The following is a 115,343-nucleotide window of genomic DNA, read 5'->3' on the forward strand; positions in this document are numbered from 1 at the left end:
GTCGCGACAGAGCTTAAAGGTGAAGGTATGATCGTTGGTATCATCGATACCGGTGTGAATACTGACCACGTATCATTTGCTGATGTTGGTGACGATGGTTACGATCACGAAAACCCATGGGGCGAAGGCGTATACGTTGGTGACTGTACCGTTGCCGGCCAAGAGCACATGTGTAACGACAAACTGATTGGTGTACGTAGCTACGATGTTATCACTGACATCTACGACGCTGATGAGTTTCAAGAAAACCCAAATCCTTGGATGCCAAACGAATTAGTCCGCCCGAAAAATGGTGAAGATTACAACGGTCACGGCTCTCACGTAGCTGGTACCGCAGCAGGTAACGTAATTTACGATGCGCCACTACTGCAAGCAGTACCAGGTAATGGTGATGGTATTGAAACCGGCTTTACCTTTGATCGCGTTTCAGGTGTTGCACCACATGCAAACATCGTCTCTTACCAAGTATGTTACCCTGGCGATCACACCTACTTAGGCTGTCCTGATGAAGCAATTCTAGCTGCCATTGAAGATGCGATTGAAGATGGCGTTGATGCGATTAACTTCTCAATTGGTGGTGGTGAGCCATTCCCTTGGGAATCAGCAATGGAGCTTGCGTTCTTATCAGCACGTGAAGCAGGTATCAACGTAGCGGTAGCGGCTGGTAACTCGGGTCACTACAACATCTCTCACGTTGCACCATGGCAAACCATTGTTGCTGCAAGTAATCACGGTCGTGAAATTGCTGTAGAAGGTAAATCTATCGCGCAAATGACAGGTGGTGATACCACACCTCCTAGTGATATTACCGCAGGTGGTATCTCTGAAGAATACACTGGCAATATCGTGTTAGCTGAAAATTTTGGCAACGCATTATGTTCAGAACCGTTCCCAGAAGGTACGTTTAACGGCGAAATCGTTGCTTGTCAACGTGGTGACGTAGGCCGTGTAGCCAAAGCAGATAACGTTTTAGCTGGCGGCGCCGGCGGTTTTGTTCTATACAACGTCCAATGGGGTGGTGCTGAAGGTAATGTTGTAAACGATGTTTACCCGCTTCCTGGCGCACACATTGATGCTGGTGCAGGTTACCAATTAAAGAATTGGTTATCATCTGGTGAAGGCCACATGGCTACCATCACGGCAAGCACCGTAACGACGCGTATCAACGAAGACACGGTTGACACCATTGCTGACTTCTCTTCACGCGGTCCATCTAGAACCAACAAACACTTGTTTGTACCAACCGTTGCGGCACCAGGTGTTGGTGTATATGCCCCATTTGCTGATGAACAACCGTTTAGCATGTACCCTGCATCTGCTGACTGGTCAAGCTTAAGCGGTACCTCTATGGCAAGCCCACACGTTGCTGGTGCTATGGCTCTTGTACAACAAGCACACCCAGATTGGACGCCTACAGAAGTTCAATCGGCACTGCAAATGACAGCGACACCTGCTAAGTTAAATACTTGGCAAGGTCCTCAAGAAGCCGGCTTCTACGATACTGGTACAGGTATCATTAATGTTGCCAATGCGATCAATGCGGGTCTTATTATGGACGAAAGCATTGAAAACTTTATGGACGCGAATCCTCGTAACGGTGGTGACACACGCAACTTGAACTTACCACAAGTGCTAGACATGACTTGTAAGCAAAAGTGTGTTTGGGTAAGAACGGTTAAAGCAACTCGTGACGGTACATGGACTGTTGATACTGAAACCTCTGAATACAGTGTTAAGCTTCGTGCAATTCCAGAAACGTTCGAGCTAAAAGCTGGTGAAGTACAAACCATCATGATTGAAGGTGAGATCCTTGACAGCCAAAACCGTCTGCATGGTTCAGAGCTTGAAGTTCACGGTAAGATCTTCTTAACGCCAGATAACGAAGACATTCCATCTGTTATGTGGCCGGCTGCATTGCGTTTCGACCACGGTTCACTACCGACTAAAGTTGAAAGCGTAATTCACCGTAACACAGGTAAAGAAGTGATTGGCGGCCTACAAACGGAAGCCATCAAAGACTTTACTTCTCGTGCTTACCAGCCTGTTCAGGCAGACATTCACGAGTTTACCTTAGTACAAGATTACGATCAGTCTAGTCCATTTAATGATGGCAAAGTTGAAGTCGAACAAGGCATTGACAAAGTCATTTGGTTAGATGTGCCAGCAGGTAGCAAACGCGTTGTTGCTGAAGTATTAGAGCATGTATCTTCAACCGCTGAAAACGGCTGGGACGAAGGTGTTGCCTCTATGCTTATGGGTATCGATATTAACGGTGATGGTGAAATCCAAACTCAAGACGAAGCTATTTGTTGGTCAAATGCTGCTTGGGAAAACAACTGGTGTAACATCAACAATCCTGATGCGGGTAAGTACTGGGTACTGATCCATAACCATAAAATGTTTTGGGATGGTGATGCACCAGAAGATACTTACCGCGTAGCGACAGGTATTGTTAGCGATGAAGTATCAACGGACATCGAAGTAACAGGTCCAGCAACGACTGATGGTTTAATGCCATATGAAGTAGAAATGCACTGGAACATGACTGACCTTGAAAAAGGTGACATTGTTTACTCTGCATTCGATATTGGTACCGATGCCGGTAACCCTGGTAACTTAGGCTTTGTACCAGTTCGCTTAGAACGTGGCGTAAACGAAGTAAGCGTTAACGCAAGTCAAACCAAAGCGCGCGCGGGTGACATCGTTGACATTACCCTAAATGTAGTACCTAACAAAACTGGTCAAGACCGTAACGTTCACCTAGCATCAATGATGCCTGAAGGAACTACTTTAATCCCTGGTTCAGTGACGGTAAAAGGTCAATTTGATGCCATGATTGAAGAAGCGGATAACGGTTTTACCGTAACAGCAACGCAATTTGATTCTAGAGATATGGATTACGAATACGTAATGACCACGAACCTAGATGATGCAATGTGTATGACACCTAACTTTGGTGGTCCATCAGACGGCGGTTATGTTGACTTGCAAGCGTTTAACATTTACCCAAGCTTTGGTGGCAGCAACAGCGACAACGTTGAAATTCCGTTCAGCAATTTCTGGTACGAAGACGTTGAATACGCACTTTACGAAAACCACGAATATGCTGGTACTAAGAGCATTAACATCAGCCCTATGGGTTACGTTGAGCTAAATGGTTTCCCATTATTCTGGGATATGCACATGCCATTCCCATATTATGGTTTCCCTGACCAATTAATTGGTGTTATGTGGAAAGGTGCGTTCTTTACCAAAGACAACGCTTCAATGTCTGTGCCGTTTGCACCTAACAGTGATGCCGACCTAAACTCAGGTATTTCAGTAGCCGTTACCAATGGTGAAACTAAACACATCATCATTGAATGGGATAATGCGCGCGGTCAAACCTACACAGGTATGAACTGGGATACTTACGAGCCAATCTTTGAACCAATGCAAGGCGATAGCTACGACTTCGAAGTTATCTTGAACATGAACACCAGCTACAACAAAGGCGAATATGAAATCATCAAAGCGTATGACAACATCGACTTTGGCACGGCTTCAGGTGAAGGTTCAATTGGTTTACAAGGTTATCACGGCGCACGCAGTGACTTCTCTCCTCTTTACGGTTACAAAGGTACCTCGTTTGCCTATAACGACCTAAAAGACAAGATTGTTGACGACTTAGTAATCTGTTATGACTTAGTTGGCCCAGAAGCTTCACAATTTGAGCTAACTTTCCAAGCACGTATCAACGAAGATTCAACGGGTAAATCGTTGGTGTTCAACGTTGATAACCAAGTTGAAGGCTTAGATGCTATTGTTGCTGAGCACGTTATTGACGTACCAAGCAACATCAAAGTCGGTGCCATCAATGACCAAGAAATTGGTGAAGATGAAATCCTTGAAGGCATCATGGTGGCTTACTCTGATTCAGACCAAGGCGCAAACACTATCACAGTTACTGGTGACAACATTAGCGCTACCGTTCACGGTCACGAGTCTGGCTCATCAATTGATATCGAGCCTAAGCGTAACTTTAACGGCGAAACCGAAGTATTTGTTACCGTAACGGATAACCTATACCCAAGCGATAGCTACACTACAAGCTTCATGCTAACCGTAACCGGTAAAAAAGATGCACCTGTAGCACAATTAGCGTCAGGTACATTAACCGACGGTGGCGTTGTTCTGCTAACAGCTATGGAAGGTGATACCGTAACGCTAGATGCGTCAGCAAGTTATGACGTTGATGGTGATGCGTTAACCTTTAGCTGGGAAGGCCCAGGTAGCATTGCTGGTGCAGATTCTGCAACGGCAAGCGTTACCGGTCTATCGGTTGGTGAGCATACCTTCACAGTAACCGTAAGCGACGGTGATAGCGTAGCAACTACTGAAGTTGTTGTGACTGTTGAAGCTGCACCTGTTGTAGAAGCGCCTGCACCTAAGAGCGGTGGTGGTGCCCTGTTCTACCTAATTGCCCTACTTGGCCTAGCCATTGGTGCGCGTAGAAGAGCATAATCGTCTCTATCGATGTAAGTTATGACTTACATCACTAAGATAATTCAAAGCCGATACCATTAGGTATCGGCTTTTTATTTGTCATATTTATACAAACCCAAGGCTCTATTGCTTTTTCTTTTCTTCAAGCTGTTCGCTGAGCATTCGCTAACTGAAATTCGTACCTACTTACGATATAATTGCGCCAATTTTTCTAAGTTACTCTTTTCAAAGCAGGAATGTTATGAGCGTAGAAACATTTGATCCTAAAAACACACAAGTTAAAACGTCGTCGCAAACCTCAGCAGAAAATGCTAAAGCGGTAAAACGCAGTGTTAGTGACACCGCCACCAAAGCGAGTGATAACAGCATCGCCGGTAATTCTCGCATTGGCTTTGTCAGCTTGGGGTGTCCTAAAAACTTAGTGGACTCTGAACGTATCCTTACCCAGCTTCGTACCGAAGGTTATGATGTGGTTAACTCCTATGATGATGCTGAGCTGGTGATTGTTAATACTTGTGGCTTTATTGATTCGGCTGTACAGGAATCGCTTGATACCATAGGTGAAGCGTTGGCAGAGAATGGTAAAGTACTGGTCACTGGCTGCTTGGGTGCAAAAGAAGATGACATTGTTGAAATTCACCCTAATGTACTGGGCGTGACCGGTCCACATGCCTATGACGAAGTAATGAGCCAAGTGCATCAACATGTGACCAAACCTGTGCACAACCCCTTTACCTCATTAGTACCTGATCAAGGTGTCAAATTAACGCCAAAACACTACGCCTATCTAAAAATATCGGAAGGTTGTGATCATCGTTGCACCTTCTGTATTATTCCGTCGATGCGCGGTGATTTAGATTCTCGTCCAGTAGGTGACGTACTGAGTGAAGCCAAACGCCTAGTCAAAGCTGGCGTTAATGAATTATTGGTTATTTCACAAGATACCTCGGCATATGGCGCAGACGTTAAGCACAAGCTCGACTTCTACGAAGGCATGCCAGTAAAAACACACATGAAAGCCTTATGTGAAGAGTTAGCGAAATTAGGCGCTTGGGTACGCTTACATTATGTCTACCCATACCCACATGTCGACGATATCATTCCACTTATGGCTGAAGGAAAAGTACTGCCATATTTAGACATTCCATTACAACACGCCAGCAAGCGTATTCTTAAGCTGATGAAACGCCCTGGCAGCTCCGATCGAACTCTAGAGCGCATCAAAAAGTGGCGTGAAATTTGTCCTGAGCTGGTTATTCGCTCAACCTTTATTGTTGGCTTCCCTGGTGAAACTGAGCAAGAATTCGAAGAGTTGATCGACTTTATCCGTGAAGCACAACTCGACCGCGTTGGCTGTTTTGCGTATTCCGACGTCGAAGGCGCTAAAGCTAACGAGTTACCCGACCACCTGCCTGAAGCCGTAAAGCAAGACCGCTTACAGCGTTTTATGCAAGTTCAAGCTGAAATATCGAAGAGCAAACTGCAACAGCGTGTCGGTCAAGAATACTTAATATTAATTGATGACGTGACGACCGAAGGAGCCATTGGTCGCAGTTATATGGATGCCCCAGAAGTCGATGGTAAAGTATATTTAACGGATGAATTTGACGTTGAGCCTGGTGACATGATTTGGGCACAAGTTATTCATGCTGATGAGCACGATGTTTGGGCTGTTAAGGTTGAAGATTAATAGCTACTAGTGTGACATGAGTGCGGATCAGCGTCAGATATGATCCGCGCATTTTGCCGTTTCTGCCTTAACTAAAAACCAATAATCACCTCGTTTACAAAACAGTACAATTTTTACCCACCCCACATTTGTAAAATTTTTCTTTAAATCTTAACAACTTATTTTCTCTTGTTCGACACGATGTCAACGGTACGATTTTCACCCTATTGATCTTTTCGCAACAGATCATTAACCTGCGCTTCTTTTGAGCAACCGTCGTTGTCATGACTGTTGTTTGTTGTAACCGCTATTTGAACTGAGAGGTAGTATGAGCTTAGTTTGTCTAAATCGTCGTAAATTTTTTAAGCAAGCATCAGCGGCAGTTGTCCTAGGTGCAACGTTACCGTTTGTATCTGCTAATGCCTACGCAAAGTTAAACAACAGCAGTGACGTAAAACGCTTAAAGTTCTACAACCGCCATACCAATGAACGCATTGAAGGGGTATTCTTTGCTAATGGTCAATTTAAGCAAAATACCTTAGCTAAGTTTAACAACCATTTGCGTGATCATCGCCGTGGCGAGCAAACCAATATGGATCCTAAATTATTCGAATTTTTACACAAAATTCAGCAACGCCTAAATTATGATGGCGAAATCCATATTATTTCTGGTTATCGTTCTCCACAAACGAATGCGATGTTAGCGAGTAAAAGCAAGGGTGGTGTTGCTAAGAAAAGTTTTCATATGCAAGGTAAAGCCATTGACTTTGCTATGCCTGGTGTTGACTTAAAACGCGTGCGTGATGCGGCAAAAAGCTTAAAGCTTGGTGGTGTCGGCTATTATCCGGTATCAGGCTTTGTGCATATTGATACCGCTCATGTACGCAGCTGGAGCGGTAAGTAACAACTTGATAGATAGCCGTTAATATCGCATTTAGTTACATTAACAGCGAAATTAACGGTGGCATTCATGCGCTCAACCTTAGCTATCAATACCTAAGCGTGAATAGTTAAGCGATACGTATCAACGATAATACCCTATAACAATATTTATTCGCGAGTTAGATGCTAATCTGACTCGCGTTTTTTATTGCCGACACTTTGCCAAATTGGTCGTATACCAGTAGACAAAAAGATTTGGTCAGTTAATAGCTATGTCAGCGGTGCGAGAATAAGCGAAATGTGTGTAGACATAGTCGTTTGGCGCAACAATCGCGTCGCTGAGCAGCTCCCAAACGGCGAGTTTAACAGCGTCATAAGCTGTGTTTTTGATTTTGACAAGGGAATAACCATTCTCTTCAATCAATGCCTTACTTCTAAAGCTGTTAATTCTCGCTGACTGCTCAAATTTTTATACGAATTGGTATTAGTCGCCTCAATTACAATACAGTACACTTTTTTACATTGCCCTCATCGAGATATTTTTTATTTAATAACAAAAAGTTAGCTGAGCCCCTCAAAAAAAAACCAACCGCTCAATTTTCACCCTATTGACCACCCAGCAACAAACCATTAACCTTGCGCAGTTTTCGAACAACCTTGCTCAATAATAAGGTTGTTCGTGTTGTCCCTTACTAGAGCTGAGAGGTAGTATGAGCTTGGTTTGTCTCAATCGTCGTAAATTCTTTAAACAAGCGTCAGCAGCCGTTGTATTAGGCGCAACGTTACCTTTTGTCGCCAACAGTGCCCATGCTAAATTAAACTCTGCTGGGGATGCGAAACACTTAAAATTTTACAACCGTCATACCAATGAGCGTGTTGATGGGGTATTTTTCGCCAATGGTCAATTCAAGCAAAATACCTTAGCTAAGTTTAATCATCATTTTCGCGATCACCGTCGTAATGAGCAAGCCAATATGGACCCTAAGCTATTTGAGTTTTTGCACAAAATTCAGCAACGCTTAAATTATACTGGCGAGATCCATATAATCTCGGGTTATCGTTCACCAAAAACCAATGCCATGTTAGCGAATAAAAGCAAGGGTGGTGTTGCTAAGAAAAGTTTTCATATGCAAGGTAAGGCTATTGATTTTGCCATGCCCGGTGTTGACTTAAAACGCATTAGTGATGCTGCCAAGAGTTTAAAACTCGGTGGTGTGGGCTATTATCCTGTATCAGGTTTTGTCCATATCGATACGGCACATGTACGCAGTTGGAGCGGCCAGTAAGTCTATCCGATGTTGCCATTAATGTCGCATTTTCGCAAGATTAATGGCGACATTTATCTTATTATCAAGGCGAAACCGGATAGTAAGATACCCCATGCAACTTAATGCTCAAATTTGTCAGCAAGCAAGATTGTCACGCGACAAACGTTTTGATGGCAAATTTTATACCGCGGTGATAACCACAGGCATATACTGCCGCCCAACGTGTCCCGCGGGACCTGCACTGGAAGATAATGTTCGTTACTTTCATACCGCCGCGCAAGCGGAAATTTATGGATTTACCGCCTGTAAACGCTGCAAACCGGAATTATCTCCTAACCAGCCAATAGAACAGCCTATTGGTCGCGCCGTTAACGCGATTGTAACGAACCCAAGCTTATCTGTATCCATGCTCGCAGAGCAGTTACAGTTAAGTGAAAGGCAATTACAGCGCCTATTTCAGCATCAGTTTGGTGTTAGTCCAAAACGTTTTATTCGCCAGCAACGGTTAATTAACGCACGCCGGTTATTATTACATTCTTCTCTGGCTATCGGCGACATAGCTTATATCGCAGGCTTCACATCACAACGCAGCTTTAACGAGCATGTAAAACAAACATATCGACTGTCACCACGCCAAATACGCCAACAAGCGAGCAACACGTGCGAAAATTTTGTCCGTATCAAATTGCCATATCAAGGTCAGTATAACTGGGATTTGATGCTGAACTTTTTTAGGCAACGAGCCATTACCGGGCTTGAGGTGGTCAACAGTGAATACCTACGTGCTTTTCAATTAACGGATGTTCAAGGCCATATCACCAGCCACGGTTGGTTTAGGGTAATACCAATCACATTAAGTTATTGCTTACTCAGTGAGAATTTAAAGGCTTTTAAGCAAGGCTTTGATTGCAGAGAATGGTTATTCCATTGTCAAAATCAGTTACGCAGCATAAAAGCCTTTAAAACTCACCCGTAGGGAGTTTACCAGAGGCTCATTTACGGTCCTATATTTCATTAATATAGAATGACTATATCAATGAAATCTATGTTGTAACTGAACCTCTGCCCTAACTCTGAGTTGGGCACAAACTTAGTGTAATTGGTATAAGCAACCCCGACCCGAGCTTGTCTTATTTGCAAGTAGATGTGCAGATGAATCACTATCGACGTTTACCCGAAGTCTTAGCACGTATTCGTGTTATGTTTGATGTCGACTGCGATCTAAATACCGTCAAAGGGCATTTAAGCAAGGATGATGTGCTCGCACCATTAGTGCAACGTTATGCTGGCTTGCGACTTCCAGGTTGCATTGATGTCTTAGAATTTTCAATTCGAGCGATTCTAGGTCAGCAAATTAGCGTTAAAGCCGCAACCACATTAGCACAGCGAATTTGTAGGCGTTATGGCAATAAGCTTGACGAAAAATTGGATTACCCTGCAGGCATTAAGCGCAACTTTCCATCTTTAGCGCGACTTCTTGATGCTGATTTTGCAAATTTAGGACTGACAAACACGCGCATGGCCACGTTACAGCGCTGGCTAAGTTTTTATCAACAAAACCCGTCACAATTTGTTAATGTAACCGACAGTGACGATTTCGAGCGCTGTGTATGCCAACTAAAGGGCATTGGTCCTTGGACGGCTAATTACTTAGCGATGCGTGGTTTAAGTTTGCCCGACGCCTTTCCGGCTAAAGATTTGGGCATTATCAAAGCGTTGTCAAATCAACAACAATGCAAAGAGCGAATCACCACAAAAGAAATCAATTTAATGGCACAATCGTGGCGGCCATGGCGAGCCTATGCGGCTATATACCTGTGGCAATCGCTGAGTGATACTCATTAAAATAGTAGCACTTAAGCCATGACTTTTTTACTTGGGCATGTCCTGGTAAAGTGATTAACCTTAGATTACCTGTAGAAACTTTATGATCCATTATCAAATCATCACAACCCCTTTAGGCGATCTTGCTGTTGTCGCCGATGAACACGGTATTTGCCAAGTCGCATTTCAGCAAGGTAAGGCAGCCATTACCATCACCTCACAGATGCAGCCAGACAGTGCATCAGCGCCAGCTCACCTGCAACAGGCGATAACACAGCTTAACGAGTATTTTCAAGGTACTCGCCAGACGTTTGAACTACCTCTGTCGCAGCCTGGTACGCCATTTCAACAACGGGTTTGGCATGCTCTGACACATATTAAGTACGGTAAAACCAGCAGTTACGCAGGGCTTGCTGAAGAAATCAACAATCCGCGTGCCGTTCGTGCGGTTGGCACCGCTAATGGTGCTAATAAAATAGCCATTATTGTTCCTTGCCATCGGGTGATAGGTAAAGATAAAACATTAACTGGCTACGCCGGCGGTATGGCGCTTAAAGCCAAACTGTTGATGCATGAAGGTGCGTACTTTAAGCCTTAATTAAACGTTAATTGAGGCTTAATTAACTTTGACAAAACTTTAGTAATTATCGACAATCTGAAGCGAACACTCTTAGCGAAAACGACTGTTGCTAAAGAGAGCACGCTTTATCTGCAACGCACTGGCAATTTACGCCCCGCATTTCAAGAGACGTTTTATGGAAATCATCATTCCTGTACTGGCTGTACTATTACTTATTTGGATGAGTTGGCGCTTAGTGCAAGCAAAACGCTACAACCGCTTTATTGATTGGCTGATGGGCGATATCAAACCACAACTATTGGCGGTAATTAAACAAGAGTTGATTGACTCGCGTAGCCCTGACTTGCCTAATAACGACTGCCATATTGATGCGTGTTGTTACTATTATGGCCAATATCCGGTGCGGGTGCTTGAAGCGGCATTACAACGTAGCATCATCAGCGAAGACTGGTTAAATAATCGAGAAAACAAACGCCATATGCAACATTTACTGTTTGTGCAAGCCGCGTACCGTATTAGTGAAAAACCGTGCAACAGCAGGTCATAATCGCTCATTGCTCGGTCAACGATTACGCTAAGCTGAAAATAACGCTCTGCAAACAATAAAGCCCGATATTTATCGGGCTTTATAATACAACGGCTTATTAGATACGCTACTAACGACTTGTGCGATTAACGACCTTTACGGCGAGGTTGTGCTGTATCTTGGCCACGACGTTGCTGATGCTTTTTCACATTCTTACGAATTTTACGACTCTTATTATGATCAATGCCTTTTTCATCGACTTTAATTTTCGATTGCGTTTCCGGCTTTAATTGAACCAATTTACGGTAGTAATTCACATCTTTAAGGCCGAGTTCAACCCAACCACCTAGTGGTAGACGACGCTCCATCTGCAAATCACCGTAACGAACACGTATAAGTCGACTAACCTGCACGTCTTGACTTTCCCACAAGCGTCTTACTTCGCGATTTCGGCCTTCAGTTAACACAACGTGGAACCAATGGTTACGGCCTTCGCCACCTTTGTAGGTGATCTTTTTGAATTTGGCCATGCCATCTTCTAATTGCACACCATGGCGCAAGCGTTGTAGCATCGCTTCATCAATTTCACCAAACACGCGTACGGCGTACTCACGCTCTACTTCATGCGAAGGATGCATTAGTCGGTTAGCTAACTCACCATCATTGGTAAAAATCAACATACCTGAAGTGTTAATATCGAGACGACCTACCGCAACCCAGCGACTGCCTTCTATTTTAGGTAACCGATCAAATACTGTCGGGCGTCCTTCCGGATCTTTACGGGTACACATCTCACCTTCTGGTTTATTGTAAACCAAAATACGACACGGTTGCTCAGCTGCGGCTGCAATTTTAACGGTATGACCATCGACGCGGATTTGCTCGGTACCATCAACTCGGTCACCTAAAAATGCCGTTTTACCATCGACACTGACTCGACCGGCACTGATCAGCGCTTCCATTTCTCGGCGTGACCCTCTACCCGCTCGGGCTAAAACTTTTTGTAACTTTTCAGACATGTCTATGCTCTTTCATGTTGCGTTGCCTTCTCGGCAAGTTGTGCATCTTCGATATTAGTATTGATATCGAGTTCGGTTATATCCATCAATGCTGGCAGTTGTGCCAAAGACGATAATGAAAAATAATCGAGGAATTCTTTGGTTGTTGCAAGTAAAGCTGGTCGTCCTGGCACGTCTTTATGACCGACAATACGAATCCAATCCCGCTCTTGCAATGTTCTAATTATATAACTACTGACCGAAACTCCGCGAATATCTTCGATTTCGCCACGAGTTATCGGCTGTCGATAAGCGATCAAGGCAAGAGTTTCGAGTAAAGCACGAGAATATTTGGGTGCTTTTTCCTTAAATAACAGAGCAATATAATCACTATATTGCTGCCTTGCTTGAAATCGATAGCCTGATGCGACCTCGACCAATTCAATTGCGCGGCGATCATAATCGTTTTGTAGCTGTTGTAAAATAGCTATAAGCCGATTTTTTGATAATTTTTGCGTATCATCAAGGGTTTCCTGCAACGTTGTTAGCGATAATGGCACCGCCGAAACGAACAACATGGCTTCGATAATCCCTTTTAATGTGTCGTCATCATATTTTGTCATTATTTACCCTGCGCTAACCTAACCTGAATAGGACCAAACACTTGCGCTTGAACACACTCAACTAAGGTCTCTTTAAGCAACTCAAGTAGTGCTAAAAACGTTACCACCACGCCCGCTTTACCTTCGTTATGATCAAATAGTTGTGAAAATTCACAATAGCTGTGCTCATCTAGCATCGCTAAAATCGCGGTCATACGCTCCCGCGTCGACAAACTTTCGCGCTGTATATGATGATGCTCAAACGCTGCAGCACGTTTTAATATCGCCCGCATCGCCATTACTAAATCTTGTAAGTCCACATCAGCCTGCACCAACTTGGGCTTAAACTCGGCCGGCAACGCAACACTGGCTTCAAAATGATCTCGCTCTAAGCGAGGTAGTTTATCAATTTTTTCAGCAGCGTCTTTAATGACTTCATATTCTTGTAGGCGTCTAACCAATTCTGCGCGCGGATCACCTTCTTCTTCTTCAACATCGGTTTTCGGTAGTAACAAACGCGATTTAATTTCCGCCAATATCGCTGCCATCACCAAATATTCTGCCGCCAATTCCAATTTGAGATCTTTCATTAACTCAACGTATTCCATATATTGGCGAGTGATTTCAGCAATGGGTAAATCAACAATATCAAATTTTTGTTTTCGAATAAGGTAAAGCAATAAATCAAGAGGCCCTTCAAATGCTTCAAGAATAACTTCTAACGCATCGGGGGGGATAAACAAGTCTTGTGGCCTTTCGATGACCGCTTCACCATGCACAAACGCAAGCGGTAACACCTGTTGCACCATATCATCAGTTTTTGCTTGGCTTGCCGAGGCCATTACGTTAGTACGGTTCTTCGCTTGTGTATGCGTCTGTTGAGTCGTCATAGATTAGATCGCCACGCTAGCCATAGATGATTAGCTAAACGGTTGTGGATCGCCTTCACCAAGTCGAATAATTTCTGCATAGCCCTCGCTAAAATCAACGACCGTGGTCGGTCGCTCACTTAAGTAGCCACCATTGAGTATCAACTCAACCTGTTTGGTTAATGTGTCGCGGATAATCTCAGGGTCGAATTCCGCTTGCACACTACCCGGTAAAATTAATGAGGTCGACATCAACGGCTCGCCAAGCTCCGCTAATAGGTCTTGGGCAATTTTATTATCCGGAATACGAATACCAATAGTTTTCTTTTTTGGGTTTAATAACCTACGCGGTACCTCTTTGGTGCCTTTAAAAATGAAGGTATAAGGACCTGGGGTATTATTTTTCAATAGTCGAAAGTTAGCATTATCGACTCGGGCATATTCAGACAACTGCGATAAGTCACGACAAACCAGAGTAAAGTTGTGATCTTTATCGATATCTCTGATACGACAAATCCTATCTAACGCTTTTTTATCGCCTAAATGGCAACCTAACGCATAGCCTGAATCGGTTGGATATACGATGACACCACCTTGACGAATGATTTCAACCGCTTGTTTTAATAAACGCGGTTGTGGGTTATCAGGGTGAATATAGAAAAACTGACTCATGCTCTTTCCTTAATTCCAGTGCTGCCACACCCGTGGTACTTCGCTGTCCAGCTGTAAATGACGGCCTAATTCCGTCCAGCGCCCTGGCGCATGAAAATCAGAACCAACCGACGCCTGTAATTGATATTCATTGCATAATTGCAGTAATAATTGTCGTTGCTGATCATTCATTTGTGGCGAAGCAACTTCCATAGCATCACCGTTTACGTCTTTAAAATCAACAATTAAGCGCCTTAGCCATTTGGTTGACAAGTCATACTTCATTGGATGAGCAATAACGGCTTTACCACCGGCGGCATGAATAGTCGCAACGGCTTTGGCAATATCGCACCATAACGGCTTAACATAGGCACGCTGACCTTTACCTATGTACTTATCAAAAGCCTTTTGCATCGAACTGACAGCCCCTCGTTCAAGTAACACTCGCGCAAAATGCGCACGAGTAATCGTGCCGCCTTGGGCATATTGCTTCGCGTGTATATCGCAATCGGCAAAACCGGCTTTGGCGAGCTTGTTCGCCATCAGCACCGCCCGCTGTTCACGAGCGTGTTGCTGTTGCGCTATCAACGCCAGTAAACTTGGATTATCAACATCGACATTTAAACCAACGATATGGATTTCAAAGTTATTCCACATCGTCGATATTTCAATACCACTAATTAAACGCAATGCTAATTGTTGCTCTTCTATATAACTTTTCGCTATAGGGTAGGCGCTTATGGTGTCATGGTCGGTGATTGCAAGTTGCTCAATTTGAAAGTTGGAAGCCCTAAATACCAGCTCTTGTGGCGACAAAGCACCATCGGAGCAGGTCGTATGCGAATGCAAATCGACCCTAATTGAGCGGTGATCGTGAGAATTTTTTTTCATCTCTTCTGTTGACTTCATGAGCAAATTCGTTTTTTCTATAAGAAAGCCTATTTTACGTGCAATCCACAGTAAATGACAGGTATAAATGACTGGCGCGATACGTACGCCTTTAGGCAATGCTTAGACGCTGGTTAAAAGGCAGATACAAATAGATTAGAAACGGCAAGTACAACAATGAAGAAACACAATATCGCAATGACTAACATTTGGTGGTGGCATAACCTGACATAAGTGGGTTGTGTGTTTCGTTGTATCTATATCGTCACAAAACCCGCTCTTTAGCGGGTTTTTTTGTACATGGATGTACTTATGCTGACGAGTTATGGAGGGCGCAAGGAAGAGCTTGTATAAGGATGTAATTCTGCTGACAAGCCAAGCAAGCTGGCAGCATATATCGCAAACAAAGTGAATGAATATTTGTGAGTCAGACAGCTCTGCTCGCAGTAGTAAAAACAAATAGCGAAGGCCGACGTTACTAGCATTCTTTTCTATAACAGGCTTAGCCTCAACATAAAGATTAAAGAAAGATGATGAAATATTTAGTAAAAACTTGGTTTATTTGGTGGCATCAAACACAAAACGTAAGACAAACAACAATGAGATTTTCACGATTTGAGGTCAACTATGACAGCACAACAGAACAATACAGATATCACGCCATCACTTAAGGTTGTTACCAGCACTTTAACAGCACCATATCAATCAGATCCTTTATCGCTGTATCGCCATTTAAGTCGCGACAAGGCCCACTCTTTACTGCTCGAGTCTGCAGAGGTCGATAACAAACGCGCATTGAAATCGATTATTCTTGCTCAAGCCAACCTAAAAGTCCGTTGCGACGCCAATCTAGTGACGGTAACACCACTAAATTCCAGTGGCTGGGCGGTCATTGAGCATATCATCCAACAATTAAAACATCACAGTCAAGCGCAGCTGCTGACTGTGAGCAAACACGCTGATAAGTTAGTCGTCAGCTTTAATGCAACATTACACGCGACCGACGAAATGTCTCGACTGCTTAGCGTAACCCCCCTTGAAGTACTGCGCTGTCTGCAAAATATTGTTGGTGAAACACACCCCTTCTCGGTTTTTCTTGGTGGTTGCTTTGCTTTTGATTTAATTTCGATAAGCGAACAATTGCCGGATGTCGACGATGGCGATAATACCTGCCCTGATTTTGTATTTTATCTGGCTGAATCCTTGATTGTTATCGACCATAAACAACAATCAACTCAGCTTGTCCATAACCGTTTTTACACCTCGGCTGAGCACGATGAACGCAATGCGCTTAACGGTAAAATTGCCCTCGCAACACTGCAATACGAGTGTGAAAAGTCACATCAGAGCATCGATATTGATCTTAAGACTCGACGTCAATCGGGCGTTAAGGAGGATGTCTCTGATCAACAGTTTTGCCAACATGTAAGTACACTGCAAGAGCATATCCGCGCTGGTGATATATTCCAAGTAGTACCATCAAGAAGCTTTAACTTACCATGCCATGACCCTTTGCTTGCCTATCAAGCGCTGAAACAAACCAACCCCAGCCCATATATGTTCTTTCTAAAGGATGCCGACTTTCAATTATTTGGCGCCAGCCCAGAGTCGGCATTGAAATTTGCAAGTACCACACGTCAAGTCGAGCTTTACCCGATTGCCGGTACTAGACCAAGAGGTTTTACCCGCCAAGGAACGTACAGTGCGGATCTTGATGGTCGAATTGAACTGGAGCTGCGTAATGATGAAAAAGAAAAAGCCGAACACTTAATGCTGGTGGACTTGGCGCGGAACGATATCGCCAGAGTCAGTATTGGTGGCAGTCGCCACGTTGCTGAGCTGCTCAACGTCGACCGCTATTCTCATGTAATGCACTTAGTCTCTCGGGTTCTTGGTACATTACAGCCACAGCTTGATGCGCTGCATGCATATCAAGCCTGCATGAACATGGGTACTCTAAGCGGTGCACCGAAAGTAAAAGCGACAGAGCTTATTCGTCAAATTGAAGGTAAACGTCGAGGTAGCTATGGCGGTGCCGTAGGTTATTTAACCGGTGATGGCGATATGGACACGTGTATCGTTATCCGCAGTGCGTTTGTCAAAGATCAGCAAGCGATTATTCAAGCGGGTGCAGGGGTGGTGCATGACTCCATCCCACAAGCAGAAGCTGATGAAACCAGACAAAAAGCACAAGCGGTGATCACCGCAATTGAAATCGCTAACGCGAATTTTAATGGTGAGTTAGCTGCTGATAAGCATCGTCATGCCGATATCGAAACACAACCCGCGTCAATAAAGGAGCCGTCAGCATGTCAGTAACCTTATTTATGCTCGATAACCTCGACTCATTTACCTATAACTTGGTTGATGAATTTAAGAGGCTCGACTGTGAGCCGATAATTTACCGTAATACCGTTGATGCGACGTTTATTTATCAACAAATGCAACAACAATCAGGTTCGGTCGTTTTAGTTTTGTCACCTGGTCCCGGCTCACCAGAACAAGCGGGCTGTATGATGGAGCTGATTGACTTGTGTGTTGGTACGTTCCCTATTTTAGGGATCTGCCTTGGTCACCAAGCATTGGTTCAATATTTTGGTGGTCGTATTTCTCGCGCTGAAAGCATTGTCCATGGCAAGGCGTCAAACATTCAGCATCAACAACATGCGCCATTCCAAGGGTTAAAATCACCTTTGCCTGTGGCCCGTTATCATTCGTTGATCGCCAGTGAAGTACCGAGTCAATTATCAATTATTGCCGAATATCAGTCGATGCCGATGGCTGTTTGTAGCGAAACATATCGTGTTCTCGGACTGCAATTTCATCCTGAATCGCTATTAACCTCGAACGGTAGCGTTTTGATGCAGCAAAGTTTGGATTATCTGCTCACGACATCCCACGTGGCAGAGCCCTTAGCGCTGAACACTGCAAACCGCCAAGCTCGTAATATCCAAACTACTGAGGAACAAGCATGAACAGATTGCAACGCGTCATTGAAGGTCAGTCATTAAACCAACAACAAAGCTATCAGTTATTTGAACAACTATTGGCAGGTGAGCTAGAACCCTCCATGATAGCGGGTTTATTAACGGCAATGCGCATCAAAGGAGAAACCCCGGAAGAAATCGCCGGCGCAGCGTTAGCGGTTCGCCATGCCGCAAAGCCATTTCCCGAACACTCACATACCTTAGTGGATTGTGTAGGTACTGGCGGTGATGGTCATCACACCATTAATATTTCTACCACAGCAGCGATTGTTGCTGGTGCTTGTGGTTTGCATGTAGCTAAACATGGTAACCGCAATGTATCGAGTAAATCGGGCTCTGCGGACTTATTAGAAGCCTTAGGCGTTAACTTAACCATGTCGCCTGAGACGGCCCTTGATTGCTTAAATAGCGCAGGTATCTGTTTTTTATTTGCCCCACATTATCACGCTGCCTTCAAACATGTTGCGCCTATTCGCAAGCAATTAGGGGTACGTACCATTTTCAATATCCTCGGGCCTTTAGTGAACCCCGCTGCGCCACAAGTTATGCTCGTAGGCGTTTACGACAAGTCATTACTTAAACCAATGGCTCAAGCATTAAGGCTAACCGGTGTTCAACGTGCATGGGTTGTCTATGGTGCAGGCCTTGATGAAATTGCTATTCATGACAGTACCGATATTATCGAAATAAAAGATGGTCAATTATATGAAAAACGCTTACAACCGAGCGATGTAGGCTTGCCTAGCTATCCACTATCGGCCATAAAAGGCGGTGACCCGCAACAAAATGCCAAGGACTGTATGGCCGTGTTAGAAGGCAAAGGCCAAGCTGCGCACCGTGATGCCGTGCTGATAAATAGCGCTGCATTACTTTACCTTGCCAATAAAGCCAGTAACCTGATCGATGCTATCGAGCTAGCGCGACACGTGTTGCGCACCGGTAAAGCGGCTCAGTGTTTACGTACGCTTGCGGAGGTGAGTCATGGTTAATATTCTTGAGCAAATCGTCGCCAATAAGCGTATTGAAGTTACCGCAATGCAGCGACAACGGCCGTTAACTGCCTTTATCGATAAGTTGCAACCATCGAACCGCGATTTATATGCCGCCATCAAGGAGCAATCCACCGCGTTTATTTTAGAGTGTAAGAAAGCCTCGCCATCAAAGGGGTTAATTCGTGACAACTTTGATCTCGAATACATTGCTTCGGTATATCAGCAGTATGCGGCGGCCATCTCAGTATTAACCGATGCGAAATACTTTCAAGGGGATCACAAATACTTACGTTATGTGCGTGATCAAGTTACCTGCCCGGTATTGAATAAAGACTTTTTTATTGATGAGTACCAAGTACACCTCGCCAGATATTATGGCGCGGATGCAGTGTTATTGATGCTCAGTGTACTTGATGATAAGCAATATCAACAATTAGCGAATGTTGCCAAGCGCTACAATATGGCCATTTTAACGGAGGTGTCTAATCAACAAGAAACTATACGAGCGATTAACTTAGGCGCCAAATTAATCGGTATCAACAACCGTAACCTGCGCGATTTAACCACTAACTTAGATACCACACAAAAACTGGCCAAATTAATTCCTAATGATCGATTAGTGATCTCGGAGTCAGGGATCTATACCAATAAGCAAGTGAGACAGCTTGCCCCACTCGTTAATGGTTTTCTAGTGGGCAGTTCGCTGATGGCCCAAGGTGATATCGATCTAGCTTGTCGTAAATTAGTTTTTGGCTTGCATAAAATTTGTGGTTTAACCCGCAGTGACGATGTTATTTGTGCTATTGAGCATGGCGCAGTCTATTGCGGTCTGATATTTACTCAGCAATCGCCACGCTATATCAGCCCTGAACAGGCGATGCTGATCCAACAGCAAGTTGCCAAGCGTTTGTCACAACATGTCGATTACGTCGGCGTATTTAAAAATCAACAAATTAACGAAGTCGCAGCCATAGCTAACCTGCTTAATCTGTCAGTTGTGCAATTACATGGCGATGAAGACAGCGATTATATTCACGAGTTAAAGCAGCGGTTACATAATCACATTTATGTCAGTAAGGCGATTGGCATTGATGCTCACCTCACAGCGGTACCTGATGGTGCCGATGTATATTTGTTTGACAGCCCACAAGGGGGCAGTGGCATATCATTTGATTGGCAGCAACTTGCAAACTATGCCGACATAAACACCATAACGATGCTCGCTGGTGGCTTAAATCCAGATAACTTAGTGCAGGCAATAGCTACCGCACAGCAATATCATATGCAGGGACTGGATCTCAATTCGGGTGTTGAAGTATCACCAGGCATTAAAGATGCAAGCAAAATAAAACAAGCGTTCTCGCTCATTCGACAGTATTAATAACAGGAACAGACGATGGAAAAGATACAGCAATTGAATAAGGCAAGTGCAAGAGTAAACTCCGATAACTTACCTTCATATTTTGGTGAGTTTGGTGGTATGTTTGTTGGTGAGTTATTAGTACCGGCACTGGAACAACTTGAACAAGCCTTTATTAACAGTCAAAGCGATAGCGACTTTCAACGCGAGTTTAGTGATTTACTAAACAACTTCGCAGGTCGACCGACACCACTGACCCTATGCCGTAACCTAGTGAAAAACCCTCATGCAAAAATTTACTTAAAACGTGAAGATTTATTGCATGGTGGTGCCCATAAAACCAACCAAGTGCTCGGCCAAGCATTGCTAGCCAAACGCATGGGTAAAACCGAGATCATTGCCGAAACTGGTGCCGGGCAACATGGTGTCGCTACAGCGATCGCCTGCTCATTACTGGGACTAAAGTGTCGAATTTATATGGGCCAAGTCGATTGTGAACGGCAACAACCTAATGTATTTCGCATGCGCTTAATGGGGGCAGAAATCATTCCAGTATCAGCGGGCTCAGGGACCTTAAAAGATGCGGTCAATGAAGCACTTAGAGATTGGTCTGCGAATTACCAGCAGGCTCATTATTTACTTGGTACGGCTGCAGGACCACACCCTTTCCCGACCATTGTTCGCGAATTTCAAAAGATGATAGGCATCGAAGCAAAACAACAAATAATCACCCAGCAAGGACGTTTACCTGACTACGTTATTGCCTGTGTCGGTGGTGGTTCTAATGCCATAGGAATGTTCAACGACTTTATCGAAGAGGAAACGGTCAAGCTCATTGGTGTTGAAGCTGGCGGCAAAGGCCTTAACAGTAATCATCATGGAGCAACGTTAGTCGCGGGCAGTAAAGGTATGTTGCATGGCGCGTATACCTATATCATGCAAAATAATGACGGCCAAATAAACGAGTCGTATTCGGTTTCAGCTGGCCTGGATTATCCGGGAGTTGGTCCACAACATGCGATGTTAAAAGATAGTGGTCGAGCTGAGTATGTCGCTATTAACGACGACGAAGCTTTAACAGCCTTTCAGGCTTTGTCTAAAAATGAAGGTATCATCCCTGCTTTAGAGTCATCTCATGCGCTTGCATATGCCCTAAAACTTGCTGAATCGGCAACCTCAGAGACCATCATAGTTGTCAACCTGTCTGGTCGCGGTGACAAAGACTTAAACCATGTGATGGATATCTTACAAGGCGACAACTACCGGGAGAAGAACAATGACAACACTAAGTAATTTACAGGTTGATGATCGCTACCAGGAAATGTTTGCCAAGCTACAAAGCGACAAACAAGGTGCGTTTGTTCCTTTCGTCACCTTAGGCGACCCACATCAACAGCTGTCGTTACGTATTATTAAAACATTAATTGACAATGGTGCTGACGCGTTAGAGCTCGGCATCCCCTATTCTGATCCGAGCGCAGATGGCCCTACCATTCAACAAGCCGGTCTACGTGCACTGCAGGCGGGTACAAGTGTCGATAACTGCATTGAAATACTGCAAGAAGTGAGAGCGTACGCGCCACATATTCCCATCGGCCTGTTGGTTTATGCCAACATTATATTTGCGCGTGGTATCGACAAATTTTATGTTGATATGAAACGAGCGGGGGTCGACTCAATATTAATCGCCGATGTGCCAATGCGCGAAAGCGAAATTTTTATGGATATAGCGAAACAGCATGGTGTTGCACAAATATTTATCGCCCCACCGAATGCTTGCGATAAAACCTTACAACAGGTTGCCGACTTTTCTACGGGCTACACTTACGTGCTTGGCCGTGCTGGCGTAACAGGGACACACGTAAAGTCGGGCAACCAGAGCCAGCACGTTATTCACCGCCTACAACAGTTGAACACTCCCCCGACTATGATAGGCTTTGGCATATCGACACCAGATGATGTCAAAGATGCACTATCTAGCGGTGCCCAAGGGGCAATTAGTGGCAGTGCGGTGGTAAACATTATCGCCAATAACCTCAATGATGATAACGGAATGCTTGTTGAATTGGCATCATTTGTCCAGCGAATGAAATCTGCAACCAAGCTTTAAACGGTTTGCGTCTAACGATAAGGGCTTATCGCATTAATGTTAGATAGCCCTTAACATCTATAAGCACGCCCATGTGTAATTGATATAAGCGTGATATAGTACTAACGTATTGGCGCACATCTGTTTAGGCTCTTTTGCCAACTTTGATGACTGTCTAGGTCACATAAATAATCAAGCAGTTAGACAAAAGAAAGAAAGCCAACAATGATGAACGCCTTTTATGGTAACAGCATGAACATCAGATGGGGCAGATCTGATACCGCAACAACAGCAAAACTAGTCGACATCAAGGGGGACACTCGATGACTTTATTTATCAGTATTGCGATTATCTTATTTATCGTCGGCGGCGTTTATTTTATTTATAAAAGTTCGCGAAAGTTTAATTTAACTGACGAACAGTTAAAACGTATCAAACAGCGCAATGAACAATTAGACAAAGATGAAGAAAAAGAACAATAAATCTATCACTTATATCAGTTTCGATAAATGGTTTGGATAAGGTGAAAACCAAAACGCGTTTTTACTGGACCATGAATTTTTAGTACGTCTTTTTTGAACACCACATCATCAAATGCTTTAACCATTTGACCTTTACGAAATTCACCTAAATCGCCACCGCGTTTTCCCGATGGACAGGTTGAATATTTCTTGGCTAACTTAGCAAAGTCAGCACCTTTATCTAATTGTTGTTTTAGTTTTTCAGCCAAAACCTTGTCTTTAACCAAAATATGGCGTGCACATGCGGTTGCCATAAATACCTCTCAGCAGATTGATAAAAAGGAATATGTCTTATTATACGTGATTCTCAAAAACGTTCAGACATAAAAAAACCAGCCGAAGCTGGTTTTTTATCAAAATAACTAGGATCTAACTTGATATCAATTAACCTAGTTTTTTCTTACGATCGGCCGTGTCACGGATAAATTGTGCCCATGCACGAGCGGCCTTCGCCGTTTTAGGATCTTTTTGAGCTTCTGCGATTGCTCTAGCTGCTTGCGTGTATTTCTCTTGGTAGAAATACGCTTCAGCTATCGTCATGTATACAGAGCCTTTATTTTCGATACCTAAATCTAATGCTTTTTGTAATGCAGCGGTTGCTTCACTAAAACGTTCAGATTGGTGTAACAGCATACCTTGACGACGATAATGTTTCGGATCGTTCGACATTTTCGCCGTTTCACCGAAGTATTTCGCGGCAGTATCAATTTCTTGAGCTGCATGGAAAGCATTCGCCATGGTAAACATGTTCTGTTCAGTTCGCTGAATCAGGCCACTGTCAATGTACTTTTCAAGTAGCTTGGCTGACTTGTAAGGTACCTCATTTTGGCCATATAAGCTTGCTAACATTTTGATTTCAGATTCTTTTTCAAGGTAGCCTTGCTTGTACGCCATATCTAGCGTGTACAAAGCTTTCTTGTAATCTTCTACCAAGGTGTAGAACATGCCTAACTGCGTCCACCATTGCTTGTTCTCAGGGAACAACTGCACAACTTCTTCAAGTACTTTTACAGCAGGCTTATACTGCTTACGCTCGTAGTACGACTGCAACTTCAAAATATATGGATTTTGATTTGGCTTATCGAATAATGCGATAGCTTTGTTCGCTGGTGCAATAATCTTATCGTACTGCTTTAAGCTGTAGTAAGCGTTAGCGATTTTAACGTATGTATTTGCGTCTTCTTCACAGCTAAATGCCATCCAATCCGCGTACGTTTTGATCGCTTTTGTGTACTGCTGCTCTTGCATTTGCAAGTCACCTAAAAGCTTAACCGTATCCGCGTGCTCTTTTTCATTAAGCACTTGGTTTTTGGTTGCACTTGCTAGGTAAGGTAGTGCTTTTTTCGAAAAGTCACCGCCTTTCGTTGCGTACATGTTAGCAATAAAGCGATCTAAGTAAGCACGGTCATACTCTTTACTCGTTTCAACAGACAACAAGATTGTAATTGCGTCATCGATACGTTCTTCAGAGTAGGCATCGAAAGCTTTCTGAACTTTCTTGCCGACGCTAGGACTCATTACCTTAGTGCGTGGTTTTGGCGCATTAGGGTCCTTTGGACAAGTCGCGTACGCATAAGCTGAACCAGACATTGTCGTCGCTACTAATGCGATAACAGCAGAAGTGCTTAGTAGTTTTTTAAACATTACTGTGCTCCTCCTTCTTGACTCATCTTAAAGTCTAGCTGAACCGTCATACCAGGTTGGCGTTGTGGCTTACCATCAACAACTTTTGGCTTATATTTCCACTTACGAAGCGCGCGTTTGGCTTCTTTATCGAAAATACGTTTTGGCTCTGCTGCAATAACCTCTACATCTTCTACTCCACCAACTTCGTTGATAGTGAAGCGTAGCTGTACCCAACCTTCTTTACCGTCGCGTGCTGCTTGAATTGGGTATTTAGGTTCGATACGAACGATTGGTGTAGCTTCACCATCGCGACCAAAACCTGCACCCGGTGCATCCATACCCGCACTTGTGCCAGACAACTCTACGCTTGGAACGTTAAATGATACGCCCGAGTTAGTGTTGCTTGCCTCTGGCTCCGGAGCCTGTGGCTTAGGCGGAGTTTTAGGCGGTGGCGGTGGCGGTGGTGGTACACGTTTGCGCTCTTGAACTTTTGACTCAGGTGGTGCTGAGACGATATCGATGATAACACTGTCTTGGTTATCAGCGTTACGCTTTGCACCGCCTGAAATCAAGTATGCCATAAAGACAAACAATCCAAAGGTTACAGCAACGCCTAGTAGTATTGATACTAAAAAGCGAACCATAATTAACCACCCGTTGCTGCAGCAATAGAAATCTTATCGATTCCTGCATCTTTAATTGCATCCATAACTTTAACAACAACGCCATGCTTAGCGCCTTTGTCAGCTTGGATGATAACAATATCGGTTGGTTGTTCAGCAAGTAGTTTTTCAATGTTTGCAGATACACGCTCAACATCAACTACACGCTTGTCCATCCAAATTTCACCGTTTTCACGAACAGCAATGAAGATGTTCGCTGAAGGTTTTTTACTCGCATTAGCCGCTTTCGGCTTTTGCACATCAATACCAGCTTCTTTCACGAATGAAGTGGTTACGATGAAGAAAATAAGCATGATGAATACGATGTCTAGCATCGGCGTCATATCTACTGCTGCTTCTTCTTCTTCACGAATGCGTTTACGTGCCATGTGAAAATCTCTCTAGTGATGAGGCAAGCTATCAACTAGCTTGGCCTTCGCCATTTTTACTTTCGCGTCTAGTCTGGTGCTAAAGAACACACCAGAAAGGGCTGCTACCATACCCGCCATTGTCGGGATTGTTGCCATTGAGATACCGTCTGCCATAAGGCGTGGGTTACCTGTCCCTTGTGTAGCCATTGTTTCGAATACTGCAATCATACCGGTTACAGTACCTAGTAGGCCAATAAGAGGACACATGGCAACAAGAGTTTTAATAGTCAGCATACGCGCGTCTAATATCTCTGTCGCTTCAGAAATCCATGTATCTCTAATTCTGTGAGCATACCATGATGTTGTATCGGTTCTAGCATCCCACTTAGCAATAATATCTTGCTTCATTTTTGGGTACACAGCCATTAAGAACCAGTACTTTTCAATCATTAATATCCACATTAAGAAGAGCGCCACGGCAACGAAGTATAAAACTCCACCACCGGTGGCTATAAATTCCCTGACAGATTCCCAAAGCTCTATCAGGTATAACATTACTGTTTCTCCTTCTCAGCGATCTCAGCAATGATACCCGCGCTTTGCTCGTCAAGAACATGGAAAATCTGCTTACCACGAGTTGCCACGATTGAGTGGATAAGAATTAGTGGTAATGCTGCGATTAGACCCATAGCGGTTGTTACAAGTGCCATAGAGATATCACCAGCCATGATTTTCGGGTCACCAGTACCGTATAGAGTGATTGATTGGAACGTACCGATCATACCAACAACTGTACCTAGTAGACCTAATAATGGAGCGATAGCGGCGAAAATCTTGATGATGTTAATACCACGTTCAACTTTAGGCGTTTCACGTAAGATAGCTTCATCAAGTTTCAGCTCTAAAGACTCAGCATCGATGTCTTTGTTTTCGTTGTAAACCATTAGCATACGACCAAGTGGGTTGTCTGCTTTAGGTTGTGCAGTGTTTTTAAGTTGCTTGCGGATTTTCGCACCAACAGTACCTAAGTAAACTAAACGCTCAAGAGCGATTAATAGACCTAAGATAAGAACTGCAGTGATTACGTAACCAACGGTACCACCTTGGTGGAAACGCTCTTCTAGAGTCGCTTTTTGCGTTTCTAGGTTAAGAATTTGACCTTTTGATGGGTCAAGGAATAATGGTGCGTAACCTGCGTCGTTTGCAGAAAACGGTGCAACAGTACCAACGATAGAGCCGTCAGGTTGCTTACCTAGAGGCTGGATTAGACCTTGCTCATCGTTGTAGTTTAAGTAACCGATCTCTGGAGATACTAAGTTGAATGAACCAACACGAGTTACCGTGCCTTGGCTCTTAGTACCATCTAGGTTAGTGATTTCTGCATCGAAAGTTGCAACTTTACCAGACTCAGTCATTTCAGTTTGTAGAGCAAACCATAGCTCTTCTAGTTCTGAAAGTACTGGGATTTCTTTCGCATTAGCTAGCTTTTCTAAAACTTGCTCACGACCTGGGTATTGTGCAGAAACAACAGATGTTGCGATACGACCGTATGCGTTACCTGATGCACGACGAACAACACCAAACATTTCGCCTAAGTCGCCTTTAGCAGCTTCTAGCTCAGCTTCTTTGTTGGTAAGCGTTGTTTCGTTGTCAGCAAAAGCTTTCGTTAAACGTGCGTTACGTGCGTTTTCTGCGGCTAAGTCTGCTTTCGCTTTGTTCAATAAAGCTTGCTTGTCAGAGCGCTCTGAAAGGAACTCTGCTTCACGCTTTTTATCAAGCTTAGCTTCTGAAACACGATCAGATTTGATTTGCTTTAATAGGTCATCTAACGTGTTTGCGTTAGCGGTTGTCGCAATACCTGCTGTTAGAGCCATAGTTGCAGCGATAGCTGCGCTTTTAATAAACTTTTTCATTATTCACCCGCTGCATATACTGGTAATTTAACTAAGTCAGGCGCAGACTGCTTACGAGCCATACGAATTGCTTTAGTGATTGGGTTTAAGTATTCATCACCCAGTGCTTTCCAGCTGCGATCGCTGTGATCCCAGATCCACGCATTTTTAAGATCAAGAGACTGAGCTACTAGCACAGTACGACCCATGTGAACGAAGTCAACGGTAATAGTTTGACCTTCAAACTCTAAGTCGCCTTGGTAAGCAGAGAACATTGAACCGTAATCAGTTTCAATTTCGTATGCTTCAAGTACCAAACGGAATTGCTCAGCAACAGAGATACCTTGACGAGACATAACGTCGTTTAAGCGCTCTAAACGAGCTTGACGGTCTGCTAAGTTTACAGGAATGTCGGCTTCAACGAATTGCTCTAATGAATCAATCATTTTGTACATTAGAGGAACAACACCTTGTTTAGTGTTTTGAATTGTACCGATTTGACGCTCTAGAGATGCAATACCACGGTTTTGGTCATCAACTAAACGTTGAATGTGGTCATTGTATACTTTTAGGTTTTCAGTTTCGTCAACAACTGTACGGTACTCAGCAAGTAATTCTTGAGTCTGAGTGTAAATGTTATTGATTTTTTCTTGCGATTTAGCAGACGCTTTAACTGTCGCTGCTTCAACCTTTTGAAGTTCATTTAGGCTGCTAGCAGAAGCAACGTTGCTGCCGGCTAACGCCAAGGCGCCGATAATCGTTGAAGCGATTAGGCTTTTCTTGCTCATTTTGGACATAATTCCCAACCAATTGCTATTTAACTTGTTCCAATAAACCCGATACTAGGGTTCGCGGATCTGATTTTGTTACCGATTGTAACCTAATCAGTGCTCTTAAGTTGTAATAAAATAGAAACACCACCGTGTTAACCTAATATGTCCTAAGTTAACACCAAAGACACGTTACGTTAGCAAAGTAGCAAAACTATTCTGTTTTTCATAAAAAGACAGCTGTATATAAGACAATAGCTAGCGCCTAATGTCAATCATTTTGCGCTAAGCGGGCTTATTGTGTACGAAAAAACCTTACATTGTATTTTTTTTGCTCTGCTTTACGAAAAACTATACTGAAATTGCATTCAGTTAACATTTTTAATTCACCAAGCCGTCTGAGTCAACGCTTAAAAATTATACTTTTTGTAACAACTTTGAGTACGTCGTTACGTGTCAAAAGCGGGCAAATAAATCGCGATTCGTCGTTAATTGTTCGCTTGCCTGTTCCAGCGGAACTACCGAGCTAAAATCGCGATCTTGTCATTAGCAATGAACCTCTTTGTAAGTGCAAAGCTTGACCAAAACCTAGACTAACTGACCATAAAAGGTAGCAAACACTTATAAATAAGCAAAAAAATAGGTTAAATCGCTGGTAATTTAATGTTAAAGAAATGTATAAATAGCGTATTAAAGAGAAAGGTGACGAAAAGTTTTGGGTCGAATAACAAACAATTTAAAAGCCTTTCTGTTCATTGCTAACCATCATGATAAGTGTTGTAATAATATGACCAATTTAGCAAACGCGCTCCAACAAGCCGCAACGGCTTTTTCGCAAAATAATTTCCCTCTCGTAAAACAGCTCTGCCAACGCATCCTCAGTGCCGTTTCTGAGCAGCCTGATGCATTGCATATGCTTGCCATGGTCGATAGTCGCTTAGGTCAGCATCAATCTGCTGAAACATTATTTAAAAAAGCGCTAAACCGCCAACAGACAAACCCTAGTTTGTATTTTAATTTCGCTAATCATACGTTGGCACAGAAAAAATTTACCGACGCTATTAAGTTATATCAACAATGCATCGCAATAGACTCTGCTCATTATAATGCCCACTACAATTTAGGTATCGCCGCGACACATAACAATCAGCTCCCGCTGGCGATAAAACACTTAGTAAAGGCTGTCGAGTTGCAACCCAACAACGCCAATATCGATATAGCATTGGGTATTGCATATAAGAACAATGATGAATATAAAAAAGCCATCGAAGCCTTCGATAAAGCCATACAAAACGATAATCAAAACTTTAACGCTTGGTTTAATAAAGGCTCGACGCTACGGGCTACCGGTGATAGCGCGCAAGCGCTAGCGTGCTATCAACAAATCGCGGTATCTGGTGAGCAACGAGCCGATTATCACTTTAGCTTAGGTTGTGTGTATTATGATCTCAACCGCTTTACCGAGGCTGAGCAGTCGTTAACACGAGCGTTAACCATCGAGCCAGAGTTTGTCCTCGCCCATGAAACCCTTAGCAAGTTACGATGGGAAATTAATCGCGACAATGACTTTACATCGAGTTACCCAAAAGCAAAACAAGCCATTTCGCATGCGAGCCTACCGCTAACCTATTCTTATATTTCACAATTACTGCTCAGCAAGCAATATCACAAAGCATTTGCTGAATCCGAGCTGGCGATTGAGCAATTTGGACAAACTCCCGAACTGCTCCACATAAAAGCAACATCGTATACCTTCATTAAGCCGTCAGAGGACTGGCGCGAACGCTGTTTACAATGGTTTGAGACATGTGTAAAAATGTCGCCGAACAACGTCCGTTTTCGTATCGATTTAGCAAGCCAATATATCCACTTACAAGACTACACAAGTGCCTTAGCCCATTTACAACAAGCACTTAACATTGCACCTCATGATCAAGAAGTATGGTCATATATGGGCATTTGCTGGCGATTAACTGGCGATGATAGAGCCTGTTGGCTAAATGACTATAAACGATTAGTGAAAACACACACCCTTATAGCCCCGAAAGGCTACGATAATCTAGAGCATTTTTTAGCCGAACTTAAAGGTTATTTGACCAACTTACATCAAGCCAACAAAAGCCCACTAGATCAAAGTGTAAGACAAGGCTCACAAACGGCTGGTCACTTATTGCTAAAATCCGAGCCGATAATACAACAGTTAAACCACGCGATTGAGCAACAAGTTTCGCTATACCTTGCCGAGCTACCGCAAGACGTTAAACACCCGTTTTTACAACGAAACAACCAACGTTTTAAGATAGCTGGAAGCTGGTCTGTAAAACTAAAAGATAATGGCTTTCATAGTAATCACATTCATCCTGCCGGGTGGCTATCAGCTCCTGTTTATATTGCCACACCCGATGTCATGTCGAATAATGATAGTGACAAACAGGGATGGATAAAATTTGGTGAAACATCATTAGAATTAGCGAACAAAGAACAAGTCGCATTGTCTGTGTGCCCCCAGCCTGGACAAATAATATTTTTCCCAAGTTACATGTGGCACGGCACCAATCCATTTCATGCACCACAGTCACGAATAACTACCGCGCTAGATATTCAACCCAGATAACGTATATCAACAATGAGAAAGTCTGAGCGTGCCTTGTTGCGCACGTTCAGATTTTCTCTATCATGAAAATCAGCTGAGTATTTGCTAGCTTACTGTGTTATTCAGGGCTGCCTCGTTAACTCGCTAGCCAGAAATTGCCCAACCGATTCGCTAACGAGTCAATTGCGCCACCAAATCATCACCTAGCGCATCCGTTAACAACCCTTGATAATTTTTCCAACGTCCGCTTGAGCTGGTATAAAGAGGTTTGCGAACTTGCCATACACTCGCCGTTTTAACTGTTGTGCTATTTTTATAAAAATCTAAGCACCCAGGTTCGTACGATAACTCTAGAAATGCTAAAACGGATGCAACCGTCGGTTCAGGCTCCGTGACTAGGTTTTCATAATCGACAATAAAAACCTTATTGGGGAATAACGCACACCAATGGTCAATTAAGGCTTGTTGTTGCTGGTAGTAATGGAGACAATCTTTCAGATCGGCGGCGTAATGATAGCTTGGCCCCAACTGTAAAAAGTAATTGGACAAGCAATTATCTAACACATTACGACGGCTAAAAATGATTTTTGCATTAGGGAACATGGTCAGAATTAGACCCACATAGATAAAGTTATCGGGACGTTTATCAATGACAAGGTTCGCATCAGCAAATGCATTGTGCAAATCGTTCTGATACCCCTTTGCAATACGTGTTAGTTGATTTTCATCAATAGTATTTAGCCCGCTTGGAAAGTGAGGCAACAATGCTTTTAGCTCCCGCAATAAGTATTCTCTTTCACCGCCTGCGGTAATTGCTGAATGGCCGGCAAGCACCTGTTCAAGTAGTGTCGATCCAGAACGAAACATACCGCAAACGAAAATGTGTTTATCAGCGTTGTTGAGCTGATGTTGGGCGACAAAATCTTTGCTTAGGTACTGTTTGATGTTGCCGAACGTGTCAGCAACGTCCATTTTATTATAGGCTGGCAATATATAGCGATTTAGGGTGTTTGCTTGCTGATACCAAGCCCCTGCGTCACTGTATTGTTGCAAATCATCAAAGGCTTTACCGAGTGCATAGCGAGCTGAAATATGTGATTGTAACGTCTCTCTGTTCGGCGGCTGTTGGCAAAAATGAGTTAATGTTTTTATCGCTTTGTGCTCTGCGCTTTGACAATCTTGCAAGTGAAGAATACGCGCGTGGGCATCAATATAACCAGGTTGCAACTCGATGATTTTACTGAATAATGTTAATGCCTCCTGACGATGACCATCATCCTCTTCAAGGTTGGCAAGGTTATATAAGGCTGAAATGTAATCTGGTTTAATGGTTAGTGCCTTATCAAGTGCCTTTCTAGCATTGTCGTTATCTCGTAAAAAGTCACTGTATATCAACGCGATATTTAGGAACACTTCTTCCGGTGATGAGATCCCTAAGGCATAGGCACGTTGATAACATTCAATGCTCTGCTTGTAATCCTGCGCAAGCTTTAATTGATAAGCAAAGTTAAAATGACCGTCTGCGTCATTTGGTTGTAGCTCAATATAAGGTTGGTAGCAGCGCACGGCTTCGCGCCATTTCTTAAATTGGCTAAAGTAACCGGCAAGCTGATCGTAATATACGCGATTGGTTGGTGATTGGGCGATTTTTTGCTGAAGATGAGTAACGGCTTGTGGATTAAACTGCATTATTGATAACTAACAGGCACTAACAATAACAACCAGTATACCTCGAGTTAACGACAAATTTAACCGTTAAATTTAATCACTAAGCATCAATAAAACTTATATAAAGCTAAAACTCAATAACAAGGTGTTGATACCACTTTAGTGCTCAGTTTGTGGTATAAAAAAAGTGAGCCGAAGCTCACTTTTTATCACATACAATCTAATTCAAATTAGAATGATAGCGTTGCACTTACGTGTACGTAACGACCTAATGTGTCGTAGAAACCAGCAATCGCGTTACCGTTAGATGATAAAGTACCGCCAACCATTGGTGGCTCTTTGTCAAATACGTTGTTGATACCAACTAATACACCTAGGTTTTCAGTCACGTCAAATGCACCTTTAACATCGATGTAGTTTTGCGCATCGATACCACCATTCTCAAGAACAAGTAAATCATTCTCTTCAGTGTAGTCAACTTGACCGTAGTGACGCCAGATTACAGACGCAGTCCAGAATGAACCTTGGTCGTAAGACATCTTCAAGCTGTGGCGCCATTCAGGTTGTGCAAAACAGCCGTTATCGATAGTGCCCGCACAGTCAGTGCCGTCGAACTCTTTCTTCGTCATGTAAGTACCGTTTAAGTTAGCACGGAATGTACCACCAAACGCATCTTCGTATAGGAAGTTAACGGTTGTATCAACACCAGTAAAGTGCATGCTTGCAAGGTTTAAGTTAGTTGCTTGAACGTAACCTTCAGTACCTAACCATAAGCTACCTGCGCCGTTACGAACAACGTTATCACAGTATTTCGCTTCACCCGTTTCTGCACACTGCTCAACTGTGAACTGTGCACCTTGAGTACCGATAACATCTTCAACTTCGATGTCCCAGTAATCCACGGTGAAGTTAAGGTTTTCTAGTGGGTTAGCAACCAAACCGAAAGATACAGTATCAGCGATTTCAGGTGCTAACTCTGGGTTACCACCAAATACACCGTTGTATTGGCTTGCAGGACTTGGTGTGATGTTACCGTATTGTGCAGCAGTTACACCAGTAAGAGCACATTGGGCTTGGGTGTACTGTGGATCAGCACCGGCACAAGGATCTGAACCGCCCCATAGGCCTAAGTTTTGTGGAGCGAATAACTCAGCAATATTCGGCGCACGTACCGCACGAGCGTAGCTACCACGGACTTTCCAGTCGTCTGTCACATTCCAGTCAACTTTTGCAGAGTAAGTAGACTCACCACCAGAGGTGTTGTAGTCAGAGTAACGACCACTTAAGTCTAGTGTTAAGCTTTCAGCAAACGCTGCACCTGAAACAACAGGGATAGACGCTTCGAAGAATACATCACGTACATTGTAGCTACCAAAGATAGACGCTGTTGGACCACCTTGACCTAGTAGTAAACCTGCTTCGTATACTTCATCTGATAAACGTTCGAATTCTTCTTCACGGTACTCAGCACCTAGTACAACAGCGATTGGTGCATCAGCACTTGGTAACGTTAATGGTAATTCACCCGTTACGTAACCACTTACCGTTGTAGAAGTAGTCGTACCGTTTAGGATACCAACACCTGTTAGTGATGCAGCAGCTTCTTCAGTGATACCTTGGTAAGTAAATACATCGTAGAATAGACATGAAGCATCGTCTTCACACGCTTCTGCATCTACAGCGGTAGCGATACGCGGACCAAAGAAGTCATTAATATATGCAGCTGATGAGGTAGTTTGGCCGTAGTTTGCAAATACTTCGTAAGACCAGTTATCGTTAATCTCACCTTCAGAACCCAACACGATACGGAAAGAGTTGTGCTCTAGGTTAGATGCACGTGGACCACCTTCAACGTTACGCTTACCAATGTAGGTTGCGAATTCGTCATCAGCGGTTAAGCCTAAGTTTTCAAGTAAGTATGCTTGTTGCATATCGTTTAACTGCGATACAGGAAGGATGTATTGCTCGTTAAAGAAAGTACCAGATTCAGCAATTTGCGCTTTGGTTTTATCTTGCATGAAGCTGATTTCCATAAACGGCATAAAGTGATCGTTTACTTCATAATCAACAAACGCACCGAATGAGAACTTCTCATCTGGACGCATAAAGTGGTTAACTGGCGCGTAGTTGTATACGTTACCAGCAGATTGTTGGAAGTTACTGTCTTGAGTTAGGGTTAGGTAATCCCAGTTACCCCAGTCAAAGTCACCGCCTTCAGTTACACCACCTAAGTAGAAGTTAGGGATAATAGCGTTACCTGAACCACCACACCAGTCACCAGCAGCATTCAATGCACATGATGAGTAATCGCGAGATTCTTGACGTAATTCGTCATTACGACGCCATGTTGCGTACGCAACTGCGTGACCTTTGTCACCTAATGCGCCACCCATGGTTACGTCAAAGTTATATGATTTACCATCGATACCTGTATTACCCGTAGGGTAATCGAAACCACGCTCGTCCATTAGACCTTGAATGTAGCCGTTGTCATTATCGTGTTGGTAACCTGAAGCACCAGCAGTGATTTCTAGACCTTCGAAATCATTGTCCATTACGAAGTTAACAACACCCGCTACCGCGTCCGCACCGTAAGTTGCAGAAGCACCACCAGTTAGAACTTCTACACGCTTAACAAGTGCTGCTGGGATTTGGTTGATATCTGGTGATTGAGAGTAAACACCACCCGACTGCAATCGACGGCCATTTACAAGCACTAGGGTACGGTTCGGGCCCATACCACGTAAATCAAGTGATGCTGTACCAGATGCACCATTAGAGATCATTGATGTTTGACCTGCTTCGATTTGTGGAAGAGTGTTCAACAAATCTTCAACGCGGGTAAAACCTGATAATTTGATGTCTTCTGCGCTTGTTACGAAAACTGGGCTAGCAGATTCCATATCTGTACGCTTGATACGAGAACCTGTTACTTCGATACGCTCTACATCTTCAGCTGTTTCTTCGTCAGCTGCCATTGCATTTGCTGATACACCAGCTGTCGCCGATGCACCGAACATTAATGCAAGACGAACTGCTTTAGCAAGTTTGTTATTGCTATACATGTTTACTCCCTGGACCACTTACGTGATTCGTTTGTTGTCAAATTCAAAGCTATGCTGCTTTGTTGCTTTGTAGTTTTTAGGCCTAATGACCTGATCTGTCGGTCTTGATAATAGAACGAATACAATTAACAGGTCAACAACATAGAGGTAACAAATTTAATATTTTTTTACAAAAATAGCTTAAATTGTAAAAATTCAGTCATAAGTCGCGTTTTATTTACACATCAACGACGATTAACGCAACATCTCCGAACACTAAAAAGACTTTAGAGACAACAATAAAAAGCCTTTCCAAACAGAAACTTAACAACCAGCCCTACTATGTATCAACAACCATTTTTTCAGATTTAATAACAAAGGGGATAAAAAAACAGCGACTTTAACTATTGCAAATTGTTAACATGAAATTATTTCACATCAGCGAGCAAGTGATTGATAATAGTTAAATTGATAAAGTTACCCGAGTAATCTGTGATTGGGACAATAAATAATGTATGAAATTTTTTCTGACCCAACACTGCTATTAATACTTTCGAGTATTGGCTTTATCGCCGGCTTTATCGATGCGGTCGCTGGCGGTGGCGGTTTACTCACGGTGCCAGCACTATTGACTACAGGTTTGCCACCACATTTAGCGCTAGGTACCAATAAACTAGCTGCCTGCTTTGGCTCATTCACCTCATCACTCACCTTTTATAAAAAGAAACTCTTTGATCCAATTTTCTGGTGGCGATCGGCTTTAGCTACCGCCATAGGTGCCATCATAGGTACTGTGTTGGTTAACATGCTCAGTGGCGAACTCCTCGATAAACTATTACCAATCGTTATTTTATTGTGCGCTGTGTATACCTTATTTGCTCGCTCTGCACTCACAGAAAGGTCAACCTTACCAGCGCCGTCACAACGCCTTTATCGACAGCAAAAAATTCAGGGGCTTACTTTAGGTTGCTATGACGGTGTGGCAGGCCCAGGTACCGGCACATTTTGGGTAGTTTCGAATCTGTATCTGTATAAGATGAACATTTTGTTAAGTTCAGCATTAGCAAAAAGTATGAACTTTATTTCCAATATCGTCTCACTTAGCGTGTTTTTCTATTTAGGTGAGGTACATCTTGTCTATGGCCTCGCATTAGGCATATTTATGATATTTGGATCTTGGTTGGGCGCACATTCAGCGATCCGTTACGGCAGCAAGTTTATACGACCAATATTTATTATGGTGGTTATTTCTATGGCGTTAAAACTCGCTTATTCAGCCTGGTTTGTTTAATCTGAACACTTATTACTGCGGACATAATCAATGCAACAAGCAAGACTCATTCATCGATTTAAATCACTCATTGAGCAATTACAGGTCGATGCCAAACAAGCGGATCAGCAAAACAAACAACGCCGAGTACATCGCTACGTTGAACGTCAGTCGCTTTTTGCGCCCTCTTTATTCCCTATCACCAGTAATCAATACGGTGATTATGTGCACTATTTACAACAGCAATTATCACAACTAGAGAAACTGCTCAATAGTGATAAAAACGCTTTAGCCGACTCGTTATTAGAGCGTTTAGAAGCACAGGTTAGTGCGATGATCATCGCTTTAAAGTCAGAGAGCAATCGCTTACGTGATAGTGACTATCGCTTGCAAACCGCAAAGCGGTTAAATCAAAAGCACCAGCGACAAAAAAAACAACCAATCAATGTAACAAGTTTCATGACCGCACATCAAATGCACAGTAAGCTTGTCGAGTACAGAGGCTTCGAGCAACGGTTAGAGTTAATGCTAAAACAACAAGAGCAGTTGCTCGCGCAAGATCACGGAGAAAACAAACAACATATTACCCAAGCGATATTTACCATACATCAACGCTTGGGCCGGTGTCGAAGGGCGATAAACGAATTAGAAAAACAAATTGAAGATAAAGAAAAATCGAGATTTTAGTCACTTCGGGCGCTATGAATTGCCCAAGGCTACCAACATACAGGCTTAGCAAAGCTCAAGTTCCGGGCCTTGTCGTATAGCAACCACATGTCACACCGTGGCCATGACGCAACCACATAATGCTTGGCGTGCTCAAACAACGCTGACGTTAATGCAGCACTGTTAGCTCTATCAATAGAGTCACTATGCAATAAGCAAAAATTAATTTATTCGTTATAAACAAAAAGAATTCAGAGAGTAAAAGACAACGAGATTAAAAAACCAACAGGTGAGTAACAAAAGGATTGCTTTGTGTGCTCGGTCGAGCAAAATTATTGGGTGGTCCCTCTCAGCCACATCCCGGCACATGAGTCGTCTGCTACGGTTGCTTCCTTCCGGACCTGGCCGAGTTTACAGAGTATCATTGCGGGAGGACCGAGAGGTACCATAATGATCTTGAGTTGCCTCAAGTGCGGGGCAATTATGAAGAATTGTCGGCTCAGGTGCAAGGGGAAAATCGTAAAAATTTACACAATTTGTGACCGCTCAAAACAACTGAGGATTTTTTGCACTATTTTTATCAAACAATCGAATAAAATCGCTTAGCTCCTGCTCTATATCACCGTCGATGTACCTAATAGGCATAAATTCAATTTGTTTTTTGGCAAAATTAAACTGAATTGGAAACACTGGCACCTTAGCTTGTTTGGCGATTTGTAAAAAACCAGATTTCCATTTAGTGACTTTAGAGCGCGTCCCCTCTGGTGCCAGCGCTAAGATAAGGTTATCGTGCCTTGCAAACTCTTCGACCATTTGTCCAACCACTCCATGTGCGCTACGACGATCGACCGCAATGCCACCGAGTGAGCGTAACCAACTTCCTAATGGGCCGACAAATAGCGTATGCTTTCCTAAAAAGTTTAACTTCACATCCAGCGCCATTTTACACATTACGCCGACTAAAAAATCCCAGTTTGATGTATGCGGGGCTACCGCCATCACCATTTTAGGTTGTGCCGGGAACTTTCCAACGATGCTCCACCCCGTCTTTTTCATTAGCCATACACCGACTTTTTTGCCCCATTTAGAGTGCAATTGAGGAATACAATCAGGTACATCAATCAGTTGTTGCGACATCGTATCTTGCTCCCCAATAAAATATCTGCGTGTGAGTCGCTATCGTTTGGTTAATTACCTTGCTCGATTAATCGTTCAAGCTCTAAAACCACCGCTTTTAGTTGCAGTAAGTTTTCCCGTCCCATGCGTAACATCAGTTTGTCGGCCTCAGGTAACTTTTCCAAACTTGGCTGGGCAAATTTGTAAACAACATTCGGCTGAACTAAGACTTCCTTACTGGTGGCAACTTTGGCATTTAAAATACGCTGCATAGCGAATAACAGAGCGTCATCAAAGCTCTGTTCAGGATAACCTAATTCTTGATATGCATGCTCAAATAAGGGTTGCATTTGGCGATATGCTGCTAGCAATTGCTTGGGCTCAAAAGACTGCAGCAACTGCAAATAAGGCTGATAACGTTGCCAGTTCGCTTTATCACCTGTCAGTAAGCGTTGCTCATCTTCTCGCACGGCAAATTTATCAGCAAGTGGTTTCAGTGGCATGTGCTTGTACGCAAGCTCACCTTTTGCAAAATTATCAACAAACACCACAATGCGACGAACGAAATCATCGGTTAACAGCAAGCGAAATAACGAAGCTTTTAATGATGCTTGCTGAAAATAATTAACAACAAACTGATCACTATTATCGAGCTCAGGTAAGGTGACATCGGCAACAGGCTCAGCAGGGGTGACAACGGCAGGTTGAATTGGCTGTGTTTCCACGGGCTTTTCTAAAGGCGGTGTTTTTACTGGTGGCTTTGGCTTACTGTCTTGGATTTGTTCTATAGGCACTTCGACAACCGGCTGTAGCGGTTGCTCATCACCAACAAACATATAATAGAAAAGCGCCAACACGGCTATTATGACAATAATAAACAACAGCATCGAACGCGCGTTATTTGGCTTTACGTCAGAAGGAGTTTGCTCAGACAAATGTCACCTCTAGATTGATGTTCTCTACTTTAAACATAGCTAACGAGCTAACATCGGTAAAGTTAACTCTCCAATGCTAGCTTATTTGTACCATAGTAATTATATGTCTTTGTTTTAGTTACTATTGACAATAAAGTCCAGACAAAAATTGCATAACCTATTCAGGTATCACTAAACAGCGTCAATTTGATGTTCTGGTAGCGCCTCAACAAACGCAGCTAACTGGTGACAATTCGCGTCAATCTTCAACAAGGTAGGGTATGGTGTTAAATCAACATTGAAGCGTTTAGCATTATATATTTGTGGGATTAAACATAAATCTGCAACCGTCACCGTATCGCCAAAACAGAATTGCCCTGCGGTCTTAGCCAGTTGTTGTTCAAGTGCATTAAACCCTTGTTGTATCCAATGTTGATACCACGCCGTTTTTTGCTGGTCGGTCACAGAAAGCTCAGTCGACAAATATTGCAGTACCCTAAGGTTATTTAACGGGTGGATATCACATGCAATATCATAAGCTAGGGCTTTCACGGTTGCCTTGTCTTTAATATCTTTTGGATACAAAGCCGGCTGCGGATGCTTTTCGTCTAAATAGTCAATGATCGCCAGCGACTGGTTAACAATAAAGCCATCATCATCAAGCGTAGGTACTAACTCGTTTGGGTTTAGTGTTTGATAATCGGCACTGTGTTGCTGACCACCATCTTTAACTAAGTGAACACTTTTGTGTTGATGTTCAATACCTTTTAAATTTAACGCAATACGTACTCGATAAGCGGCTGACGATCGCCAGTAACCGTATAATGTCATCATATCTACTACCTATATTTTTACTGTTTTCTTATTAATATTATATTCACGTAACTTGTTGGCGATAGCGGTGTGACTTAACCCCAGTTTTTTTGCCAGTTGTCTGGTACTTGGGTAAGCGGGGTATAACTTTCGTAACAGTTGTGCTTCAAAACCTTTGACCGCGTCTTCTAAAGTGCCCTGAAACTCGCCTTCCAAATAACCGCTGTCTTGGCTGTAGCTTGGTAACTGCAAATGCGTTACATGCAGCTCATCACCATCGAGTAGTGACACAGCTCGCAAAATAACACTCTCAAGCTGACGAACATTACCCGGCCAAGGGTAGTTGGCAATAAAGTCGACGCAAGATTGGGCAACACTTACCAAGCTACGATGATTTACTTTGCAGGCTTTATTGATAAAGTGCTCAGCAAGCGGGACAATATCTTGACGACGCTCTCGTAACGATGGGATCGTTAAGCCTAATACATTAAGACGGTAAAATAAGTCTTCGCGAAACTGACCGGTTTCAACCAGTGATAATAAATCGGCATTGGTTGAGCTGATAAAACGTACGTCAACTTTGATCTCTTTTTCACCATCAACGCGACGAAAACGCTTATCATCGAGGACTCGTATTAACTTAAGTTGCAACTTGGCCGACATTTGAGCCACTTCATCAAGAAAAATCGTACCGCCTTCAGCTTGTTCAAAGATGCCTTGCTTGACAGAGCCATCGGCGAGTACTTTACCAAACAGCTCGGTTTCGCATGCATCATCAGGCAATGAGGCACAATTTAATACCACAAATGGCTGTTCGGCACGGTCACTAGCAAGATGACATGAGCGAGCGATAAGCTCTTTCCCTGTGCCTGTTTCGCCCATGATTAATATCGAAGAATCCAACAACGCCATGCGTCTTGCTTCACGGATGACCTTACGCATCAATGGAGAGAATACCAATACCTCAGTAAAGTCATTATCTTTAGGCTGGTTAAAGGCGTTGATTTGCTGGCCAAGACGCGCTTCAGATTTGAGGATAATTACCGCGCCAGCAGTAACTTTTTCATTATTCTCGCCAGGTAAATGCACCGGCATGACATCTGCAACAAAGTCTTCATCCATAAATTTCAATCGACGAGTATGGGGCAGCACTTCCTCTCGTTCAAGGTAGCGGTTAAAGTTGAAACCTTTGATTACATTACCAATTTGCTCGCCAATGATATCACTGCGTTTGCTATTCATTTTTTGTAAAGCAATATCATTAAGAGCATAAATAGCGCCCTTTGAGTCGATTGACAATAACGGATCAGGAAGGGTGCGAATTAACGTATCAAGAACGATACGCTCGCGCTCCGATGGCATATAATTGGTGGTTTTCACGTCTTTAACGCCATCAATCAACCGAAGTTGCGGCATAAAGTCCTGTAACTCACTGAACTCCAGATCCGGCATATGCATAAAAATTTGCCCAGATTCGGTTATCGCATCAATACCTTTAATATTGATTTCTCGATCGACAAAAATGGCTAATACTTCTTGAGCAATGCCAACTCTGTCTTCGCAGGTTATTTCTAATCGCACGCGCCCTAATCCCCAATATCCACTTGTAAAGTTAATTTTACAATAAAAAAAGCGAACCATACCAGAGTATGATTCGCCTTTCAATATGGGTTAGCTTCGAGTAACGTCGATATTAGATCTCTAACAATTTGTCCGTCTTGGCGGCGCAAATAAAATCATTGCGGTGTAAACCATTAATCGCGTGAGTCCACCATGTGATCGTAACTTTGCCCCACTCGGTTAAAATCGCAGGGTGATGAAACTCCGCTTCAGCAAGCTCTGCCACTTTATTGGAAAACGCCAACGCTTGCTTAAAGTTTTTAAATTTAAATTCACGCTCTAACATCATAACCCCGTCACGAACCGGCGCCGACCAATCTGGGATCTCACGAATAAGCTCCGCTAGCTCTTGTTCACTTACCTTTGGCGCGTCAGCTCTGCAGGCTTCACATTGTTGTTTTACTAATTCAGTCATAATGCTCTCTTTAACTGGCAATTTTTACGTTCTTTGATGGAAATAATGGCTCATGCATACCCACTGCTTTTGCCTGTTCAAGTAACGCCATTAAATCCAACTCGGCAATATCATCAAGCTGTTCAATACGATTCAATAAAAAGTAAATCGGTTGCATGATATCAATTCGATATGGGGTTCTAAACACATCAACAACATCTAGGGGCTTGCGAATAACCTCGTCATTGTTAATAGCATAAATGGTTTCACCCGGAGACGATAAAATACCACCTCCGTAAATACGCAATCCATCGGCTGTATCTAACAAGCCGAACTCTACCGTAAACCAATATAAGCGTGCTAGATAAACACGATCTTCTTTACTGGCATTCAAACCAAGCTTTCCGTATAGCTGGGTGAAGTTGGCAAATGCCGGATTGGTTAACAATGGACAATGACCAAATATTTCGTGAAAAATATCCGGCTCTTGTAAGTAATCAAAATCTTCTTCGCGGCGAATAAAGGTCGCTACCGGAAACTTTTTCTCGGATAACAAACGAAAAAACTGTTCAAAGCCAATTAGCGCAGGTACTGGCTCACACTGCCACCCTGTTGTCGCTTGCAGCACCTGATTCACTTCAGCTAATTGTGGTACCCTATCAAGCGGTAGATTAAGACGTTCTAAGCCGGCTATAAATTCGTTGCAGGCTTTGCCTTCAATACACGCTAATTGGCGACTAATTAATTTGTGCCAAATCGCATTCTCTTCAGCACTCCAGCGAATAACCCCATTTTCGTCGCCTAGTTTGGACACATACGATGTCGACTTGGTCATAACTCACTTCCTCTCCAATTTATTGGAATCAGAGCATTTTATTATCGTTATTGGTTGCTTAACGCCGAAAAGGCTCAGCATGCTCTGTAATATATGACCTAAGACTATAAGAACTGGTTGCAAATTTGCAATTCGTTTACACGGGTAAACAACGCTCAATTGTACGGTTTAATTTACAACCTTAATCACCCCTTGTTATCATTGACTTTGGGGCTTAGTAAGCGCTTCACATCCCCAACAATTGCCGCCTAACATGCTTTAATTTCGGAGCAGGTTGTTGCTCATCAAATGGGATCGGGCGACTTAAGTGCATCGCTTTTAGGCCCAGCCTCGCCGTCAACATACCCGCCCCTAGTCCTTGAGCGGCCCTAGTTGAGACACGCCCAAGTGCCTCTGCCCCTAATACATCAATCCCAACATCGGCTATTATTTCACTCACGCCGGCATAGGCGAGGTTAGCAAGCACTTGACGTAATAAGCCTATACGACTCCAATAGCCCATTTGCACCCCATATAAGCCCGCGACCTTATCTATCATGCGTAAGTTGCGCCAAAGTAACAAAGCCATATCCAGCAACGCCAGCGGGCTTACTGCGACCATTACCACCGCTTCTGTGGAGTATTTACTGATTTGTGCTAATGCTTGCTTATCAACCTCACTCAATACGTGCTTACTGTAAATTTGTAGCACTTCTTTGTCAGACATCGCATCATCGATATGTTGTTCAAACACTGCAATTTGTTGTTGAACATGATCGCCAACATACTGTTTATTGAGTGACTGACAAAATGCCTGAGCATCGATACTTGCTTGGTGTTGCATAACAGCTGACGCCTTGGCTTGCTTGGTTTGTTGTTGACGAAATTTTCGTAATGCCCGCCACTCTTTAAACACGGCCTTGCCGGCTAGCAATCCGACACAACCAACCACCAAGCCATAGATGCTGGTAATGAGCGGCGATTGACTAAATCCGTCAATGAAAAACATCAGTAACTCATACACTATTACTATCGCCAAACTCGCGCCGGCTAAGCGCCATAGCCAATTAAGTTTGGCTGGTTTATAGCTAGCCTCATCCTCAACGAGCTCTTGCTCAACCTCTTGCCACGCTTGTTCTGGTAAAATCACTGGTTGCTGAATCGTTGTCGACCGCGTTAATTCGTCTTCTTCGCCGATAATAATGTGCTGTTCGAACTCCGTTTTATTACTCATCGTAATTTGTCTCCTAGCAAGAACTGCAATACGTGATCGAGACGAATATGCGGTAAACTGATGTCTTCATGCAGATCGTTTGGTGGTGCAAAGCTGACAAAATTAAAGCCTTGCTCTGGCCAAAGCTGTTTATTGGGGGGCCGCTCTGGCACAGACCCGGGAAATAAGGTTATTTTCTCGCCATTATCTAAACGCTGCCCCTTAACGACTTGCAGTTGTTTGCCTTGGTATTCGGTTTTGCCTTGCTCGGTTGCTTTGATCGAGGCAATAGCCAAACTTTTCATTTTTATGGCATCGTAAGTTAATTGCTTTTTCGCTTTGACAACCAACCGCTCTAATAACTCAACTAACTGCTGATGCTGATCGCTGGTGACATGATCGGCCTTATTGGCGGCAAACAACAAGCGGTCTATTTTCGGCGAAAACAAACGCGCCAATATATTCGCGTTGCCATAGCGAAAGCTGTCCATTATTAATGAAAGCGCATACTGTAAGTCGGTAAAGGCATGATGACCATTGTTAAGTGGGGTTAAACAATCGGCCAAAATGATTTGTCTATCAAATCGTGCGAAATGATTCTTATAAAAATCCCCCACGATATCATCACGGTAACGACGATAACGCGCGTGCAACATACCAATCATGGTATGTTCATCTGCATTTTTGTATTTAGACAAATCAAGCGTCGCAAAAAATGGAAATGGGATAAATTGTAAAACTGGGGCCCCTTTATGCTCGCCCGGTAAAATAAATCGTCCAGGTTGAATCACAGAAAGTCCTTGCTGATAACGAAACTGATGCAGTAATTCGGTGTATTGCTCAGCCAAATCGGCTAAGAGATTTTCGTCTACTGGAGCGAAAGGGTCGAGCTCGGCAACACGCTGTAAAAACGCTTCACTTAACGACTTGCGAGGCTCTGATTGCAACAACTCAGTGATATGCTCAGACCATTGTTGATAGCTTTGTTCCAACATTGGCAGGTCAAGCAACCATTCACCGGGGTAATCGGTAATGTCAAGGTACAAAGTGCGCATGTCTCTGCCAAAATTTAACAGCGAATCATTGGCATAATAACGAATGGCAAGACGTAACTCGCTGATATTACTGGTTGGCTCAGGCCACGTCGGCGGGTGGGCCGTCAACCGTTGCATACCGCCATCATAATCGAAACGCGGAATGTGCAGATTCTTTTGTGCGATGCGTTTAGCACCAATAAACCGCCCTTGGTGGGATGTATCAAAAAAGGTCAATGGCTGACCGTGACCTTCGTTAATCAATTGGTTTACCAGCGAAGTAATAAATGCCGTTTTACCGCTCTGCGATAACCCTGTAACCGCTAAGCTGACATGCTTATCTAAACTTCGATTAATGATGTCATTTGCCTCATTGCCGATTTTACGGACTAAGCGAGACACGGACTGCTTATTCAATAGTGCCATAACTACCAGTGGATACCCTTTTAACGAGAACATGCTGATGCTTTAATGTAAAACAAAAAAGGCTGCACTGCAGCCTTTCTCCTAACGCTTTGACCATTAAAGCTTATTAATTTCACGCGATACCGTAAACTCAGGCGAGGTCACATAACGTTCCATGTTGCGTAACTCATGCTCTAGTGTTTTGAATTTAATACTAATATCACGTATCGCTTGTTTCGGCGGTTCGCCTGCTTGCCAAATCTTCGATTTCACTTTAATCGATTCATTAACAATTTCCTCTTCATGCATCTTATCTCGAACATTTTGAGCAACTTGCTTTGTCGATACACCATTAGGCTTTTTGTCTAAAATAAACCAACCGGCGATGTACAGCAAAATAAACCAGCCCATACCTAACAAGACACCAGATACCACCAGAATACGAACTAACCAAGCTTCCCAACCAAAATAGTTTGCGATGCCGGCACACACGCCGGCAATTTTACCTTTTTGCGGGTCGCGGAATAACTCTTTGCCGTTACTCATACTTTGGTTCTCCAATCAGGGGTCTCCGCATCCAATATCGCTTCAAGCGTTTTAATACGGTCAGCCATTTTGTCTGCGGTTGCTGATAACTCAGCTAGCTGACGAAACTCCTCGTCACTTAAGCCTTGACTGAGTTGGCGTTTCGAACGGTAATGTAATATTAACCATATCGGTGCAACGATGACCATGAATATGATGATCGGTGCCATTAAAATATCTGGATCCATAACGTCTCTCCTAACAATTCCTGTCTACAAGTCTACTTCTTAGTTGTTTTCTTAGCGCTTGCTGACTTAGACTTGTCCATCTTCGCCTTTAACGCCGCTAACTCGTTATCAATACTATCATCTGATTCTAAATCAGCAATTTCATCAGCAAGAGACTTTTTACCTAAGTCATAAGCATCAACTTGTGATTCTAGATCGTCAATTTTTCGCTCATAACGGTCAAAGCGACTTAATGCATCTTCTACTTTACCGCTGTCTAACTTACTCTTCACTTTAAGACGCGATGATGCGGTTTTACCGCGCATAATAATTGCTTTTTGACGCGCCTTGGCATCAGCAAGTTTCTCTTGAAGCTGTGCAATTTCATCTTGCAATTTTGCAATGTGATCATCAAATGTTGCTAGCTCATCGTTCATCGATGCCGCGGCATCACTGCATTTATTTTTTTCAACCAACGCTGCGCGGGCTAAGTCTTCGCGGCCCTTGCTTAATGCCAACTCGGCTTTTTGTTGCCAGTTAGCCGCTTCTGCTTCCATACGTGCCGCCTGACGAGTAAGCTCTTTCTTGTCCGCTAAGGTGCGGGCTGATGACGAACGAACTTCAACCAGCGTATCTTCCATTTCTTGGATAATCAGTCGAACCATTTTTTCAGGATCTTCTGCCTTATCTAATAAGCTATTGATATTTGAATTAATAATGTCTGTAAATCGTGAAAAAACACCCATGACTTGGTCCCCTAAATAAAAACTGAAAAAGGAATATTTACAATATACTATTCAGTTATGATGCCAACTTGCAAAATACAATTCAAACCAATGATTTTAAAGGCTTTTATTATTTTAACTAAAAACACTTCTCAGAACCCGCTTAATGAAATACACTATTTATTAGTGAAATAAACCAATAAAAATGATAATGAGTCGATTTCAACAAGATAACCTTATCGGGCAATCCAATAGTTTTTTAGAAGTACTCGAGCATATCTCGCAAGTTGCGCCCCTGTCAAAACCCGTTCTCTTGATTGGTGAGCGAGGCACAGGTAAAGAGCTCGTCGCCGCGCGACTGCATTATTTGTCTAAGCGATGGGACCAGAATTACCTAAAACTCAACTGTGCGGCATTAAATGAAAATTTATTAGAAAGTGAATTGTTCGGTCATGAAGGTGGTGCATTTACCGGCGCGAATAAGCGACATGAAGGACGCTTTGAGCGCGCCAATGGTGGTACCTTATTTCTCGATGAGTTGGCTAATACATCAGGCTTGATCCAAGAAAAGCTATTACGAGTCGTTGAATACGGCGAGTTTGAACGAGTGGGTGGCTCAAAAACGGTTAAAGCTGACGTACGGCTGATTGCCGCAACCAATGAAGATTTACCCGCCTTAGCTGAACGTGGCGAATTTCGTGCTGACTTATTAGACCGATTAGCGTTTGACGTAATAACCTTGCCGCCGCTTAGGGAGCGCCGTGAAGACATTTTAATGTTGGCAGAGCACTTTGCCATAAATATGGCGCGAGAGTTAGAGTTTGAATTATTCAGTGGCTTTACTGAAAAAGTCAAAAAAGCATTACTCGATTATCATTGGCCTGGTAATATTCGTGAATTAAAGAACGTCGTTGAGCGCAGCGTTTATCGCCATAACAACCCTCATCTTGCGGTAAACGAGCTGATAATAGATCCATTTGAGTCGCCTTTTAGACCGAAAAATCGCATTAAAACAGCGGATCGTCGAAGCCAAGCAAGCGATGGCCTTGATAACCCAACTGAACAAGCTCAGGCAACAGAGTCGAACAACACTACGGAGCCGGTTACGCAACAACTTGACTATCCGGTATCTCTCAAGGACTTGTCGCAACAATACGAAATCACTATGCTTAAAGAGGCCCTTGCCGCGTGTCAATTTAATCAAAAGAAAACAGCCGAGGCACTGCAGCTCACGTACCATCAACTGCGTGGGTATTTGAAAAAGTACAATTTGCTCGATGGTAGCGAGGCAAATTAATGAAAATCAACCAATCAGCAAACAACGCTAGGTTTGCTGTCTGCAAAATGTTATTGCTGTTGCTCGTCAGTAGCTGCTTGTCTGCCTGTGGAGAAAAAGTAGACGCGACGTCCATCCTTGCCGAGGGTGTTATCTACTGTAGTGAAGGCTCTCCAGACTCTTTTAACCCTCAGTTGGTGACATCAGGTACGACAATCGATGCCACATCAAAGCAACTGTATAATAAGCTACTCGATTTTAATCACGAAAATTACGATAAAATCCCCTCGCTTGCCAAGTCCTGGCATGTTAATTCAGATGGCACCCTCATCACTTTTTATTTGCGCCGTAACGTTGAGTTTCATCAAACCGATTACTTCACCCCAACACGTCAGCTCAATGCCGACGATGTGATATTTAGCTTTCAGCGTATACTCGATAAAAGTCACCCATTTTACCTGTCAGCGAAAGGTCAATTTCCATTTTTCCAAAGCATCAATTTTGACCAATTAGTAGCTGATATTGAAAAAATTGACGATCACACCATTCGCTTTCATTTACATCACCCGCAAAGCTCATTTTTAGCCAACCTTGCTGCACCATTTTCCGTGATTTTATCGAAAGAGTACGCCGACAGTTTAGTGCAAAACCAGCAGTCTCTGTCGCGCCTTGACAGTCACCCTATAGGTACTGGTCCATTTAAATATAAAAGTTATCAAAATGGTGCATTGATTCGCTATCAAAAGCACCCCGATTATTGGCGACAAGAAGTTAAGATAAATCATCTGCTCTATAATATTACGCCGAGTAATACCGGTCGGTTAACCAAATTATTAACCCAAGAGTGTGATGTCATTTCTTACCCCATTGCCTTGCCCGAAATTCATGCCCGTGACAACGTTGTGGTTGAACAAGTTACATCATTTAATGTGGCGTATATGGCTTTTAATACGCAAAAGCCACCTCTTGATAACCCGTTAGTTCGCAAAGCTATCGCCCATGCCGTAGACAAGCAAGCGATCGTCGATGCCGTATATTTTAATCAAGCTGAAGTAGCCGATTCATTATTGCCAAGCGCATCTTGGGCACATAACCATAAAATTGACAGCCTTGAATACTCACCGCGGGTTGCCAAACAATTGTTAGCCAATGCCGGTCTCGCCGATGGTTTTAGTATCGAGTTATGGGCAATGCCTGTACAGCGGGCATATAATCCGAATGCATTAAAAATGGCGAAACTTATCCAAGCGGATTTGGCCGATGTCGGAATTCGCGTCAATATCGTCACCTATGAATGGTCAACGTTTTTAAAAAGATTGGCTCAGGGAGAGCACCAATCAGTATTAATAGGCTGGTCGGCAGATCACCCCGATCCGGATAATTTTTTCTCACCTCTGCTCAGTTGTGCAGCCGTAGATACTGGCTCAAATCGAGCATTTTGGTGTGATCAACAATTTGATCGCTTACTAGCCGATGCCTTGCTTGATAGTGATTTAGTGACTCGTAAGCAACGATATACTCGGGCGCAGCAAATGATAGTCGATCATGTTCCTTTATTGCCAATCGCCCATGCGAAACGTTCACAAGCCAAACAAGCCTACATTACCGGTGATATATTAACCTCGATTGGTGGCGTAAACTTTGAAAGTGTTGATAAACAGGTACAGCAATAATCATGATAAATTTTATTATCCGTCGTTTAAATTTGCTGCTCTTTACCCTATTAATGCTCTCAGTGGTCTGCTTTAGCTTAAATTACTTGTTCCCAGGTGATTTGCTTACCAATCTTTCAGGGCAAAACATCGGGAACGTTGCGCAGCAGCAACTGTTAGAGCAGCGCTATCACATAGATGGCAATATCATCGATCAATATCTTGCTTACATGAGGGAAATTTTTTCCGGTAACTTTGGTTTATCTATGGCCACAGAAGCACCAGTATTCGATGAGTTACTTGTGCGCTTACCAGCAACCATTGAGTTGTGTTTGGCCGCGCTATTTTTAGCGTTAATCATAGGTATGCCACTTGGTTTTGTTGCTGCTATTTTTCATAATCAGCCGGTCGATAAAATGATCTTAACGTTCGCTATGCTTGGCTATTCGATCCCAGTATTTTGGCTGGCGCTGATCTTGATATTATTATTTTCGATAACCTTATCCTGGCTACCATCGGCTGGCCAATTAAATCTACTTTTTGAAGTTGAATATCGGACAGGCTTTTTGTTTATTGATATATTACTTAGTGACATGCCACACAAAAGCGCAGCCCTTAGAGACGCACTACTGCACCTCATTTTACCAGCCATTACGGTTGCGATGGCACCGATGACCATTTTTATACGCTTAGCGCGAACTTCAATGCTTGACGTTCTGGACTCGAAATACATCAAAGCAGCACGGGCAAAAGGCTTATCTAAAGGAATGATCATATATCGTCACGGTATTCGTAACGCACTGGTTGGCATTGTTCGCCAAAGTGGTTTGCAGTTTACCAACTTAGTGACCATCGCCATGATCGCCGAAGTTATTTTTGATTGGCAAGGGATTGGCAGCTGGCTTATCGAAAGTATCTTTACGCGTGACTATACCGCCATTGTTGGTGGTCTTATCGCCCTAGCGACATTCACCTTTATCATTAATATACTTGCCGACTTTCTTTATGTGGCACTAAATCCATTGGAGCGATATAAACGATATGGCGCATAATCAAATATACCAAGAAGAGGCGTTTCCTTCGCCCATCAAACAGCTGTGGTATACGTTTAGGGCGACACCTGTTGCCATGATTGGTTTTTGTATTTATGTAACCCTGTTACTGCTTGCGATTGTCGGCAACTTTATTACCCCACATAATGCGATTGAGAATAATCTAGATAAATTACTGTTGCCACCCGCATGGTCTAATGCCGGTGACTTAAGTCACCTTCTCGGGACAGACGACTTAGGTCGCGATATGTTATCACGCCTGATCCAAGGTACCTCTCTGACATTCGGACTAAGTATCATCGTTGTTCTATTTGCGATGTCTATCGGTGTGCTTATCGGCTCTTTTTCGGCACTAACCCGTGGTTTGAAAGCAAGTTTATTAACTCACTTTCTTGATGTTATTTTATCGATCCCCTCTTTGTTGTTAGCGATAATCATCGTCGCCATCCTTGGTCCGGGGCTTGAAAATGTATTATGGGCTATCGCTTTGGTATCGATACCTCAATTTATTCATGTAACACGCAACGCCATTAAAGAAGAACAGAAAAAAGGCTACGTACTGATCCCGATTCTTGATGGTGCCAGTGAAATACGTGTACTAATCACATCAATATTTCCAAACATTATCGACAAAATTATTATCCAAGCCACATTAGCGCAGTCGGCAGCCATATTAGAGATTGCCGCCTTAGGCTTTCTTGGCCTTGGCGCACCGATCCCAATGCCTGAGTGGGGCTCTATGCTAGCCAACTCCCTAGATCTATTTTATATTGCCCCTTGGACCACCTACCTTCCAGGCTTAGCTATTTTGATCACGGTAGTGGCGACGAATTTAGTTGGTGAGGGCTTACGCCACGCCTTGAAACTGCAAAAAGAAAGCTAATGAACTTACTCGATATTAAAAACCTGAGCATTGAACTAAAAGGGCAACACGAAAATATCGTTGCCGTTGATAGAGTGTCATTAACACTCAAGCCTGGAGAATTTCGTGGCTTAGTGGGTGAATCAGGCTCGGGAAAATCTCTGTTAGCGCAAGCCATTGTTGGAGTACTCGATGATAAATGGCAGGTCAATGCCGATCGCTTTCATTGGCAAGGCGTAGATTTGTTACGTTTGCCAATTGAAGAGCGTAAACAAATTATCAACCGAGACGTAGCGATGATATTTCAAGAGCCTATCAGTTGTCTTGACCCAACCAATACCATAGGAGAAGAAATTGAAGAGGTGCTTGATAACAGTCAATTTAGTGGCTTTTTTTGGCAGCGAGCAGCACAACGTAAAGAAGAAATCATTAAGCTGTTACATAAAGTAGGTATTAAACAACATGAAGTGTGTGTTAACAGTTACCCACACCAGTTGAATAATGCCCTGTGTCAACGGGTCATGATTGCTATTGCCCTAGCGAAAAAACCTAAGTTATTGATCGCAGATGAACCAACAGCATCAATGGAAGCAAGCAATCAAAACCAAATATTTCGCTTGCTGGCGAGCCTTAATCAACTAAAGAATATGTCCATTTTGCTGATCAGTCACGAAATGGAAAAAATCAGTCACTGGACTGATCGACTAACCGTCATGTATTCTGGTCAATTTGTTGAAGGCGGTAGCCCCGCGCAAATATTGAAAAAACCATTGCATCCCTACACCCATGCATTGGTGGCTTCTTCGCCAAATATCGCCAAAAACCATCAAAAAAAGCAAGTGCTCGATACCTTGCCAGGCAGTATTCCCAGTTTAAATCACCTGCCGATAGGATGCCGCTTGGGACCACGTTGCCCCAATGCCGAACGCAAGTGTGTAAAAGCACCACCGCTGCAGTCGTTAAAAGGTCAACAGTTTAGTTGCCATTTCCCAATAAGCTACCAGCGTAAGGAAGATAATCGTGACTAGCCTGATTGAAGTTAACGATCTAAGCAAAACCTATAAAGTGAAGCGTAATTGGTTTAAAACTGATAAAAAGACGGTACTTGAACCACTATCCTTTAAGCTCAATGCACGCGAGACACTAGCCATTGTGGGTGAAGTCGGCTCGGGTAAGTCAACTCTTGCCAAATTACTGGTGGGCGCGGCTAGACCAACAACCGGCAGCATCATTCTTAATGGCCAACCACTGCAAGCAGGTAACTTTAAACAGCGATGCCAACACGTACGTATGATATTTCAAAATGCCGGAGATACATTAAACCCCAGTTTGACCATTCGCCAGCAACTCGAAGAGCCGTTAATGTTGAATACCACATTAAATGAAGCTGAGCGACTGGAGATGATCAGCTCAACATTACAAAAGGTTGGCCTGCTTGTTGATCACATGCATTACTACCCACATATGTTCTCAGGGGGCCAAAAGCAACGTATATCGCTCGCTCGTGCCATTATCTTACAACCCCAGATAGTTATCTTAGATGAAGCTCTAGCGTCGCTTGATTTATCGCTCAGGGCGCAGTTAATTAACCTATTACTCGAACTGCAAGATACCATGGGACTCGCCTATATTTTGGTATCACACGACATTGATGTGATAGAGCATTTCAGCGATAAGTTAATGGTGCTTAGAAACGGTAAAGTCGTTGAATACGGGAATACTACAGATGTGATACTTAACCCTAAAGATAAGTTCACTCGTAAATTGATCATGTCACAGCGCAAGGTACAAGTCCGTTAATTAGGTGGCCAAAATAACTATGCCACTACACCTTTTCCATGTTTAGTTATTGCGGATTCAATTAAGCTGTCACCTAATCCGTTTTAAGACCACAAATATTGCTCAAGTTTTAAAAGATCTTTCGCTGTGGTGTAAGCGGTTACGCCTTTTAATGCCAGTGGAATTGCACCTAATGCGATTTTACGATTGATATGTTTAAAATCTGACTTGGCAAAAGTGCCAGACATACCCGCTACGGAAAATAAATTCTCCTGCAAATAATCCTCAAAGGATACGCCAGTCACTTTTTCCACAACTAAGCCTCTTAAAATAGTGTTGTTGTTGCCGTAGTCGAATTTTTCTCCAGGAGAAAACTTTAATGTTTTTAGCTGCTTTAAATCGTCAAGAGCCTGAATTGTTGTCATATTGGCTCGGTATTTTACATCGGGTAAGCCACTACTATGCGTTAACAAGTGCTCAATGGTGATCTCATGTTTCCAATCAGGTAACTCTGGAAAATAATCAGCAATAGACTGGTTGAAGCTGATTTTATTCATTTGTTTTAGTTGCAGTAATGCAATGACAGAAAACTCTTTAGTAATTGAGCCAGGGCTAAATGCGTAGTTGGTTGTTAACTTATCAGAAGAGTTTTTTCCTACTTTACCGATAGCTTTTTCAAATAGAACTTCATCGCCTTTAGATATCAAAACAACGCTATTAAATCCTACTTTGTTATTTGCCTGGATAATCAGGTTTTCTAACTGATTTTTTTGCTTTTGTTGAGTGCTTATTGAATTTGAGGACGAACACCCTAACAGATTGAACATAAAAACTAGTGATACTAATAAAGTTAAAGGTTTGTTCATTGTATTTTCCAAATAATTTGCATTAGGCGTTCACTGAACGATTTCTCGCCATATCTAACCAGCATGTTCTCGATTCTAAATGTGAGACAGAATACATATGGAAGATTAAATACTTCTTAGCTGAACATTAAAAATATTTAATGTTCCAAAAAGGTTTCTTTAATTTTGACCCATTAGGCTAACAAGGAAAAATTATTTAATGGAGTTACTTAAGAATGAAAATTTTTAGACATATTGGATTAAAAGCTGTAGTGGTATTCATATCCGTATTTCCTGCGCACCTGATAGCTGGTAACGAAACAGGGAGCGTTGAATGCGAATCAACATGTCAACTCAATCTTGCAAATGAATACTTTGATTTACTAAATGCAGTAGGTAAAAAAGGTTCTACGGATAAGGATATAGAGAAGTTAATTTCTTCTATGCATGATGATGTACAATATATCCACGTAAGGTTTGGAGCTGAATTTAATCAAACGTCTTGGCGTAAAGCATTTCTTAGAAACTTAAAGAAGGGGTTTTATACGGCGACATCAAAACAAGAAATTCGAATCTTACGTTCTATTGATGGTAAAGGTTATTTAGCTGTTGAATATGCCCACGGCTCAATCAATAACGATAATTGGATACCAGAAGAAGGGCAATTAGTCATATTTGGTTTTACCGATGGTAAGATTTCAATGATCAAAGAACTTTGGTAAACAAACCCAAATATACCCAATGGGAATGAACTTTTATGATAGTTAGAAAAAAAGTAGGTGTGGTTTACTTTAGTAAAACGGATATAACCGCTCAATTGGTAAACTCGTTTATTGAAGGTGTTGATGGCAACAACCAAATTGAAATTATTAAGCAACGAGTGTCTGGCAAAGATATTGTCGAAGGTCGATACGTAAATATGAAAGCGATTGATTCATTAACTTCATGCGATGCCATAATCTTTGCTACTCCAACCTATATGGGGGGCGTATCAGCTCAGTTAAAATCTTTCCTTGATGCCACTAGTGAACTTTGGTGCAAACAACTTTGGGCTGGAAAATTTGCAGCTGGCATTACCTGTGGCAGTGCGCTAAATGGCGATCAAAGTTCAACACTTCAATATTTAATTACATTTGCCAATCAACAAGGCATGTTGTGGCTCGGACTTGATACTCCGTTTGGTTATACAGATGAGCCAGTTAATAGACTAGGTTGTCAGTTGGGTGTTACTGCTCAATCTGATGGAGAAATGGCCTCAAAAGAAGATTTAAATACTGCTCGTTATCTTGGAGAAAGAATGGCAACAATTGTAGGTAAAAATTAAATTTGTTTAATGTTTTAAACAGGTTAATTTAATTTAGATTGTTCATCATTGAGTTCCAATAAACAGGAGCAATATGATGAAAATCCAATCAAGTTTTATATGTTTAATCACGGTATTATGTATCGCTGGCTGCACTAGTTTAAGTCCAATTGTAAATGACAGTGTTAATGTCTTAAATGAAGCTGATTCAAAAAGAGTAGAAGTAAGTAACAACGGGTCTGGAGAATCAATATCTTCCAGCGTTAAAGTAAAGAGCGGTATTTCAGGCAAGCACACTGAAATACAAAAAGTGAAGCAATCTTATTTGCCTAACAAGTCAAGCTTTGTAGGTAATTGGAAAGGACAGTTGTCAATGATTGACCACTTTCATTCTTTAACACTTAACTTCACTGAGGAAGACGGTGTTCTTAATGCCAACTATGACTTTTGGGGGATGAACTCAAAAAATAAATCGGAGGAACAAGCTCCCGAAATTAGTTTTTCATATTTTGACGAAGAGCTAGAACTAGTGTTACCCGACGCTGGAATTAGGTTAAGCGCTAAGCAAACCACAAATACTAGCATTGAAGCCGATGTATATTGGCTAGGACATTCTCAAAAAGTAACCTTTTCAAAAATCGCGGCAGAAGAAATTCCTAAAATGACCCATCACACTATGGGGCAGAAAATGAACGTCGCAGTATTGTTATTTGATGATGTAGATGTATTAGATTGGGCTGGCCCACTAGAAGTTTTTGTTCATGCACACAGCTTTAATACCTACACAGTTTCATCAAAAAGTAGGGCGATGAGTGGTGCAGGTTATAGTGTGACCGCTGATTATACGTTCGATAATATGCCTGAACCTGATATTGTTATCATCCCAGGTGGCAGAATAAGCCCTCTGTTCCTAGATGAAAGAACGATGGCATGGATTAAAAAGCAAAGTACTAACTCAAAGTATATGATGTCTGTATGTAATGCTTCAGCACTAATGGCAACAACAGGTTTATTAAATGGAGAACAAGTAACAACCCATCAAAGCTGGATACCCTGGATGGAACAGTTATCAAAACAACATAATTATGAAGTGATAAATGGGCAAAGATTTGTTGATAATGGAAAGATCATAACCACTGCTGGTGTATCTGCTGGAATTGATGGCGCTCTTCATATTGTAGCCAAATTATTAGGGGAGCCTAGAGCTAGAATGACAGCTAAAATGATTGAATATGATTGGCAACCTACTGAAAAATATTAAAGAGGAAGGCAATGAATTTGTTGTTGATAGAAGATGAGAAGTCTATTGCAGAATATATTTGTAAGGGCTTTAAAGAGGCTGGGCATAATATTGAGTGGAGCCAAAATGGAAAGTTGGGCTTCACACTTGCAGTAGAGCAGGATTTTGATGTATGCATCGTTGATCGTATGTTGCCAGAGCTTGATGGACTCTCCATTGTTAAAGGGCTGCGAGCTATTAGCAACAAAACACCTATTATTATTCTCTCGGCCTTATCGGATGTTGATGAAAGAGTGAATGGTTTAACCGCCGGTGCAGATGACTATCTAGTAAAGCCCTTTGCTTTTAGTGAACTTGAGGCGAGAGTTCACATTTTAGGCAGTCGTGGCAAAGCAGAGCAAACTTATCAACCGTCATCAATTTTATTTGCAGATATCGAACTTAACTTGCTGACCCGTGAAGTAACGGTTAATAACACTAAAATAGAGTTAAAAACTAAGGAGTTTGGTTTATTAGAAGCGCTAATTCGTCAACCTAATCGAGTATATTCAAGAACCATGTTAATGGAGAAAGTCTGGGGGTATAACTTTGACACGCAGACTAATGTGATAGATGTTCACATTAGTAATTTAAGAAAAAAAATCGAATCGGTTAGTAAACTCTGTTTATTAAAAGCAGTTAGAGGCGTTGGTTATAAGTTGGAAAAGGTAAACGATGAATAGCTATATTGGTAAATTGGTGCTGATATATTTTTTCATCACCGTGGCAATGTTGATGGCTCTCATCCCCATCTATAACACTATAGAGTCTCAACAAAGCAGTAAAATCGAGACTATTCTTCAACCACAATGCGCTTATTGTGAGCTAAGAGATAAATATGCTAAAGCAGGACGTGACGCTTTAAAGCTTCATATGTTTGAAAAACCTCAAGATAAGTGGCTCACGACCTTAATTTTCAAATCTAATGAAATGGACAAAGTTTCCAGTTCACCTTGGGTTCAATCCGAGGTTACGTCAGCTATGGCGTTAACTAATGAAAATAAGATTGAAGTTACCGTCAACGTAAATCCGACTGCGGGCAAAGAGCTTATTCTTATTTATTTGGATTCAGACACCTACCTTCTTATCGAACAATATTTATCTGTTTCTCAACAAACACCTCTGAATACTATTGAAGAGGTTAAGACACAAGTCAATGAAGCACTTTTTCAAAGTTTGTTTATTACGCTATTTTTCACTACGCTTATTTTTATTTTAACCCTTTATTTTTCTAGAAAAATATATAAAAAACTAAATAATATTAATGAGATATCAGAGTCCATTTATGCGACTGGCGACCTTTCTAAAAGAATTCCACATACAAACGGTAATAGTGAATTTGACAGGTTAGCTAAACAACTAAACATAACTTTCGAAGCAATAGAAAACAAAGTATCTGACATTCGTAATATCTCCAATACATTGGCACATGAATTAAAAACGCCTTTAACTCGATTGACTCACCAAATAGAAGAATTGAACATCCCCGAAGAAAAACATTTACTGTTAAAAGACAGTGCTTACAAAGCCAATGATATATTTAACGCCATTCTTCGGATATCTCACTTAGAAAGTGGCAGCGCAAGGGTATCAAGGACAACTGTAAGTATTGAAAAAATTATCACTGACGCAGTAGAATTTTTAACACCAATGGCGGAAATTAAAGACCAAAAGGTTTTGGTAGATATTGAAGCAGCAAACGTTCAAGTTGATCAAAGCTTAACTTCTCAGGCGTTAATCAACCTGTTAGATAATGCTATCAAGTATTCTCCGCACTCTACGACTATTCAAGTGAACGGAAAGGTTCAAGGCAATTCTCTAGTAATATCCGTTCAAAATGAAACTGCTAAAATACCTACTGACGAACTGAGAATGTTAAAACAACGCTTTACCAGAGGTTCAAATACTTCAAGTAATGAAGGGCTAGGTTTAGGACTCTCTCTTGTAGAAGCCATTGCCATTGCTCATCAAGGTTCACTTAAACTAGAAAGCGGTGAATTTGGTTTTAGAGCATCGATTTCGTTTGTTATTTGGACTTCCCAGACTTTGCTAGACACCAAATGAGTTACATTGTAACTTCAACTAGAGGTGTTTATGAGCAAAGGCAAACGGTATACCCAAGAATTCAAAATTGAAGCAGTTAAGCAAATCACCGAGCGTGGTTATTCAGTTGCTGAAGTATCCGAACGATTAGGTATTTGTACTAAAACGTTATATCACTGGCACATTCGGTAGTATTAATTCTAGGTCTTTAACTATTTAGTGTTAAAAGCTTTTATTGAAATATATTCGTTTAAATCACTTTCGTTGGGCGAAATGTGGGGTTGAAGAGCGTATTTTACCGTACCCAAGGCCGGAAACTCAATATAACGTGCTATAAGATGTTGATATTAATGATAAATATAATCGACACGGAATGGTTTTGTTGTGACTCACACTGTGCTAAGGTGTTGATTGTAAAGAAGAATAAAATAAGGATCTACGTCATGTAGATCCTTAATTCCATATCAGCCCAGAGCTCAGCTCTGGTTTTTTATTATCACAATACTATCGTAACCTGAGGCCGATTAATCTGCGCCTTCGTTATGTAGATCGAGAATCGAATCCGCTTCTTTGTCTGAGCTTTCTTTGGTTTCGTTGTTACGTGCAGCATCAAGTTGAGTTAAGTAATCGTTATCGATGTCATTGGTAATATAATGGCCATCGAATACTGAGGTTTCAAACGTTTTGATGTCTGGGTTAGCTTTACCTACCGCACTAATAAGATCAGGTAAGTCTTGGTATATCAAGCGATCAGCACCAATCAACTCACAAATATCTTCAAGTTCACGGCCATAAGCGATAAGCTCATTAGCACTTGGCATATCGATACCGTAAACATTTGGAAAACGCACTTCTGGGGCCGCAGAAGCAAAGTAGACTTTCTTTGCACCTGCTTGGCGTGCCATCTCAATAATTTGACCTGATGTGGTACCACGGACAATAGAGTCATCAACCAGTAATACGTTTTTACCTTTAAACTCTTGATGAATCGCATTTAACTTGCGACGCACTGATTTCTTGCGCTCAGCTTGACCTGGCATAATAAAGGTGCGACCGACATAACGGTTTTTCACAAAACCTTGTCGATACGGCAAATCAAGTTCATGGGCAATTTGCAAAGCTATATCACATGATGTTTCAGGAATTGGGATAACCACATCAATATCGAGATCTTCCCATTCACGAGCGATCTTCTTACCAAGTGCCACCCCCATTTCAACTCGAGAGCCATAAACGCTCATTTTATCAATTGTTGAATCTGGACGTGCAAAATATACGAACTCAAATATACACGGGTTATAGCTTGGGCTTTCGGCACATTGATGGCTAAATAATTGGCCATTTTCAGAAATGTAAATGGCTTCGCCTGGCGCAACGTCACGGATAAATTCAAAATCACAAGCATCAAGTGCTACCGACTCTGAAGCGACCATGTATTCAGTACCCTTTTCGGTTTCACGCTTACCAAAGACTAATGGACGGATACCATTAGGGTCACGAAACGCAACCATACCATGACCAACAATTAGAGCAACCGTAGCATAGGCGCCACGAACAATTTTATGAACATTGGCAACTGCGCTGAAGATATTTTCAGGGCTCAATTGTAAGTTATTGCTTTTGCTCAATTCGTGAGCCAAAACATTTAACAGCAATTCAGAGTCAGAAGTTGTATTAACGTGACGACGAGCACTGTGATATAACCAATCCGCTAATTCGCTAGCGTTTGTTAAGTTACCGTTATGTGCAAGGGAAATGCCGTAAGGAGAGTTAGAGAAAAATGGCTGTGCTTCAGAAGAGCTAGAGGTGCCGGCGGTTGGGTAGCGAACATGGCCTATACCAATGTTACCTTCCAATCGCAACATGTGACGCGTGTGGAACACGTCTTTCACTAAGCCATTAGCTTTTCGTAATCTGAACTTGTTATCACTAATGGTTACGATACCAGCCGCGTCTTGACCACGATGCTGAATGACTGTTAAACCATCATATAATGCTTGGCTGACCGGTGATGTACCGACGATGCCAACAATACCACACATGTAACTTCTCTCCGCAAGAATGCAATATTAAGATAAGAAACTTGAGGTGCTCTTAATGTATTCAAAGAACCACTCAATAATCACCTTAAACTCGGGAATTAATACTGCCTGTTGCCACCACGTGGTTTTTGGAGCGGGTGTGAACGCATCCATAAAAAACAACATAGCGCTGACGACAAGTACGCCTCGTAAAGCGCCAAATGCCAGCCCTAACACACGGTCGGTACCAGACAATCCTGTTTTTGAAACCAGTTGCCCTATTATGTAATTGACTATTGCCCCAACGATTAAAGTTGCCACAAACAAAATGGCAATCGCTGCAGCATTGCGCAACATGGGATCATTAATATTTGTTAAATACGCTGCTAGCACTTCATAAAAGCTGCTGGCAACAAAGAAAGCAGATATCCAAACAACGAGTGACACCGCTTCTTTTACGAAACCGCGCACCAAACTGATTAGTGTTGAAATGCCTATTATTGTTAAAATGGCATAGTCTATCCAGATCATTGCCTTGCCTTCCTCATTAATCGCGCGCATTCTAACAGATGCGACGCCTTAGTTACTACTGATTTATTGTAAATAGCCGGCATTAACCATCAATTGGTGTAAATTCGACTACTCTGCCTTGAACACCGGTGAGCGCCTTTAAGTCAGCAATCTTGTTTTCTAAATTCGTTTTGCTGACCTCAGGGCCAATAAGGACTTTAGTCAATGTTCCCGATGCGGTATTTATTGGTTTGGTATAAACGGTATAACCCGCTTGTTTAAGCTTACTTAACAACAAAGCGACATTGTTTTGATTTTTATAGCTACCAAGTTGTAAAGCATAACTTTTCGATTTATCAATCGCCGCTGGCGTAACCTTTGGTCGGTTTGATGAATTGATTGACGTTAGAGGTTTTACTTCGACAACCTCTGTTTGACTAGCCGAGGTTGCTTTATCATTAGTGACCGGCTTAATCGCTGTTGCTTGTACGGCAGCCGCTGTTAAGTCGAGCTTTTGATCGTCAGCATTGATATCTGCTACCTGAGTCTGTTCGCTAGTATCAGTAAAAGGCTTATGATCAAAACGGCTTACCTCGGTTAACTCAACTTTTTGAGCACCTTGTGGAATGGCTTCAAACTGAGCTTGGTAAGCCTTTTTTTCACCGTCAAAAAAGCTTGGTAAAAAAATAACCGCAGCCGCCGCCACGATAATTGTACCAACTAATCTGTTTTGAAATGGTGTTGACAAAGTGTCTCCTTAAAATAGGTCTTGAATTTCAGCTACCGTCAGAAACGAACCAAAGATCAAAACCATATCCATTTTATTTGCATCATTTATCGCTATTTTATAGGCATCCTTTACATTGTCAAAACTATTCACCGACTGTTGCTGTTTTGTTAGCACATCAACTAAAAGTTGCGCCTGAGCGCCTCGTTCATTATGCAGTGAAGCGACATACCAATCATCAACGACACAGGTCATTGCTTGCAGAGTACCGGCAACATCTTTGTCTTTTAACATGGCAACGACAGCCAACACCCTGCCCTGCTTTTTACTGGCAACCATGTCTGCTAGATATCTCGCTGCATGAGGGTTGTGAGCGACATCGCAAATAACTAATGGCTGTCGCTGCAAAGTTTGCAATCGTCCTTCAAGCTGACAGCCTTGTATCCATTGATTAACTTGCTCTTCGGATAGATGCTTACCAAGCAAGTGCAAGGTGGTTAGCGCCGTGGCAACATTGTCTCTTGGGATCATTGGCGCGGATAACTCATCCAGTACAGTATCGGTTAAGTGAAAACACCAGGGGTTAGATAACGACGTCCGCTCAATAAAGAAATCTACTTGGCGTTGATATAGCTGACAGCCGAGTTTGTTAACATGGTCAATTACATTGCTCGGCATATTGGGATCACCGATAACTAACGGTTTACCTGCACGAGCAATGCCAGCTTTTTCCATACCAATGGCTTCGCGGGTATCACCTAAGAACGCCTGATGATCTAGATCGATGCTAGTGATAACACTGATATCGGCATCAATTATATTGGTTGCATCGAGGCGCCCACCTAAGCCCACTTCTAAAATAACGAAATCAGGCGCTCGTTGTTGGCAAATCATCAGTGCCGCGAGCGTTGTGTACTCATAATAGGTTAATGATATATCACCGCGTGCTTGTTCAATCAGGGTAAACGCATCAATAAGCGGTTGATCGTCAATCTGCGAGTGGTTTACACGAAGTCGCTCATTAAAGCGTTCTATATGAGGTGAGCTATAAACTGCAACAGAGTGCTGCAAATCAAGTAAGACGTGCTCTAAAAAGGCGCACGTTGTGCCTTTACCATTGGTACCAGCAACGGTAATCACCGTTGAAGCGCTTAAATCAATATCTAGTCGCTTGGCCACGGCAGAGATTCGTTCTAATCCCATGTCAATTTCAGTGGCATGGATAGACTCTAAATAAAAAAGCCATTCATCTAGCGTGGCTGGCGATGAATGGCTAATTTCGTTGTTCATATAAACCTTTTAATTAAATGGTTGGCTCTGGGTGCCCCATGAACTTAGCAATTTGGCGTGCTAATGTTGAGCGCATCTCGCGACGATCAACAATCATATCAATGGCACCATGATCTAGTAAAAACTCAGAGCGTTGGAAACCTTCTGGTAATTTTTCGCGAACCGTTTGCTCAATAACGCGCGGACCAGCAAAACCAATCAATGCTTTTGGCTCGGCAACATTAATGTCACCTAGCATAGCTAAACTGGCCGATACACCGCCCATGGTAGGATCGGTTAACACCGAGATAAATGGCAAACCTTTTTCACTCATTTTGGCTAGTGCGGCACTGGTTTTTGCCATTTGCATTAACGACATTAAGGCTTCTTGCATACGAGCACCACCACTGGCCGAAAAACAAACTAAAGGCAAGTTATGAGCTAAACATTCCTCAGCGGCTTTGACAAATCGAGCACCGACAACGGATGCCATTGAACCACCTAAAAACGAAAACTCAAAAGCGACAGCAATAACAGGCATACCGGCTAACTCACCGCGCATCGCCACTAATGCGTCTTTTTCTCCAGTTGCCTTTTGTGCCGCAACTAAACGGTCTTTATAACGCTTCGAATCTTTGAATTTTAGCTTATCTTGAGGCTCTAAGTCAGCACCAATTTCAAGTTTTTCACCTTGATCTAAAAACATTTCTAAGCGTTTACGTGCACCAATACGCATGTGATGATCACACTTAGGACACACACCGAGTAAGCGCTCAAGTTCTGCTTTATATAATACCGCACTACATGATGTACACTTTGTCCATACCCCTTCAGGGATATTGCGCTTACTTGACGAAGACTGCTTCGGTTTTGGGAGAATTTTTTCAATCCAGCTCATAGTACATGTATACCTATTTGGTCCATTGTTAAACACCAATTAGCAGGCTCTAACAATATCAATGAGTTTATTGATCGCTAACCTAATAGCAACCTTTATTATTAATCTTACAGTTAATGCTAATTTAACCATATTTAGGTAACCAATTTACAGCAAAAACTGGTCTGTTTTCTCGGAGTTTAATTCAAATGTGCGCAATTTAACCACTGATTGCGACACACAGAACCGAACAAAAAACAGTCAAAAAATTGTAGCTTTATGGTAAAAATAATGGCCCAGATTCAGGTTTCGGTATATTAAACTGCTCTGGGTAGTCGACATCAACAAAATAAAGGCCGCCTGAAGGCGCTGTCATGCCTGCTTTGCAACGATTACGTTGAGCAAGTACCTCGGCAATCCACTCAACCGATTCCAATCGTCGACCAACTCGCATTAAGCTACCAACGATATTACGTACCATATGATGCAAAAAGGCGTTGGCCTTAATGTCGACAATAACATATGCTCCTTGGCGACTCACATTGCAGTGGAATACCGTTCTAAGTGGCGAGTTAGCTTGGCAGTGAACCGTTCGATATGAGGTAAAATCATGAGTACCAACAAGCTGTTGCGCCGCCTGATGCATTAATTGCTCGTCGAGCGGGTAATAACAAAAACTTAAGCCCTTATAAAAGATTGCTGGGCGGTATGGGCCATTGTATATTACATACTTATAGCGACGAGCGGTGGCCGAAAAGCGTGCATGAAAGTCATCGGTTACTTCCTTACCCCACTTTACCACAATATCTTTTGGTAATTTGGTATTAACCCCTAATGTCCAACCACGTTCACCGCGATCAACAGGTGAGTCAAAATGGACCACTTGACCTGTACCATGTACACCTGTGTCGGTACGCCCGGCACAAATCACTTCTGTAGGCTGATTAACTACCGCAGATAACGCCTGCTCCAACTCTTGTTGAACGCTGTTAACATGGTTTTGGCGCTGCCAACCACAGTAATTACTACCATCGTACTCGATACCAAGTGCAAAGCGCATATTCTCTCCTCTAGATGTTCACGCTTAAGTATACAGCGCAAGCAATAATCATTATTAGATTCAGTAATCCAATAACATCACCCGGCTTAAAAAACGGCGCTACTATAGCACAAAAGCGTTTACATAGAGAATTTTGTCAAAACAAAATGCCGACAAACGTCGGCATTTTTCAACAGAGAAAAGAGGGGGCGTTTATGATTTAACAGAATACAACAAATGCTGTGCTTGCTGCTTTTGTGCTGAATTACCAACCTTCATTACGCTTTTCAATATGACGGCGGCGTTATCTAAGTCACCTATTTCAATGTAAACCTGAGCCAAGTCTAATTTAGCATTAACGCCATGCTTGTCATCATCAACATTAACGTGCTTTACATTACTGGTAAATTCATCAAACTCTTCTAGGCCAACATCAATATTCGCCGTTGAGTAGCGTTGCTCATCAAACTCTTCTGCTGCTTCAGACTCTTGCAACAACTGTTCGACAGATAAGTACTCTGCCGATGGCGCTTGATTTTCCGTACGGACTGGCGTTGCCGTTGCAACATGGCCATCATTTACCACTTTTTGCTGGGTATGTGTTTGATGTTGCGATGCAGGCTGTTGTGGCTTGGCTGGTTGTGCATGTGATTCTGCAGAAATTTGTTCTAACAATCTGTCAAATTCCACATCATCGAAATCTCCGATGTCTTTGTTAGCTGGGTAAGTTACCTGCTCTGCTTGCAACTTAGCAGTCTGATTTAGGTTGCCTGATGTGTCTGAAGCTGAACGCAATTGCACGGGTTTAGAGTCTTTATCAAGCATATCATCGATAATCTGATCAATATTTAAATCATCTGATGCATGGTTCGCTGTGCTCGTTGTCGCGCTAGCATTATCCGTTGATTTTGTTTGCAGAACATCGAGCAACTCATCGTCGCTCATCAACGATTGAGAACTGGTTGCCCTATCTAACTCGATACTATCAAATGCACCAGCGACACTGTAGTTGTCCGTCGTTTTCGCAGGTGATTGATTATGACTAACGCCCTGACCTGCTGATGCAGTTACTTCGGCATCCTCTCTAAAGTCGGCCATATTGATATTATCGACGATTTCATTAACGGTTTTAGGTTTGGCTTGGTTAAATGGCGTCTTTGACTGACTTGCATTATTCGGCGTCGTCGTTGGCGCAGATACTTGCACTTCAAGGCGACGACGGCGCATAACCATCACAAACAGCACCACAACCAAAGCAGCCAAAATAAAGTTACTTGTCCATATAGTCCAAGGATTACTCAATAAACCTTGTTGACTTGCGGCCAACTTTTTTTGTTCATCTAGTAATCGTTGTTCTCGCTGCTGAGTTTGTTCCAGTAACTTTTGTTGCTCAGCCAACTTTTGATCCATTTTAACTTGGATCTCATTGGCTTTCGCTACTTCATACTGCAAATACGTAAGCTGATCATCAACAGCATCCAAACTTTCTTTAAATGCAATATTATCAGATGCAACTTGTGGCTGAGTACCGTCAACAGGTATATCAGTTGCGTCTGTAACCGGCATCACAGCCGACTGATTATCATTAGCGGTGAACAACTCGTTGCTTGCAGAGTCCGGTTTCGTATCTGACACGCTAATTTGAGGGTTAGATTGCGGTGCAACAGATGCCGATTGTTCGTCAGCGCTATCAACTTTAGGGTTGCGGTTAATCGCCTCAACTTGAACAGCAACATCTGGTGTTGCTGTTACAGCATTGTCTCCAGAGTCCGACTCCAAGGTAACCGTTGCTTGCGCTAGGGTATTTAAGTCCGCAGGTGCTTTACCGTATGGGTATGGGGATATTTGTTTTACTTCAGCCAGTGATGGTATTTCAAGGTACTGACCTGCAATCATTTTATTGATGTCGTTACGCAAAAACGCCTTTGGATTTTTCTTAAATAAGGCCACCATCACTTGATAATTTGATACGCTATTATCAGGTCGATGAGCAACAGCAATCTTCCATAATGTATCCGTGGTTTGTATTGGTCCATAGGCTTCTTGTTTTCCAGCAAGTACATTATCTACAGGCTGCTGTGATGTAGCAGCACTTGCGTTGCTTTCTGTTGCTTGTACTAAACCAGCGCTCGTTACAATTAACCAACTGCACACGGCTATCACGGCACACTTAGGTGCGAATCCGGATTTATTATTATTAGTCACCATCATGAGATCCTTCGTTATCAAAGGCTGTGAAAATATCCATTATTATCCACGCATCCAACCGACAATATAATTGCCCGCTTCATTTTGGAAGTTAGCAATGCATTCAATAGGTTAGAAAAAGGTCATTGAGTACTATAAACTAGTTAGTATGGATATACTACTGCTTTTTTGATGTTTTCCTTTTTCAATATGTACAAAAATTAGGCCTACCCAGATTGATTGACAAGTACTTCAACATCATTGCCTTTTCGTCATCTGTGTTAGTGATATTTAAGGCTCATCACTAACTATAAGTGGAACAGTCAGCGGTGGTGAAGGCTGGGTGAAATTTGCGGTTACAATATCGAAATGAGGCGTACAAATAGTGCATTACTCTCATTGCAGAGAACACACTCGCAATATCAGTGTGGAAACGCAGGTGATACCATAAGTTAAAGGCTGTAAATCGCGATATGACTTAAAGTAGTTAACATTATTGAAGCAACACACTTAATAACCGCTCGGCAAAAATAACCAAACGCAAAGTAGCGTTGTAGGCGTGATGATAAAATTCCTAACAACGCTCAAAATTACTATTTGCTATAAAGCGATTTTATCGCTTACAAATAATCGCGAATCAACACTTCAGCAATTTGAATACTGTTGGTTGCAGCACCTTTACGTACGTTATCTGAAACAACCCACATATTGATCCCGTGCGGATGTGAGATATCTTCGCGAATACGGCCGACGTAAGTTTCATCATTACCGCTTGAATCACCAACTTGGGTTGGAAAATCTTCGTCATTTTCAGCAACAACAACACCAGGCGCGTTAGCTAGCAATTGTTTTACTTCTTCCGCTGATGTTTGTTGGCGTGTTTCAATGTGGACCGCTTCACCATGACCATAAAATACAGGCACGCGAACCGCAGTAGGATTAACCAAGACGCTATCATCACCAAGGATTTTTTTGGTTTCCCAGACCATTTTCATTTCTTCTTTGGTGTAACCATTGTCCATGAACTTGTCGATTTGCGGGATCACATTAAAGGCAATTTGTCGTGGGAAGTTTTCGACCTTCACTGGCTTACCTGACAGTAAATCGGCGCATTGTTTAGCCAACTCTTCAATGGCTTCTTTACCCGCACCTGATACTGATTGGTAGGTACTGACATTAATGCGTTCAATACCAACAGCATCATAAATAGGCTTCAATGCCACCATCATTTGAATGGTTGAGCAATTAGGATTAGCAATGATGTTACGGTTACGATATTCAGCAAGGGTATGTGGATTTACCTCTGGTACGACTAAAGGTACGTCCGGCTCGTAGCGAAATTCAGAAGTATTATCGATAACAATACAGCCCGCATCGGCAGCTATCGGCGCAAATTTTGCCGACACCGCACCACCAGCTGAGAAAAAGGCAATTTGCGCTTGGCTAAAATCAAACAGTTCGGCATCGATAACTTCGATACTTTCACCGTTAAATTCTACTATTTCACCTGCACTGCGAGCACTCGCAAGCGGGAATAAAGTGTTCACAGGGAATTTTCGCTCTTCTAAAATTTCGATAATTTGCTTGCCGACTAAGCCCGTTGCCCCTAATACAACAACGTCAAATTTTTGTGCCATTTCTTCTCTCTAATTAAAATCTATCTGATAGTTTATATTGCTAAACTTTTGCTGGTTATGCAAAGCCTAATTGTCGATATATTGCCGTAATTTGATGATAGCTCTGGGGTAATGATAGTGCACTTAATTCTCGCCTCTCTGGATAGTTTTTTCGTAACCAGTCAAAACCACGGCTGGCCAGTTGCGAACGCATAATTTGGTCGTCACGGCGCACATCATAAACAGCAAAAATAGTCTCACGTAACTGGTCAGGTAAATGTATAGACGCCATGTTAGGTAGCGCCATGTCAGCTTTAGGGAGAAAATCTATCAAACGTTTATTTGTTGGACGTCCTAGAGTCTGAGCAAGGGCTTGATAGAGCATTTCTGTGCCACGGGCTTTACCCTCTAGACTATAGCCCGCTATATGTGGCGTGGCGATATCGCAATATGGCATCAGTTCCTCAAGAATATTAGGTTCATTTTCCCAAACATCCATGACTAAGTAAGGCGCTAATTGCTTGCTCTTAAGTGCTAGCAATGCCTTATTGTCTATCACTTCACCACGACAAGCATTAATAAGGATCTGCTGCTTACTCAATTGTTGCAAGCGCTCGTTATCAAACATATGAAACGTCGCATGCTCACCTGAGTGCGTCTTCGGTACATGCAGAGAGATGATATCGCATTGACACACCTCATCTAATGAAGAAAACATTCGCGGATCGCCAGATGCCTCAAGAATTGGGTCGCATAATTTATACTCAACACCTAACGCTGCCAATTTTCGAGCCAAAGCAGTGCCAGTATTACCTGCGCCGACAATGCCAACGGTTTTATCTTGTAGGATAAACGGTAAACGTTCAGACATTACCATAATGGCACTGAGTACATACTCTGCAACCGATACCGCATTACACCCTGGCGCATTGGTGAAAGTCACATTACGCTGGGCTAAATATTGGCGATCAACATGGTCAAAGCCAATTGTTGCCGTGCCAACAAACTGTAAACTATGATTGTCGGCCAATAATTGTTGATTCACTTGGGTGATAGAGCGCACTAATAATACATCGGCGTCGCTCACTTGCTGTGCTGACACTGCTCGTCCAGCAAAAGGCGTTAATTGCCCAAAATCGGAAAAAAACTGTTCAGCGTATGGAATGTTCTCATCGTAATAAATTTTCACGGCTATGACTCTTAGCTTTTTTCGCCATTATAAACGAAAAAAGCCAGGATAATCCTGGCTTTTGTAAATACGTTCATCGATGCTTAGCAATTGGCGATGTATATATCCGCTAAAGTGAGTGGATAAACACCATCATGATGGCCAGTGGACATACAAATTTGGTGTACCATGGCCATACTTTCCAAAACAGACTATGGGCAACGTTTTCATTGCCTTGTTTTATTTCATTAAGCATTTCTGTACGATTCCAAATCCAGCCAACAAATACGCAGCATAACATGGCGATAATAGGCTGACCGTACTCTGTTGCAACCATCGCGATCAAATCAAGCATAAAGTCGAGATTGAATATAATGACCACACTAATGATAAAAATAAACAAACCAATCAACGTGGTCGCTTGCTTACGCTCCATATCGTGACGCTCAACAGCGTAAGACACGGGTCCTTCAAGCATTGAAATAGAAGACGTTAACGCAGCAATACTCATCAATACAAAAAATGCGAAGGCAATGAACAAGCCAATAGCCCCCATGCCATCAAACAAGCTCGGCAGTACCGCAAACACCATGCTTGGTCCTGATATTAAACTGCCATCAGCGGCGAAGATCTCTACGCCTTGATGTTGAGCGACATACATAGCAGGAATGATCAATAAACCGGCCATGAAGGCAATCGATACATCAATTAAGGTCACTTGTGCACCAAGCTTGACCAAGTTTTCTTTTTTACTGATGTATGAGCCATAAATAACCATCACGCTAGTACCTAAAGATAGCGAAAAGAACGCTTGCCCTAAGGCACTGATCAGTAAATCAGGCTCAAATACACGATTTAAATCTGGGTTAAGATATGCGCGTAACCCTTCCGTAGCACCATCTAAGGTAATCACATATAAAATAAGTGCCAATAGTAATAAAATCAGCGCAGGCATCAAGCGCTTCGACCACTTTTCGATACCTTGCTCTACACCTTTACGGATAATCATAATGGTTAACAACATAAACAAGGCGGTAAACAAAACATTTCGCACCGCGCCTTGCGTTGTCACCCAAGAGGCAACCGATGATAAGCTGATCATCTCCGCAAACGGTTGCACGGCATACGACATCATCCAACCAGCAATAATACCATAGAAACTAAGAATTAAACCGGCACAAACAACGCCACCAAAACCAACCAAAAACGCAAAACGTTTTTGCCATTGATGACGTGACATTTTTTGCATTGATGTTACCGCGTTGGCTTGACCATAACGACCGATGACAAGTTCAGCCATAAATGCCGGGTATGCTAAACAGAACGCTAATACCAAATAGACAAGTACAAATGCTGCACCACCATTTGTCGCTGTTTGCGTCGGAAAACCCCATATATTACCTAAGCCAACGGCAGAGCCTGCCGCTGCTAATATAAATCCTAATCGTGAGCTGAACTCACCACGCGTTGAAGCCATACGTTTATCATTCTTTTTAATAATTCATTTAAGAATCGTACCATATCGAAACTCTCCATAATTAGCAAACCCACTTTAGTTAATAATATCGAGTAAACGTTGTAGGCGTGATAACTTGTGGTGAGATGTACTCACAGCAAGGTAAGTTATCGTTGCATCAGTGCATAATTGTTTATTGCTGCAACTGTATAAGTGCAATCGTTTATGAGTGGCAATGAAAAGAGAAGAATAGTGAATTAAGCCCGTTAAAGATACGGGCTTATTTAACTGTTGTTGCCTTGGCGTTCAGGCAAATACTTTAGTCTTTAAAGTTGTTAAACTGAAAGCTTTGCTCTAGCTCTGCGTCACGTACCAAAGCCATCACCGCTTGCAAGTCATCACGCTTTTTACCGGTAATACGTAACTTATCGCCTTGAATCGATGCTTGTACTTTGATTTTACTATCTTTAATTAGCTTAACTAATTTTTTCGCAACCGCTTGTTCTATACCAACTTTAAAAGAAAGGTGTTGAGTATAGGTTTTACCGGTGTGATCAAGCTTACCAAGCGTCATCGCTTTAGCGTCAATTTGGCGTTTTGCTAATTGCGCACGCAGCATATCGAGCATTTGCTTAATCTGAAAATCACCTTCAGCTTTAGCAGTCACATTAGGGTTCTTATATTCAAAAGAGGCTTCAACGCCACGAAAATCAAAACGAGTGCTTAATTCACGAGTCGCATTTTCAGTGGCATTACGAACTTCTTCCATGTCCACTTCTGAGACAATATCAAATGATGGCATTATGATTAACCTATCTATGTTTAGCTATAAATTATTGGCTCAAAGAGTACCAAAGCCCGCCAATATTATCCATATAAGATAGTAAAATGTTAGCTCTTTCATGCTAGTATAATCGCCTTAATTGTTAATAATTCGGGCAAATGTTAATAAATGACAGGTAACACTGCCAAATCAGTATTGATCTCTTATGCGTTTACTCTACTGTGTATCGGCGTAATCGTTGTTAGCAATGGTAGTGACATCAACTTATGGCTAATTAAACACGGTTTACTTGATAAAGCCGGACACTTTATTGGTTTTTTGCTACTCAGTGCTATCGTCGATAGGGTTGTCAAACTCAACCTCACCGTTACGATTACCGCCCTTATTATCTATTCAGGGTTAACAGAGCTTTGCCAATGGGTTTTGGGGTTTCGTAACGCTGAGTTTTTAGATTTCGTCGCTGACGCTGCTGGCTGCTTCAGTTATTATATCGTCATCAAAATCATCACTTGGTTAAGGAACGCAAACGCTTGAATATTGTCATTATAGGCACTGGCGCCATCGCCGGTTTGTTTGCCACTTTGCTCAGCGAAAACAACACTAAAGGCTCGCTATCAGTTAAAAGTAGAGAAGCGAAAACCGGGCATTGGCAATTTAGTTTTCAGTCTCTTGAAGGTAATCTCAAAACTGTTTCTATCCCGTACACTCAACCGTCAGACATCCAAGCAGCAGACATTATTATCAGTTGCGTAAAATCCTATGACGTTCAGCGTGCAATTGCGAGTATTGCCCCACACATACATAACAACTGTAGTATTGTCCTTTGTCATAATGGCTTAGGCACTAGCGAACAAATTAGCCGCTACTTACATCAAGACAATCGGCTTTATTATTTATTAACGACAATGGCTTCACGGCGTGTCTCAGCGCACCATATCCAACATACTGGACTTGGTGAAAATCACCTCGGTGCACATAATCAGGCTATTGCACCCGCGGCAATCCATCAACTTGCTCTGCAACTCCCGTCAACCATATTATGTGATGACATTGCTTATCGGCAATGGCAAAAGCTTGCGATTAATTGTGCCATTAATCCATTAACGGCAATATTTGATGTGACCAACGGTGAGCTAGCGCAAAGCCAATATAAAGAAACCATCGTTAAGACGCTAAAAGAAGTCGTCGAAGTAGCACATGCTGAAAATATCTCCCTTGATTATCAAATGACTCTAGCCTCAGTATGGCGTGTCATCGAGCTGACAGCGGCTAACAGTTCTTCCATGCGTGAAGACATCCGTAATAACAGGCAAACCGAAATTGACTTCATTAACGGCTATATTGTTAACTCTGGGGCTAATCATGGCATCAGGACAACAGTAAATAAGCACTTACAAACCACCATTAAACGACTTTCAAAATAATAAAGAACATGCTGTTTAAGGTGTCAGCCCTGATTACCATTGATAGATTAATAGCGCTTAACGAGACTTCAGTGGCGCAAGTCACCGATGGAAAATCAATTGATGGGAAAGTGGGTATAAATGACAAGGTTATATACATAATAAAAACATACAGAGAAAGCATTAATATTATAAAGCAAAGGCTGATAACATGCTTAGTGCCTGAAATGAGCGTATTGCGTAGCTATCAGCGAAACGCCAAAGGTTTAGCACCGCGCTAATGTTTCCTCTGTTACTATCTTGAGTATATAACCTTTATCGATTGTTAGGTTAAAGCGAACAAGCTACTTAACGATCTCTTTTAAAGCTGGTAACAATGCGGCTTTAATTTCATCGATTTGCTGTTCAGTGTAAGGCACTAATGGACGCACCCCCCATATCGGCTTTGGCCAAGCGGCATCGTGACGATAACGTACCACATGATGAATGTGCAACTGTGGTGTCATATTTCCCAACGCGGCAACATTCATCTTTTCTCCGTGAAACACTTGCATTAACACTTCACTTAACGCACTCGACTCATTGAGAAATTGCTGCTGATCTTGCCAATCCAATTCATATAAGTCTTTTATATCTGCACGGCGTGGCACGAGGATAAACCATGGATACTGGCTGTCGTTACACAATAATAATGTGCACAGAGGAAAATCTAAAAGCTCAATGCCATCTCGTTGTAAATCGCTGTGCAAGGTAAAGTTGTCGCTCATACATGATCCTTATTATGTCATTTTCTGCTACTGCGTGAGCCATATCGGAGCCACGCTGGTACATTAATGGGTTATTTTTTTAATTTCTTTTTCTTAGGTTTATTTTTTCTACCACGACCACGTGCTGCTTTTTTCGCTTCACGTTCTGCTTGGCGTTGCTGTTCTAGCTCGGCAAAGTAAACCTGCTCCTTTTCAACCATATCAGGGGTTTCAAAGGTAATTGGGCCAAGTGTTTTATCACGAATTTCGTTGATTAAAATCTCTGACGCTTTATGAAAATCAACATGACCACCTGCCTTAACACAGCCTCGTTTACGTCCTAATTCTTCGATAAACAAAAAATCTTGGTCTGGTAGGTCATCTATCTTATAACGCTCTTGTAAACGCTGAGGATAAGCAGATAACAAATATTCAGCAGCGAAGCAGGCGATCTCTTCGTGTTCAAATGCTGTATCTTTAACACCACCAGAAATAGCCAATCGATAGCCACTATTTTCATTGGCAATTTTCGGCCACAACATACCCGGCGTATCAAACAAATACAAACCGTCCTCAAGACGTATACGTTGTTGTGATTTTGTGACCGCAGGCTCATTACCAACTTTGGCCTTTACTTTACCAACTAAGGTATTCAGTAATGTAGATTTACCTACATTAGGTATACCCATAATCATGGCATTTATTTGCTTACCCGGTTCATTTTTATTGGGTGCTAACTTGCGAATTAATTCAGGGATCAGCTTAGCCGTTACAGGCTCTTCTGTCGTTAATGCTATCGCTTTAACATTATGCTGTGACTCAAAATAGTCTATCCAAACTTTGGTTAGCTCAGGATCGGCGAGGTCACTTTTATTCAAAATCTTAATTAATGGTTTTTCTCCACGAATTTCAGTGATCATTGGGTTTTCACTACTGAACGGCAATCGCGCGTCACAGACTTCAATTACCACATCGATTTGATGGATGATTTCTTTAATTTCTTTTTGGGCCTTATGCATGTGCCCCGGGAACCAATTAATAGCCATAGAAGTTTTTAAATACAAAAAGATATGCCTATTTTAGCAAGTTAATAGCGTGGATACATTATTATTACCATTTAATGCCTCACTAATGACTTGCTTACCGTGATGAACTGAAAAACTTACAACGCAATTAACGACGGTGTTAATAACTGACTAGAATACCGTGTTGCTAAGGTGAAATTATCGGTTATAAATTGTAGCAAGTAGATTCAATAGTAAAAAAAGGTGCTAAGATTGCGCCGTTATTTGATGACTCAGCAGGACGCTAATTTTCTTCATGATGAAATAACCTTTTACCATTTTGAGGTCCCATTATGGAACTTATTGAAGTGTTCGGCTTTGCAGCTTCTGTCGTTGTCGCAATATCGTTAATGATGAAAAATATTGTGCACTTGCGTATTACGAATATGATCGGTTGCGCTATGTTCTCGATCTACGGCTTTACTATTGGCGCATTACCTGTCGGCATGATGAATGCCTTTATCATGTGCGTTAATATCTACTACCTGAGCAAAATGTATATTGACAAGCGTCATGCCCAAAACGAACTAACTGTACCTGCGGTTTAATCGTTTACATTAATCAAGTATAAAAACCCCGCCCATCTATACGATGGGCGGGGTTTATTTGTCTACTGTCTAGATAACGTGTGAATCACCCTTTCTAACACACATATTTATAAACTTAATTAATTTTTCTTTGTTTCCACTTTGATGTTGTGACCACCGTTACCCAACCAAAGACTTACTGCAACAAGTAAAACAATGAATGCGAGATACAAAAGGCCTAAAATATCTGTCGGTTTTATCTCAACAAGATAAGCAAACACCTTTATGACCAAAAGCATTATCACCACTTTTCCAAGCTTTGCTTTTAACTGATCAATCGACTTTATTTCATAAGCCTTTGATGCGTGTTGTCGAGTGTTCTCAATTGGGCTTATAAATAACTCATATAAACCAAATGCAAAAATGAACAAAACCGAAGCTAATAAAAATGTATCTAATATTTCAACAACATAAAGAATAATATTATCACGAGTTACTGTCGTTGATTGAGTTATAAGATAATCTGACAATGCACTAATGAGATGAATGACTTCATACAGACCTAAACCTATTAAAGATATACCAGTCACCATACAAGAGATGACTCCTAAAACAAGGATTATACGGCTGTTCCATAACATAGACTCGAATAACTTTTCCATTAAACTCCTACTCCCTGACGTTTTATAAATACGAGAAAAACTATTGAGCAATAATGCCTTAACTAACCAACGATGTAAACGTCGGCTTAGCCAACTCAGCGCTATGGCTAAGCAAAAGTATTATATATTAGTAATTAGAGACACCGACATGGATTTGGAAATACCACGAATTCAAGAAGCAAAAAAACGTCGCGAGGTCTGGTTTTTCTAAATAGAAAGCCTAGCGATTATGTCCATGGATGGACGGTATGACGATGTTTCATGGAAGGAAAAACATCGTGAATCTACGCAGTAGGTCGAGCCGAGGCCTTAAACGAGAAAAGCCCGTCGTTAAGACGGGTTTTTCTTAATTAACCTGAACTCGGGATAAAAATTTGAACTAAATGCTAGCTCCACGATCAGATCGTTCGAGCAAAAACCATAAGAACTAGAGCTAGCATGAATAAATTAGTTGAGTTGTTTACTGATTTCGATGATTTTTGTAAATTTTTTGTCCCTGAGTGGCGCTCTTACCAACTAAAGCAAGGCCAGATAAAAAGAGAGCGTGCTTGCCAAATGTCGATGTCCGAAATAATGACGGTCATTGTGCTTTTTCACATGTCTCACCATCGAGATTTTAAAAATTTTTACATCGGCTATGTTGCTCGATTTCATAAGAAGGATTTTCCAAACCTGCTGAGTTACACTCGTTTTCTCGAGCTTATGCCGCGCGCTGTCGTGCCCCTATCTAGCTATTTCAAGACACTCAAATCAACCGACACTGACATATGTTTCATTGATTCAACAAGCATAAAAGTCTGCCACAACTTACGGATACCGAGGCACAAAACATTTGATGGGTGACAAAGGCTATATAAGTAGCAGACTAGAGCAGTCACTCGCAGAACGAGGGGTAAGGTTTATCACGAATGTGCGCAGCAATATGAAAGCCAAAGTTATCTCTGCGTGGGACAAAGCAATGCTGTCAAAGCGCTTTATTATCGAAACGGTAAACGACCAGCTAAAGAATATTTGCCAACTTGAGCATTATAGACACCGCAGTATACATGGGCTGCTACTTACTGTGCTTGGTGCATTAATAGCTTATAACCATAAAACAAATAAGCCATCAATTACTGTTGAAGAATTGATGGCTTAAACCGATCTGAGGTTAAATAGAAAGCCTAGCGATTATGTCCATGGATGGACGGTATGACGATGTTTCATGGAAGGAAAAACATCGTGAACCTACGTAGTAGGTCGAGCCAATACCTTAAACGAGAAAAGCCCGTTCAAACGAACGGGCTTTTCGGAATTGGAAGCCTGGGGATAAGCCACATGGATGTGGTGAATATCGAAAATCCATGGATGCAATTTGGTACCGTCCCAGAAAGTGTGTCTCTCTTATTTTAATTTCAGTTTCAAATTACCTAGTTAAACAAGTTACTTTTCTCAAAGCGACTTATCGGGTATTGGTAAGTCGTTTTATTCATATCCAGTGCTACCTTACTTAGAATGGTTAATACAGAATCAACACTTGGCATGGAATTCCTTATTTTTAACGTTCGTTTGAATGATTTATTTAATCGTTCAATCCAGTTGGTAGTATAAATCATATTGCGGATGATCGGCTCAAAGTCCAAGTATGTGGCGTAATACTGCAAGTACGGCTTATCAATAAACATCTTAAAGTTAGAATATCTCTTACCCCACTTCTCATATAACCACCGAGCGCGGATCATAAGTTCTTCACGGTCATCTGATTGATCATCTAAATTAAAGACAAACCTCAAATCATCAGCGACTTCACCACGATGAGACTTCTTCACTTTTTTTAAGATGTTGCGTTTCATATGTAAGACGCACTTTTGAATTTTACATTGATAATGCTGTTCAATGGCCGAATCTAAGCCCGATAGGTTATCAATCACAGCAAGGTCGATTTGCTTGAGGCCACGCTCCTTTAAATCTAACAAGATGTCATCCCAATTGGCTGCTGATTCGGTCGGTGCATTGTAAATACCAATCACTTCACGAGTCATGTCGTGCTTTACCGCTAAAACGATATAGTAGGCTTCGCTAGAAACCGTTTCAGGCTTTGTTTTGATAAATGTCACATCGAGATAAATGATGGGGTAATAATCGCATAACTTCTGTTTTCTGAAGTCTTCCATTTCCTCATATAGGCTCTTAGTAATGCGCGATACGGCGCTTCGAGTGAGCTTTTGGCCATAGATAGATTCAGTTATTGATTCAATTTCTCGAGTTGTAAGCCCCTTGGCATAAAGCTCAAAACAAAGTTCGTTCAGTGTATCGCTTTGCTCTTTCATGACATTGAGGATCCAAGGCTTGAATTGATTTAATCGATCACGAGGTACCTGTAAAGATAGAGCATCACCTATACCTAAGCCTGCCACAGGTCTATAGCCATTGCCTTTGTTACCTTGAGAAGATCTTAGGTATTCCGTTCGCTCAGCTTTCATAAATGAATTAAGGGCGAGCTCTAATACCTAATTTAGACCACCTGGCTTTTGGATTAAAGAATCTAATGCTGCTTGAATTTGCTTACTATTCAGCGTTAAATTAGTCATAGTCTCTCTCCGTTTGTTGTTGATTGTTTTTTGGTCGAAACTTTCAACTAAACTAAGAGAGACTTTTTTATTTGTCTAGTGGGACACACTTTAGTGGGACGGTATGTGCAATTTTTCGATAACTACGTTGTAGGTCGAGCCAGCAATAGAAAGCAAAAAAGGCTGCACAATGTGCAGCCTTTCTTTTAATTGGAAGCCTGGCGATGACCTACTCTCACATGGGAACTCCCACACTACCATCGGCGCTACTTCGTTTCACTTCTGAGTTCGGCATGGGTTCAGGTGGTTCCAAAGTGCTATTGTCGCCAGACAAAAAACTTTTATACATGGATGTATTTATGTCTCGAAGCCATGGATGGCTAGGAGCGACGACTCCACATATTTAATAATCTGGAAAGTGATATCTTATTTCTTTCAATATGAATGCTTGAACTTATTTGTCAGACCATACGAAAACCTCTTGGGTGTTGTATGGTTAAGCCTCACGGGCAATTAGTACAGGTTAGCTCAACGCCTCACAACGCTTACACACCCTGCCTATCAACGTCGTAGTCTCCGACGACCCTTTAGGGGACTTAAAGTCCCAGTGAGAACTCATCTCAAAGCCTGCTTCCCGCTTAGATGCTTTCAGCGGTTATCAGTTCCGAACATAGCTACCCGGCAATGCCACTGGCGTGACAACCGGAACACCAGAGGTTCGTCCACTCCGGTCCTCTCGTACTAGGAGCAGCCCTCTTCAATTCTCAAACGCCCACGGCAGATAGGGACCGAACTGTCTCACGACGTTCTAAACCCAGCTCGCGTACCACTTTAAATGGCGAACAGCCATACCCTTGGGACCGACTTCAGCCCCAGGATGTGATGAGCCGACATCGAGGTGCCAAACACCGCCGTCGATATGAACTCTTGGGCGGTATCAGCCTGTTATCCCCGGAGTACCTTTTATCCGTTGAGCGATGGCCCTTCCATACAGAACCACCGGATCACTATGACCTACTTTCGTACCTGCTCGACGTGTCTGTCTCGCAGTTAAGCTGGCTTATGCCATTGCACTAACCGTACGATGTCCGACCGTACTTAGCCAACCTTCGTGCTCCTCCGTTACGCTTTGGGAGGAGACCGCCCCAGTCAAACTACCCACCAGACAGTGTCCCCAGCCAGGATTACTGGCCCAGGTTAGAACATCACGCATACAAGGGTGGTATTTCAAGATTGGCTCCACGAATACTGGCGTACTCGCTTCAAAGCCTCCCACCTATCCTACACATGTAGGAGCAATGTTCACTGTCAAGCTATAGTAAAGGTTCACGGGGTCTTTCCGTCTAGCCGCGGGTATACGGCATCTTAACCGCAAATTCAATTTCACTGAGTCTCGGGTGGAGACAGTGTGGCCATGATTACGCCATTCGTGCAGGTCGGAACTTACCCGACAAGGAATTTCGCTACCTTAGGACCGTTATAGTTACGGCCGCCGTTTACCGGGGCTTCGATCATGAGCTTCGCTTGCGCTAACCCAATCAATTAACCTTCCGGCACCGGGCAGGCGTCACACCGTATACGTCATCTTTCGATTTTGCACAGTGCTGTGTTTTTAATAAACAGTTCCAGCCACCTGGTTACTTCGACCGACCGGTGCTTACTCCGCAAGGGATTCACACTAGCCGGCGTACCTTCTCCCGAAGTTACGGTACTATTTTGCCTAGTTCCTTCACCCGAGTTCTCTCAAGCGCCTTAGTATTCTCTACCTAACCACCTGTGTCGGTTTGGGGTACGGTTCCTTATAATCTGATGCTTAGAAGCTTTTCCTGGAAGTATGGCATCAACAACTTCAACTCCGTAGAGTCTCGTCTCGTATCTCAGTCTTAGGAGTCCGGATTTGCCTAAACTCCCAACCTACATACTTTCACATGGACTACCAACGCCATGCTTGCCTAGCCTGCTCCGTCCCTCCTTCGCAATTATAAGAAGTACAGAAATATTAATCTGTTTCCCATCGACTACGCGTTTCCGCCTCGCCTTAGGGGCCGACTTACCCTGCCCTGATTAACATGGGACAGGAAACCTTGGTCTTTCGGCGTGGGGGTTTTTCACCCCCATTATCGTTACTCATGTCAGCATTCGCACTTCTGATACCTCCAGCATGCTTTACAACACACCTTCAACGGCTTACAGAACGCTCCCCTACCACTTGAACCTAAGTTCAAATCCGCAGCTTCGGTGCTATGTTTAGCCCCGTTACATCTTCCGCGCAGACCGACTCGACTAGTGAGCTATTACGCTTTCTTTAAAGGATGGCTGCTTCTAAGCCAACCTCCTAGCTGTCTGGGCCTTTCCACATCGTTTCCCACTTAACATAGACTTTGGGACCTTAGCTGGCGGTCTGGGTTGTTTCCCTTTCCACGACGGACGTTAGCACCCGCCGTGTGTCTCCCGGATATCACTCACTGGTATTCGGAGTTTGCAAAGGGTTGGTAAGTCGGGATGACCCCCTAGCCTTAACAGTGCTCTACCCCCAGTGGTGTTCGTCCGAGGCTCTACCTAAATAGATTTCGGGGAGAACCAGCTATCTCCCGGCTTGATTAGCCTTTCACTCCGACCCACAGGTCATCACCGCATTTTTCAACATACGTGTGTTCGGTCCTCCAGTTGATGTTACTCAACCTTCAACCTGCCCATGGGTAGATCGCCGGGTTTCGGGTCTACACCTTGCAACTAAACGCGCAGTTAACACTCGCTTTCGCTACGGCTCCCCTAATCGGTTAACCTTGCTACAAAATGTAAGTCGCTGACCCATTATACAAAAGGTACGCAGTCACCCGAAGGCTTCCACTGCTTGTACGTATGCGGTTTCAGGTTCTATTTCACTCCCCTCACAGGGGTTCTTTTCGCCTTTCCCTCACGGTACTGGTTCACTATCGGTCAGTTAGGAGTATTTAGCCTTGGAGGATGGTCCCCCCATATTCAAACAGAATTTCACGTGTTCCGTCCTACTCGATTTCACGGTAAGGTCATTTTCGTGTACGGGACTATCACCCTGTATCGTCAAGCTTTCCAGCTTATTCCACTAATTCACAAACCGCTTAAGGGCTAATTCCCGTTCGCTCGCCGCTACTAAGGAAATCTCGGTTGATTTCTTTTCCTCGGGGTACTTAGATGTTTCAGTTCTCCCGGTTCGCCTCGTTAAGCTATGTATTCACTTAACGATACCTGCCTTATGACAGGTGGGTTTCCCCATTCGGAAATCTGTGCTTATAACGCCTTTTATCGGCTCAACACAGCTTATCGCAGATTAACACGTCCTTCATCGCCTCTAACTGCCAAGGCATCCACCACATACGCTTAGTCACTTAACCATACAACCCCAAAAAGTTTCGAGTGCCTTGGTGACAAAACCAAGACCAAATGTATGTCTGACATGTTCACGCATTCATAAATGAATGTTCCAAACACGGATGTTTGGATGTCGAATTGTACATGGATGTACTAAATTCGACCTTGAAAGAAATTGATTTTAAAAATCAATTTTTGAAGAATTTCTTCTTCGTTTTGGTATTTCACATTTTATTGAAGAACTACGCGACATAGTCTTCTATGAAATACCGGGTTTAATATCAGCTTTCCAAATTTTTAAAGAGCATCATGTCTAAATCTATGACTTAGGCATGCGAATGTTATCATTCAATTTGTGTGAACACTCGACAAGGAATGTTTTACTTAAGGTAAGGAGGTGATCCAACCCCAGGTTCCCCTAGGGTTACCTTGTTACGACTTCACCCCAGTCATGAATCACAAAGTGGTAACCGTCCTCCCGAAGGTTAAACTAGCTACTTCTTTTGCAACCCACTCCCATGGTGTGACGGGCGGTGTGTACAAGGCCCGGGAACGTATTCACCGTGGCATTCTGATCCACGATTACTAGCGATTCCGACTTCATGGAGTCGAGTTGCAGACTCCAATCCGGACTACGACGGACTTTCTGGGATTCGCTCCACCTCGCGGTCTTGCTGCCCTCTGTATCCGCCATTGTAGCACGTGTGTAGCCCATCCCGTAAGGGCCATGATGACTTGACGTCGTCCCCACCTTCCTCCGGTTTATCACCGGCAGTCTCCTTAGAGTTCCCGCCCGAAGCGCTGGCAAATAAGGATAGGGGTTGCGCTCGTTGCGGGACTTAACCCAACATTTCACAACACGAGCTGACGACAGCCATGCAGCACCTGTCTCAGAGCTCCCGAAGGCACCAAACTATCTCTAGTAAGTTCTCTGGATGTCAAGGGATGGTAAGGTTCTTCGCGTTGCATCGAATTAAACCACATGCTCCACCGCTTGTGCGGGCCCCCGTCAATTCATTTGAGTTTTAACCTTGCGGCCGTACTCCCCAGGCGGTCAACTTAGCGCGTTAGCTACGCTACCCACAGATCAAGTCCACAGACAGCTAGTTGACATCGTTTACGGCGTGGACTACCAGGGTATCTAATCCTGTTTGCTCCCCACGCTTTCGTGCCTCAGCGTCAGTATTTGTCCAGGTGGCCGCCTTCGCCACTGATGTTCCTTCCAATCTCTACGCATTTCACCGCTACACTGGAAATTCCACCACCCTCTACAATACTCTAGACAGCCAGTTCGAAATGCAGTTCCAAGGTTGAGCCCTGGGCTTTCACATCTCGCTTAACAATCCGCCTACGCACGCTTTACGCCCAGTAATTCCGATTAACGCTCGCACCCTCCGTATTACCGCGGCTGCTGGCACGGAGTTAGCCGGTGCTTCTTCTGTAGGTAACGTCACAGATAGCCGATATTAGCGACTACCCTTTCCTCCCTACTGAAAGTGCTTTACAACCCGAAGGCCTTCTTCACACACGCGGCATGGCTGCATCAGGCTTTCGCCCATTGTGCAATATTCCCCACTGCTGCCTCCCGTAGGAGTCTGGGCCGTGTCTCAGTCCCAGTGTGGCTGATCATCCTCTCAAACCAGCTAGAGATCGTCGCCATGGTAGGCCATTACCCCACCATCTAGCTAATCTCACTTGGGCTAATCTAAAGGCGAAAGGTCCGAAGATCCCCTCCTTTGGTCCGTAGACATTATGCGGTATTAGCAGTCGTTTCCAACTGTTGTCCCCCACCTAAAGGCATATTCCCAAGCATTACTCACCCGTCCGCCGCTCGACGCCTTCTAGTAAACTAGAATCGTTTCCGCTCGACTTGCATGTGTTAAGCCTGCCGCCAGCGTTCAATCTGAGCCATGATCAAACTCTTCAATTAAAAATTAAATCGTGATTCCGAAGAATCGACTCAATGAATTACGCTTGTTGGTATTGCTACCAACTTGACATATGTCGTTTTGCGTGTCACTCATCAAGTTATGTCTTAAAGACAATATGGTAAAACCATTTTCTTGTGAGTGCTCACACAAATTGCATGATAACTATTTGTTAAAGAATTGAAGTAACAATCGCATTCGTTATTACTTGAACTTCCGCGGCGTTTGCCGTTGAAGTGGATGCGCATTTTACGCATCTCAGTTTCGATGTCAACACTTTTTAAAAATTAATTTTCAAAAGTTTTTGTTGACCGTTAAGGCTCATATTGAACAACTTAACTTATCAAAACGAGGCTTTGTAAAAATACTGAATTGGATTCGTTATTTTTACAAACTTCAGCACTTCAACTGCTGTGAAGCCTTATTGGCTGTGCCGTTGAAGTGGATGCGCATTTTAGGGATTTTTGATTTAAGGTCAACTGTTTTTTTGAAAAAACTGATAATTAATTTGACACAGTGCAAATAACAAGCAAAAACAACAAAAAACCAACAAACCGTTAGCGATATCGCTTCATTTTCATGAGCAAAGTTATCACTTGATTGAAATTCAAACAGAGTGATTATCATAAACTCTTTTATGAACGTTCATTAACTATAGATGTTTATCTATTGTCATGGGCAAAGTAAATTGACACACGTAAGATAAATCGTGCTTTAGCGAGTTAAATCATCACACATCTAATTACTACATGACTAACTTACTACAGGCTTATGCCGATACAGACTTGGTGAGATAATAATTTGCACCTGTTAGCCTTTAACAGGCTTGCCTTTACTGATTAAAAATCACGCTATAAATATCTGATAAAATGTAGTTATTTTTTTCAAGAGGGCTTATACTCTGATATTAGAGTGATAAATAAGCAATGTTATAATGCTATTGAACTGTATACATTGTTGGTGATCATAAAAAACAATAACCGCCCTTGGATGTCTGTTGCATCTATATATAAGGCGATATAAAGAGGAGTAGGCACTATGTTAAAAATAATAAGCTTAGTTTTACTCGGTACCATTTCTTTAAATGTACTTGCTAGCGGTGTTACGGTATACCGCTGGGTTGATAAACAAGGTGTTGTTCATTATGGGCAACACGAGCCTGATCATAACGAGTATGTTGAGCTTTCGGTAACGACAGAGAGTTCGCCAACGGTTGCCAAATTAGATCCTGTAAACAAACAACGCGGTAATGGCGCTCAAGCTTCCGATGCCATTGCAAGGCAGTGTGATATATCTCGACAAAACCTGAGAACATTGCAACAATTTAAAGTGGTGCAGATGGTTGATGAAAATGGCAAAACTCGAAGGTTATCAGAAATGGAGCGGCAACAGCGTATCGAATTAAGTGAAAGAGAAGTCGAAGTCTATTGCGATTAGTTCCATTGACTTCACTTCATTGTTGCTCTTAACAATATCCTTGCTTTATTGCTGTACAAATATGTGAAAGTAATAAGCGTAACGTTGGTTACCAAACCTTTCTAACCACCACCATCTCAAATACGTTTCTCAGCGTCAAAGTTGAAAAAGCATATAAGCCCTATCCACAGTTAAGCCCTAACCCCATTATCACAAAGACAACGTGAGCTCGCGATTATCACTTGCAACAGCCTGTTCGCTATACATCGTATATTAGCGGTATCGTTTGTGCCGGTTGATAGATAACGACAAAAACATACGATTTGAGTAACGGGCGAACCAGGCAATAACGGTTATTGATGATATCAATGTTTGATTTAAATGGGTTGCTACAGTCGTCTTTACAAACAGGGCGCAACTTGTGCGCCCCTTTTTACTATCGCATGACATTAGTGAATCGCGAGCTCGCCCTGGTTATCGACATCGATGGTAATGACCGATTCAGGCGCAAATTTACCTTTTAATATTTCTTGTGCTAACGGGTTCTCAATATATGTTTGAATAGCCCGCTTTAATGGCCGAGCACCAAATACTGGATCAAAACCAGCTTCTGATACTTTTGCTAAAGCGGCATCACTCACGTCTACCGTAAACTGTTTTTCAGCTAATCGTTTGACCAGTAAGTCGATTTGTATCTTGGCAATTTTTTTAATTTGCTGCGCATCAAGTGGATGAAATACCACTGACTCATCGATACGATTGATAAACTCTGGTTTAAAGTACTGTCCCACCACGTTCATTACCGTGTCACGCATTTGTACATACTCCGCTTCCGATGCCATTTCCTGGATGACGTCGCTGCCCATATTCGACGTCATGATAATCACGGTATTGCGAAAATCAACGGTTCGGCCTTGACCATCCGTTAAGCGACCGTCATCCAGCACTTGTAGCAGAATATTAAATACATCAGCATGCGCTTTTTCAATTTCATCAAGTAATATCACAGAATAAGGTTTGCGACGCACCGCTTCGGTTAAATAACCACCTTCTTCATAACCGACATAGCCAGGTGGAGCACCGATAAGTCGTGCAACCGAATGCTTCTCCATAAACTCTGACATGTCGACGCGGATTAACGCATCTTCGGTATCGAATAAAAACTGAGCTAATGCTTTGGTCAATTCGGTTTTACCCACCCCGGTTGGGCCTAAAAACATAAATGAGCCAATCGGTTGGTTTGGATCCGATAGTCCTGCGCGAGAGCGACGAATGGCATTAGCAACCGCCGTTACCGCTTGTTGTTGGCCGATAACTCGCTGACCTATTTGCTCTTCCATACGCAATAATTTGTCACGCTCACCTTCAAGCATTTTTGCCACCGGAATACCCGTTGCTTTCGATAGTACCTCTGCTATTTCAACATCCGTTACTCGGTTTTTAAGAAGTTGCAGTTCTTGGCCTTCACTATTGGCAGCTTCAGCAAGTTGCTTTTCAAGTTCTGGTATACGTCCATATTGTAATTCAGACATACGATTTAAATCGCCCGAGCGTTGTGCCATTTCTAGATCAATACGTGCTTGCTCTAGATCTGCTTTAATGGTTTGTGTGCCATATAACGAGGCTTTTTCTTTTTTCCACACTTGCTCTAGTTCATCATAGTTTGCCTGTAATTTGTCAATTTCTTGCTCCATGACGGCCAAACGTTTTTGCGATGCACTATCGGTTTCTTTTTCTACTGCTTTTTGCTCAAGCTTCAACTGAATTAAACGCCGCTCAAGGCGATCCAGTTGCTCTGGCTTGGAGTCCATTTGCAAACGAATACTCGAAGCTGCCTCATCGATTAAGTCAATTGCCTTATCTGGTAGCTGTCTATCACTGATGTAACGATGCGATAAACTTGCTGCAGAAACAATTGCCGGATCGGTAATTTCAACGCTATGGTGTAATTCGTAGCGCTCTTTTAAACCCCGCAAGATAGCTACGGTATCTTCGACAGACGGTTCATCGACCAGTATTTTTTGAAAACGACGCTCAAGCGCAGCATCTTTTTCAACATACTGGCGGTATTCATCAAGGGTTGTCGCACCGACACAGTGCAATTCGCCGCGCGCTAGAGCAGGCTTGAGCATGTTGCCCGCATCCATGGCACCATCGGCTTTACCCGCGCCCACCATAGTATGCAATTCATCAATAAATAAAATGATTTGCCCTTCTTCTTTGCCTAGTTCATTAAGCACTGCTTTAAGGCGTTCTTCAAATTCACCTCGGTATTTAGCGCCAGCTATCAATGCGCCCATATCAAGCGCCAGTACTTGTTTGTTTTTCAATCCTTCAGGCACTTCCCCGTTGACGATGCGCTGTGCTAAACCTTCGACAATGGCCGTTTTACCAACACCCGGCTGGCCGATAATGACAGGGTTATTTTTGGTGCGACGCTGCAATACTTGGACGGTACGGCGAATTTCTTCATCGCGACCAATAACCGGATCCAGCTTACCTTGCGCAGCCCGCTCCGTTAAATTTATGGTGTATTTATCTAATGCTTGACGGGTATCTTCGGCGTTGGCGTCATTGACATTTTGCCCACCACGACTTTGCTCCATCGCTTGCTTAACTTGATTTTCTTTGACCGATGATTGTTGTAAGTACTTACCAAGGGCACCACTATCTTGCAATGCGGCTAACAAGAACATTTCTGATGATATGTATTTATCGCCTTGCTTTTGCGCAAGTTTGTCACATAAATTGAGTAGTGAGCCAAGTTGATTGGAAATTTGGATATCACCACCAATTCCTTGTACTTGCGGGATTTGTTGCAAAATTTCGGTCAGCTTATTGCGAAAATCGCCAACGTTAATACCAATATTTTGACAGATGGGAGCTATCGAGCCACCACTTTGATTTAGCAGTGCCAACATTAAATGTGCAGGCTCAATAAACTGATGATCTTTGCCGAGCGCCAGACTTTGTGCGTCTGCTAAGGCCTGTTGAAACTTTTGAGTAAACTTATCTAATCGCATTATCGTCTCCTAAAGCCCTTAAAGTTTGTAAGGTATAGTTAGTAGATATGCGTATAGTTGTTTAATTTCAAGTTAACGTGTTAAAAAAATTTAGTGCGTTTCGCAATTGTGACTAAGTAACTGCCCGTGATGAGCTATGTTAACGCGTGGTGTTAAGAAATGGTCTTAGCAACGAGCCGTAATGACGGTAGCCATTCGCCCGGTGATAGTATCCCGACGATATGAAAAATAATGTTCTGGATTACGGTAGGTACAATCTGGTTGGGTAAATATTTGCTCGATACCTTGCTGTTTTAATAAATATCGCGCAATCTCGTGTAAGTTCGCTAGGTACTTATCGTTTCTTTTGGCCTTAAAGCAGACCTCAAGTTCGGGTGACAGCGCCGTAAAAGCCTGTAAGACATCGCCTCCCACTTCAAAGGCATGCTCGCCAATACACGGACCTAACCAAGCAAACAACTGCTCTCTAGGTGCGCTAAAATGTGCTAAGGTATTTTTGATGATACCACTGGCAAGCGGTCGCCAACCACCGTGGATAGCTGCGAGCTGCAGCCCTTGACGGTCGGCGATTAAAATAGGTAAGCAATCGGCGGTCAGGATTGCTAAAGCAACATGTTTTTCACGAGTAAAAGCCGCATCAGCGGTAATATGTGACATGCTCTGATCATTAATCGCATCAAGACTAGTTAATAATTGGCTATCAATAACGGCAACGTCATTACCATGTACTTGATTTAACCAAGCTATGGGCTTTTGTGATACTTTATTTACCAAAATAGAGCGATTTTTTAAGACTCTTGTGTAATCGTCACCGACATGAGTGCCTAGGTTAAACTCATGGTATGGCGATATTGAATAGCCACCTTGGCGCGTTGTAGTGAACGCTGTAACGGTATTGGCAAGGGGCCAGTCAACATCAACAAACATCATTATCGCTTAATACTCTTCGACAGCCTTTAATTTAAAGTCCTGTTTTAGTGCTTCACACAGCTGTACCATATCGTCAGGCACTGGCGCATGCCACTGCATTAACTCACCGGTCACAGGGTGGTACAAAGACAACATGGTTGCATGCAATGCTTGGCGCTTAAAGCTACGCAACAAAGTTAATAACTCTTCGCTAGCACCTTTTGGTGGTCGAGGACGACCTCCGTACACAGGATCACCAACCAACGGGTGGGCAATGTGTGCCATATGTACCCTGATTTGATGGGTACGACCGGTTTCAAGGCGTAAACGCAAACGGGTATGATTGCGATACTTTTCCATCACTCGATAATGGGTGACGGACGGACGCCCTGACATGGTTACCGCCATGTGTGTCCGTTTACTTGGATGGCGACCAATAGGCTCATCAACGGTGCCACCTGCGGTCATAATACCATTAGCAACCGCCTCGTATTCACGGGTGATTTCTCTCGCTTGTAGCGCTTCCACCAGCCCCGTTTGGGCGGCAATACTCTTTGCCACCACCATTAAACCAGTCGTGTCTTTATCAAGGCGATGAACAATACCAGCACGTGGCAATAACTCAAGCTCGGGACAATGATGCAATAAAGCATTTAATACTGTACCATCTGGATTACCAGCCCCTGGGTGTACCACTAAACCTGCCGGTTTATTGATCACTAAGATATCGTCATCTTCATAAACAATATTTAAATCAATTTTTTGTGCTTGATAATGAACTTCTGGCTCGATAACAGCACTAAGCTCTATAGATTCGCCGCCAAGCATTTTATCTCTAGCTTTGGTAATCACATGACCGTTGACTTTAACGTTACCGTTTAAGATCCACTCTTTTAAGCGGGAGCGAGAATATTCAGGGAACATTATCGCTAAGGTTTGATCTAGACGTTTGCCTAAACATGAAGAAGGGGCAAGTTGTTGGTGTTCAATAATTTCGCTCATTAATGTCTCTTTACGTTTGTGCAAACCACAAAAGCTAGGTTAGAATGCCTGAATAATAACAAGTAAAGCTATTTTACCCGTAACGGTGCCGGCTTTCATAACTATTTTTGCAGAATATATTCAAATACTATGAACAAGTTTACATTAAAAATTGCCGCCTTTTCACTGCTTATGGGAGTTACTGGCTGCACTTCATCACCTGAAGACATAAAAAAAGTCCCTGAGAAATCCGCACAAGCATTATATCAAGATGCGCGTGACGCCTTAGATAATGGTTTATATCAAAAAGCGATACCAATTTTATCGGCGATTGATTCTCGTTACCCATTTGGCCCCATATCGCATCAAGTACAGCTTGACCTATTATACGCCTATTACAAATCGGGCGATGCGGCACAAGGCATGGCATTAGCTGATCGCTTTTTACGCTTGAACCCAAATCATAAAGATATTGATTATGTCTACTACATGCGTGGCTTAATTCATCTATCGGAAGAAGGTAACTTATTTCAAGAGCTGGTAGGCATTGATCGTAGCGATCGTGATCCAAGCCATGCGCGTGCAGCCTTCAATGATTTTCGTACCATTTTAACGCAGTACCCTAACAGTAAGTACGCAGCAGATTCTCAGCAACGTATGGTTGCCATAAAAAGTCGCTTAGCCGACTACGAATTAGCGGCAGCACGATTTATGATGAAACGCAAAGCCTATGCCGCGGCGGCAAATCGCGGCCGTTATGTCGTCGAATACTTTGCTGATAGCCCTCAAGTTGAACAGGCTCTCGTGATCATGGTCGAGGCGTATCGTCATTTAGGCTTAACCGAGCTTGAAAATAATGCCCGCCAAGTATTGGCGCTAAACTACCCGAATAACGCAACTGTTAAAGGCTTGTAGTCGCAGACTAAAACACACGGCATTGACATAAAAATTGCATAGTAAAAAAGCCGGTAAGCATAACCATGCTTACCGGCTTTTTTCTGTTTACTTGTTTGCCAAAAACTCATTAATGACGCGAGTGAATATATTGCGGTGAACGATGTTTTCTTCTACCCTAAATTCCCCACCATTTATTGCATCTTAGGCGAGCCATAACCAAACAATTTATCGTTCAATGCTTGGCTTGCGACTTAGTGCCCGTGACGTCATTAAACCAAAGGTTATGATGCTGTTTCGCCCAGTTATGATCAACATAGCCAGTGGTCATTGCCGACAGCGTGCCCGGAGCCAAGATGGTTGCCATAAAGATATGGACAATCGCGAATGCGGCAATAAACATCGCTGAGCTCGCATGAATTAATAACGCGATTAAACTTGCGGTTCTGCTAACAGACAAACTTTCTGGGAACATTAGCATCAAGCCGGATATCACGACAAAGACACCCGCTAGCGCCAACGTCCAATACCAAATTTTTTCACCTGCATTTAAAAACCCCGAATCAGGATGACGGTTTTTCAGAGGCCCGATGTTAAAATAGCCACCACCGGCTTTAAACCAACTAAAGTCTGCTCGCGATGGGATGTTATTTTTCAACCACTTCACACAGATTAATAACCATCCTAGCATAAAGGGGTAAACCATAAGATCGTGAGATGCTTTCGCGTAGTAAATTATCGCCGCCCAACTGCTGCCAATATTGGGTTCGATGACATATTTACCCACCAACAAAATGGCTCCCGATATAATCAATAACAAACACGGCAATGCACAAAGCCAATGAATAAATACATCGAAACCAGACCAGCGTTTCATGGTCTTGCCACTGAAACCGCCTTGTATTTTAGAACTGCCATTGATCACGGTAAATAACGTAAAGACGACTATCATCCCCAATGTAGCCAACAAAAATCCAGGTACCAGATAGTCGCTGCGCAATGCCAACATATTTAAGTTATATGGGTTGATGGTTTGCGGATGAAACTTACTCTGTGAGACGGTAAAGCCCCGCTGTTGATCACCAATATGCTGCCAATCTTGTACTTCACTCACCCCTGTACTTTCTAACACTGCGCGTATTTGTGGTGATATTGGCGTTAACATAGGATCTGGTTGTGGGGAGCTTTGCCCCGTTTGAGATTCTGTTTGGGCGACGGCTAATAGCACATAAGGAGGTGATTTAATGTCGCTAGTCTCAGGATCATTATTAGGTTTGGCATTCACCGAAATCATATTTGTTAACATGAATAATGCGAATATCAATACACAGCCTACGACATATCCGCTAGTCTGGCTTATAGGTTTCATATTCACTCCACTATCTTAGCTCTATCATTCATTGGTTTGATCATTGGCTCGATTTATTTGCCGTGCGTAACGTAACACGTTGCTCAAAAATACCACCGATAACCTTGGTGTCGCCTGCTAATAATGCCTTTGTTGCGCACATTTCAGCGCATAACGGTAATTTACCTTCGGCTATCCGGTTCGCTCCGTATTTTTCTTGCTCGGCTTGACTGTGATCTTCTTCAGGGCCGCCGGCACAGAAGGTACATTTATCCATTTTACCGCGATTGCCAAAATTACCATTTTGTGGAAATTGTGGGGCCCCATATGGGCATGCATAAAGACAGTAGCCACAGCCGATGCAGGCGTCTTTATCGTGTAATACTATGCCATCGTCCGTCTTGTAAATAACCTTAGCCGGACAAACTTGCAAACAAGGCGCATCATCGCAATGCATACATGAAATACTGATGGATGCTTCGCCTAACTCGCCTTCATTGACCGTAACAACCCGTCGTCGTTGAATGCCCCACTCTAATGCATTGTCATTTTCATTTTTACACGCAGTGACACAGCCATTACACTCAATACAGCGCTCGGTATCACATAAGAATTTCATCTTCGCCATAGCGATTATCTCCTCAGGCTCTCACAGTTAGGCTTTCTCGACTTGGCATAGCGAGCACTTGGTTTCTTGCATTTGTGTCACCGGATCATAGCCATATGTTAATGCGGTATTGGCCGACTCGCCTAATACATAGGGCGCTGTGCCTTCAGGGTATCTATCAAGAAGGCTCTCACCGCTCATCACCCCAGCAAAGTGAAATGGCATCCACACTAACCCTTTATGTACACGAGGCGTCACCATCGCTTTGATTTTTATACGCCCACCTTCGGCACCTTCTAGCCATATATCATCCCAATTTTTAATACCTCGCTGGGCGGCATCATCAGGATGTATTTCAGCAAACATTTCTTGTTGCAATTCAGCAAGCCAAATATTGGTGCGAGTCTCCTCACCACCACCTTCGTATTCAACCAAACGTCCAGAACTCAGTTGCAGAGGGTATTTCTGGGTAAAGTCTTGTTCCTGTATCGAGCGATACAAGGTCGGTAATCGATGAACACGCATATCATCATAAGTAGGGTACTTACTCACCAGATCTCGACGCGGTGCATACAGAGGCTCACGATGAATAGGAATAGGATCAGGAAATGTCCATACATTGCATCGCGCTTTGGCGTTACCGTATGGTGTACAGCCATGTTCAAGCGCTACGCGAATGATGCCCCCCGATAAATCAGTCTTCCAATTACGACCTTCGGCTTGCAACTTCTCTTGCTCGGTTAAGTCATCCCACCAACCCAATTGTTTTAGCATATCCGCGCTAAATTCAGGATAACCACCTTTAATATCTGAACCGAGAGAATAAGAGCCCTCCGCGAGCAAGTTATTGCCATTGTGCTCTACGCCAAAGCGAGCGCGAAAATTGGAACCACCTTGTTTTACATGCAAACTGGTGTTGTAAAGAATTGCGGTACCAGGGTGTTTTTGCTCAGGTGTGCCCCAACACGGCCAAGGCAATCCATAATATTCGCCTTTGACGGCACCAGATTTTGCTTGCAGATCTTCAAAGCTAAACTCGCCCCAATGTTGCGTATGGTATTGCAAGCGTTCAGGGCTTTGCCCAGACATGCCTATGGTCCACATGCCACGGTTGTACTCTCGGGTAATATCCTCAATCAGTAAACCGGACTCTGTCTTGCGAATATTTTTGGTAAATTGTTGCTCAAAGCCCAAATGTTGTGACAATAAATGCATGATTTCGGTATCTGGCTTTGATTCAAATAATGGCTCGATAACTTGCTCACGCCATTGCAGAGACCGACTGGTGTTGGTGACACTGCCATATGATTCATAGCAAGTCGATGCTGGTAAAATATAAACCCCATCGCTACGATTATGCAGTACCGCTGCCATGGTCGGATAAGGGTCAACCACCACCACCGTTTCAAGTTTATCTAAGGCATCACGGACTTCATTTTGGCGGGTTTCAGTATTTATCGATTGCCCCCAAAAAAACGCGAGACGAATTTTGTCGGCTTGGGCGATATCTTTTTTCTCTTCAAGGACACCATCATGCCAACGAGAGCATGGTATACCGGGGCTAGTCATCGGTTGACGACCAAGGTACTCACCTTGATCAAAATTGCCTTTAACCCACTCATAATCAAGCCCCCAAACACGACTCCAATGCTGCCACGCAGCCGTTGTTAAACCATAATAGCCCGGTAGTGAGTCAAATAGCACACCAACATCCGTTGCACCTTGCACGTTGTCGTGACCACGTAATATATTAGCGCCACTTCCACTAACGCCAACGTTGCCAAGTGCTAACTGCAAAATACAATAGGCTCTGGTATTCGAATTACCAATATGATGCTGGGTACCGCCCATACACCACACTATGCTGCCCGGGCGGTTAAAGGCGATCGTTTTCGCCGCTTCAAACAACACTTCTTTGCTTATATCCGTGATGTTGCTAACCGTGTCAGGATCGTAGTTTGCCACCTCAGCGCGGATGTCATCCATGGCATAAACCCGTTGCTCGATAAATTGCTTATCTTCCCAACCTTGATCGAAAATATGCCACAACAAGCCATAAATAAATGGAATATCTGTCCCAGGTCGAATAGGACAAAATAAATGTGAATGCACTGCAGTACGGGTATAGCGAGGATCGGCAACGACTATTTTTGCGCCACGCTCTTTTGCTAACAAAATATGTTGCATGGCAATCGGATGCGCTTCGGCTGGGTTAGAGCCAACCAACAACACCGACTTGGCATTACGAAAATCATTTAAGGTGTTGGTTTGTGCGCCATAGCCCCAAGTATTGGCAACGCCTGCGACGGTTGTTGAGTGACAAATACGAGCCGAGTGATCGACATTATTGGTACCCCACATGGCGGCAAACTTACGCATAAGATAGGCGCTTTCATTAGAGAACTTGGCGCTTCCCATAAAGTAAACCGAGTCAGGACCAGACTCTTGACGAATGGCCTTCATCTTATCAGTGACTTCAGTTAACGCTTGTTGCCACGATATGCGTTGCCACTTACCGCCCTCGAGTTTAAGAGGGTATTTTACTCGGCGTTTACCGATACCATGTTCACGCTCTGCAGCCCCTTTTGCACAGTGGCTACCACGGGAAATGGGATGATCAAACGCTGGCTCTTGCCCTGTCCATAACCCGTTTTGCACCTCAGCATATATGCCACACCCTACCGCACACGAGCTGCATACGGTACGCTTGATTTGTGTTGGTACATCTTTGCTAACGTACTCACTGGCCGATGCTTTTTTTACCATGGTAGAACCAAGCACGGAGGCTCCAATCACCCCTGAGGTGGTCAAGCCTGCCGTTTTTAGAAACTGGCGGCGATTAATACCTTGATGCTCCGCTGCAACGCATTCTGCTTGACTTGTTGCTGAAGTTGGCCTTGTCGTTTTTTTACTCAGTTTCATTGGCAACCTCACGTTATTGGTCGATCAACGACAAATAATATTGTTTGATGTGCTCAGTTAATTGATATCCCGATGCCTTAGTTGATGCTTTTGACTGGGCTGGCTCAGCTTGCTCTACGGCAGTGAGTTTTGTTGATAAAGGGATGGCAATGCCCGCGATACCTATGCATTTGATCGCACGGCGTCGGTGCTGCAAATTGGTTTGTTTCATATGACCGTCCAAATCGCAATTCACGTTAACGTCTAGGTTAAGCGTGAGATAGACACAGCAACAGCATCGTATTTAGCCGGTTATAACCGTGTATCAGTTTGCAGTTACCGGGATACTCCAACCAGCTAAATGCCTTTGTTCTTGCTGTAAAAATGTGAAAGTCAGCTCACCGACTCTTTGATAAAACGGACTTTGCTGATGTTTTATCAACCGTTCACAAAACATCCCGTACCAGGGTTGTAGATGTTGCTCAAAGAATGCGTGCTGCTGATGTTCGCCCTCAGTGCCAATAAGTATAGCCATCACTTGCAAAATTGCCGTAATATGATCTTCGGGTTCTTTGTTGTCACTGTGACGAACAATACCAAGAGACTGAAGATGTTGTCGCAGCAATAACAGCGAATTAGCAAATAAATGACCGTGCAAATACCAACTCGCGTAGGGTGGTACGTCACCTTCAGACAAACCGACAAACAAGGTAAAAAACTGTTCATCAAGCGCTGCTTTTTCCACACTATTCACCTGTTTTTGCAACGTCACAAAGGCACCAATTAATTCTGGGTTTTCAGCATCAGCTAAGTTAATCTGTAATTCCTGCAACAAACTCAGCATCGCCTCACTCGGCGCTGTTTGATAAAGCGCCGCTAGCAACCGGTAAACTTCTTGACGAAACTCTGGGGCACTATCGAAGGTGTTGGTAACCGATTGTTTCATACTCATACCTACCTCAATTGTTTTTGAGGGTCATTGATGACATCAATGACCATATCTTCCACACGACAATCCGCGCACATTTGTAAACGTTGTGGATTATTAGCGAAGGCGCTATGACTGGCGAGAGTTTGCATCATTCGTTCGATCATCGTTGTTGTTGCAAAGGCGCTACCACAACGTATGCAATGGAATGGTTTATCTTCATTGAGGACAGCCTCACTGTTGCGCATCTCAGCGTCAAAGTTAACCTGACTGTGTAGACTGATCACATCTTCAGGGCAAGATTGTTGGCATAAGCTGCACTGCACGCAGGCTTGTTCTTTAAAGCGTAATATTGGCTGGTCGCTATCTGCCTGTAACGCGGACGTAGGACATGCAGAGACACACGCCATACACATAGTGCAATCCAATGTATTTACGTCAATTTTGCCATATGAACTGCTGCTTAGATTGCCTCTGAGCGCTAAAACATCACGACACTGCTTAGCAAATGTATTTAGATGATCGATGGCAGCATAAAATAACAATGGCTTATTCATTGGCTCAAAACGGGCAATAGCGACATCGGCTATCGACGTTGCTTGCCCTGTTTTGTCCTGCGATACCTGAGGCTCAAACTGAACAGCAACATGTTGCCCAAAATCATCTTCGCTTGTTATCTCAACGCACGTGCCATAACCCATATGCATTAATAAGCTATTGGCTAGATTGACGTGTTGTTGTAACACTGTGCCATCTTGCGATCCACGACAAATAACTGTCACGTTCGTCGCTCCCCATGCCAGTGCCGCTAAAAAATGCTCTATGGCGCAGGCGCCAATCTCTTCGACGGTAAAAGGCAATACATGGGGGGCTAAATATTTAAGATCGATTGGGTGAACACGACCATCGTGAAAAATCACATGCGGCTTTACTTTGGCTTGCTGATAATATTGGCTGATGATTTGTCGCAATTGAGTTTGTAGTGATAGCGATGTAGGAAAATCATAGCCAATAGCGCTGGTTGGACACACACTCGCGCAATCACCGCTGCCATGACACAAGTGCGAGTCAATATGAATAGTGAAATTGTGGGAGGATATGGCATCGGCGGCACAAACATCCAAACAACGTCGACAGCCGATAAGATCATTACGGGCATGCGCGCATTTATCTGCATCAACCGTGACATAACGTGGCTTTTCAAATTCACCTATATAATCACTTAGAGATTGACCGAGTTGCTGGACCGCAGTCATATCATCGCCATAATAAAAATAGCCCGGCGGCAATAACGATTGCGCCACAACCGCGGTATCCGCTAAATCGATGAGCAGATCAAAGTAATGGCGTTGAGTTGCCAACTCGGGCAATGTCACTCGCTGTTGCTGATATTCGGTATCAACCTTAAAGTGACCCAGATGTCCTTTTACCTGCAACACCGCCCCATAATAAACGGCAGCCGCCTGACTGACTTGCATTGCTCGCGCTAACACATCATGCTCGCCAAGCGTTGATGTTTGATTAACAAGTATCGTCACCGACGTCGCGTCCGTTAAATATTGGCAAGCTAGCCGGCAGCGATCTTCAGGGCCTATTAATAACACATGCCCTTGTGATTGATAACTCACTTGTCCCGCAAGCAAGTTACCCATTGCAGGGAATGCTTGATACAGCTGCTCTCTAAGCTCGATAGAGGCAGACTCGTTGGCACTGCTATCAACTCGCTTAGCACCATGATATTTAGCTTGTTGAAATACTGTGTTTTGTTGCTCTGCCTTTGGCTGCTCTGTTTCTTGCGACTTTGACTTTTGCAACGTAGGCTGTTGCGAATCAGCCTTCAGAGAATCACATTTAGGCTCTTGATCGTTGATGGTCTCTCTCCCTAAGCAAGCCGTTTTCTCAATCCTAGCATTTAGGGTAAGGCACCTTCTTTGAAGCTACCCACCTCTACCAGCAACTTTGCAAGGCGCATTTGACGATACATGCTTGCAAAGCCATCGATAAACCATTGTTATATTGAGAAAACAGCACGTTGGTTATTATCATTAAACTCAGTATAGACAGCTATATACGACGCTGCATAAAGTCATGCTAATCCGGTCTTAATTCACTAAATTACGGTGGCAACCGTTGTTTTTAGATCGTGATAGGTAAGCTAATGAGGCTGGCTAAATAGAGGCGTTTGTTGACGTTCACGAGGCATGATTTATGTTTTCAGCCATCAGATGCCGACGCTATTGCTGGGGAGTAAATTTACCCTTGGTTACCGGAATCAGCTGACCCTATATTATTTGGCTGATTATTTAGCTGATTGTTTAACATACTATGTATTCCGCTGATGCTTGCCTTAGTCGGTATCACTATCGTTGGCTTGCAAACGCTTTTGCAATCGCTGCTGTAGAGTAAGTTGTTGATGCACGCCATTATCGGATAACGGCTCAGATTGATGTGCCCGATAGTCTAATGGCTGTTGTTCTACAGACCATGTCGTTTGTTCATCGGTTTGCTCCGTGGTTTGCTCTATTGTTTGTTCGATTGCTTGTTCGGTTATAGGGTTATTGGCGATGATATGTTGTCCTATCTCAGTCTCGGGTTTATTGTCTAATTTCGTCTCGTCTGCGCGTTGCTCAGCCTCTGCACCTTCGCCTTTACCTTCCTCTTCGCCGTCATCGGCTAGTAAACATTGATATACTTGACTTAGTAACTTATCGACTTCCTCTGAGCTTAATTTAGGCTGATTAGAAAAGTCTTGATCGCACTGCTCTAAACCATCAAGCAGCTGATATTGCGGTTGTTGCCAAAGACGACGTAAAGCCTGCTGCTGCAGCTCTTCGTCAACGTCTTGACCAACAAATCGAGCAAAACAATTTTCACCTGCAAGTTCAACGAAACTGTCATCATCACTACTTTTTGTATCAATGTCATGGCTGACGTCATGAGCACGATTCTTCGCAGATGACGCTTCGCTGCCGCTTTGCTCAGTTAGTTTATCATCAGCGGATGGATGCCGATTATCGTTGCGCTCAATCCCCGACTCTGCATTCTTTATTTCATGGTTGGCCTGCCTTGTTTGTTCGCTCGGATGATCTTGTTGACCATGAGCTAGCGATGATTTTCGCTGTAACCAACGTCGCCAAAATGCCACCTTAGCCACTGACATTACTCCGACGGCGTCTCGCTTGCTCTTGTTTTTGATTAACATGTTTACGCCGATGCGCACAGATAGGCACTTCACCATGACGGCTAATAAACGCCTCGATCCAACAGGCAATAGCTGCTGGCATATCTATGCTCAACACAGGGGTTTCAGCCTCTAAGCAAGCGGTTGCGATACTTTGCTCCGGCGTGACCGATGTTGGCAGCCAGCTATCATCAGCTAACAAATCACAAACAATGAACAGCTTCGGGCGGTCTAAATCTAAGTTAAGGCGATAACTGGCACGCTCATCTTGAAACAGCTCGATAAACACTAAATGGCTATTTTTCGGCGCCGGTTGAGATTGTTCGGCACTGATAAACTCAGCAACGCGCCAACGTGGTGTTTGCCAACCATTAAAGGTGATCGGCTCTGCAACCAACGACACATAGATAGGCCAAACATTGTCAGTACGGCGCCAGTTTGACGTTTTGGTTTGCATTTGAACTTACCTTGTTATCTATCAGCGATAGCTAAATTATAGTCAATCAATAAGCGGCAAAATATCGACGAGCGTACCAGGCTCGATGTGTTGTTGATTGACCGGGATATGAATTAAACAATTCGCCGCCACCATTGATGATAATATGCCCGAGCCTTGAGGACCGGTTGTCGTCACTTGCAGCTGTCCATGCTCATTCAAATCGTAGTAACCGCGAAGGTATTCATCGCGCCCATAACGACTGCGCAACGATGTGGTCGCAACCGCTTTTTGCTTAGGTTGTTGCCAATCACGCTCTCCTGATAACTTGCGAATCGCAGGTTGCACAAACAGCATAAAACAAATCATTGCGGCAACAGGGTTACCTGGTATACCAAAGAATAGCGCCGGTGAATGCGATGGCTTATCGCTGGTATCTAATAAACCGAACGCTAAAGGTCGCCCAGGGCGCATAGCAACCCGCCAAAACTCTACACGCCCCAACCGCTCTAAACTGGCTTTTATATAATCGGCATCGCCCACCGAAACGCCACCCGAGCTGATCACAACGTCGGCCTGTTGTGCCGCATGACTAAGTGCCTGCTCTAAGCTATTTTGATCATCGTTAATAATACCTAAGTCGATAATTTGACAATGTAATTGCTGCAACAAGCCCGTTAACGTAAAACGATTGGCATCATAAATTGACGCCGTTGATAACGACTCCCCCGGTGCACACACTTCGTCGCCCGTTGAGAAAATAGCTACGCGAACCGAGCGATAAACATCAACTTGGGCATGCCCAAGAGACGCCAGTAAGCCCATTTCGGCGGCACCTAGACGTTTACCAGAGCGAAAAACCTGACTATTTTTGGCGATATCTTCACCGGCTTGACGAACGTTTTGACCTTTACTGACGTTATGTTCAATAACAATATGCTCGCCTTCTGTTTGAGCAAACTCTTTTGCGATCACAGTATCACTCCCTGCAGGCATTTTTGCCCCAGTCATGATCCGCACCGCTTGCGTGCCGATTAACGGCTGTGAGTAATGCTGGCCAGCAAACACTTGGCCAACCAAGTGTAATTTTAACCTTCGGGTTTGTTCTTCAGGTGTCACCCCTGTACTCACCTTCGCTTGCACAGCGTCAGCAGAAAAGGCATAGCCATCCATCGCGCTGTTTGTGTATTGCGGTACATCAATCGTTGCATAGACCGGCGCAGAAAGTACTCGCTTTCTGCTGTTAGCAAGTGCAACAGACTCGGTTGCCATGAGTACCGGTGTTTTAGCTAAGATGTGCTCTGTTGCTTGGTTAACATCGTAACTGCCAGAAGGTAGTTCCGCGCAGTTAGCGGAGCGAGATTGCTGAGCTTTTTCTAAGCCAACATAGTCGCTGATAAACTCACATATCCTATTGATATCATCGATATCAAAACGGGGGATATCTTTGGTTAATTTGGTTTGCTGGCAACAGGCGATCGCCACCACATGCTCATCGTTAGTATGAATAAACGGTTGGCTTAATGACGATGTTACTCGGTGCCGATGTACTTCCATTTTCGCGAACGATTCGTGTTTGAAACCTTCCACCAATACCAAATCCGCACTTGTCGCATCAATGCGTTTAAGCAAGTACTGCAACTTTGGTGATTGCCGCTCTGCATTTTCATAGATATGCGCGTAACGTTTATCGGATGCAATCAGTAATTGTTGAGCGCCGGCTTGGCGTAGCAAAAAGCTGTCTTTTTCTGGTTTATCGATATCAAAGTTATGATGGGCATGCTTGATGACCGCGACACGTATACCACGTTGTTTAAATATCGGCAGCAACTTACATAGCAAGGTTGTTTTTCCGCTGCCGCTGTAGGCACAAATGCCAAACACAGGTATCAGCAAAGGGTTAACAAAGGTGTCAGTCATTGCGGCGCTCCGCCAATGTCAGGTTATTATCAACGTAGCTGCTAGTAAGCGGAACCTCTTGTGGTTTACGACATACCGTTAAACGTTTATTCGCCAACAACCAATGTTGATGACATAAATTTGCCAGAGCATTATGCTGATGGCTTACGATCATCAAGCCGGTGTTTTGTTTTTGCAATTCAACAATCATGGATAACATCAACTCAACCGAGGCGCTGTCCATATTTGCCGTAGGCTCATCCAATAGCAATAATTTCGGTTGTACTAGGCACACGCGCGCCAGGGCTAAGCGCTGTTTCTCCCCACCCGATAAATGCGTTGCCGGCGTCGCTAATAAGTGCCGTAATCCCGCCATTTTCGCCACTCGCTCCAGTTTTTGTCGAGAGCCCTTACGATAACGATGAGTTATCGGCAAAGCGATTTGCAGATTATCTAAAACACTGCCTGCGTAAACATAAGGCGCTTGATGTAAATAGGTGGTGTAAGTAAGTAAACGGTTCTTGTGCGCTACTAGTGATAACATTTGCCTACCTGACACCCCGTGGTGCACCTTTAGTTCGCCTAAATTCGCATGAATTAATCCAGCAAGTATCTTCATTAACGTAGTTTTGCCCGAGCCGTTCTCACCTTGCAATAAAATCGTATCACCTTGAGCAAAGCATAAAGATTCAATACTAAACAATAAGGTGTCATTAAAATGAACAACGAGATTTTTGCCGTTAATGCGCACGTGATCATCGCCAGTATTTAGTGACTTCGGCGCTTGACTGTTCGGTAAAGCTTGCTTCCCTTTTTGAAAGAAACTCACTAATTTGTGCATCTCAATAACTCCTTACCATCGCTGAACCGCGCATCGAAGAAAGTATTAAGTTTAGTATTAAACTTAATAGCAACAACACCAAACCAAGCGCCACGGCTTGCGCAAACTGTCCCTTACTGGTTTCCAAAGCAATTGCAGTGGGGATATTGCGGGTGGCGTTAAGGATGTTGCCGCCAACCATCATTGAGCACCCCACTTCGGTAATGATGCGGCTAAAAGCGGTAATAACGGTCAATAATAGTGGCACCTTTAACTCTCGACAACAGAGCAAGGTACTGGCAAGAGGCCCTCGACCTAACGTTCTCGATGTTTCCCATACTCGTTTATCTATGTTGGTAAAAGCCGCTTGCGATAAAGAAACAAGAATAGGGATACAAATAAGTACTTGCCCCAAAACCATGGCTTTTTGCGTAAATAACCAGTGTAAATTACCTAGTGGACCATGGCGGGTGAGGAGAATATAGACCAGTAAGCCAATCACAACCGTCGGCACCGATTGCATAGTTTGAATACATGAAGTTAATAACCAACGCCCGCGAAATTGACTAAAGGCTAAGATAAAACCAATAAAAATACAGGGAATAATCGTCAATAAAATTGCTAATAACGACACCGAAAACGAGACTTTTATAATCGACCACAACTCGGTATCAAGTGATACCAGCAGTGTTAATGCGTCAGTAAATAATGGTAACCAACCATCATTCATATTGGTAATTTGCCTTAAACAGTTGCTCACCCTGCACGCGGTAGGCATTTATCAGCGCTTGCCCTTGTTCACTGCTTAGCCAATCGCTTAACGCTTCAGCCCCTTGATGATTTAATTCCGGGTATTTTTGCTTATCAATTAACATAATTTGGTATGGGTTGGTGAGCGCCTTATCGCCTTCAAAAACAATACCCAAGTCGAGCTTTTGCCGATAGGTTATATACGTACCACGATCAGACAGTGTATACGCTTGCAATGAGTCAGCCATTAATAACGTTTTACCCATACCTTGGCCAACTGACTTGTAATTAGTGAAGTTATGTTGCGCGCCACTACTTTGCCAAATCGCCAACTCTTTTTGTTCGGTACCGGAGTCATCCCCTCGAGAAACAAATAACGCGTTATGATTGGCAATTTTCTTAAATGCTTGGCGCACGCTATCGCTACTGGCAATATTGGCAGGATCTGAGACAGGTCCAAGAACAACAAAATCATTTTCCATAAAACGCCGGGCGAGTCGACCATAGCCCTGGGCGATAAACTTAGCTTCGGCACTTGGCGCATGAGTCATCACCACATCGACATCGCCTGCTCTAGCTAGGCGTAACGCGTTTCCTGAGCCGGTAGCAATCACATGCACTTGATAACCGGTTTGTTGTTCAAATACCGGCAAAATATTAGCCAATAATCCAGAATTTTCAGTACTGGTGGTCGTGGCCATTTTGATAATTTGCTTAGGGTAAGTAGCCGCCGCGTAGCCAATTATTGGCCAACAACACGTTGCCAAGATGAGCAGAGAAAGGTATCGATACGGTGGCAATATGGTTAATAAAAATAAACGAAATAAATGCATAGGCAGTAAATTAATCGAAGTTTTTATAGCTGACTGTCGTTATTCGTTTACTAAGTATGATTGCCGATATGCAAAATCGCAAAAAACAATAAAGATATTGAATTTATTTATAAATTACTGCCAAAGTCGTCACCTAAACCGGTCTTATAGATTAACCTGGACATCCGCGATAGATTATCTCGGCTATGGTAGCGGGCGTTTATTAGAGCGTTACTGAACCTAGCGCATCGCCAGAGCGAATAATGATGGAGAGTATGTGCGAGAGCTCAATCAACGGCAATCCTGGTGAGTCGTTGCTAAGGTAATGTTGTTGTCCTTTATTCTATATGCTTTAAGCGCCAGCTACCATGGTACACATTAAAGCCCTTTTGGGAGACAAAGCCGATTAAGGTGATATCAAAACGTTGGGCGACAGAAATAGCTAGCGAGGACGGTGCCCCAACCGCAACAATCACAGGAAAACCGGCCATTAATGCCTTTTGTACCAACTCAAAACTTATTCGACCACTAAGTACCACGACGCGTTTACTCGATTGCTGCGCTTGTGGCAACGCCATATTGGCACCGATTAATTTGTCCATAGCATTGTGACGGCCAACATCTTCTTTAATCAGTTGCAACTGACCTTTGGCATCAAACAAACCCACCGCATGTACGCCCCCTGTTTGTAAAAAGGCGTGTTGTTGATCGCGCATGGTATCACTTAGCTGAAGAACCGTATCGATGGCTAACCAATGAGTGTCGTTATCTAATGTCGGGGTTTGCTTTAGCTCTAATGACTGCAATGAGGTTTTGCCGCAAATACCACAACTCGATTGCATCGTTAAATGTCGCTGATATTGTTGCCAATCCGGTATCACTCCATAAGCTAACACCACCTGTACTTTATTGGCTTCGATACCTTTATCATTTGTCACATGAGTTACCGATAACACATCCTGATAACCTCGAATAATGCCTTCGCTGTTTAGTAACCCTATCGCCAACTGAGCATCTTGCCCTGGGGTGCGCATGGTTATAGTAAACTCTTTTTCTTGAGTATTGGCCGATTCATCTTGCCACAGTAAAATAATTTGTAATGGCTCTTCCACCGCAACAGAATCGACATGAGCACGTTTTACTACCTCGCTACCATGGGCGCGGATACGGATTTTATTAATATGGGTAATACCGCTGTCAATATCACTGGATATCGTGTGTTCAGCAGTTGCTGGCGTTTTGCCCGTCATATTATTCTCCGTACTGTTAATGTCATATTGAATTCCATATATAGGTTTTAGTATTAGAATTTGGATATTAGATTTTTACATAAGGGGGTAATGCTGTCGGCCGATACATTACGTCCCGTTTTTTTAAACCGTGTTCTCTGCCTAACCCCAAACAGCCTAAGCCAAACACATTTTGCGCTAAACCTGATTGTACTGTTCTTCTGGTGATTGGCTTTATCATCACTACTTAGCATAACAACCAGATTATTATCGCCGATATATTGTTATGTAAGTCAATACTTTAAAGCTAGCCGAATCATACTAGCTTGCAAGCAGAGCGACACATCAAGTATGCAAACAAAAAAGGAACCCGATGGTTCCTTTTCAATAAAACAATACGTTAAGCAACACACGTCATACTAAATCGCCGCTTCATCTTCTTCGCCAGTGCGAATTCGAATGACACGACTGACATCGGTCACGAAGATTTTACCGTCGCCAATTTTACCGGTTTGTGCAGTATCAACTATCGCGTTAATACAACGTTCAACGTCTTCATCAGCAACAACAATCTCTAACTTCACCTTAGGCAAAAAGTCGACCATATATTCTGCACCACGGTATAATTCGGTATGGCCTTTTTGGCGACCAAAACCTCGTACTTCCGAAACCGTCATACCAGTAATATTTACCTCAGCCAGCGCTTCACGGACATCGTCCATTTTAAACGGTTTGATGATTGCTTCTATTTTTTTCATAAGCTTTCCCTGAGAATAAGATTTATAACAAAATTCTACCGCTAACATTCACCTATACGCCACTCTTTTTTATCTAAATAAGCATAAATAAAATTTTTTAAAGCATAATCTTGTCACCTCATCTAGTCACACTTGTATCAGGTTGCTAAACTAGGCGTTTTTGAGTAATAACTTGAGGCTAATTATGGATCGCCAGGCAATTATTGATGAAATGAAGGTATTGCCCACAATTGACGTAAAACAGGAAATTACCCGTCGCGTCGATTTTATCAAAGAGCAACTGTTGCAGTCAGGGTTAAAACACCTATTTTTAGGCATCAGCGGTGGTGTCGATTCATCCACTTGTGGAAGGTTAGCGCAACTGGCTATTAATGAGCTAAATGAAGAGCATGGCGGTGGTTATAAATTCGTCGCAATGCGTCTACCATACAATGTTCAAGCAGACGAAGATGATGCACAACTAGCACTGCAATTTATTCAGCCTGATGTTGTACTGTCTACCAACATTATGGCGGGTGCCGACGGTATCCACCAAGAAGCGGTGACGGTACTTGAGCAAAGCGGCCTTCTTGATGCCGATAACAATCGCTTAGATTTTTCCAAAGGTAATGTAAAAGCTCGTACCCGCATGGTAATGCAGTACCACATGGCAGGTATTCTAGGTGGCTTAGTGATTGGTACTGATCACAGCGCCGAGAATATTACCGGTTTTTACACAAAATGGGGCGATGGTGCATGTGATATGGTGCCACTGTTTGGTTTAAACAAACGCCAAGTAAGACAACTTGCCCAAGCGCTCGGTGCACCAGAAAAATTAATATACAAAGCACCAACCGCTGACTTAGAAGAGTTAGAGCCAGGCAAAAAAGACGAAGATGCCTTAGGTTTAACCTATGATCAAATTGATGACTTCTTAGAAGGTAAGGCAGTTGCTCTAGAAGTAGAACAACGCTTAGTTGATATTTACCTTAAAACGCAGCATAAACGTCAGCCAATTCCAACGGTTTACGATTAATTATTGTATCGTCCAGGCTATTAAAGGTGCGGATTACACATAGCCAATAGCTATTATAAAACGCGACTTAAGGTCGCGTTTTTATTAGCAAAGTTTCGTCATTAACTTTTGAGTTATTGCGGATTTACTGCTAAGTTTAAATTATAACAATAACAAAAATGAGATAGCTATGAAGGTGTTAACACGAGGTTTAGGTTTTAGCTTCTTAGAAGTGCTCATCACCATTTTAATTCTCTCAATACTTGCCAGTATCGCACTGCCAAACATGAATGATTTTATCGAAAAAATGGCGGTGGAAAACGAAGCGTCGCAAGTTCATCGAATCTTACTGGCTGCCCGCAATAGCGCAATTAACAAAGAACAAACGGTTATTGTCTGCCCTCTTGATGATGATGGCAGCTGCACAAGCAACTGGACCAATGCCATCTCCGCATTTACCGATAATAATAATGATAACAGCTATCAGGCAGCAAATGATGAGCTGATCAAAGTAAAATCAGCAACCTCAGGTCGTCAACAAATCGCCTTTAACACCGACAAAGTGATGTTTGATGCAACCGGTAAGCGTATTGATAGCCAGTCGCGCACCTTCTCCATTTGCTCCGCCATTAAAAGCCAGTTTAATAAAGGTGTTACCGTATCTCAATTAGGTCGCGTATATCAATCGCAAGACATTGATGCTGATGGCAAAGATGAAGATAGATTGGGGAATGAGATCAGCTGCTCTTAAAACATTCAGCAAATAGCAGCCCAACAAAAAACGCAACCTATCTACCCTCAAGCGTCTTTCGTGAAGACCATGCTTTTCCTTAAATGCCTTGGTTTAAGTAAAAGCTAATAATCTAACGAGCCAGGCTGCTTTCTATTTGACGAGCTTCTCCACTTTTAAACCGTTGACCTTCCTTTTTACATTCAAAGACTTTAGTGACCATAATCTGGTTATTGGCAACGTTGGTTGGGATCATCATGCCCACTAAGTTTCTTTCTAGCGATTTATAGGCTGAAACGGGGAGTCTTGTGTAATATAACTGTTGCTCACCACCTTCAACCTCGACAAAGCATTTCGCTTCTATTTTTGGCTGACGAAACTTTGCCTGCGGATCATGTTGTGACGAACGATTTTCGGCATTCGCAGAGCCACTGCAAACAATAAAAGCCAACAGCATCATGTTACGTAAAAGCATGTTATCTCTCCCAGCAGTTAGTCGACGTAGCCGTTCTTACGCCAACATCATTTATCATCAATTCTTTACAAACACTGTCTTTGCTTGCCTGAGTTCCTAACGCGGTTGCTTTTAAGGTAAAGCTTGCAGCGCTGGCCGTTGCAGCAATACTGTATAATCCAGAATTCGTGATCATTGGATTTGCTGATGCACCAAGCTTAGTTAAATCCGCTGCATAGGTGCGCATATCACTGTAATACTGTTCTTGTAAACTGGCCAAGCGCACGAGCTCAGTCATTGCTTCAGAGCGATTAGTACGGGTAACGTACTCGGTATAACTTGGCGTCGCAATAGCCGCTAAAATGCCGATAATGGCAACGACAATAAGCACCTCAATCAAGGTAAACCCTGAAGCTCTTCGGTTAGCATGCATAAATACTACTCCTCAACATACAAATAGGTGCGCATGGTTTTCAGCGAGACACCTTCGGTTTGATCACAATCTTCGGCATTACATAATGTCAGAGTGCCTTCACCATCGCCCTTCCCCACACCAACGAAACGAATTTTAGGGGCTTTATTGGTCACGGAGCCTATCGGTGGGATCACCACAGTTGGTGCATCAGGGATACGTTCGCCAAGCGACAGACTGCGCCAATCATAAACTCCTTGGCCGGTATTTAAATCAATCGCGTACAACTTCCCTTCGCCCATTTCCAAAGCACATTGATTGGCAACGGTTTCATCAACACTAGGCGGCGTAAATGAGGTAAAATAGCCAATTCCGGATACAGCGACCGCCATAGATAAACTTTTCTCAGCGGAGCCAGTTAAATCGATATACCACCCAGATTTACTGCTGACATCAAGATCGACACTGTCTATCGCATCACTGGTTGTCGCACTGTCGTAAGGGCTTACGGTATAATCCATTAAATTGGATTCGGTAATGGCAAATGGGATCTCGTTATTTGGCATCGATTTGGTGAGGATATTATCGTCTTTTAACATATAAAGGCGGTTTTCAGTGACGCTTGTACGCGGTCTGGTACGATCACCACTGCCGATAAGTAAGACATCATAGGGGCGCTCTTGTCGTGTTATGATGTCCTCATTATTGTACTTGGTTGTTTTCGTGTAAGTGAATACGCCTCGCGCTATCGATGGCTCATAAAAAAAACGTCTATCGGTTGCTTCGGTTGTGCCGCCTAAGCTGGCAAATTTAAATGCGGTCCATGGCGCTTTGTCATCACTAGGGTTAGCACCTGGCATGTCGATCCGCCATATATTACCGCCAGTATCGGCTGCATATAAGCGATCCACATAGCCATCAGAATCGCTGTCCATAATGGCAGTATCCGCGGCAATCGAATCGCTAATACCCCACAACTCGGTCCATTTTCCAACGTCGTTAGACTCAGGGCTTGCTGACCACAACAAGTTGCCTGTTTTAGCATCGAGCATAAACACAGCACGTCCACGACTATCGGCGCTACCAACACCACTGAGATCTTTATTGGTATCATAACCACCGCTAATAAATAGCACCGGCTTTGCAACACCATTGTCATCAATATTGAGCAGACTATATGCAACTTTCGCTTTTGCCCACGACTGAGCTAATTCGCCCATTCCAGGACTATTATCATCAATACGCCACATTAACTGGGGGATATCAGGATTGGATACATCTAAAGCGTAATACGCTGTGCCACCGCGACGTAAGCCGAAGAACACCCACACTTTATCGTTGCCACTGATGGTACCATCACCATTTTCGTCATATCGATACACCGTTGCAGAGCCATCGACACCATAAACTTTATCGTCATTTAAGGTGTTATCCAATAATGTTTGATAGTTTGGAAAAAACTCTTTCGGCATAAACGCCCAAGTTTCAGCAACCGAATCACCGTTATCCTGAAACATATGAAACGCGCCGGCATTAGTGCCCAATAGAATACGAATATCTTGATTATCCTCGGTTCCACCATAATTAATCACTAACGGTTTGGAATGAAGAGGATCACCAAAAACATCTTCACGGATATCAGTGGTATCGCCATCATCATCAACATCTCTAATATCGATACCTATCGCCCAGCGCATAAGATTCGCGGTTACCTCTTGCTGAGCACTTTCTGAATTTGAATCATCAACACTTGACGTACTTTCTAGCTCATAACCGCCTGAATCATATAAAGCAACTTCGAACCCAGCATCGTTTAAAGCTTCTTGTAGGCCACCATCGTTTAAAGCTTGATTGAGGTTATCAGCAGTTAATAACTCCAATCCGCCGTTTTCAGCAGTGTCGGTGTATACTTTACGCGATGTTATGGTTTGGAACATTTCCACAACACCGCCTGCGCCGACCTTTTCGCCATCAGCAACATCACTGGTCCCCCAAAACGTATACGCCCCGGCGTTAATTTCGCCATTTGAGTCGATGGCATCTATGCCGTTGCGGTCAACAATAGTGCCCTCATTTAATTTTAACTTTTTCAAGTTACCACGCCAACGCGGTGTGATATTAGGCAAAAACATCGCGTAATATATGCTGTCGAGTGTTTCGGTGCGGTCGAAGTTGTTGGCTGATACCGCTGGCGATGAAAAGCTGGTATCTATCGCTAGTACTTCAAGCAACGCCGATTGTAAGGATGATAATAACGAGGTTGCGTCCCGTGCGGGGAAGTACTTACCACCACCATTAGTCGCTGCAGCGGTTAATAATCGACCTGCATTGTTCACCGCATCATCACCAAAGCCTATGGTATAGAGGATAGATTGTTGTCTGCCTGGTAAGTCGGGGTTAATGTCGTTGTTATACATATAATCTGCTAAGGCAGGCAAATAGCTGGTATGCTGATTTCCCGTGTCAATCCACATCGTCTTAGAACTATCAAGTCCGTCAAGAGCAGCCAATGCCGCGTTACTGCTCGTGTCATTATAGGGCCGACCATCCGTGATCATAATGGTATAGATGGTATTGGAACAGTTTTTATAAGGCGTGGTGTAACGATCTACGAGCTCAGTTGATATTATGTTGCCATTTGCGTCTCGCTCCTCTATTCGCAATATACTTTGCGGTGTACCGCTTCTGTGCCCGTAAATGGGTGTCATACCACCGTAGTATCGCATCGCTTCATGCAATGTTTCGCAAAGGGGCGTAACGCCGTTAGCAGTAAGGCTATTGACCATGTTGACATAGTCGGTTTCTTTACCGCCAGACAAGTCACTTATATCAAATACGACACGGCCACCTTCTTGACCACTAAATACCATTAAACCAAAATCGATACCAGGTGCCGCTTGCACTAAGTTATTGACGGTTTCTTGGGCAATAGCGATTCGCGTTTTTTGTACAGCGCCGACTTGATAATACCAACGCAAATAGTTTCGCGAGTATAGAGTTACCCCACTGCCTTGACTAAAATTGGCTTGCGTCACTTGATCAATAGCTAAGTCTTCATAAGGGTACGGTTTATTTTGGTGATCATTAAGCAACGATGGCAATGAACTTGGAAAGCCATTACCAATATGGCTGGCATTAATATTTATCGCCTTTTCAAGATCGTCTTTACAATCGATAATGTCTCGGCTAGTACCATTATTGGTGTTGCTTAAATCGCGCCACTCACCAGGTAGTAAGCCATATGTATATGAAAACCTCGGCTTTCGATAATATTTAACAACACCATTGTAAAAACCGACATTACCAAGCGCTTGTTTGCTTACTTCACAGCTGTTATTTGTTTTCAAAAATCGCCGAGAGGTATTAATGCTAGGGACACCACGGTTAGAATAATAAATGTATTCTTGTCCATCTAATGGCTCGTTGGCGATAGGCTGATAAGCGACATTTGGGTCATACGCTTCTGGTACCACTTGCTCGGTTGTTGTCATACTGCCTGATGTATCAAAAATAATTAATACTTGCGGACGTTTGCTGTTTTTATTGTCTCGGTCACCAAGATACAGCTCAATGTCTTCAGCACTGGCCGTAGGGATGGTAAGCAATATTAACAACCATAATAGACTGTAATGTTTAAGAATATTCATGATTAATTCCCCATGGCAAGCAGCTGTTGAGCAATACCTGACACTGCGGTTACTTTATGATATTTGTTATTATCGATTTGATCGGCAGTCGGCTGCTCTTCATTGACTTTTTTACCATATGCTTGAGTTGACTCAACCTTAAGCATATTGCAGCGAAATACCTGTATTGACGACACCACTCGACTATGTGGGCAGTCACTCTCGATTTGATCTTCTTTGGAGCGTAAAATACGTGCTTTAGCGTATTGCCCAGTCACCACCACAGCCATCCCCGTATCAGCTGGATATTTGTTCATTTCGTAGGCAAAGCCATTATCGCCATCGACAAAGGTGGTTTGTTTATAAATAACTTCGTCATTGGCGCCAATAGCCTGCTGTGTGGCGATCACTTTCTCTTGGCTAGCACTTGCCATTTTTATATCAGTTGACGTGTTCAGCAGTAATACTGAAATCACTGACGTTAATGCCACCAAAAAAATGATGGCAAGAATTAACGCCACACCTTGCTGGTGTTTTCTAGTCCTTGTTACCATCGTTGTACCCCCGAATTAAATAAATTTACGGTTGAATTAAATAAAACCCGTCGATAATTATCATCAACAGTGACGCTGCTATCGCCCATTACATAGGTGTTGGTGTTGCGGTAATTGTTATCGGCTTGTATATCGCGCACCAACACAAAAATT

98 protein-coding genes, 3 rRNA genes, 1 other RNA gene and 3 pseudogenes (2 of these 105 cut by a window edge) are annotated in these 115,343 nt (G+C 43.0%); 38 read left to right on the forward strand and 67 right to left on the reverse strand.

The window, feature by feature from the left end:
• The 8 genes from ACAX20_RS11060 to ACAX20_RS11095 form a co-directional block, all read left to right on the forward strand.
• Positions 1-4,503 carry the 3' portion of a S8 family serine peptidase gene (locus ACAX20_RS11060; protein ID WP_371186202.1) on the forward strand. 672 nt of this gene lie to the left of the window's left edge, so 4,503 of the gene's 5,175 nt are visible here — the last part of the coding sequence; the start codon falls outside the window, past its left edge; it ends in the stop codon at positions 4,501-4,503.
• A 223-nt stretch (positions 4,504-4,726) separates the two neighbouring features.
• Positions 4,727-6,175: a 30S ribosomal protein S12 methylthiotransferase RimO gene (gene rimO / locus ACAX20_RS11065; protein WP_371186204.1), complete on the forward strand. Its 1,449-nt coding sequence runs from the start codon at positions 4,727-4,729 to the stop codon at positions 6,173-6,175.
• A 307-nt stretch (positions 6,176-6,482) separates the two neighbouring features.
• Positions 6,483-7,058 (forward strand): DUF882 domain-containing protein, encoded by a 576-nt coding sequence (locus ACAX20_RS11070; protein ID WP_371186206.1) that lies wholly within the window; start codon positions 6,483-6,485, stop codon positions 7,056-7,058.
• Positions 7,059-7,746: 688 nt separating this feature from the next.
• Complete coding sequence (locus ACAX20_RS11075; protein ID WP_371186208.1) at positions 7,747-8,322, forward strand: DUF882 domain-containing protein; 576 nt, start codon at positions 7,747-7,749, stop codon at positions 8,320-8,322.
• Positions 8,323-8,416: 94 nt separating this feature from the next.
• Positions 8,417-9,280 carry a bifunctional transcriptional activator/DNA repair enzyme AdaA gene (locus ACAX20_RS11080; RefSeq protein WP_371186209.1) on the forward strand — a complete coding sequence of 288 codons (864 nt, stop codon included), beginning with the start codon at positions 8,417-8,419 and terminating at the stop codon, positions 9,278-9,280.
• 149 nt (positions 9,281-9,429) lie between these two features.
• The gene (locus tag ACAX20_RS11085; RefSeq protein ID WP_371186211.1) at positions 9,430-10,149 is read left to right on the forward strand and encodes a DNA-3-methyladenine glycosylase; all 720 of its coding nucleotides are present in this window, start codon (positions 9,430-9,432) and stop codon (positions 10,147-10,149) included.
• Positions 10,150-10,231: 82 nt separating this feature from the next.
• The gene (locus ACAX20_RS11090; RefSeq protein WP_371186213.1) at positions 10,232-10,726 is read left to right on the forward strand and encodes a methylated-DNA--[protein]-cysteine S-methyltransferase; all 495 of its coding nucleotides are present in this window, start codon (positions 10,232-10,234) and stop codon (positions 10,724-10,726) included.
• 157 nt (positions 10,727-10,883) lie between these two features.
• Complete coding sequence (locus ACAX20_RS11095; RefSeq protein WP_371186214.1) at positions 10,884-11,255, forward strand: hypothetical protein; 372 nt, start codon at positions 10,884-10,886, stop codon at positions 11,253-11,255.
• Between the two features lie 125 nt (positions 11,256-11,380).
• Here ACAX20_RS11095 and rluB read toward each other — a convergent pair whose 3' ends face one another.
• The 5 genes from rluB to rnm all read right to left on the reverse strand — a co-directional run bounded on the left by rluB (position 11,381) and on the right by rnm (position 15,245).
• Entirely contained in the window at positions 11,381-12,253 is an 873-nt protein-coding gene (gene rluB, locus ACAX20_RS11100; protein WP_371186216.1) for a 23S rRNA pseudouridine(2605) synthase RluB, read from the reverse strand.
• Positions 12,254-12,255: 2 nt separating this feature from the next.
• The gene (gene scpB, locus ACAX20_RS11105) at positions 12,256-12,855 is read right to left on the reverse strand and encodes an SMC-Scp complex subunit ScpB (RefSeq protein ID WP_371186218.1); all 600 of its coding nucleotides are present in this window, start codon (positions 12,853-12,855) and stop codon (positions 12,256-12,258) included.
• On the reverse strand, positions 12,855-13,676 hold the full coding sequence (locus ACAX20_RS11110; protein WP_371189640.1) for a ScpA family protein: 822 nt from the start codon (positions 13,674-13,676) through the stop codon (positions 12,855-12,857). The genes scpB and ACAX20_RS11110 overlap by 1 nt, the downstream gene beginning before the upstream one ends.
• Positions 13,677-13,754: 78 nt before the next feature.
• The gene (locus tag ACAX20_RS11115) at positions 13,755-14,375 is read right to left on the reverse strand and encodes an L-threonylcarbamoyladenylate synthase (protein WP_371186220.1); all 621 of its coding nucleotides are present in this window, start codon (positions 14,373-14,375) and stop codon (positions 13,755-13,757) included.
• A 9-nt stretch (positions 14,376-14,384) separates the two neighbouring features.
• Positions 14,385-15,245 (reverse strand): RNase RNM, encoded by an 861-nt coding sequence (gene rnm / locus ACAX20_RS11120; protein WP_371186222.1) that lies wholly within the window; start codon positions 15,243-15,245, stop codon positions 14,385-14,387.
• Positions 15,246-15,869: 624 nt separating this feature from the next.
• On the opposite strand from rnm, the gene ACAX20_RS11125 reads away from it, so the two are divergent.
• The 7 genes from ACAX20_RS11125 to ACAX20_RS11155 all read left to right on the forward strand — a co-directional run bounded on the left by ACAX20_RS11125 (position 15,870) and on the right by ACAX20_RS11155 (position 23,152).
• Entirely contained in the window at positions 15,870-17,561 is a 1,692-nt protein-coding gene (locus ACAX20_RS11125) for an anthranilate synthase component 1 (RefSeq protein WP_371186224.1), read from the forward strand.
• Positions 17,552-18,217: an aminodeoxychorismate/anthranilate synthase component II gene (locus ACAX20_RS11130; RefSeq protein ID WP_371186226.1), complete on the forward strand. Its 666-nt coding sequence runs from the start codon at positions 17,552-17,554 to the stop codon at positions 18,215-18,217. The genes ACAX20_RS11125 and ACAX20_RS11130 overlap by 10 nt, the downstream gene beginning before the upstream one ends.
• Complete coding sequence (gene trpD / locus ACAX20_RS11135) at positions 18,214-19,218, forward strand: anthranilate phosphoribosyltransferase (RefSeq protein WP_371186228.1); 1,005 nt, start codon at positions 18,214-18,216, stop codon at positions 19,216-19,218. Before ACAX20_RS11130 ends, trpD begins: the two co-directional genes overlap by 4 nt.
• Positions 19,211-20,602: a bifunctional indole-3-glycerol-phosphate synthase TrpC/phosphoribosylanthranilate isomerase TrpF gene (gene trpCF / locus ACAX20_RS11140; RefSeq protein WP_371186229.1), complete on the forward strand. Its 1,392-nt coding sequence runs from the start codon at positions 19,211-19,213 to the stop codon at positions 20,600-20,602. The genes trpD and trpCF overlap by 8 nt, the downstream gene beginning before the upstream one ends.
• Positions 20,603-20,617: 15 nt before the next feature.
• On the forward strand, positions 20,618-21,874 hold the full coding sequence (gene trpB / locus ACAX20_RS11145) for a tryptophan synthase subunit beta (protein WP_371186230.1): 1,257 nt from the start codon (positions 20,618-20,620) through the stop codon (positions 21,872-21,874).
• Entirely contained in the window at positions 21,858-22,691 is an 834-nt protein-coding gene (gene trpA, locus ACAX20_RS11150; RefSeq protein ID WP_371186231.1) for a tryptophan synthase subunit alpha, read from the forward strand. Before trpB ends, trpA begins: the two co-directional genes overlap by 17 nt.
• Positions 22,692-22,993: 302 nt before the next feature.
• Positions 22,994-23,152 carry a DUF2897 family protein gene (locus ACAX20_RS11155; RefSeq protein ID WP_371186232.1) on the forward strand — a complete coding sequence of 53 codons (159 nt, stop codon included), beginning with the start codon at positions 22,994-22,996 and terminating at the stop codon, positions 23,150-23,152.
• Positions 23,153-23,166: 14 nt separating this feature from the next.
• Here ACAX20_RS11155 and ACAX20_RS11160 read toward each other — a convergent pair whose 3' ends face one another.
• From ACAX20_RS11160 to ACAX20_RS11190, 7 genes are all read right to left on the reverse strand, one after another.
• A complete protein-coding gene (locus ACAX20_RS11160) occupies positions 23,167-23,445 on the reverse strand; it encodes a peptidylprolyl isomerase (RefSeq protein WP_371186233.1) in 279 nt (92 codons plus the stop codon).
• Between the two features lie 130 nt (positions 23,446-23,575).
• Positions 23,576-24,835 carry a tetratricopeptide repeat protein gene (locus ACAX20_RS11165; RefSeq protein ID WP_371186234.1) on the reverse strand — a complete coding sequence of 420 codons (1,260 nt, stop codon included), beginning with the start codon at positions 24,833-24,835 and terminating at the stop codon, positions 23,576-23,578.
• Positions 24,835-25,461, reverse strand: coding sequence for an energy transducer TonB (locus ACAX20_RS11170; protein WP_371186235.1), 627 nt, complete (start codon positions 25,459-25,461; stop codon positions 24,835-24,837). Before ACAX20_RS11170 ends, ACAX20_RS11165 begins: the two co-directional genes overlap by 1 nt.
• Before the next feature lie 2 nt (positions 25,462-25,463).
• Positions 25,464-25,868: a biopolymer transporter ExbD gene (locus ACAX20_RS11175; RefSeq protein WP_290252041.1), complete on the reverse strand. Its 405-nt coding sequence runs from the start codon at positions 25,866-25,868 to the stop codon at positions 25,464-25,466.
• Between the two features lie 12 nt (positions 25,869-25,880).
• Positions 25,881-26,405 carry a MotA/TolQ/ExbB proton channel family protein gene (locus ACAX20_RS11180; protein WP_371186237.1) on the reverse strand — a complete coding sequence of 175 codons (525 nt, stop codon included), beginning with the start codon at positions 26,403-26,405 and terminating at the stop codon, positions 25,881-25,883.
• Complete coding sequence (locus ACAX20_RS11185; protein WP_371186239.1) at positions 26,405-27,763, reverse strand: MotA/TolQ/ExbB proton channel family protein; 1,359 nt, start codon at positions 27,761-27,763, stop codon at positions 26,405-26,407. Before ACAX20_RS11185 ends, ACAX20_RS11180 begins: the two co-directional genes overlap by 1 nt.
• Positions 27,763-28,539: a DUF3450 domain-containing protein gene (locus tag ACAX20_RS11190; RefSeq protein WP_371186240.1), complete on the reverse strand. Its 777-nt coding sequence runs from the start codon at positions 28,537-28,539 to the stop codon at positions 27,763-27,765. Before ACAX20_RS11190 ends, ACAX20_RS11185 begins: the two co-directional genes overlap by 1 nt.
• A gap of 760 nt (positions 28,540-29,299) precedes the next feature.
• On the opposite strand from ACAX20_RS11190, the gene ACAX20_RS11195 reads away from it, so the two are divergent.
• Entirely contained in the window at positions 29,300-31,126 is a 1,827-nt protein-coding gene (locus ACAX20_RS11195) for a 2OG-Fe(II) oxygenase family protein (protein WP_371186241.1), read from the forward strand.
• Positions 31,127-31,276: 150 nt separating this feature from the next.
• Here the strand turns inward: ACAX20_RS11195 and ACAX20_RS11200 are convergent, their stop codons facing one another.
• Together ACAX20_RS11200 and ACAX20_RS11205 are read right to left on the reverse strand one after the other, a co-directional pair.
• Positions 31,277-32,794, reverse strand: a complete 1,518-nt coding sequence (locus ACAX20_RS11200) for a sulfotransferase (protein WP_371186243.1) — start codon at positions 32,792-32,794, stop codon at positions 31,277-31,279.
• Between the two features lie 209 nt (positions 32,795-33,003).
• Positions 33,004-35,838: a TonB-dependent receptor domain-containing protein gene (locus ACAX20_RS11205; protein WP_371186245.1), complete on the reverse strand. Its 2,835-nt coding sequence runs from the start codon at positions 35,836-35,838 to the stop codon at positions 33,004-33,006.
• Positions 35,839-36,328: 490 nt separating this feature from the next.
• On the opposite strand from ACAX20_RS11205, the gene ACAX20_RS11210 reads away from it, so the two are divergent.
• On the forward strand, positions 36,329-37,108 hold the full coding sequence (locus ACAX20_RS11210) for a sulfite exporter TauE/SafE family protein (RefSeq protein ID WP_371186247.1): 780 nt from the start codon (positions 36,329-36,331) through the stop codon (positions 37,106-37,108).
• 30 nt (positions 37,109-37,138) lie between these two features.
• Entirely contained in the window at positions 37,139-37,774 is a 636-nt protein-coding gene (gene priC, locus ACAX20_RS11215) for a primosomal replication protein PriC (RefSeq protein WP_371186248.1), read from the forward strand.
• A gap of 323 nt (positions 37,775-38,097) precedes the next feature.
• On the opposite strand, the gene ffs is transcribed toward priC, so the two are convergent.
• The 12 genes from ffs to pspA all read right to left on the reverse strand — a co-directional run bounded on the left by ffs (position 38,098) and on the right by pspA (position 47,574).
• Positions 38,098-38,194: signal recognition particle sRNA small type (gene ffs, locus ACAX20_RS11220), an RNA gene on the reverse strand.
• 105 nt (positions 38,195-38,299) lie between these two features.
• Positions 38,300-38,890 (reverse strand): lysophospholipid acyltransferase family protein, encoded by a 591-nt coding sequence (locus tag ACAX20_RS11225; protein ID WP_371186250.1) that lies wholly within the window; start codon positions 38,888-38,890, stop codon positions 38,300-38,302.
• A gap of 50 nt (positions 38,891-38,940) precedes the next feature.
• A complete protein-coding gene (locus tag ACAX20_RS11230) occupies positions 38,941-39,804 on the reverse strand; it encodes a DUF3014 domain-containing protein (protein WP_371186252.1) in 864 nt (287 codons plus the stop codon).
• A 171-nt stretch (positions 39,805-39,975) separates the two neighbouring features.
• Positions 39,976-40,614 (reverse strand): maleylacetoacetate isomerase, encoded by a 639-nt coding sequence (gene maiA / locus ACAX20_RS11235; protein ID WP_371189642.1) that lies wholly within the window; start codon positions 40,612-40,614, stop codon positions 39,976-39,978.
• Between the two features lie 12 nt (positions 40,615-40,626).
• On the reverse strand, positions 40,627-42,177 hold the full coding sequence (tyrR, locus tag ACAX20_RS11240; RefSeq protein ID WP_371186254.1) for a transcriptional regulator TyrR: 1,551 nt from the start codon (positions 42,175-42,177) through the stop codon (positions 40,627-40,629).
• A 112-nt stretch (positions 42,178-42,289) separates the two neighbouring features.
• Positions 42,290-42,631, reverse strand: coding sequence for a 4a-hydroxytetrahydrobiopterin dehydratase (locus ACAX20_RS11245; RefSeq protein ID WP_371186255.1), 342 nt, complete (start codon positions 42,629-42,631; stop codon positions 42,290-42,292).
• 10 nt (positions 42,632-42,641) lie between these two features.
• Positions 42,642-43,445 carry a phenylalanine 4-monooxygenase gene (phhA, locus tag ACAX20_RS11250; protein ID WP_371186257.1) on the reverse strand — a complete coding sequence of 268 codons (804 nt, stop codon included), beginning with the start codon at positions 43,443-43,445 and terminating at the stop codon, positions 42,642-42,644.
• Positions 43,446-43,671: 226 nt separating this feature from the next.
• The gene (locus ACAX20_RS11255; protein ID WP_371186259.1) at positions 43,672-44,658 is read right to left on the reverse strand and encodes a YcjF family protein; all 987 of its coding nucleotides are present in this window, start codon (positions 44,656-44,658) and stop codon (positions 43,672-43,674) included.
• Positions 44,655-46,130, reverse strand: coding sequence for a YcjX family protein (locus ACAX20_RS11260; protein WP_371186261.1), 1,476 nt, complete (start codon positions 46,128-46,130; stop codon positions 44,655-44,657). The genes ACAX20_RS11255 and ACAX20_RS11260 overlap by 4 nt, the downstream gene beginning before the upstream one ends.
• Before the next feature lie 63 nt (positions 46,131-46,193).
• Positions 46,194-46,622: an envelope stress response membrane protein PspC gene (pspC, locus tag ACAX20_RS11265; RefSeq protein WP_371186263.1), complete on the reverse strand. Its 429-nt coding sequence runs from the start codon at positions 46,620-46,622 to the stop codon at positions 46,194-46,196.
• Positions 46,619-46,849, reverse strand: coding sequence for an envelope stress response membrane protein PspB (gene pspB / locus ACAX20_RS11270; RefSeq protein WP_371186265.1), 231 nt, complete (start codon positions 46,847-46,849; stop codon positions 46,619-46,621). Before pspB ends, pspC begins: the two co-directional genes overlap by 4 nt.
• A gap of 32 nt (positions 46,850-46,881) precedes the next feature.
• Positions 46,882-47,574: a phage shock protein PspA gene (pspA, locus tag ACAX20_RS11275; protein WP_371186267.1), complete on the reverse strand. Its 693-nt coding sequence runs from the start codon at positions 47,572-47,574 to the stop codon at positions 46,882-46,884.
• Between the two features lie 190 nt (positions 47,575-47,764).
• On the opposite strand from pspA, the gene pspF reads away from it, so the two are divergent.
• Genes pspF through ACAX20_RS11305 form a run of 6 tightly spaced genes read left to right on the forward strand, consistent with a single transcriptional unit; the run spans position 47,765 to position 54,195 of the window.
• Positions 47,765-48,850 carry a phage shock protein operon transcriptional activator gene (pspF, locus tag ACAX20_RS11280; protein ID WP_371186269.1) on the forward strand — a complete coding sequence of 362 codons (1,086 nt, stop codon included), beginning with the start codon at positions 47,765-47,767 and terminating at the stop codon, positions 48,848-48,850.
• Positions 48,850-50,502 (forward strand): ABC transporter substrate-binding protein, encoded by a 1,653-nt coding sequence (locus ACAX20_RS11285; protein ID WP_371186271.1) that lies wholly within the window; start codon positions 48,850-48,852, stop codon positions 50,500-50,502. The genes pspF and ACAX20_RS11285 overlap by 1 nt, the downstream gene beginning before the upstream one ends.
• A 2-nt stretch (positions 50,503-50,504) precedes the next feature.
• A complete protein-coding gene (locus tag ACAX20_RS11290; RefSeq protein WP_371186273.1) occupies positions 50,505-51,533 on the forward strand; it encodes an ABC transporter permease subunit in 1,029 nt (342 codons plus the stop codon).
• Positions 51,523-52,416 carry an ABC transporter permease subunit gene (locus tag ACAX20_RS11295; protein WP_371186275.1) on the forward strand — a complete coding sequence of 298 codons (894 nt, stop codon included), beginning with the start codon at positions 51,523-51,525 and terminating at the stop codon, positions 52,414-52,416. Before ACAX20_RS11290 ends, ACAX20_RS11295 begins: the two co-directional genes overlap by 11 nt.
• On the forward strand, positions 52,416-53,423 hold the full coding sequence (locus tag ACAX20_RS11300) for an oligopeptide/dipeptide ABC transporter ATP-binding protein (protein ID WP_371186277.1): 1,008 nt from the start codon (positions 52,416-52,418) through the stop codon (positions 53,421-53,423). The genes ACAX20_RS11295 and ACAX20_RS11300 overlap by 1 nt, the downstream gene beginning before the upstream one ends.
• A complete protein-coding gene (locus ACAX20_RS11305; RefSeq protein WP_371186279.1) occupies positions 53,416-54,195 on the forward strand; it encodes an ATP-binding cassette domain-containing protein in 780 nt (259 codons plus the stop codon). The genes ACAX20_RS11300 and ACAX20_RS11305 overlap by 8 nt, the downstream gene beginning before the upstream one ends.
• A gap of 83 nt (positions 54,196-54,278) precedes the next feature.
• Here the strand turns inward: ACAX20_RS11305 and ACAX20_RS11310 are convergent, their stop codons facing one another.
• Positions 54,279-55,040: a serine hydrolase domain-containing protein gene (locus tag ACAX20_RS11310; RefSeq protein WP_371186281.1), complete on the reverse strand. Its 762-nt coding sequence runs from the start codon at positions 55,038-55,040 to the stop codon at positions 54,279-54,281.
• Between the two features lie 215 nt (positions 55,041-55,255).
• Between ACAX20_RS11310 and ACAX20_RS11315 the strand changes: the two genes are divergently transcribed.
• From ACAX20_RS11315 to ACAX20_RS11340, 6 genes and pseudogenes are all read left to right on the forward strand, one after another.
• A complete protein-coding gene (locus ACAX20_RS11315) occupies positions 55,256-55,741 on the forward strand; it encodes a hypothetical protein (protein ID WP_371186283.1) in 486 nt (161 codons plus the stop codon).
• A gap of 35 nt (positions 55,742-55,776) precedes the next feature.
• Positions 55,777-56,343: a flavodoxin family protein gene (locus ACAX20_RS11320; protein WP_371186285.1), complete on the forward strand. Its 567-nt coding sequence runs from the start codon at positions 55,777-55,779 to the stop codon at positions 56,341-56,343.
• Positions 56,344-56,416: 73 nt separating this feature from the next.
• The gene (locus ACAX20_RS11325) at positions 56,417-57,583 is read left to right on the forward strand and encodes a DJ-1/PfpI family protein (protein WP_371186286.1); all 1,167 of its coding nucleotides are present in this window, start codon (positions 56,417-56,419) and stop codon (positions 57,581-57,583) included.
• 11 nt (positions 57,584-57,594) lie between these two features.
• Positions 57,595-58,284 carry a response regulator transcription factor gene (locus ACAX20_RS11330; RefSeq protein WP_371186288.1) on the forward strand — a complete coding sequence of 230 codons (690 nt, stop codon included), beginning with the start codon at positions 57,595-57,597 and terminating at the stop codon, positions 58,282-58,284.
• On the forward strand, positions 58,277-59,665 hold the full coding sequence (locus ACAX20_RS11335) for an ATP-binding protein (RefSeq protein WP_371186290.1): 1,389 nt from the start codon (positions 58,277-58,279) through the stop codon (positions 59,663-59,665). The genes ACAX20_RS11330 and ACAX20_RS11335 overlap by 8 nt, the downstream gene beginning before the upstream one ends.
• 30 nt (positions 59,666-59,695) lie before the next feature.
• A pseudogene (locus tag ACAX20_RS11340) lies at positions 59,696-59,824 on the forward strand (transposase); the annotation flags it as partial.
• Between the two features lie 344 nt (positions 59,825-60,168).
• Here the strand turns inward: ACAX20_RS11340 and purF are convergent.
• From purF to ACAX20_RS11395, 11 genes are all read right to left on the reverse strand, one after another.
• Positions 60,169-61,686 carry an amidophosphoribosyltransferase gene (gene purF / locus ACAX20_RS11345; protein WP_371186292.1) on the reverse strand — a complete coding sequence of 506 codons (1,518 nt, stop codon included), beginning with the start codon at positions 61,684-61,686 and terminating at the stop codon, positions 60,169-60,171.
• A 27-nt stretch (positions 61,687-61,713) separates the two neighbouring features.
• A complete protein-coding gene (locus ACAX20_RS11350) occupies positions 61,714-62,196 on the reverse strand; it encodes a CvpA family protein (RefSeq protein ID WP_371186294.1) in 483 nt (160 codons plus the stop codon).
• An 82-nt stretch (positions 62,197-62,278) separates the two neighbouring features.
• Entirely contained in the window at positions 62,279-62,923 is a 645-nt protein-coding gene (locus ACAX20_RS11355; protein ID WP_371186296.1) for an SPOR domain-containing protein, read from the reverse strand.
• A 9-nt stretch (positions 62,924-62,932) separates the two neighbouring features.
• Complete coding sequence (folC, locus tag ACAX20_RS11360) at positions 62,933-64,192, reverse strand: bifunctional tetrahydrofolate synthase/dihydrofolate synthase (RefSeq protein WP_371186298.1); 1,260 nt, start codon at positions 64,190-64,192, stop codon at positions 62,933-62,935.
• A 13-nt stretch (positions 64,193-64,205) separates the two neighbouring features.
• A complete protein-coding gene (gene accD / locus ACAX20_RS11365; RefSeq protein ID WP_371186300.1) occupies positions 64,206-65,069 on the reverse strand; it encodes an acetyl-CoA carboxylase, carboxyltransferase subunit beta in 864 nt (287 codons plus the stop codon).
• A 256-nt stretch (positions 65,070-65,325) separates the two neighbouring features.
• Positions 65,326-66,108: a tRNA pseudouridine(38-40) synthase TruA gene (truA, locus tag ACAX20_RS11370; protein ID WP_371186302.1), complete on the reverse strand. Its 783-nt coding sequence runs from the start codon at positions 66,106-66,108 to the stop codon at positions 65,326-65,328.
• A 192-nt stretch (positions 66,109-66,300) separates the two neighbouring features.
• On the reverse strand, positions 66,301-68,298 hold the full coding sequence (locus tag ACAX20_RS11375) for a FimV/HubP family polar landmark protein (RefSeq protein ID WP_371186304.1): 1,998 nt from the start codon (positions 68,296-68,298) through the stop codon (positions 66,301-66,303).
• A gap of 596 nt (positions 68,299-68,894) precedes the next feature.
• Positions 68,895-69,911: an aspartate-semialdehyde dehydrogenase gene (locus ACAX20_RS11380; RefSeq protein WP_371186306.1), complete on the reverse strand. Its 1,017-nt coding sequence runs from the start codon at positions 69,909-69,911 to the stop codon at positions 68,895-68,897.
• Positions 69,912-69,966: 55 nt separating this feature from the next.
• Positions 69,967-71,079, reverse strand: coding sequence for a 4-phosphoerythronate dehydrogenase (locus tag ACAX20_RS11385; RefSeq protein ID WP_371186308.1), 1,113 nt, complete (start codon positions 71,077-71,079; stop codon positions 69,967-69,969).
• Between the two features lie 109 nt (positions 71,080-71,188).
• Positions 71,189-72,535, reverse strand: a complete 1,347-nt coding sequence (locus ACAX20_RS11390; RefSeq protein WP_371186310.1) for a sodium-dependent transporter — start codon at positions 72,533-72,535, stop codon at positions 71,189-71,191.
• A 298-nt stretch (positions 72,536-72,833) separates the two neighbouring features.
• Positions 72,834-73,316, reverse strand: a complete 483-nt coding sequence (locus tag ACAX20_RS11395) for a YajQ family cyclic di-GMP-binding protein (protein WP_371186312.1) — start codon at positions 73,314-73,316, stop codon at positions 72,834-72,836.
• Between the two features lie 150 nt (positions 73,317-73,466).
• Here ACAX20_RS11395 and ACAX20_RS11400 point away from each other — a divergent pair, with 150 nt between their 5' ends.
• On the forward strand, positions 73,467-73,832 hold the full coding sequence (locus ACAX20_RS11400) for a VanZ family protein (RefSeq protein WP_371186314.1): 366 nt from the start codon (positions 73,467-73,469) through the stop codon (positions 73,830-73,832).
• On the forward strand, positions 73,829-74,722 hold the full coding sequence (locus tag ACAX20_RS11405) for a ketopantoate reductase family protein (RefSeq protein WP_371186316.1): 894 nt from the start codon (positions 73,829-73,831) through the stop codon (positions 74,720-74,722). The genes ACAX20_RS11400 and ACAX20_RS11405 overlap by 4 nt, the downstream gene beginning before the upstream one ends.
• 323 nt (positions 74,723-75,045) lie before the next feature.
• Here ACAX20_RS11405 and ACAX20_RS11410 read toward each other — a convergent pair whose 3' ends face one another.
• Complete coding sequence (locus ACAX20_RS11410) at positions 75,046-75,468, reverse strand: HIT domain-containing protein (protein WP_371186318.1); 423 nt, start codon at positions 75,466-75,468, stop codon at positions 75,046-75,048.
• Positions 75,469-75,539: 71 nt separating this feature from the next.
• Positions 75,540-76,493, reverse strand: coding sequence for a ribosome biogenesis GTPase YlqF (gene ylqF / locus ACAX20_RS11415; RefSeq protein WP_371186320.1), 954 nt, complete (start codon positions 76,491-76,493; stop codon positions 75,540-75,542).
• A gap of 311 nt (positions 76,494-76,804) precedes the next feature.
• Here ylqF and ACAX20_RS11420 point away from each other — a divergent pair, with 311 nt between their 5' ends.
• The gene (locus tag ACAX20_RS11420) at positions 76,805-77,059 is read left to right on the forward strand and encodes a uroporphyrinogen decarboxylase (protein ID WP_371186322.1); all 255 of its coding nucleotides are present in this window, start codon (positions 76,805-76,807) and stop codon (positions 77,057-77,059) included.
• 119 nt (positions 77,060-77,178) lie between these two features.
• Here the strand turns inward: ACAX20_RS11420 and ACAX20_RS11425 are convergent, their stop codons facing one another.
• Positions 77,179-77,700 (reverse strand): YqhA family protein, encoded by a 522-nt coding sequence (locus ACAX20_RS11425; protein WP_371186324.1) that lies wholly within the window; start codon positions 77,698-77,700, stop codon positions 77,179-77,181.
• A 438-nt stretch (positions 77,701-78,138) separates the two neighbouring features.
• Here ACAX20_RS11425 and ACAX20_RS11430 point away from each other — a divergent pair.
• Positions 78,139-78,838 (forward strand): annotated as a pseudogene (locus ACAX20_RS11430) (transposase).
• A gap of 271 nt (positions 78,839-79,109) precedes the next feature.
• Here ACAX20_RS11430 and ACAX20_RS11435 read toward each other — a convergent pair.
• The 4 genes and pseudogenes from ACAX20_RS11435 to ACAX20_RS11450 all read right to left on the reverse strand — a co-directional run.
• Positions 79,110-80,174, reverse strand: a pseudogene (locus ACAX20_RS11435) (IS256 family transposase); the annotation flags it as partial.
• 291 nt (positions 80,175-80,465) lie between these two features.
• Positions 80,466-80,580: ribosomal RNA gene (gene rrf / locus ACAX20_RS11440) — 5S ribosomal RNA — on the reverse strand.
• Between the two features lie 161 nt (positions 80,581-80,741).
• Positions 80,742-83,623 (reverse strand): 23S ribosomal RNA (locus ACAX20_RS11445).
• Between the two features lie 367 nt (positions 83,624-83,990).
• Positions 83,991-85,530 (reverse strand): 16S ribosomal RNA (locus tag ACAX20_RS11450).
• Together the 16S, 23S and 5S rRNA genes form the textbook arrangement of a ribosomal RNA operon.
• A gap of 1,036 nt (positions 85,531-86,566) precedes the next feature.
• Here ACAX20_RS11450 and ACAX20_RS11455 point away from each other — a divergent pair.
• Positions 86,567-86,965 carry a DUF4124 domain-containing protein gene (locus ACAX20_RS11455; protein WP_371186326.1) on the forward strand — a complete coding sequence of 133 codons (399 nt, stop codon included), beginning with the start codon at positions 86,567-86,569 and terminating at the stop codon, positions 86,963-86,965.
• Between the two features lie 428 nt (positions 86,966-87,393).
• On the opposite strand, the gene clpB is transcribed toward ACAX20_RS11455, so the two are convergent.
• From clpB to rluD, 3 genes are all read right to left on the reverse strand, one after another.
• Positions 87,394-89,967: an ATP-dependent chaperone ClpB gene (gene clpB, locus ACAX20_RS11460; RefSeq protein ID WP_371186328.1), complete on the reverse strand. Its 2,574-nt coding sequence runs from the start codon at positions 89,965-89,967 to the stop codon at positions 87,394-87,396.
• A gap of 165 nt (positions 89,968-90,132) precedes the next feature.
• Positions 90,133-90,897 (reverse strand): peptidoglycan editing factor PgeF, encoded by a 765-nt coding sequence (gene pgeF / locus ACAX20_RS11465; RefSeq protein ID WP_371186329.1) that lies wholly within the window; start codon positions 90,895-90,897, stop codon positions 90,133-90,135.
• Between the two features lie 6 nt (positions 90,898-90,903).
• On the reverse strand, positions 90,904-91,878 hold the full coding sequence (gene rluD, locus ACAX20_RS11470) for a 23S rRNA pseudouridine(1911/1915/1917) synthase RluD (RefSeq protein WP_371186330.1): 975 nt from the start codon (positions 91,876-91,878) through the stop codon (positions 90,904-90,906).
• Between the two features lie 129 nt (positions 91,879-92,007).
• Here rluD and ACAX20_RS11475 point away from each other — a divergent pair, with 129 nt between their 5' ends.
• Positions 92,008-92,772, forward strand: coding sequence for an outer membrane protein assembly factor BamD (locus ACAX20_RS11475; RefSeq protein ID WP_371186331.1), 765 nt, complete (start codon positions 92,008-92,010; stop codon positions 92,770-92,772).
• A gap of 214 nt (positions 92,773-92,986) precedes the next feature.
• Here the strand turns inward: ACAX20_RS11475 and ACAX20_RS11480 are convergent, their stop codons facing one another.
• The 14 genes from ACAX20_RS11480 to glnB form a co-directional block, all read right to left on the reverse strand.
• Positions 92,987-94,057: a formate dehydrogenase subunit gamma gene (locus ACAX20_RS11480; RefSeq protein ID WP_371186332.1), complete on the reverse strand. Its 1,071-nt coding sequence runs from the start codon at positions 94,055-94,057 to the stop codon at positions 92,987-92,989.
• A 103-nt stretch (positions 94,058-94,160) separates the two neighbouring features.
• Positions 94,161-94,727 carry a formate dehydrogenase FDH3 subunit beta gene (gene fdh3B, locus ACAX20_RS11485; protein WP_371186333.1) on the reverse strand — a complete coding sequence of 189 codons (567 nt, stop codon included), beginning with the start codon at positions 94,725-94,727 and terminating at the stop codon, positions 94,161-94,163.
• 27 nt (positions 94,728-94,754) lie between these two features.
• On the reverse strand, positions 94,755-97,628 hold the full coding sequence (locus tag ACAX20_RS11490; protein WP_371186334.1) for a formate dehydrogenase subunit alpha: 2,874 nt from the start codon (positions 97,626-97,628) through the stop codon (positions 94,755-94,757).
• A gap of 13 nt (positions 97,629-97,641) precedes the next feature.
• Positions 97,642-97,839, reverse strand: a complete 198-nt coding sequence (locus ACAX20_RS11495; RefSeq protein ID WP_371186335.1) for a hypothetical protein — start codon at positions 97,837-97,839, stop codon at positions 97,642-97,644.
• Positions 97,840-97,932: 93 nt separating this feature from the next.
• Entirely contained in the window at positions 97,933-98,553 is a 621-nt protein-coding gene (locus ACAX20_RS11500; RefSeq protein ID WP_371186336.1) for a molecular chaperone, read from the reverse strand.
• Between the two features lie 8 nt (positions 98,554-98,561).
• A complete protein-coding gene (locus tag ACAX20_RS11505) occupies positions 98,562-100,349 on the reverse strand; it encodes a 4Fe-4S dicluster domain-containing protein (RefSeq protein ID WP_371186337.1) in 1,788 nt (595 codons plus the stop codon).
• 533 nt (positions 100,350-100,882) lie between these two features.
• Positions 100,883-101,737, reverse strand: a complete 855-nt coding sequence (locus ACAX20_RS11510) for a DUF3306 domain-containing protein (protein ID WP_371186338.1) — start codon at positions 101,735-101,737, stop codon at positions 100,883-100,885.
• On the reverse strand, positions 101,682-102,173 hold the full coding sequence (locus ACAX20_RS11515; RefSeq protein ID WP_371186339.1) for a DUF3305 domain-containing protein: 492 nt from the start codon (positions 102,171-102,173) through the stop codon (positions 101,682-101,684). The genes ACAX20_RS11510 and ACAX20_RS11515 overlap by 56 nt, the downstream gene beginning before the upstream one ends.
• Before the next feature lie 42 nt (positions 102,174-102,215).
• On the reverse strand, positions 102,216-104,072 hold the full coding sequence (locus tag ACAX20_RS11520) for a bifunctional molybdopterin-guanine dinucleotide biosynthesis adaptor protein MobB/molybdopterin molybdotransferase MoeA (RefSeq protein WP_371186340.1): 1,857 nt from the start codon (positions 104,070-104,072) through the stop codon (positions 102,216-102,218).
• Positions 104,065-104,892, reverse strand: coding sequence for an ATP-binding cassette domain-containing protein (locus ACAX20_RS11525; RefSeq protein ID WP_371186341.1), 828 nt, complete (start codon positions 104,890-104,892; stop codon positions 104,065-104,067). Before ACAX20_RS11525 ends, ACAX20_RS11520 begins: the two co-directional genes overlap by 8 nt.
• A gap of 1 nt (position 104,893) precedes the next feature.
• Positions 104,894-105,601: an ABC transporter permease gene (locus ACAX20_RS11530; RefSeq protein WP_371186342.1), complete on the reverse strand. Its 708-nt coding sequence runs from the start codon at positions 105,599-105,601 to the stop codon at positions 104,894-104,896.
• Complete coding sequence (locus ACAX20_RS11535; protein ID WP_371186343.1) at positions 105,594-106,454, reverse strand: substrate-binding domain-containing protein; 861 nt, start codon at positions 106,452-106,454, stop codon at positions 105,594-105,596. Before ACAX20_RS11535 ends, ACAX20_RS11530 begins: the two co-directional genes overlap by 8 nt.
• 317 nt (positions 106,455-106,771) lie before the next feature.
• On the reverse strand, positions 106,772-107,683 hold the full coding sequence (fdhD, locus tag ACAX20_RS11540; RefSeq protein WP_371186344.1) for a formate dehydrogenase accessory sulfurtransferase FdhD: 912 nt from the start codon (positions 107,681-107,683) through the stop codon (positions 106,772-106,774).
• Positions 107,684-108,081: 398 nt separating this feature from the next.
• A complete protein-coding gene (glnB, locus tag ACAX20_RS11545; RefSeq protein ID WP_371186345.1) occupies positions 108,082-108,420 on the reverse strand; it encodes a nitrogen regulatory protein P-II in 339 nt (112 codons plus the stop codon).
• Positions 108,421-108,604: 184 nt separating this feature from the next.
• On the opposite strand from glnB, the gene nadE reads away from it, so the two are divergent.
• Together nadE and ACAX20_RS11555 are read left to right on the forward strand one after the other, a co-directional pair.
• Entirely contained in the window at positions 108,605-109,435 is an 831-nt protein-coding gene (gene nadE / locus ACAX20_RS11550; protein WP_371186346.1) for an ammonia-dependent NAD(+) synthetase, read from the forward strand.
• A gap of 169 nt (positions 109,436-109,604) precedes the next feature.
• Positions 109,605-110,165, forward strand: coding sequence for a GspH/FimT family protein (locus tag ACAX20_RS11555; RefSeq protein ID WP_371186347.1), 561 nt, complete (start codon positions 109,605-109,607; stop codon positions 110,163-110,165).
• 112 nt (positions 110,166-110,277) lie between these two features.
• Here the strand turns inward: ACAX20_RS11555 and ACAX20_RS11560 are convergent, their stop codons facing one another.
• The 5 genes in view from ACAX20_RS11560 to ACAX20_RS11580 are tightly spaced (at most 5 nt apart) and all read right to left on the reverse strand, a layout consistent with a single transcriptional unit that may run on beyond the window.
• A complete protein-coding gene (locus ACAX20_RS11560) occupies positions 110,278-110,619 on the reverse strand; it encodes a TapY2 family type IVa secretion system protein (RefSeq protein ID WP_371186348.1) in 342 nt (113 codons plus the stop codon).
• A 1-nt stretch (position 110,620) separates the two neighbouring features.
• Positions 110,621-111,031, reverse strand: a complete 411-nt coding sequence (locus ACAX20_RS11565; protein WP_371186349.1) for a type IV pilin protein — start codon at positions 111,029-111,031, stop codon at positions 110,621-110,623.
• 5 nt (positions 111,032-111,036) lie between these two features.
• Complete coding sequence (locus ACAX20_RS11570; RefSeq protein WP_371186350.1) at positions 111,037-114,657, reverse strand: pilus assembly protein; 3,621 nt, start codon at positions 114,655-114,657, stop codon at positions 111,037-111,039.
• A gap of 2 nt (positions 114,658-114,659) precedes the next feature.
• A complete protein-coding gene (locus tag ACAX20_RS11575) occupies positions 114,660-115,190 on the reverse strand; it encodes a hypothetical protein (RefSeq protein WP_371186351.1) in 531 nt (176 codons plus the stop codon).
• On the reverse strand, positions 115,184-115,343 hold the 3' portion of the coding sequence (locus ACAX20_RS11580; RefSeq protein ID WP_371186352.1) for a PilW family protein. The gene runs 797 nt beyond the window's last position; only the last 160 of its 957 coding nucleotides appear in the window; its start codon lies beyond the right edge, outside the window; its stop codon occupies positions 115,184-115,186. The genes ACAX20_RS11575 and ACAX20_RS11580 overlap by 7 nt, the downstream gene beginning before the upstream one ends.

Origin of the sequence: Thalassotalea sp. Sam97, assembly GCF_041379765.1 — a bacterium.
In the GTDB taxonomy this organism is placed as follows: domain Bacteria; phylum Pseudomonadota; class Gammaproteobacteria; order Enterobacterales; family Alteromonadaceae; genus Thalassotalea_A; species Thalassotalea_A maritima.

Excerpts from the sequence above, each read along its gene's own strand:
- pgeF (WP_371186329.1), bottom strand. The coding sequence starts at position 90,897 with ATGATGTTTGTTGATGTTGACTGGCCCCTTGCCAATACCGTTACAGCG.
- rluD (WP_371186330.1), bottom strand. The coding sequence starts at position 91,878 with ATGAGCGAAATTATTGAACACCAACAACTTGCCCCTTCTTCATGTTTA.
- ACAX20_RS11175 (WP_290252041.1), bottom strand. The coding sequence starts at position 25,868 with ATGGCACGTAAACGCATTCGTGAAGAAGAAGAAGCAGCAGTAGATATG.
- ACAX20_RS11115 (WP_371186220.1), bottom strand. The coding sequence starts at position 14,375 with ATGAGTCAGTTTTTCTATATTCACCCTGATAACCCACAACCGCGTTTA.
- pspC (WP_371186263.1), bottom strand. The coding sequence starts at position 46,622 with ATGAGTAACGGCAAAGAGTTATTCCGCGACCCGCAAAAAGGTAAAATT.
- ACAX20_RS11090 (WP_371186213.1), top strand. The coding sequence starts at position 10,232 with ATGATCCATTATCAAATCATCACAACCCCTTTAGGCGATCTTGCTGTT.
- ACAX20_RS11160 (WP_371186233.1), bottom strand. The coding sequence starts at position 23,445 with ATGGCAACCGCATGTGCACGCCATATTTTGGTTAAAGACAAGGTTTTG.
- ACAX20_RS11500 (WP_371186336.1), bottom strand. The coding sequence starts at position 98,553 with ATGAAACAATCGGTTACCAACACCTTCGATAGTGCCCCAGAGTTTCGT.
- ACAX20_RS11560 (WP_371186348.1), bottom strand. The coding sequence starts at position 110,619 with ATGCTTTTACGTAACATGATGCTGTTGGCTTTTATTGTTTGCAGTGGC.
- ACAX20_RS11285 (WP_371186271.1), top strand. The coding sequence starts at position 48,850 with ATGAAAATCAACCAATCAGCAAACAACGCTAGGTTTGCTGTCTGCAAA.
- ACAX20_RS11530 (WP_371186342.1), bottom strand. The coding sequence starts at position 105,601 with ATGAATGATGGTTGGTTACCATTATTTACTGACGCATTAACACTGCTG.
- scpB (WP_371186218.1), bottom strand. The coding sequence starts at position 12,855 with ATGACAAAATATGATGACGACACATTAAAAGGGATTATCGAAGCCATG.
- ACAX20_RS11380 (WP_371186306.1), bottom strand. The coding sequence starts at position 69,911 with ATGGCACAAAAATTTGACGTTGTTGTATTAGGGGCAACGGGCTTAGTC.
- ACAX20_RS11200 (WP_371186243.1), bottom strand. The coding sequence starts at position 32,794 with ATGCAGTTTAATCCACAAGCCGTTACTCATCTTCAGCAAAAAATCGCC.
- ACAX20_RS11315 (WP_371186283.1), top strand. The coding sequence starts at position 55,256 with ATGAAAATTTTTAGACATATTGGATTAAAAGCTGTAGTGGTATTCATA.
- ACAX20_RS11095 (WP_371186214.1), top strand. The coding sequence starts at position 10,884 with ATGGAAATCATCATTCCTGTACTGGCTGTACTATTACTTATTTGGATG.
- pspA (WP_371186267.1), bottom strand. The coding sequence starts at position 47,574 with ATGGGTGTTTTTTCACGATTTACAGACATTATTAATTCAAATATCAAT.
- ACAX20_RS11410 (WP_371186318.1), bottom strand. The coding sequence starts at position 75,468 with ATGAGCGACAACTTTACCTTGCACAGCGATTTACAACGAGATGGCATT.
- ACAX20_RS11400 (WP_371186314.1), top strand. The coding sequence starts at position 73,467 with ATGACAGGTAACACTGCCAAATCAGTATTGATCTCTTATGCGTTTACT.
- ACAX20_RS11525 (WP_371186341.1), bottom strand. The coding sequence starts at position 104,892 with ATGCACAAATTAGTGAGTTTCTTTCAAAAAGGGAAGCAAGCTTTACCG.
- ACAX20_RS11205 (WP_371186245.1), bottom strand. The coding sequence starts at position 35,838 with ATGTATAGCAATAACAAACTTGCTAAAGCAGTTCGTCTTGCATTAATG.
- clpB (WP_371186328.1), bottom strand. The coding sequence starts at position 89,967 with ATGCGATTAGATAAGTTTACTCAAAAGTTTCAACAGGCCTTAGCAGAC.
- ACAX20_RS11520 (WP_371186340.1), bottom strand. The coding sequence starts at position 104,072 with ATGACTGACACCTTTGTTAACCCTTTGCTGATACCTGTGTTTGGCATT.
- purF (WP_371186292.1), bottom strand. The coding sequence starts at position 61,686 with ATGTGTGGTATTGTTGGCATCGTCGGTACATCACCGGTCAGCCAAGCA.
- ACAX20_RS11245 (WP_371186255.1), bottom strand. The coding sequence starts at position 42,631 with ATGACTGAATTAGTAAAACAACAATGTGAAGCCTGCAGAGCTGACGCG.
- ACAX20_RS11255 (WP_371186259.1), bottom strand. The coding sequence starts at position 44,658 with ATGAGTAATAAAACGGAGTTCGAACAGCACATTATTATCGGCGAAGAA.
- ACAX20_RS11320 (WP_371186285.1), top strand. The coding sequence starts at position 55,777 with ATGATAGTTAGAAAAAAAGTAGGTGTGGTTTACTTTAGTAAAACGGAT.
- ACAX20_RS11455 (WP_371186326.1), top strand. The coding sequence starts at position 86,567 with ATGTTAAAAATAATAAGCTTAGTTTTACTCGGTACCATTTCTTTAAAT.
- ACAX20_RS11555 (WP_371186347.1), top strand. The coding sequence starts at position 109,605 with ATGAAGGTGTTAACACGAGGTTTAGGTTTTAGCTTCTTAGAAGTGCTC.
- rnm (WP_371186222.1), bottom strand. The coding sequence starts at position 15,245 with ATGAAAAAAAATTCTCACGATCACCGCTCAATTAGGGTCGATTTGCAT.
- phhA (WP_371186257.1), bottom strand. The coding sequence starts at position 43,445 with ATGACCAAGTCGACATCGTATGTGTCCAAACTAGGCGACGAAAATGGG.
- trpCF (WP_371186229.1), top strand. The coding sequence starts at position 19,211 with ATGGTTAATATTCTTGAGCAAATCGTCGCCAATAAGCGTATTGAAGTT.
- ACAX20_RS11180 (WP_371186237.1), bottom strand. The coding sequence starts at position 26,405 with ATGTTATACCTGATAGAGCTTTGGGAATCTGTCAGGGAATTTATAGCC.
- fdhD (WP_371186344.1), bottom strand. The coding sequence starts at position 107,683 with ATGACGGGCAAAACGCCAGCAACTGCTGAACACACGATATCCAGTGAT.
- ACAX20_RS11190 (WP_371186240.1), bottom strand. The coding sequence starts at position 28,539 with ATGTCCAAAATGAGCAAGAAAAGCCTAATCGCTTCAACGATTATCGGC.
- ACAX20_RS11325 (WP_371186286.1), top strand. The coding sequence starts at position 56,417 with ATGATGAAAATCCAATCAAGTTTTATATGTTTAATCACGGTATTATGT.
- folC (WP_371186298.1), bottom strand. The coding sequence starts at position 64,192 with ATGAACAACGAAATTAGCCATTCATCGCCAGCCACGCTAGATGAATGG.
- fdh3B (WP_371186333.1), bottom strand. The coding sequence starts at position 94,727 with ATGGCGAAGATGAAATTCTTATGTGATACCGAGCGCTGTATTGAGTGT.
- ACAX20_RS11300 (WP_371186277.1), top strand. The coding sequence starts at position 52,416 with ATGAACTTACTCGATATTAAAAACCTGAGCATTGAACTAAAAGGGCAA.
- trpD (WP_371186228.1), top strand. The coding sequence starts at position 18,214 with ATGAACAGATTGCAACGCGTCATTGAAGGTCAGTCATTAAACCAACAA.
- maiA (WP_371189642.1), bottom strand. The coding sequence starts at position 40,614 with ATGACATTATACGGTTACTGGCGATCGTCAGCCGCTTATCGAGTACGT.
- ACAX20_RS11490 (WP_371186334.1), bottom strand. The coding sequence starts at position 97,628 with ATGAAACTGAGTAAAAAAACGACAAGGCCAACTTCAGCAACAAGTCAA.
- trpA (WP_371186231.1), top strand. The coding sequence starts at position 21,858 with ATGACAACACTAAGTAATTTACAGGTTGATGATCGCTACCAGGAAATG.
- ACAX20_RS11155 (WP_371186232.1), top strand. The coding sequence starts at position 22,994 with ATGACTTTATTTATCAGTATTGCGATTATCTTATTTATCGTCGGCGGC.
- ACAX20_RS11130 (WP_371186226.1), top strand. The coding sequence starts at position 17,552 with ATGTCAGTAACCTTATTTATGCTCGATAACCTCGACTCATTTACCTAT.
- ACAX20_RS11515 (WP_371186339.1), bottom strand. The coding sequence starts at position 102,173 with ATGCAAACCAAAACGTCAAACTGGCGCCGTACTGACAATGTTTGGCCT.
- nadE (WP_371186346.1), top strand. The coding sequence starts at position 108,605 with ATGGATCGCCAGGCAATTATTGATGAAATGAAGGTATTGCCCACAATT.
- ACAX20_RS11335 (WP_371186290.1), top strand. The coding sequence starts at position 58,277 with ATGAATAGCTATATTGGTAAATTGGTGCTGATATATTTTTTCATCACC.
- pspF (WP_371186269.1), top strand. The coding sequence starts at position 47,765 with ATGAGTCGATTTCAACAAGATAACCTTATCGGGCAATCCAATAGTTTT.
- ACAX20_RS11570 (WP_371186350.1), bottom strand. The coding sequence starts at position 114,657 with ATGAATATTCTTAAACATTACAGTCTATTATGGTTGTTAATATTGCTT.
- ACAX20_RS11565 (WP_371186349.1), bottom strand. The coding sequence starts at position 111,031 with ATGCATGCTAACCGAAGAGCTTCAGGGTTTACCTTGATTGAGGTGCTT.
- ACAX20_RS11330 (WP_371186288.1), top strand. The coding sequence starts at position 57,595 with ATGAATTTGTTGTTGATAGAAGATGAGAAGTCTATTGCAGAATATATT.
- ACAX20_RS11425 (WP_371186324.1), bottom strand. The coding sequence starts at position 77,700 with ATGGAAAAGTTATTCGAGTCTATGTTATGGAACAGCCGTATAATCCTT.
- rluB (WP_371186216.1), bottom strand. The coding sequence starts at position 12,253 with ATGTCTGAAAAGTTACAAAAAGTTTTAGCCCGAGCGGGTAGAGGGTCA.
- ACAX20_RS11295 (WP_371186275.1), top strand. The coding sequence starts at position 51,523 with ATGGCGCATAATCAAATATACCAAGAAGAGGCGTTTCCTTCGCCCATC.
- ACAX20_RS11350 (WP_371186294.1), bottom strand. The coding sequence starts at position 62,196 with ATGATCTGGATAGACTATGCCATTTTAACAATAATAGGCATTTCAACA.
- ACAX20_RS11420 (WP_371186322.1), top strand. The coding sequence starts at position 76,805 with ATGGAACTTATTGAAGTGTTCGGCTTTGCAGCTTCTGTCGTTGTCGCA.
- glnB (WP_371186345.1), bottom strand. The coding sequence starts at position 108,420 with ATGAAAAAAATAGAAGCAATCATCAAACCGTTTAAAATGGACGATGTC.
- ACAX20_RS11480 (WP_371186332.1), bottom strand. The coding sequence starts at position 94,057 with ATGTTAACAAATATGATTTCGGTGAATGCCAAACCTAATAATGATCCT.
- ACAX20_RS11375 (WP_371186304.1), bottom strand. The coding sequence starts at position 68,298 with ATGATGGTGACTAATAATAATAAATCCGGATTCGCACCTAAGTGTGCC.
- ACAX20_RS11575 (WP_371186351.1), bottom strand. The coding sequence starts at position 115,190 with ATGGTAACAAGGACTAGAAAACACCAGCAAGGTGTGGCGTTAATTCTT.
- ACAX20_RS11395 (WP_371186312.1), bottom strand. The coding sequence starts at position 73,316 with ATGCCATCATTTGATATTGTCTCAGAAGTGGACATGGAAGAAGTTCGT.
- priC (WP_371186248.1), top strand. The coding sequence starts at position 37,139 with ATGCAACAAGCAAGACTCATTCATCGATTTAAATCACTCATTGAGCAA.
- ACAX20_RS11165 (WP_371186234.1), bottom strand. The coding sequence starts at position 24,835 with ATGTTTAAAAAACTACTAAGCACTTCTGCTGTTATCGCATTAGTAGCG.
- ACAX20_RS11185 (WP_371186239.1), bottom strand. The coding sequence starts at position 27,763 with ATGAAAAAGTTTATTAAAAGCGCAGCTATCGCTGCAACTATGGCTCTA.
- ACAX20_RS11390 (WP_371186310.1), bottom strand. The coding sequence starts at position 72,535 with ATGGCTTCAACGCGTGGTGAGTTCAGCTCACGATTAGGATTTATATTA.
- ylqF (WP_371186320.1), bottom strand. The coding sequence starts at position 76,493 with ATGGCTATTAATTGGTTCCCGGGGCACATGCATAAGGCCCAAAAAGAA.
- rimO (WP_371186204.1), top strand. The coding sequence starts at position 4,727 with ATGAGCGTAGAAACATTTGATCCTAAAAACACACAAGTTAAAACGTCG.
- accD (WP_371186300.1), bottom strand. The coding sequence starts at position 65,069 with ATGAGCTGGATTGAAAAAATTCTCCCAAAACCGAAGCAGTCTTCGTCA.
- truA (WP_371186302.1), bottom strand. The coding sequence starts at position 66,108 with ATGCGCTTTGCACTTGGTATCGAGTACGATGGTAGTAATTACTGTGGT.
- ACAX20_RS11170 (WP_371186235.1), bottom strand. The coding sequence starts at position 25,461 with ATGGTTCGCTTTTTAGTATCAATACTACTAGGCGTTGCTGTAACCTTT.
- ACAX20_RS11195 (WP_371186241.1), top strand. The coding sequence starts at position 29,300 with ATGACCAATTTAGCAAACGCGCTCCAACAAGCCGCAACGGCTTTTTCG.
- ACAX20_RS11080 (WP_371186209.1), top strand. The coding sequence starts at position 8,417 with ATGCAACTTAATGCTCAAATTTGTCAGCAAGCAAGATTGTCACGCGAC.
- ACAX20_RS11125 (WP_371186224.1), top strand. The coding sequence starts at position 15,870 with ATGACAGCACAACAGAACAATACAGATATCACGCCATCACTTAAGGTT.
- ACAX20_RS11070 (WP_371186206.1), top strand. The coding sequence starts at position 6,483 with ATGAGCTTAGTTTGTCTAAATCGTCGTAAATTTTTTAAGCAAGCATCA.
- ACAX20_RS11260 (WP_371186261.1), bottom strand. The coding sequence starts at position 46,130 with ATGTTCTCGTTAAAAGGGTATCCACTGGTAGTTATGGCACTATTGAAT.
- ACAX20_RS11290 (WP_371186273.1), top strand. The coding sequence starts at position 50,505 with ATGATAAATTTTATTATCCGTCGTTTAAATTTGCTGCTCTTTACCCTA.
- trpB (WP_371186230.1), top strand. The coding sequence starts at position 20,618 with ATGGAAAAGATACAGCAATTGAATAAGGCAAGTGCAAGAGTAAACTCC.
- ACAX20_RS11475 (WP_371186331.1), top strand. The coding sequence starts at position 92,008 with ATGAACAAGTTTACATTAAAAATTGCCGCCTTTTCACTGCTTATGGGA.
- ACAX20_RS11535 (WP_371186343.1), bottom strand. The coding sequence starts at position 106,454 with ATGCATTTATTTCGTTTATTTTTATTAACCATATTGCCACCGTATCGA.
- ACAX20_RS11225 (WP_371186250.1), bottom strand. The coding sequence starts at position 38,890 with ATGTCGCAACAACTGATTGATGTACCTGATTGTATTCCTCAATTGCAC.
- pspB (WP_371186265.1), bottom strand. The coding sequence starts at position 46,849 with ATGGATCCAGATATTTTAATGGCACCGATCATCATATTCATGGTCATC.
- ACAX20_RS11075 (WP_371186208.1), top strand. The coding sequence starts at position 7,747 with ATGAGCTTGGTTTGTCTCAATCGTCGTAAATTCTTTAAACAAGCGTCA.
- ACAX20_RS11495 (WP_371186335.1), bottom strand. The coding sequence starts at position 97,839 with ATGAAACAAACCAATTTGCAGCACCGACGCCGTGCGATCAAATGCATA.
- ACAX20_RS11510 (WP_371186338.1), bottom strand. The coding sequence starts at position 101,737 with ATGTTAATCAAAAACAAGAGCAAGCGAGACGCCGTCGGAGTAATGTCA.
- ACAX20_RS11310 (WP_371186281.1), bottom strand. The coding sequence starts at position 55,040 with ATGAACAAACCTTTAACTTTATTAGTATCACTAGTTTTTATGTTCAAT.
- ACAX20_RS11110 (WP_371189640.1), bottom strand. The coding sequence starts at position 13,676 with ATGGCCTCGGCAAGCCAAGCAAAAACTGATGATATGGTGCAACAGGTG.
- ACAX20_RS11210 (WP_371186247.1), top strand. The coding sequence starts at position 36,329 with ATGTATGAAATTTTTTCTGACCCAACACTGCTATTAATACTTTCGAGT.